The organism is Winogradskyella tangerina (genome assembly GCF_003260205.1).
Lineage (GTDB): Bacteria > Bacteroidota > Bacteroidia > Flavobacteriales > Flavobacteriaceae > Winogradskyella > Winogradskyella tangerina.
On the sequence record NZ_QERF01000011.1, the window covers coordinates 57,672 to 173,014 of the forward strand.

Sequence of the window (115,343 nt, forward strand, 5' to 3'; positions counted from 1 at the left end):
CAAATCAAATTGCTGAGAAAAAATTAAAAGAACTCCCAGAACATTTCATCATTTATGCTACTACAAGCCAGTTCGTTGAGAATATTGGTGAGGGTCTTAAAGGTATTAAGGCCAAGAGTAAATCAAAAATACCTACTAACATCACAACGATCAAACATTTTAAAACTGCCGACGACAAAGATTTTCTTACTTACGGAAGCAGTGCCAAAAATCTGTACCTACTTCTTCTAGAGGACTTGTAATGAAAGAATTATCTATCAGAGCCATTTCGGGTGCAATTTATGTTCTACTGCTAATAGGTTCGCTTTACATGCAAAATGCCCTAACAGCTCTATTAGTGGTTTTTGGTATTTTAAGTTTGGTTGAATTTAGCAAACTGATTCATCTAAGGTCATATGCACAATACATCATATTCGCCATATTTTTCGGTGTTTTTTGGTATTTATGTCTTTGGAATAAAGACCTCATGGGCAGTGATGAGGCTATTCAAATATTGTTGGTCATTACCATATTTGTGAATTTAATACTGATCAAAGATCTGTTTACGACTAAGAAAATTCCGATTTTCGATTCAAAAAGTTTTATAGTCACCACGTTTTATCTAACGAGTGGTTTCATTTTCATGCTATTAATCGCTAACTATCAAAATGTATTTACGCCGTTATTATTGCTAGGTGTTTTTATATTGATTTGGGTTAATGACAGTGCGGCCTACCTCGTTGGTAAAAACTTTGGAAAGCAGAAATTATTTCCGAGCATTTCTCCTAAAAAAACAGTTGAAGGGTTTTTGGGAGGCTTATTCTTCGCCTGTATTTCGAGTTATTTTATTTCACTTTATACAGAAACATTAGGTTTTACAAGTTGGCTAATATTAGCTATTATTGTCAGTGTTCTGGGAACATTAGGAGACTTAATAGAGTCGAAATTTAAACGTCAAGCAGGCGTAAAAGATAGCGGTGTTATAATGCCTGGTCATGGCGGCTTATTAGACCGCCTAGATAGTATTATCTTTGTTGCACCATTTGTGTATTTGTTTTTAAGAATTTTAAGTTATGTTTCATAAGGAAGGCCATAAAATCATATTTATCACATTAGTAATTGTAGTTGGTTCATTTTTTCTGATCGATGAGTTCATCACAAATGAATGGCTTAGAAAAGGATTGATGATTACCGTTCTCATTTTCTTTATTCTGATTCTTCAATTTTTCAGGAATCCGAAGCGGTATACACATGCCAATGATAAACATGCACTTTCTCCAGTTGATGGTAAAGTTGTGGTTATTGAGGAGGTTATGGAAAATGAAGTTTTCAAGGATAAAAGGATTCAGGTTTCTGTTTTTATGTCGCCTCTAAATGTGCATGTTACGCGTTATCCTATTGGAGGTAGAATTAGTTTTAGTAAATATCATCCTGGTAAATATTTGGTAGCATGGCATCCGAAAGCAAGCGAAGAAAACGAACGCACTACAGTGGTTGTTGAAAATGAAGGGTTTGGTAAAGTACTATACAGACAGATTGCTGGTGCATTAGCCAAACGAATTGTGAATTATGCCAAAGAAGATGCAAGAGCCGTTCAGGGTGCAGATTCTGGATTTATAAAATTTGGGTCTAGAGTAGATTTATTTTTACCTTTAGATGCCGAGATTAAAGTAGAGCTTAACCAAAAAGTGAAAGGCGGCGAAAGTATCATTGCTGAAATGAAATGACACCTGATAAACTAGATATAGAATTTAATGAGGCGGTAGAACGAATAAATGCCCATACCGATCCTTTTCCTGCTGATTTCTTATTGCGTCTTTATGCTTACTATAAAAAAGCAACTAATGATTATGGACGACCAAGCAGTCGTAAACCTATTATTAATGCCTTTAAGACGAACGCGCTCTTTCAGGTTCAGGATATAAGTGAAGATGAAGCTAAGCAGGAATATATCAAACTTGTCAACAACTATTTTTTGTATCGCAAATAGAATTAATCTCTAATTAAAGGCATTGTAGAACAACGCAAAAGGCCTTCCTGTTTTGCGATTTCGGCATAAGGAACTTCTTCAACCGTAAATCCTTGCGCTCTTAACCATGTATTCAATCTAGTAAAGTTTTTTTCAGAAATAATTACCTCTTCAGAAATTGAAAATATATTGCTATTCATGGCATACATTTCTTCTTTTGTGATTTCGAAGACGTTTTCCTTTCCGAAGTAATCTACCAACCATTGGTATTCACTTTCAACTAAAAATCCATTCTTATGGATGATGGCCTTGTTTTTACCAATAGGTTGAAAACAACAATCTAAATGCAACGCATTATTGTACGGGTCTGTGTTTGATTTTCTGAGCTCGAATGCCTTTACTTTTTTGTGAGGAAATAAATCCTGAATAGCTTCAACGGCTTCTTTATTTGTACGTGCCGTAATGAAGTCTGGATAATCTTCTCCTGTGTAAGTTCCGATGAAAATATAATCATTCCATGGCATTACATCACCGCCTTCAACATGGCATTCATCTGGAAGGATGATACGGTTTGATTTTTCAACGTTTGTCCAAACATATTCGGTTGCTTCTACTTCATGTTTACGATCTGGGAGAATATTTGCGATAATGATCTTGTCTTCAATAACGAATGAAATATCTCTAGCAAAAATCTGATTGTAATCTTTTATGATTTCTGGTCGGTATACCTTAACATCGTATTTCTCTAACACCTTTGCAACGGCTTCCATTTCGGCAATCATATCGGCTTCTAATGGATAAGTACCGGCTAAAACATGTTGTCGACTTTTAGGATCGTAGCAGTCTTCAGCTTTAGGCGTTGGGCCGTTACTTTCAGCTGTACCCAAAATTACGGCTCTTAGGCGTGAGGTTTCATTTTGTATGTTTAATTTCATCTGCTCAGAAACAAAAAAGCTTCATAGAAATATGAAGCTTTTCATTGTATTATTATTCTATTAGCGTTCACCGATAGATTTAAATGCTCTTTGGGTTTCACCAACATAAAGTTGTCTAGGTCTTCCAATAGGCTCCTTACGTAAACGCATTTCGCGCCATTGTGCAATCCAACCTGGCAAACGACCAAGTGCAAACATTACAGTAAACATTTCAACAGGAATACCCATAGCTCTGTAGATAATTCCTGAGTAGAAATCTACGTTTGGATATAATTTTCTATCTACAAAATATTGATCTTCTAAGGCTTCTTTTTCAAGACCTTTAGCGATATCTAAAATCGGATCTTCAACACCTAAATCTCCTAGTACTTCATCTGCTGCAACTTTGATAATTTTTGCTCTTGGATCAAAGTTTTTATATACGCGATGACCAAAGCCCATAAGTCTGAATGGATCTTCTTTATCCTTAGCTTTTGCCATGTACTTCTTAGTATCTCCACCATCTTCTTTAATGGCTTCTAGCATTTCTAGTACCGCCTGATTTGCACCTCCGTGTAAAGGTCCCCATAAAGCTGAAATTCCTGATGCCAAAGACACAAATAAACCGGCATGAGACGAACCTGCTATTCTTACAGTTGATGTAGAACAGTTTTGCTCGTGATCGGCGTGAAGTATTAAAAGTTTATCTAATGCATTTACTAAAATTGGGTTCTGAATATACTCGCTATTAGGCTTTTTAAACATCATCTTAAGTACATTCTCCACATAGCCTAAATTATCATCGCCATACTCTAATGGTAATCCGTGTTTTTTACGCATCGTCCATGCTACTAGAATAGGAAACTTTGCCAAAATTCTTACAATAGCATTATACATTGCCTCTTCTGAATTAACATCAACAGACGACGGATAAAATGCTGTTAAAGCACTGGTAAGTGATGATAACACGCCCATAGGATGAGCCGCTTTCGGGAAGGCATCTAAGATTTTCTTTACATCGTCATCGACAACAGATTTTTCTTTGATGTCTGCCTCAAACTTATCGAGTTGAACCTGGGTAGGTAATTCACCGAAAATAAGTAGATATGCTACTTCTAAAAAGTCTGCTTTTTCAGCTAATTCTTCAATAGAGTAACCGCGATATCTTAGAATTCCCTTTTCGCCATCTAAGAAGGTAATGGCACTTTCGCAACTTCCGGTATTTTTATAACCTGGATCTATGGTAATTACACCACCTGTTGCACTTCTCAAGGTTTTTACATCAATCGCAACTTCATTTTCAGTACCAACTTTAACTGGTAATTCGTAAGAGTTGCCATTAATTTCTAAGATTGCTTTATCTGACATATTTTATAATGTGTTTTAGTGAATTTTAAGGAGTGTAAATTTACGAAATATCTAAGGATTTATTAAATATTATTATAATGCTTTTAACAATTTAGATATTCATAAAATAAATAATTCTGAAGGCGTAATTTTTGTCATATTTTCAAATTATTATGGCTATTTAAAAATTGAATAAAATGACATAATTGTTAATTTTATATCACTAATATTTTATAATGAATTTCTTAAGAATTCTTATTTTTTTAATCAGTTGTTCTTGCTTTTCACAAGTAGTTAATGTAGAATCCCTGCGCAAACCTAGTGACTCGTCAAAATGGACGGGATCTGTAAGTTTAGATGTATCCCTTATTAAAAACACCAATGACATTTTTAGAATTGCTAACAAGGCCCATGTGCAATATGACAATGACCTTAATTTTTGGTTGTTCGTTAATGACCTCAACCTCCAGAAAATTGAAGGTAACTCTCTTGTAAATCGTGGTACGCAACATCTAAGATATAACCGAAGAATTTCTGAACGCCTAAAGTGGGAAGTCTTTGCCCAAGGGCAATATGATGCTATTTCCGAAATTGGTTTCAGAGGTCTTTTTGGTACTGGACCTCGGTTTAAGATCTCAAAAAACGAAAATTATAGATTTTACTTAGGCGCTTTAATTATGTATGAATATGAAAGAGCAGCAGATAATATTCCAGATCGTATTCAAAAGGATTTAAGAGGTAGTATTTATTTGTCTTTCAGTCTTTATCCTACTGAAACGATTACCATTATCAGCACAAGCTATTATCAACCAAAAATTGAAGCGTTTTCAGATTATAGGTTTTCGAGTAACACCTCATTGCTCTTCAAAATATTTGAAGATCTTGCGTTTAAAGCCAACTTTAATTTCTTTCATGATGCGTTTCCGATTACCAGTGCCGTGCCCAAAACACAGTTTGAATTAACTAACGGACTATTGTATACCTTCTAATTCTTTATTATTCTTTGGGTGGTAGTTCTCCCGTCAGAATTGATCTCGAGAAAATAAACACCATTTAGATATTTAGATACATCGAGTGAAACCTCTGAAGATTCAGTTTGAGACTCAACAATTACTCGACCTTGAATGTCATAAATTTTCATGCGATCCATTGGCGACTGACTCTTAATCGTTACCAGATTTTTTGCAGGATTCGGATAAACTCTAATCGCATTGCGAGTAAACTCATCTACAGATAACACCTGAAATAAAGTTTCGGCAACATTGGTTACGATAGGAAAGTTAAAATCGAAGAATATCTCAGCGCTATTACTTACACTATCGCCAACAACTAACGAATTATTAGTTCTAATTTTGAAAAGTACATTGCCCAATTCATTGGGTCCAAGATTTATATTATCGAAGAAAAACTCTACAGTATTGTCTTCAATTCTCGTTACCATGTTATGTGAAGCATTCAAGACCTGAAGCGTACTGAGATCGTAGAAATTTTCGTCAATAACATCCTTTATAACCACAAACGTGGCTGCTGCAGTTCCGGTGTTTTCAAATCTGATATTGTAATGCAGGTATTCGCCAATCCTGTCGGGTAAAAGAAAATCTCCTTCAAGACAAGTTATATCGTTTGGATCGAAAGAACCTATTACTATTTGTGTATAATCAAAGGCATTATCATCTGGAGTTTCATCCCCTGATACCGGACTAATACTCGCCGTAAAATCTAATTCGTCATCTATATTTACTGCTGGTGTTTCCATAGGTGAATTCACATTAAGAGTGACATCAATAGTTCGACTCTCAAACGGATTCAGGTCGGTATAATTCCACGATAAGTTTCCTGAGGATTGTGCATCTGGTACAATTGAGGTTGACACTAAATCTAAAACACTATCGTCATAGGTGAAGTCGATATTCCCAGATAATGTTTGGTTTCCTTTATTCCTATATACTATCTGGTATTTAGCATCAAATCCTGGTTGTGCTGCTACCAAAGGTGAAATAATTATTTCAAGGTCGTTGTGTACTCCATTGGCAGTAATACAGAAATCTTGATTTACTGTATTGTTTAAATCCGAAAATGGAAATTGAACGCTAGCAGGTGAAACATTAAACCATGGAAGGTTTTCTATGTTAGGGGTTAATGTATAATCACCTGTTTCAGTATAAAAATTATAAGCCCCAGAATTATCGGAAAATACAGTTCGGACCTCAGTTCCATCACTTAAACTCATATTCAATCCTGAATAATTAGGGTCACCAGCATCACAACCATCATTGGTATTGTCTAAAGTTAATGACCCTGATATAGAATTAAAATCACCTCCTGGCTCAAAAGAACAATAACTATTAATTACAATACTACCTGCTCCTTGCACTCCTCCAAACCATGATATTTCATCTTCGTCCGCACAGATATATTGCAGATTGGGGTTTTGATGGAAGCCTGGAAGTTGTTCAGTATTACCATTTTTTGCATTTATATAAACCAACGATGGGTTGTCTTGCATCCAAAATATGTAAAGATTACTGTTATGAGATAGATCGAGAGTAACCAATTGGTTTGAAAAACCGTACAAATCTCGCAGTACAGTATTCTGACTTAAATCTATTTCCGCAATCTGGTTTCGTCCAAAACCAAGATAATCCAACAATGGGTTTTGAGTAACATCTAGGCTAGTAAGCTGATTATCTGATATTCGTAACCTGGTAAGATTAGGATTTTGACTAAGATCTATCTGGGTTAATTGATTTTCAAAACATTCTAAAACCTCTATTAATGGATTTTGAGTAACATCGAGATTAGTTAATTGATTTTGATATAATTCTAATTGTGTAATCTCAGGACATTGGGAGATATCTAAATTAACTATATCATTTTCAATTATTTTAATGGCCTGTAAATTTGTGTTTTGTGTGAGGTCTATTTCTGAAATCAAATTATCTTGAAGTGTTAATGACTCCAAATTTATATTTTGTGTAAGATCAAGACTATTAAGAGGAGAATACGAACATCCAAAAAACCTAAGATTTATATTAGAAGAGACATCGACAGTACTTATTGGCGCATGTGAAATCGAAATTCTTTCTAAATTAATGTTGGCGCTGACATCTATATCTGTAATATTAATATTTGATCCTAAATAGAATTCTACAAGGTTGATATTTTGACTGAGATCTAGCGTAGATAACTGATTATTTCCTATTAGAAGATATTCTAAATCTGTTAAAACTGTTAGATCGATAGCTTGAATCATATTACTACCAAAACTCAACCTTTTAAGATTGGTATTAGAACTTATATCTAATGCTGTAAGATCATTGAAATCACAAGCTAAAACTTCCAGATTTGTGAATGCTTCAATACCAGTTAGATCGGCGATATTGGAAAAAGATATATTCAAACCAATAATATTCTGTGCCTCACTATATTGAATTTCTCCGTCATAATTCAAATCAATAATATCACTTTCGTAATAAGTGCTTTCAGCAATATCATTGTTGTAATCTGCCTCCAATAATTTAGCTTTAAAATTAGGATCAGGAATATTAACAATCTGAGCCATGAGGTTACCAAAAGAGAAAAGTAAAAGTATAACTAGTAGTTGGTGTTTCATAGCGGATGAGATATAGTTGATGGTTCTTAACTTGAAGTTATAAAAAAAAGCCCACATAACATAGTTATGCGGGCTTCATTTCATATTTGTCTGTGTCTATTTCACCTTGAATGCATTCTCTTGAGGAAAATAAGCTACCTCGCCTAATTCTTCTTCAATACGTAATAATTGATTGTATTTTGCCATACGATCACTACGCGAAGCCGAACCTGTTTTTATTTGTCCGGTGTTTAATGCAACCGCTAAATCTGCAATGGTGTTGTCTTCCGTTTCACCAGATCTGTGTGACATTACTGAAGTGTAGCCAGCATTGTGCGCCATATTAACCGCAGAAATGGTTTCAGATAAGGTTCCTATTTGATTTACTTTAATCAGAATAGAATTGGCTATCCCATTATCAATACCACGTGATAAACGTTCAACATTGGTTACGAATAGATCATCTCCTACTAACTGAACACTATCACCGATCTTATCGGTTAAAACTTTCCAGCCGTCCCAGTCGTTTTCATCCATACCATCTTCAATAGAAATAATCGGATATTTTGCAGCTAATTCTGCAAGATACTCCGCTTGCTCAGCAGAGGTTCTCACCACACCAGAATCTCCTTCAAACTTAGTGTAATCGTATTTACCATCAACGTAAAATTCAGCTGCTGCACAGTCTAAGGCAATCTTTACATCATCTCCAAAAGTATAGCCAGCCTTTTCAACAGCTAATTTAATAGAGTCTAATGCATCTTCTGTTCCACCTGCAAGATTTGGTGCAAATCCACCTTCATCACCAACAGCAGTGCTTAAACCTCTATCGTGTAATACCTTTTTAAGATTGTGGAAAATCTCAGTTCCCATTTGCATCGCATGGGTGAAGTCTTTTGCCTTAACTGGCATAATCATAAACTCCTGAAATGCGATAGGTGCATCACTATGAGATCCACCGTTGATAATATTCATCATAGGCACAGGTAAGGTATTGGCAGAAACACCACCTACATATCTATATAATGGCATTCCCAACTCGTTAGCTGCTGCCTTAGCCACAGCTAATGATACGCCTAAAATGGCGTTTGCACCTAATTTTGATTTGTTCTTTGTACCGTCTAACTCAATCATTAATTGATCGATGGCATTTTGTTCAAAAACAGAAACACCTAATAATTCTTGAGCAATAATTGCATTTACATTCTCTACAGCTTTAGAAACGCCTTTCCCCATATATGTGTCACCACCATCTCTTAATTCTACAGCTTCGTGTTCACCAGTAGAAGCACCTGAAGGTACTGCTGCTCTACCCATAATTCCTGTTTCAGTAACTACATCTACTTCTACAGTAGGATTACCTCTAGAATCTAAAATTTGTCTTGCGTGTACATTAACGATTATGCTCATTTTTAAATTGGTTTTTAGTTATTGATAAAATACAAGGGATACTGAATTCGCACTTCGACTATGCTCAGTGTGACAATTCAGCATGACTTGCTTTAGCAAGTCAAAATTACAAAAATATGCACCGCAAAACAGAACAAAAATCATAATTGCGATTAATATTTACGATAATGTTTTCGAAACGAAAAAAACGCAACAAAATTTAAATTTCGTTGCGTTTTTTCTATTAAGCGTTTTTGATATTCTCTATAAATTGATCAAACAGATATACCGAATCGTTTGGTCCGGGACTTGCCTCAGGGTGGTATTGTACTGAGAAGCAATTCTTGTCCTTGATCTTAATTCCGGCAACGGTATCGTCATTTAGATGAAGATGCGTGATCTCTACATTTGCATTAGCTTCAGTTTCTTCTCTATTAATAGCGAAACCATGATTTTGCGAGGTAATCTCACCTTTACCAGTTATTAAGTTTTTTACCGGATGATTGATCCCTCTATGACCATTGTGCATCTTGTAGGTTGAAATACCATTTGCCAAGGCAATTACCTGATGTCCTAGACAAATGCCAAACAATGGTTTATTTCTAGAGATAATCTCCTTAGCAACTTCCTGTGCTTCAACTAACGGTTCTGGGTCGCCAGGTCCGTTAGATATAAAGTAACCATCAGGGTTAAAGGCTTCTAAATCTTCAAACTTAGAATTGTGAGGAAAAACTTTTATGTAGGCATCTCTGCTTGCCAGGTTTTCGAGTATGTTCTTTTTAATGCCGATATCTAAAGCAGAAATTTTATAGGTCGCATTTTCATTGCCATAGAAGTAAGGTTCTTTGGTAGACACCTTAGACGCCAACTCTAAGCCTTCCATATTTGGTTGCTCAGCCAACTGTTTTTTCAGACCTTCGATGTTATCAACTTCTGTAGATATTACGGCATTCATTGCGCCATGATCTCTGATATAACTTACGAGTGCTCGTGTATCTACATCTGAAATGGCTAAAGTATTGTGCTTTTCAAAATAATCTTCCAAAGAGGCATCTCCTGAAGGTCGTGAATATTCGAAACTGAAATTTTTACAAATCAATCCAGCAATTTTCACTGAGTCTGATTGGTTTTCGTCATCCTTGGTACCGTAGTTACCAATATGGGCATTTGTAGTTACCATCAACTGACCGTAATATGAAGGATCGGTAAAAATTTCCTGATAACCAGTTGTACCTGTGTTAAAACATACTTCTCCGAATGCTGTACCATCTTTTCCTATAGATTTGCCATAGAAAATTGTACCGTCCGCCAATAAGATAAGCGCTTTCTTTCTTTGTTTGTATTTCATGTGCAATATTTATGAGATTTCTGCCTTTCACCTCTGCTAAAGCTTCAGCGAACGAGGATACAGAAATTGAGTTTTACAAAAATCCAAAAAAAAAGGATAAACTTAAAAAGTCTATCCTCTATATTTATTAATCGTTATTAACACTCGATTATTCTTCTTCGTTAGTAGCTTTAGTTTCTACTGGTGGAACAGCCGGAGCCGCTTTTTTACCACCTCCACGTCTACTTCTACGCGTCGTTTTCTTAGCAGGTTTACCAGCATTGTATAGCTCGTTGTAATCTACTAATTCGATCATTGCCATATCTGCATTATCACCTAATCGGTTTCCTAACTTGATAATTCTTGTGTATCCACCTGGACGGTCACCAACTTTTGCAGCAACATCTCTAAACAATTCTGCAACAGCTTCTTTTTGTCTTAATCTAGACATTACAATTCTTCTGTTGTGTGTAGTGTCTTCCTTAGATTTTGTGATCAAAGGCTCTACAAATTGTTTTAAAGCTTTTGCTTTAGCTGTTGTTGTGTTAATACGCTTGTGCTCAATTAATGAACACGCCATATTAGCTAACATTGCTTTTCTGTGAGCTGACTTTCTTCCTAAGTGGTTGAATTTTTTTCCGTGTCTCATGACTTTTGTTTTAAACTTCTATCTTGCTTCCAAATCCTGATGATTGTTGTCAGGAGAGCAAATTATAGAAGAGTTAGAATTAATCTTTATCTAATTTATATTTGCTTAAATCCATTCCGAAGTTAAGACCCTTAACGTTCACTAATTCTTCTAGCTCAGTTAAAGACTTCTTACCAAAGTTTCTGAATTTCATTAAATCGTTTTTGTTGAATGATACTAAGTCTCCTAAAGTATCTACTTCTGCTGCTTTCAAACAGTTAAGTGCACGTACAGAAAGATCCATATCAACTAATTTAGTTTTCAATAATTGTCTCATGTGAAGTGATTCTTCATCATAAGTTTCTGTTTGTGCAATTTCATCAGCTTCAAGAGTGATACGCTCGTCAGAGAATAACATGAAGTGGTGAATTAATATTTTAGCAGCTTCTGTTAATGCATCCTTTGGATGAATTGATCCATCAGTCTGAATTTCGAAAACTAATTTTTCATAATCCGTCTTTTGCTCAACACGGAAGTTTTCGATACTGTACTTTACGTTCTTAATTGGTGTGTAAATTGAATCTGTAAAGATGGTTCCGATTGGTGCAGATGCTTTTTTGTTTTCTTCTGCAGGAACGTAACCTCTACCTTTTTCAATAGTCAACTCCATATTGATGTTTACTTTAGGATCTAAGTTACAGATTACTAAGTCTGTGTTTAATACTTGGAATCCTGAGATAAACTTTTGGAAATCACCGGCAGTGATTTGATCTTGTCCTGAAATAGAAATTGTAACAGTTTCGTTATCAACCTCATCGATCTGACGCTTAAAGTTAACTTGCTTTAGGTTTAAGATCATTTCAGTAACATCTTCAACTACACCAGAAATTGTTGAGAATTCGTGGTCTACACCTTCAATTCTCACTGATGTAATCGCAAAACCTTCTAAAGATGATAATAATACTCTACGTAAAGCATTACCAACAGTTAAACCATAACCTGGTTCTAATGGTCTGAATTCGAATTTCCCTTCAAAATCAGTTGAAGAGATCATGATTACTTTGTCAGGCTTTTGAAAATTTAATATTGCCATTTGTTCTTCGTTTTAATTGCTATTTAGTTGCGCGGTTTATTAGTTTGAAGAAGACCAATGAACCCTTTGGCTAAATCCCAATGTGATTAATTTATTATTTAGAATAAAGTTCAACGATAAATTGCTCGTTGATTTGCTCTGGAATTTGAATTCTTGCAGGAACAGATACATATGTACCTTCCATTTTGTCATTATTCCAGGTGATCCACTCATAAACATTACTTGAATTGCTTAATGAGTTTTGAATAGCCTCTAAAGACTTAGATTTTTCTCTTACTCCAACAACATCACCAGCTTTTAATTGGTAAGAAGGAATGTTTACCTTTTCACCGTTTACTGTAATGTGTCTGTGAGATACTAATTGTCTTGCTCCACTTCTTGATGGTGCAATACCCATTCTGTAAACCACATTGTCTAAACGCGACTCACACAATTGTAATAATACTTCACCTGTAATTCCTTGAGCTGCAGTTGCTCTTTTAAACATGTTTCTGAATTGACGCTCTAAAATACCGTAAGTGTATTTTGCTTTTTGCTTTTCCATTAACTGGATTGCGTATTCAGATTTTTTTCCACGTCTTCTGTTGTTACCGTGTTGACCTGGAGGGTAATTTCTTTTTTCGAAGGCTTTATCATCTCCGAAGATAGCTTGTCCGAATTTACGAGCTATTTTAGTTTTAGGACCAGTATATCTTGCCATTTTAATTAAATTTTGAGAGCGATTTTAAAATTAAGGTCTTAAGCTTATCCTTCTAAAATCGTAAGTCTCTCGGTGATACTTGATTATTTTAAAATTTTTCAGTTTGCAAATTTACAACAAAAAAGTTAATCTCCATCATGTATTTGATGGAGATTAACTCTCTGTAAATGTAAATTATACGCGACGTCTTTTTGGTGGACGACAACCATTGTGTGGCATTGGAGTAACATCGATGATCTCTGATACTTCGATACCAGCATTATGAATAGATCTGATAGCAGATTCTCTACCGTTACCAGGACCTTTTACATATACTTTTACTTTCTTTAAACCAGCTTCTTTTGCAACTCCTGCTGCATCTTCAGCTGCTAATTGTGCTGCGTAAGGTGTGTTCTTTTTAGAACCTCTAAATCCCATTTTACCAGCAGATGACCAAGAAATTACGTCACCTTTTTTATTCGTTAAAGAGATGATGATGTTGTTAAATGAAGCTGTGATGTGTGCTTCACCAGTTGCATCAACAATTACTTTGCGTTTTTTAGTACTTGACTTTGCCATATTTTTTAGTTTCTAGTGTTAGCTTTTAGTTGTTAGAATCCTAAACATTTCTATTTCGAGCAGATTCATCTAACTACTAATTACTAATGACTACTGTCTGTTATTATTTAGTTACTTTTTTCTTGTTAGCAACTGTTTTTCTTCTACCTTTTCTTGTACGAGAGTTGTTCTTTGTACGTTGTCCTCTTAATGGAAGACCAGCTCTGTGACGAATTCCTCTGTAACATCCGATATCCATTAAACGCTTAATGTTTAATTGGGTCTCAGAACGTAACTCACCTTCGATCTTGTAAGATCCAACGGCTTCACGGATTGCTCCGATTTCATCGTCAGTCCAATCTTGTACTTTAGTGCTTTCGTCAACTTTCGCAGTCTCTAAAATTTCTTTAGCTCTACTTCTACCTATTCCATAGATATAAGTTAAGGACACTACTCCTCTTTTTTGTTTTGGTATGTCTACACCTGCAATTCTTGCCATATAATTTAGTTTTTAGCTGCGCCTCCGCTAAAGCTTTAGCGGCACGCGGTGTTAGTTTTTAGTTGTTAGAATCCTAAACATTTCTATTTCGAGCAGATTCATCTAACTACTAATTACTAATGACTTTTCTTTTATCCTTGTCTTTGTTTGAATCTAGGATTCTTTTTGTTAATTACGTAAAGTCTTCCTTTACGACGTACCAATTTACAATCGGCACTTCTCTTTTTAACTGATGCTCTTACTTTCATCTTACTAGTATCTATAAGTTATACGAGCCTTAGTTAAATCGTAAGGGCTCATTTCTAATTTTACTTTATCACCTGGTAAAAGTTTGATATAATGCATACGCATTTTACCAGATATGTGTGCAGTCACGATGTGACCATTTTCTAATTCTACACGAAACATTGCATTCGATAATGCTTCTATTATCGTTCCGTCTTGTTCTATTGCTGCTTGCTTTGCCATAAATTATTTTTAGTGTTCAATCCTCATTTAGCAAATACCTTGCCTAAAATTTTGCATTGAATCTTCTAAATTGGTTTTATAGTTATGAGGTTACAGATTTTCTGTTTTTCCCCGTTTTCATCAAGCCATCATAATGCTTATTCAATAAATAAGAATTAATCTGCTGCATCGTATCTATTGCTACACCCACCATAATTAATAATGAGGTACCTCCAAAGAATAATGCCCATCCTTGCTGCACACCAACTAATTGGTAAACGAATGCAGGGAAAACTGCTACTAAGGCCAAGAATATAGATCCTGGTAAAGTAATCTGTGACATTATCTTATCTAAATATTCTGCTGTTTCTGTACCTGGTCTTATTCCTGGAATAAATCCACCGCTACGTTTTAAATCGTCTGCCATTTTATTCGTTGGTACAGTAATCGCTGTATAGAAATACGTAAATATGATGATCAATAGACCGAATACTAAGTTGTACCAGAATCCGAAAATATCCTGGAAGTTAGCTTGCATCCATTGTCCAACACTACTTTCCGGACCGAAAAGTTTACCGATGTATGCAGGAGCAAACATAATTGCCTGAGCAAAAATGATTGGCATTACTCCTGAGGCATTCAATTTTAATGGTAAAAACTGACGTGACCCAAATACATTCTTCTCATATCCACCAGAAGCTGTTCTTCGTGCATATTGAACTGCGATCTTACGTACGGCCATCACTAAGAAGACAGAAGCTAAAATGATTAAGAACCAAATGACCATCTCAATTAAGATCATCATAAATCCACCATTTCCACCTTCTAATCTTGAAGCTGCGTTACGTAAGAATGACTGTGGCATCGTAGCAATAATACCTACCATAATTAATAGAGAGATACCATTACCAATACCTTTATCTGTAATTTTTTCACCTAGCCACATTGCAAATACACAACCTGTTACTAGAATGATCACAGATGAAAAGTAGAACACACCTTCAGAGAAACCTGGAATCAATAATTGACTAATTGAATTCAGACCTGATAAAGATGGAATTGTACCAAGGTAAGCCGGTGCTTGCACCAAACAAATACCGATAGTTAACCATCTTGTAATCTGAGTTATCTTCTTCTGACCACTCGCTCCTTCTTTTTGAAGCTTTTGTAAATAAGGAATCGCAATACCCATTAACTGAACTACAATCGAAGCAGAGATGTATGGCATAATACCTAAAGCAAAAACTGAGGCATTTGAAAAACCTCCTCCTGTAAATGCATTTAACAACCATAATAAACCACCTTCTGCAGCAGAACTTTGTAATTCGGCTAACTTTGGAAAATCTACACCTGGTAATACCACTTGTGCACCAAATCGGTATACTAAAAGTAAACCTAAGGTTAGAACAATTCTATCCTTAAGTTCAGTGATTTTCCAGACGTTTTTTAATGTTTCTATTATCTTCATCCTTATGTTCTTATAAAGTTACGGCCTCACCACCAGCAGCTTCAATAGCAGCTTTTGCTGTAGCAGTAAATTTATGCGCAGTTACTGTTAATTTTGCATTTAATTCACCTCTACCTAAGATTTTTACTAGGTCGTTCTTCCCAGCTTTTCCTAATGATACTAGTGTGTCAAAATCTACAGCACCTTTTATTTTCTTTTCGTCTACTAACTGTTGTAGTGTATCTAGGTTTATCCCTTGATACTCCACACGGTTAATATTCTTAAATCCGAATTTTGGAACACGTCTCTGTAATGGCATCTGACCACCTTCGAATCCTAATTTCTTAGAATAACCAGATCTCGATTTTGCACCTTTGTGACCTCTTGTAGCGGTTCCACCTTTACCAGATCCTTGACCACGTCCAACGCGTTTCCCTTGATTTTTTACTGAACCTTCAGCAGGTTTTAAATTACTTAAATCCATTTTTAAGTTTATATTTTTAAGCTTCTTCAACAGAAACTAAATGTTCAACTTTCTTAACCATACCAAGGATACTTGGTGTGGCATCGTGCTCTACAACTTGACCAATTCTTTTTAAACCTAAAGCTTCTAATGTTAGCTTTTGTCTTTTGGTACGATTGATTGCACTCTTTACTTTAGTTACTTTAATCTTTGCCATCTTGTCCTAGATTATCCTTTAAATACTTTTTCAAGTGAAATTCCACGTTCTCTTGCAATGGCTTTCGCATCTCTCAATTGTAATAAAGCATCGAATGTTGCCTTTACTACGTTATGAGGATTAGAAGAACCTTGAGACTTTGATAATACATCATGTACCCCAACTGCTTCAAGTACTGTTCTTACTGCACCACCTGCAATAACTCCTGTACCAGGTGCTGCTGGAATAATGTTTACTCTCGCACCGCCGTACTTTCCTTTTTGCTCGTGTGGTAAGGTACCTTTTACGATAGGGATTCTTACTAAGTTCTTCTTAGCATCTTCTACTGCTTTAGCAATCGCTGTAGCAACGTCTTTAGATTTACCTAAACCGTGACCAACAACACCTGCTTCATCACCAACAACTACAATAGCAGAAAATCCGAATGCTCTACCACCTTTGGTTACTTTAGTTACACGCTGTACTCCAACTAGGCGATCTTTTAATTCTAACCCACCTGGCTTTACTAATTCTGCGTTTTTATATTTCTGATACATAATGTCTTAAAATTTAAGTCCTGCTTCTCTAGCACCTTCTGCTAATGATTTTACTCTTCCGTGATATAAATAACCACCTCTATCGAATGAAATGGTTTCAACACCAGCTTTAATAGCTTTTTCTGCAACTGCTTTTCCGACTAAAGCCGCAACTTCAGTTTTATTTCCTTTAGATGAAGCAATGTCCTTATCTCTTGAAGATGCAGCAGCTATAGTTTCACCAGTTACATCATTCACGACCTGTGCATAAATTTCTTTATTACTTCTAAAAACAGTTAATCTTGGTCTTGTTTCAGTACCAGATACTACTTTACGTATTCTGTTTTTAATTCTTAATCTTCTTTCGTTCTTTGTCAATGCCATAACTTACTTATTAAGCTGATTTACCTGCTTTTCTTCTAATTTCTTCACCAACAAACTTGATTCCTTTTCCTTTGTAAGGTTCTGGCTTACGGAAGCTACGGATTTTAGCGGCTACTTGGCCAACTAATTGTTTGTCGTGCGATGTTAATTTAACGATTGGGTTCTTACCTTTTTCTGATACAGTCTCAACTTTTACTTCTGGAGCAATGTCCATAACGATGTTGTGAGAGAAACCAATGGCTAAGTCTAACTTTTGTCCTTGATTAGATGCTCTGTAACCTACACCGACTAATTCTAGTTCTTTTGTAAATCCTTGAGAAACACCTTCTATCATGTTAGCAATTAACGCTCTGTAAAGACCGTGCTTTGCTCTGTGATCTTTTTTCTCAGAAGGACGAGACAAAGTAATTGTACCGTCTTCTAATGCTATATCGATATCTGAATATTCTTGAGATAATTCGCCTAACTTACCTTTTACAGTAATGACGTTATCTTTCATCTCTACAGTTACACCTTCAGGAACTGTTATTGGGCTTTTACCTATTCTTGACATAATTTCCTGTTTTTAGTAAACGTAACATAATACTTCACCACCAACATTTTCTCTTTGCGCTTGCTTACCTGTCATTACGCCATGAGAGGTTGATACAATTGCAATTCCAAGACCATTTAATATTCTTGGCATTTCGTTAGCGCCAGCATACTTACGTAAACCTGGTTTACTGATTCTTTGAATTTTTTTGATAACAGACTCTTTAGTCTCCTTGTTGTACTTCAAAGCAATCTTTATAGTACCTTGAACTGTAGAGTCGTCGAATTTGTAACTTAAAATATAGCCCTGATCGAACAATATTTTAGTTATCTCCTTTTTTAAGTTAGATGCAGGGATCTCCACTACTCTGTGGTTTGCTTTTACTGCATTTCTAACTCGCGTTAAATAATCCGCTATTGGATCTGTGTACATAGTTTTTAATTTTGGGAGCTGGTTTTCGAACGTTTCGAACCTAAATCCCGATTATACAATAGTTATATTGATAATTGTACAGAAGCTTATTCGCTTCCTTAAGTCTACCAACTTGCTTTTTTCACTCCAGGAATTAACCCTTTATTAGCCATTTCTCTAAACATTACACGAGAGATACCAAATTGTCTCATATATCCTTTTGGTCTTCCTGTAAGTTTACAACGGTTGTGCATACGTATTGGTGATGCATTTTTTGGTAACTTTTGTAATGCTTCGTAATCTCCAGCTTCTTTTAAAGCTTTTCTTTTCGCAGCATATTTAGCAACCGTTTTAGCACGCTTCACCTCACGAGCTTTCATTGATTCTTTAGCCATACTTAATTCTTTTTAAATGGTAATCCTAGTTCCGTTAATAAAGACTTCGCTTCTTTATCTGTTTCAGCAGAAGTCACGAATGTAATATCCATACCAGAAATCTTATTGATCTTATCGATATCGATCTCTGGAAAAATGATCTGTTCTGTTACCCCTAAGTTGTAGTTTCCACGTCCGTCAAAACCATTGGCTTTGATCCCGTTGAAATCTCTAACTCGTGGTAAAGCTGTAGTTACTAAACGATCTAAGAACTCATACATTTGTTCTCCACGTAAAGTTACTTTAGCACCAATTGGCATTCCTTTACGTAACTTAAATGATGCTACGTCTTTCTTAGAAATAGTTGCAACGGCCTTCTGTCCAGAAATTTTAGTCAATTCGTCCACAGCGTGGTCAATTAACTTCTTATCTGCAACAGCTGCACCAACACCTCTAGATATTACTATCTTTTCAAGCTTTGGTACTTGCATTACATTCTTATATCCAAATTCTTCTGTAAGAGCAGGAACTACTTTTTCCTTGTACTCTTGTTTTAATCTTGCAACGTAAGCCATAATTAAATTACTTCATTAGATTTTTTAGAAAATCTCACTTTGTTGTCGCCATCCATTCTGTATCCTACTCTCGTAGTTTCACCTTTACTTGTTAATAAAGAAAGGTTAGAAATGTGGATTGATGCTTCTTTCTCTACAATGCCACCTTGAGGGTTTTGTGCACTTGGCTTAGTGTGTTTCTTCACCATGTTTACACCTTCAACGATAGCTTTGTTCTTATCTCTTAATACCTTAAGTACTTTACCTTCAGATCCTTTATGATCTCCGGCAATGACTTGTACTGTATCTCCTGATTTTATTTTAAGCTTTGTCATCTTATTTATCAATTACAGCACTTCAGGTGCTAATGATACAATTTTCATGAATTGTTTATCACGAAGTTCTCTCGCTACAGGACCAAATACACGTGTTCCTCTCATTTCACCTTGCGGGTTTAAAAGTACACATGCGTTGTCGTCAAATCTGATGTATGATCCATCAGGACGTCTAACTTCTTTGGCTGTACGTACAACAACTGCAGTTGAAACAGCTCCTTTTTTGATGTTTCCGTTAGGTGTAGCGTCTTTTACAGAAACTACAATTTTATCACCTACAGAAGCATATCTCTTCTTTGTTCCACCTAGTACACGGATAGTTAATACTTCCTTTGCACCAGTGTTATCAGCTACTTTTAATCTTGATTCTTGTTGTACCATAATTACTTCGCTCTTTCAATTATTTCTACTAATCTCCAACACTTAGATTTACTTAAAGGTCTTGTTTCCATGATCTTTACAGTATCACCTTCGTTGCAGTCGTTTTTCTCATCGTGCGCAACATACTTTTTTGTCTTTAACACGAACTTTCCGTACATAGGGTGTTTTACTTTCTTTACCTCTGAAACAACAATAGATTTCTCCATTTTGTTACTGGTAACTACTCCTATACGTTCTTTTCTTAAATTTCTTTTTTCCATCTTTCAGCAGAATACAATTATTGTTCGTCTCTTTTAGTTAATTCAGTCGCCAATCTTGCTACGGCACGTCTTACTGTGCGTAATTGAATTGGGTTTTCTAAAGGAGAAACTGCGTGAGCCATTTTAAGGTCAGCATAACTCTTTTTTGTCTCACTAAGTTTTTCTTGTAACTCAGCTGTAGAAAGCTGTTTAATTTCTGATTGCTTCATAATTCTTTTTATTATGCTTCGTAATCTCTAGCTATGATAAACTTAGTTTTTACAGGAAGTTTTTGTGCTGCTAAACGCAATGCTTCTTGAGCTACGTCTAATGGTACACCACTCACTTCAAATAATATGCGCCCTGGTTTTACAACAGCTGCCCAATATTCAACGGCACCTTTACCTTTACCCATACGTACTTCAAGAGGTTTCTTTGTAATTGGCTTGTCTGGAAATATTTTAATCCATAACGAACCTTCTCTCTTCATGTAACGTGTAGCGGCAATACGTGCTGCTTCTATTTGACGTGCAGTTATAAAAGACGAGTCTAATGATTTGATCCCGAAGGTTCCATTTGATAACAAATGCCCTCTTCCGGAATTACCCTTCATACGACCTTTTTGCTGCTTACGAAATTTTGTTCTTTTAGGCTGTAACATTTTTTCTTTTCTTTAAAAAATTACTTTCTACGACGTTGGTTTTTATTTCCACGTCCTCCACCTTTTCCTTTTTGCTTAGAAAGACCTACTAATGGAGAAAGTTCTCTTTTTCCATATACTTCACCTTTCATAATCCACACTTTCACACCTAATCTACCGTAAGTAGTATGTGCTTCAACAAGAGCATAATCAATATCAGCTCTAAATGTAGATAACGGAATACGTCCTTCTTTGTAGTGTTCAGAACGTGCCATTTCAGCACCGTTTAAACGTCCACTAATTTGAACTTTAATTCCTTCAGCATTCATACGCATTGCTGCAGCGATAGCCATTTTGATTGCACGTCTGTAAGAAATACGGCTTTCTATCTGACGAGCAATACTTGCTGCAACTAAATGTGCGTCTAGTTCTGGTCTTTTAATTTCAAAGATGTTCAACTGAACTTCTTTTCCGGTAATTTTCTTAAGCTCTTCTTTTAGCTTGTCTACCTCCTGACCGCCTTTTCCGATAATAATACCAGGTCTTGCAGTTGTGATAGTAACGGTTACAAGTTTAAGCGTACGCTCAATAATTACTCTACTTACACTAGCTTTTGATAAACGCGCATGGATGTACTTACGGATCTTATCGTCCTCAGCAAGTTTATCTCCATAATCATTTCCGCCATACCAGTTAGATTCCCATCCTCTGATAATACCTAAACGATTTCCGATTGGATTTGTCTTTTGTCCCATATCTCTATCTTAGCTTTGTGTTTTATTTAATGCATCGATAACCACTGTTACGTGATTAGAACGCTTTCTAATTCTATGTGCTCTACCTTGAGGTGCAGGGCGTAAACGCTTTAACATTGTACCACCATCTACTCTAATCTCTTTGATGTAGAGATTTGCTTCCTCAACGTCTGCATCTTCGTTTTTAGCTTGCCAGTTTGCAATTGCAGACATCACTAATTTTTCTAAACGACGAGACGCTTCTTTAGGGTTAAACCTAAGAATCTGAAGCGCTCTTTCAGCCTTTTCACCTCTTACTAAATCCGCTACTAAACGCATTTTTCTTGGAGATGTAGGACAGTTATTTAGCTTCGCGAAAGCAATCTGCTTCTTCTCAGCCTTAATAGCTTCTGCCATTTGTTTTTTACGACTTCCCATGATTCTTATTTTTTACCTTTATTTTTTGCACCTGCATGACCTCTAAAAGATCTTGTTGGTGAAAATTCTCCTAATTTATGACCTACCATATTTTCAGTAATGTATACTGGTACAAACTGACGACCATTGTGAACTGCTATAGTCTGACCAACGAAATCTGGAGAGATCATTGATGCTCTCGACCAAGTCTTAATTACCGTCTTTTTGTTTGAAGCTACATTTTCAGCAACTTTCTTTTCTAATTTATAATGGATATAAGGTCCTTTTTTTAATGAACGTGCCATACTATCTTAATTATTTCTTTCTACGTTCTACAATATACTTGTTACTCGCTTTTGTCTTAGAACGCGTTCTATAACCCTTCGCAGGAATACCGTTTCTAGATCTTGGGTGTCCACCTGAAGATTTACCTTCACCACCACCCATTGGATGATCTACTGGGTTCATTACTACTGGTCTTGTACGAGGACGTCTTCCTAACCATCTTGTTCTACCTGCTTTACCAGATACTAATAACTGATGATCTGAGTTAGAAATAACACCTATTGTAGCCATACACGTTGCTAATACCATTCTTGTTTCTCCTGAAGGAAGTTTGATTGTAGCAAACTTTCCATCTCTCGCCATTAACTGAGCAAATGCACCAGCACTACGTGCCATAACTGCACCTTGACCAGGACGTAATTCTATACAAGAAATAATAGTACCTAGAGGTATTTCACTTAAAGGCATTGCGTTTCCAATTTCTGGAGCAATACCACTTTCACCAGATACAACGTTTTGCCCTACTTGTAAACCATTCTGAGCGATGATGTATCTTTTCTCACCATCTTGATAGTTTAATAGTGCAATAAATGCTGTTCTGTTCGGATCGTACTCAATGGTTTTAACTTCTGCTGGAATACCAGTTTTGTTTCGTTTAAAATCAATGATACGATACTTCTTCTTATGACCTCCACCAATATAGCGCATGGTCATTTTTCCTTGACTGTTTCTACCACCAGATCTTTTTTTCGGAGCAAGCAAGCTTTTCTCCGGCTTATCAGTAGTGATGGCGTCAAATCCATTAACTACTCTAAAACGCTGAGCTGATGTGATCGGTTTTAATTTTCTTACTGACATAAGTCTTACATGTTAGCGTATAAATCAATTGTTTCACCTTCCGCCAGTTGTACAATTGCCTTTTTAACAGCATTTGTTTTACCATGTTGAATACCCGTTTTTGTATAACGAGTTCTTCTATCTGGACGGACATTTATAGTACGAACTTTTTCAACAGAAACACCATAAGCAGCTTCCACCGCTTTTTTGATTTCTACCTTGTTCGCCTTTGTGTTCACTTCAAATGCATACGCATTTAACAACTCACTTTGCATGGTTGCTTTTTCTGTGATGATAGGTTTAATTAAGATACTCATCTGTGTTTTATTTACTTAAGTTCGATTCAATTCCTTCTAATGCACCTTCTAAAAGAACTACTTTATTAGCGTTCATAATTTTATAAGTGCTTAATTCTGAGCTAGTTATAACCTCAGAACCTTTCAAATTGCGCGACGACAAATATACGTTATTATTCGAGTCACCCAACACAAACAGAGATTTTTTGTTGTCGATCTCTAATGCCTTCAAAACGTCAACGAAGTTTTTTGTCTTTGGTGCATCGAAATTGAAATCTTCTAATACAACAATTGACTTATCGTTTGCTTTGATACTTAGTGCAGATTTACGTGCTAATCGCTTTACGTTTTTGTTTAATTTGAAACCGTAATTTCTTGGTCTCGGTCCAAACATACGACCACCACCTTTGAATACACCAGACTTAATAGAACCTGCACGTGCTGTACCTGTTCCTTTTTGTTTTTTGATCTTACGTGTACTTCCTGTGATCTCTGCTCTCTCTTTTGCCTTGTGCGTACCTTGTCTTTGGTTTGCTAAGTATTGCTTAACATCCAAATACACGGCATGATTATTAGGCTCAATAGCGAATACGTCTTTAGAAAGCTCAGCTTTTCTACCCGTATCTTTTCCGTTTATATCTAAAACTGCTACTTTCATTATTTCTCAATAATTACATAAGAGTTTTTGTGTCCTGGAACACATCCTTTTACTACGAGTAAGTTCTTTTCAGGAACTACTTTGTAAACTCTTAAATTTTGAACTTTAACTGTTTCACCACCAATTCTTCCGGCCATTTTCATTCCTTTGAATACTCTCGCAGGATATGAAGCTGCACCAATAGAACCTGGAGCTCTCAAACGGTTGTGCTGACCATGCGTTGCTTGACCTACACCACCAAATCCGTGACGCTTAACTACACCTTGAAAACCTTTACCTTTTGAAGTTCCAGAAACATCCACGAACTCTCCTTCGATAAATTGCTCTACTGTGATTGCATCACCTAACTTGTACTCCTCACCAAAACCTTTGAATTCAACGACTTTGCGTTTTACAGAAGTACCCGCTTTTTTGGCGTGCCCTTTGGCAGCTTTAGTAGCGCTTTTTTCTGTCGCGTCATCGAAACCTAGTTGAAGTGCATTATAGCCGTCAACTTCTTCAGTTCTGACTTGGGTAACGATACATGGACCTGCCTCGATGACTGTACATGGAATGTTCTTTCCATTTTCATCGTAGATGCTGGTCATACCGATTTTTTTTCCAATTAACCCAGACATATTTATTTATTATTAATTATTACTATTTGTTATTTAAAACTCAAGGCTGAAAATACGCTTCAGCCTTGAATTGTATTTTTACCGTTTTTCCTTCGCTCGCAGCTCCAGACATGTATTCGATGAGACCCTTCCACTGCCTGTCCGCCGTACAAATCTTTGAAAGGCGAGGCGCTCAGGGTGACATCTTTTTATCATTACACCTTGATCTCTACTTCAACACCACTTGGTAATTCAAGCTTCATTAACGCATCGATCGTTTTAGAAGATGAAGAGTAAATATCTAATAAGCGCTTGTAAGAGCTTAATTGAAATTGTTCTCTAGACTTCTTATTTACGTGAGGTGAACGTAACACAGTGAAAATTTTCTTGTGCGTTGGTAATGGAATTGGACCCGTTACTACTGCACCTGTGCTCTTTACTGTTTTTACAATCTTATCAGCAGACTTATCAACTAAATTATGATCGTAAGACTTTAATTTTATTCTAATTTTCTGACTCATTTTCTTTTTAGTTTTAAGCTTCTACGCCTTTAGCTGCTTTGATTACTTCTTCAGATATATTTTGAGGTGTCTCTGCATAGTGAGAGAACTCCATTGTTGATGTCGCTCTACCAGAAGATAATGTTCTTAATGCTGTTACATAACCGAACATTTCAGATAATGGTACGTTAGCCTTCACAACTTTAGAACCTGCTCTATCGCTCATGTCATTTACCTGACCACGACGACGGTTAAGGTCACCTACTATATCACCCATGTATTCTTCAGGTGTTAATACTTCTAATTTCATAATTGGCTCCATGATTACAGCTTTTGCAGCTTTTGCAGCAGCTTTAAATCCTAATTTTGCAGCCAATTCGAATGATAACTGATCAGAATCCACATCGTGGTAAGAACCATCAGTTAAGGTTACTTTCATAGCATCTACTTCGTAACCTGCTAATGGACCATTGACCATTGCCATTTTGAATCCTTTTTCAACAGAAGGAACAAATTCTTTTGGTACGTTACCACCTTTGATCTCTGATACGAATTCAAGACCTTGTTTACCTTCTTCAGCTGGTTCAAGTGTAAATACAATATCCGCGAATTTACCACGTCCACCAGATTGCTTTTTATAAACTTCTCTGTGTTCTGCACGTTGTGTAATAGCTTCTTTGTACTCTACTTGAGGCTGACCTTGGTTTACTTCAACCTTAAACTCACGCTTAAGACGGTCTACAATAATATCTAAGTGAAGCTCACCCATACCAGAAATAATCGTCTGACCTGAAGCTTCATCAGTTCTTACTGTAAATGTAGGATCTTCTTCAGCTAATTTTGCTAAAGCCATACCTAACTTATCGACGTCTGCCTTTGTTTTAGGCTCAACAGCGATACCAATTACTGGATCTGGGAAGTCCATCGATTCTAATACGATTGGGTTCTTCTCATCAGAAAGGGTATCACCTGTTTTAATATCTTTAAATCCTACTGCAGCTCCAATATCACCAGCTTCGATAAACTCGATAGCATTTTGCTTGTTAGAGTGCATTTGGTAAATACGAGAGATACGCTCTTTTTTACCTGATCTGTTATTTAATACATATGAACCAGCATCTAAGCGCCCAGAATATGCTCTAAAGAATGCTAAACGTCCTACGAAAGGATCTGTAGCAATCTTAAATGCTAAAGCAGAAAATGGTTCTTTTACATCTGGCTTACGAGAAATCTCATTATCAGAGTCTGGCTCAGTACCTACGATAGCTTCCTTATCTACAGGAGAAGGTAAGTAACGACAAACAGCGTCTAATAAGAATTGTACACCTTTATTTTTGAAAGCAGAACCACAGATCATTGGAATGATAGACATATCCATAACCGCAGCTCTTAATGCAGCGTGTACTTCTTCTTCAGTGATTGAATTTTCATCTTCCATGAATTTCTCAAGAAGATCTTCATCGTAACTTGCTACTTCTTCGATAAGATTAGCTCTCAACTCAGCAGCTTCAGCTTTTAATTCTTCAGGAATATCGATAACATCGAAAGTTGATCCTTGAGTTTCATCGTGCCAAACGATAGCACGGTTCTTCACTAAGTCAACTATTCCTTTGAAATCTGCTTCATCACCAATATTCATTACGATTGGCACAGCATTAGAACCTAGCATGTCTTTAACTTGTTGGCACACTGCCATAAAGTTAGATCCCTGACGGTCCATTTTATTTACGAAACCAATACGTGGTACTTTATAGTTATCAGCTAATCTCCAGTTAGTTTCAGATTGAGGCTCAACACCATCAACCGCACTAAATAAGAATACTAAACCATCTAATACACGTAATGAACGGTTCACCTCAACAGTAAAGTCAACGTGACCCGGAGTATCGATAATATTAAAGTGGTAACCTTTAGTTTCAGGAGTTGGCTGTCCGTTCTCTATTGGAAAGTTCCATGTACAAGTTGTTGCAGCAGAAGTAATAGTAATACCTCTTTCCTGCTCTTGCTCCATCCAGTCCATAGTAGCGGCACCATCATGTACTTCACCAATTTTGTGAGATACACCTGTATAATAAAGGATACGCTCTGTAGTTGTAGTTTTACCAGCATCAATATGTGCTGCAATACCTATATTTCTAGTATATTTTAAATCTCTTCCCATTTTTTCAATTAAAATCTAAAGTGTGAGAATGCTTTGTTTGCTTCTGCCATTTTGTGAGTATCTACTCTTTTCTTAACGGCTGCACCTTCTTCTTTAGCTGCAGCTAAAATTTCTGCTGCTAAACGTTGTGCCATAGATTTTTCGTTTCTTTTACGCGCATAGCCAATCAACCATTTCATAGCTGTTGAAACTTTACGGTCTGGACGAATTTGCATCGGAATTTGGAATGTTGCACCACCAACACGACGGCTACGTACTTCTACGTGAGGCATCACATTAGATAAAGCGTCTTTCCAGATCTCTAAAGCTGTTTTTTCGTCATCAGTTTTTTTCTCGTCAACAATATCAATTGCATCGTAGAATACTTTAAAAGCTACAGACTTCTTACCGTCCCACATCATGTTGTTTACAAAACGCGTAACCAACTGATCGTTAAATCTTGGGTCTGGTAAAAGCGGTCTCTTTTTTGCTGCTCTTTTTCTCATGTCTTCTTCTTAAAGTTTTAAATTACTTTTTAGGGCGTTTTGCACCATACTTAGATCTACGCTGTGTACGTCCAGCAACACCTGCTGTATCTAACGCACCACGAACGATATGATATCTAACACCTGGTAAATCTTTTACCCTTCCACCTCTAACCAATACTATCGAGTGCTCTTGTAAGTTGTGACCTTCTCCACCGATGTATGCATTAACCTCGTTTCCGTTTGTTAAACGAACCCTTGCTACCTTACGCATTGCTGAGTTAGGTTTTTTAGGAGTTGTTGTGTAAACACGAGTACATACACCACGTCTTTGCGGACACGAATCCAAAGCAGCCGATTTACTCTTCTTGGTTATTTTGGCTCTTCCTTTTCGTACTAATTGTGAAATTGTTGGCATATATTACTATATAAATATTTATTTAACCCTCACTTTTGAGGGCTGCAAAGGTAGAAATATATATTTATAATTCAAATAGTTGAGAATTTATTTTTCGAAGAAAATTCGCGTTTAATTTTACACATATATAATATGGTCTATTTTTACGTTATCAATTGAGCAATTCTTTTCAGATTTAATGACAGCTTTACTTCGCTTTTTTACATTTCTAATTTTGGTTTTTTCTAACCAAATCTTTGGGCAGAGTTTGGGCTTGAAAGTTACAGCAGAAAACGAGAGTAAAACCGCTATTATTGATTCTTTAGGTTATAAAAAGACGTTTGAAAACTTTAATGCTATTTCCAAAGAATTAGATACGATTGAATACAAACTTATAAGATTAGGATTTATTGATATTAGGTTAGATTCTGTTGCGAGACGTAGCGATACCTTATTCACGGCTCAATTTTATTTAGGGCAAAAAATCGAACGCATTAGGATTAGATATAATTCTGAATTTAATCCGGAGCTATTAAATTACATCAACTCTAAAAATGGGGATTCCTATTTTGAATTAGATATTACTGAACTTGAAGGTTCACTTAATGAACTCAATTCTAAAATAGCGGAGCAAGGCGATCCCTTCTCTACGCTTCAGCTCGTAAATATTTCAAAGGAAACTTCTGATCTCATAGTTGCCGACCTTCAAATTGTTTCAAACCAAAAAAGACGTATTGATAAGATCATTGTGAAAGGGTATGAAAAATTTCCGCAGTCTTATATCAAAAGATTCCTCAAACTAAAAACGGGTAAAACCTTCAACCTCAATGATATTAAGGACAAAGTTGAACTTTTAGAAGACTTGCGTTTTGCCAATAAGATAAAAGACCCTGAGGTTCTTTTTACTCAAGACTCTACTACCTTATATCTATATATTGAAAAAACAAAGGTCAATAACTTTGATGGCTTTCTTGGTTTTGGAACCAACGAAAACACCAATAGAATTGAGTTTGATGGCTATCTCGATCTTCGACTTATTAACAATCTTAATTTTGGAGAAACGCTAAATCTCTTCTATAAAAGCGACGAGATCGATCAGCAGACATTTAGAGTAGATACGGACCTGCCCTATATATTTGGTTCGCCCGTTGGATTGCAATTAGGACTTAACATTTTTAGAAAAGACACCACGTTTTCGAATACCCGACAATATGCTAAGATCAACTATCAAATAAATGCGCAACACCGAGTGGCCGCAGGAATTACCGCGACCAATTCAACAAATCTATTAGATGATGACACGTCAATTTTGAATGACTACACATCGAGTTATTTTACCCTAAGTTATAATTATACCAAGCCTCAATTTTACGACCCGCTGTTTCCTATTAATTTTTGGTTCGATTTATCTTCAGGTTTTGGAAACCGAGAAAATGATCTTGGTAGTCAGAGTCAAACTGTTTTCAACCTTAATACTTATAAGATTTTCAACCTCAATCCAAAGAACAGTATTTATGCCCGACTCACGGGTGCTGTTTTAACTTCCGATGATTATCTTGATAATGAGCTGTTTCGATTTGGTGGTATTAATTCGATTAGAGGATTTGAAGAAAATAGCCTGGTTGCTAACCTATTCGGAGTAATTAACACTGAATACCGTTATCGCCTTAGCAGCAGTATTTATGTACATTCCGTTTTGGATGCCGCGTATTTCGAAAATCAAATTACAGATACTAAAGAAAAACTCTTTGGTTTCGGGTTTGGGTTAGGCCTATTAACCAATGCCGGTCTCTTCAGACTAAACTATTCGAGTGGTAAATCTGAGAATAGGCAATTTAGGCTTTCAGATTCTAAGGTGCATGTAAGTTTAACAGCGACGTTTTAATATTATTTTAAATTTAATGTTAGTTTTGGGAAATTTTAAGATGCAATTTAAACTATGATCAAAAGATTACTTTTCGTTTTTCTTCTCACCATTTTAACAGACGCTATTCAATCTCAAAATACAATTGGCACATTGTCTATTACAAGCGACGCCTATGAAGGATTAACGCTGTTCTCTACGCATACAAAAGCGTATCTTATTAATAATTGTGGACAAGTAGTTAACGAATGGAATAGTACATATTTACCAGGAAATGCCGTTTATCTTTTACCTAATGGTAATTTACTAAGAACAGGTCGACTAGCTCAAGGGAGCAATCCTGTTGCTTTGCCTGGTAATGGTGGTATTGTAGAATTATTTGATTGGGATGGCAACATTATTTGGTCTTGGATCGACAGTTCTGACACTTCACGACAGCACCACGATGTATTTCCAATGCCAAACGGAAATGTTCTGATATTAGCAGCGACACTAATGACCGACACTGAGGCTATTCAAGCAGGTCGTGATCCCAATAAATTAATAAATTCAGAATTATATAATGAACGGATCTACGAGGTGGAACCAGTTGGAGCGACAGGTGGAAATATCGTTTGGGAATGGAACGTGAAAGATCATTTAATACAAGATTTTGATGCCACTAAAGATAATTTTGGCGTTGTAGGTGACAATCCGGGTAAACTAGATATCAATTTTTTAAACGGTTTTAATGCGGAAAACAATTGGCTTCACATTAATGCCATTCAATATGATGAGGAATTCGATCAGATTTTGATCAGCTCACGCAGAATGAGCGAAATCTATGCCATAGATCGAAATACAACAACAGCAGAAGCAGCCGGCTCAGCTGGTGATTTTCTATACAGATGGGGCAATCCTCAGGCTTATAGACAAGGTACAGAAGCCAATAGAGAATTGTACGGACAGCATACGCCTTACTATATACCTTCAGGTTTTCCTAATGAAAGAAAATTAATGGTTTTTAATAATGGTATTAATAGGAGTCCGGCATATTCAGAAGTTTTAATTATTGAACCACCTGTTGATGTAAATGGAGATTATACCTATTTTCCAGGAACGGCTTATGAACCATTCAGTTCATTTTTCAGGTATCCTGAAACAGCCCCAGTAGCTGATTCCGATTTCTTTTCAGCAATTGTAAGTAGTGGTAGACAACTTCAAAATGGAAATATATTAATCTGTGAAGGTCGTGAAGCTTACTTTTTTGAAATCGACACTAACAATAATATTGTATGGGAATATATTTCGCCTGTAAGTAATGCTGATGGTTCAACCTATGAACAAGGTGAAATGCCACCACCTAACAATTTTGCATTTAGAGCTACAAAATACAGCATGAATTATAGCGCATTTGATGGTCGCGATTTGACACCAGGAAACACGATCGAAACTAATCCGGACATAACGGATTGTTTAGATGTGTTGAATGTGAATGAATTTGAAGTTGCAGATTTCGAGATTTTCCCAAATCCAACACAATCGGTTGTAAATATCAATTCGAAACTACCGTTCAATAAATTGGAAGTTTATTCATCCTTGGGACAAAAAGTTATGGAGAGCGCAAATACTTCAATAGACATTTCTAATCAGCCCAACGGCCTATATTTCTTCAGAATATATACAGATGCCGGCGTTGAAACTAGAAAAATTATTAAACGATAGGTCTTTTCATATCCTTTATATTTGAAGTCATAGTTCACCAACATGAAAAAAGACACCTTAATTTTCGGAATTAGAGCCATTATCGAAGCCATTAAATCTGGCGAAACCATCGATAAGGTATTTGTTCAGAAAGGTGCAAGAAGCGATTTATTTCAGGAACTAGAACGATTAATACGTTCAGAGGGAATCAACTTTTCTTATGTTCCGGTTGAAAAACTTAATAGACTTACTAGAGGTAATCACCAAGGTGCCGTTGCACAGATCTCTCCAATTGCCTATCACGATATTGACGAGCTCGTCATGAAAGTTTTTGAATCTGGTGAAACCCCATTATTTCTTTTATTAGATCAGTTAAGCGACGTCCGCAATTTTGGCGCCATAGTGCGTACGGCAGAATGCACAGGTGTATCTGGTATTATTATTCAGAAAAAAGGTTCAGCACCTATTAACGGAGATACTATAAAAACAAGTGCCGGAGCGGTATTTAAAATTCCAATTTGCAAAGTAAATCATATTAAAGATGCAGTTTTCCATATGCAATCCTCAGGTATTAAAGTCATAGCGGCTACCGAAAAAGCAGATGATTATCTTTATGATGTATCTTTTAAAGAACCTTGTGCTATTATTATGGGTTCTGAAGGGCGAGGTATTAATCCATCCGTTCTAAAAGTAGCCGACCATCGAGCGAAACTGCCAATTGTTGGTGAAATAGAATCCTTAAATGTATCCGTTGCCTGTGGGGCATTTTTATACGAAGCTGTAAGGCAAAGGATGTAGTACTTGCCAATTTTACTGTAAACCACATTTTTACTCATTGTTTTTCAAATTTCAGATTTCTGAAAGATGTCATTATTGACTATGTCTTTCTGGGAACAAATACACTTTTTGTAGGAATTTTTTTGCAAGATTGAAATATTTTTTCAATATTTGCGTAAGAATTTTAATACAAAAAATATGAAAACAAGATTCGTAAGAATACTAACGCTATTAATTTTATTTTGTGCTCAAATAGCTTTAGCACAAGAGAAACTGGTTACCGGAACCGTTTCTGACGAAACAGGATCACCCCTTCCTGGAGCAGCTATTTTACAAAAAGGGACCACAAATGGTGTATCGACCAATTTTGAAGGAATTTTCTCTATTGAGGTGTCAGAAGGCGATATACTGGTATTTAGTTATCTAGGTTATGGTAGTAAGGAGATTTTGGTTAGATCAGCCAATGTCATTAATGTTTCGCTTGAGCCGGATAACGCTTTGGACGAAGTGGTGGTGACAGCTTTGGGGATAAAATCAAAACCACGTGAATTAACTTATGCCTCACAGACCGTTACATCTGAAGAGATTGAAAATACTAATGAAGTAAACCTAACCTCTTCTTTAGCTGCCAAGGCTGCTGGTGTACAAGTTACTACGTCATCAGGCTCAGTGGGTTCCTCAGCCAATATAAGGATTAGAGGTAACACGTCCATTAATAGATCAAATAGTCCATTATTTGTAATTGATGGTGTACCTATAGATAATAGTTCTTCCCAAAACGGCACTGGTGGTGTAGACAATTCAAATAGAGCTATTGACATTAATCAGAATGATATAGCCTCAATAAATATATTGAAAGGTACTGCGGCTCAAGCTCTATATGGACTACGTGCAAGTAACGGTGTAATTCTAATTACTACCAAATCAGGAAAATCAGGTAAGACAAGAATTACGTTATCGTCATCAATTGCTGTCTCCGAAGTAACAAATTTACCTGCTTTACAAAAGCAATATGCTCAAGGTAGACCTGTAGGCGGTGCCCTAACATGGAGAGGTCCTGAAACTGGTGAAGGGTTTAGCTGGGGACCTGCAATTTCGAATTTAGAATTTGATGGAGCAACCGATTACCCTTACGATTCAAATGGACGATTAGTTCCTACAGGAATGGGTAATGGATTAGCAGCAAGATCTTATGACAATTACAGCTTTTTTGTAAATGGTATTGCTACCGACTTAAATGTTTCTGCTAGTGGTGGTACAGAAGAAGTAAAATACTTTATTTCAACTGGTAAAAATGACCAAAGTGGTACATCTCCAACAGAACAATTTAGCAGGATATCATTTAGAGCCAATATCTCGGCCGATATCACTGATAGATTGAATGTTTTAGCAAGTGGTACATTTGTTAACTCGGGAGGTAGAAGAGTTCAAAGGGGATCGAATATTTCAGGTATAATGCTTGGTCTATTAAGGACCTCGCCAACTTTTGATAACGGCAATGGATTAAGTGGCCGGGAAGCAGCTGCTACAGAAAGTGTGTATCAATTACCTAATGGTACTCAAAGAAGTTATCGAGGTGGAATTTACGACAACCCATATTGGACTGTAGCAAAAAATCCTTCCTTCGATGATGTTAATAGATTTATTGGAGGTTTGCAATTTAACTATCAATTTAATGGTTGGTTAACCCTTAACGGTAAATATGGATATGATCGTTACTCGGACGTCAGAAAACTTGGAATTGACATTAATTCAGCAACAGATAGAAACGGAGTAGTAACAGATAGAACTGAAATCAATGAAGATATCAATACACAACTCTTGCTATTGTTTAATAAAGATATTTCTGACAAAGTAAATGTCGGTGGTACACTGGGTTACGATCAGTATAAAACTAACCGACTAATTCGAAGAGTTGATGGTTTTGGATTAACAATACCTGGTTTTTTTCATGTTTCCAATAGTGCAACACAAGTAAATGATGAATTCGTTGTACGTAGAGAATTACGAGGTCTATACGCACAAGCCAAAATAGGATATGACAATATGCTTTTTGCTAACTTGGCGTATAGAAAAGACTGGTCTTCAACCTTACCAATTAACAACAACAGTTTTGATAGTTACGGATTAGGCGCAAGTTTTGTGTTTAGTGAACTTCTGAAAGATAATTCAATATTGAATTTTGGTAAATTTAGAATCTCTGGTGGTAAATCAGGTAATGATGCTCCGGCATACTCTACAATTACTTATTACCAATCAGGATCTGCTGGTGGAGATGGTTTTATATCGAATAATGAATTCCCATTATTCGGTCAAGTAGCATTTGAAAGATCTAGTCTTTTAGGAAATCCAAATATAAAACCTGAAAAAACCACGGAATATGAGGTAGGCTTAGATCTTAAATTTTTAGACAGTAGAATTAATTTAGATGTAACATACTACAATAAAGAAACAACAGATCAAATAATTAATGTTACTCAGGCTGCTACAACTGGCTTTACAAATAGAGTAATCAACGCTGGGGTAATTTCAAATAATGGATGGGAAGTCACCCTGAATACAGTACCTGTTAGAACAACTGATTTCAACTGGGATTTAGGGTTCAACTTTACACAATATGAATCTGTTGTAGAAGAACTTGTGGAAGGAATTGAGCCTATCATCTTAAACGGTTTTACAAGCACATCATCTAGAGCTGTACCTGGAGAATCTTATGGTGCCATTTGGGGCAGTAGATGGTTGAGAGATGAAAATGGAAATCAACTTGTAGATAACAATGGTGTTGCACTTGCCGATCCAACAAGTGGTGTAATCGGAGACCCAATTCCTGATTTTACGTTAGGAATTAGAAATAGCTTTGAATACAAGAGTCTCAGACTTACAGCAGTATTAGATATAAGAAAAGGTGGAGACGTCTGGTGCGGAACTTGCGGTATTCTCGATTATTTTGGTGTTTCGGCAAAAACGGGACAGCTTAGGGATCAGTCTTATGTAGTAGATGGTATCGTACAATCAACAGGAGCACAAAATACGACCGCTGTTCCTTATGCAGATCCGGCAGGAGGCTTAGGTGCTAATAGATGGGTGCGCTATGGCTTTGGTGGAATAGCCGAAGATAATATATATGATGGTTCTTATGCCAAATTGAGAGAACTTTCCCTTACCTATTCACTTGGTGATAAAATATTAAATCAGATCGGTTTCACTAGTGCCAGTATAACCCTATCTGGACGAAACTTATTCTTAATTACAGATTATCCAGGAATTGATCCAGAAACAAATCTAACTGGCGATTCAAATGGTATCGGATTAGATTATTTCAATCAACCATTTACTAGGTCTTATGCCTTAGCGATTAAATTAACATTTTAACAAAAAAAATATGAAAAATTTTAATAGAAGAATCTTATCAATATTCTTTATCACAATGCTGTTTGCTTGTGGTGATGATTTTGGCGACCTTAACGTCGACCCAACTAGACCAGGTGGAGATAACGCACAAGTAGTGGCAATTGTTCCTATCATGCAAACTCAAACCCACAGGAACCTGTTGTCTTCCGCGGCGAGAATAGCTGGTATATTTACCCAACAATTTAAAGGATTTGATGCGCAACAGGTAGCCTACACACAATACGCAATTGGTGAAAGTACATTGGCTAACTTTTGGGAGTTCGGTCTATATACGGGGTCTATGAGGGACTGCATAGATACTATTGAAAGAGCTGAAGTTCAAGGAGATATTCCAGCTACTCAGGCTCTAGCACAGATTTATCTCGCAGTAAATTTAGGTATTGCTACAAATCTATGGGGCGATATTCCATATTCAGAAGCATTTCAAGGTTCAGATAATGTGACACCCTCATATGATAGTCAAGAAGAAATATACAATTCAATTTTTGAACTTTTAGACGACGCAATTGTTAATCTTCAATTGAATGACCCTCAAGGTACGCAAGGAGACTTGGTAAATGCGAATTGGACTGCTGTTGCACATGCCTTAAAAGCTAGATTTCATATTCAACTTTCTAAACGTGATCCTGATGCAGGATCAAAAGCTCTGATGGAGATTCAGTCAGCTTTTACAAGTAATGCTCAAACACCATCATTTATTTTTGAAGGTAACGCAAACGGTGGTAACCCTTTGGCTCTATTTGGTATACAAAGACCGAACACCTTAATAATTGGTGATTATTTTGATTCTGTTACAGATGGAGACCCAAGAAAAGTAAATTTAATGGTAGCAAATCCTGATAACGATCAACTTTATTTTGAAAATGGAAATGATGATTTATTCTGGGCACAGTTTGATTCACCTTCTCCTTTAATCTCTTTTTCAGAACTTAAGTTTATAGAAGCTGAAGCGCAGCTGTTGACTGGTGAAAATTCTGCAGTGATTTTAAATACAATTAGAGATGCTGTAAGAGCTAACATGGAATACCTAGGCGTTAATGAAAGTGAAATTGTTACTTATACTAATGCAATTATCACGTCGGATTTGGAAACAATAATCAATGAAAAATATAAGGCACTATATGGCTCAAATTTTATACAAGTTTGGAATGATTATAGAAGAACTGGTTATCCTAATTTGACTCCAGATCCAAACGGGGTGAATGGAAGTAATCCGTCTGGTGTTATACCAAGAAGAATACTATATCCAGACTCCGAAAGACTTGCGAATAACGAAGCATACGAAAATGCTATAGCAGCACAAGGCGGTCATTTATTAGATGATGATTTATGGGCATTTCCAAGTGACGACTAGTATTTTCAATTACTACTAACTAGCAAATATTTTAATAGATATTGGATTCTAATAGAGACTATTCCAACCTCGGAATAGTCTCTTATTTCACCATATAAATCTCGTTGTATTCTCCTCTGAGCGACAAGTAAAATATCTGAGAATCCTAGTGCTCTAACCACAATAACCAACCAATTATTTAAAAGTAATTCATTGCTTACATACTTAGATGTGCGATGACTAAACAATTTGCTTATGAATAATTATAATCATCTTAAAAATTTATGTTGGCTTATCTTTTTGTGTATTAGCTCAATTCTCTTTCTGAAAAATTGCAAACAAGACGATATTCAATCAGAATGCAGCTGTGAGTCAGAAGCCCTAACAACTATTCCTGAAACTTGTAATTTAATAGGTCGACTTTCATTTAAATCAGAAAACGCTGAAGATCCCTTTTTTAATAATCATTACTGGATCACATTTATTGAACATAATTGTTCAAACTGCGTGCACCATATGATTATCTGTAATCATGAAATTCTTACTGAAAAGTGTAAAGAAGTTAGAAAATTATCGGAAGATGAATTCATACAAATCAAATTTTCAGGCCATTTAAAAGAAATTTGTAATGACATTTTTACTACAGAAAATATTACTTACAAACATATAACCTTAACGTCCATTGAACTTGTAACGGAAGATGGACCTATCCATCGTCCCGCTTCTTAAAAATGTAATTGATCTGAGTTGGCTCGTCGGTCTCTAATTTCTGATCAACCTCATCTTCTGGAAGCGTTTCAATGAAGTTTCCGTCTTCGTCAAAATGCCTCATAAATGGATCGTCGTCTTCATTATAATCGGGTTGTTCCCATTTATAGCGTTCAGGTTTGGCGACTTGCTTACGGAAAATAAGCGCAAAGACAAACCCTGAAATCAAACCGCCCAAATGACCCTCCCATGAAATGCCGCCTTGAACTGGGAACACATACCAAACCATACTTCCGTATAGAAAAACAACCATCAGTGAAAGTGCAATTAAACGGTAGTGCTTTGCAAAAATCCCTTTGAAAAATATAAAACTCACCAATACATAAATAAGTCCACTGGCACCTATGTGATTTCCTGGCCTTCCCATAATCCAGGTTAGTATTCCTGATAGAATTATACCAAACAGGATCACCCTCCATGCAATTTTATTATAGAAGTAAAACAAGGAAAGCGACAAAACTAATAGTGGTATCGAGTTATTATATAAATGATCTATATCTGAATGTAAAAACGGACTAGTAAAAATACCCAAAAGGCCTTCAAGCTTATGCGGCTTAATTCCAAAAGACTTGATGCCGTAATCAATATTAATCTGATACCAAAACACAAGCCAAATAGTAAAGACAATGACTAATGGATAAATGATTACCGAATTTGAATATTTAAATTGTTCTGAAGACATGATAATTTTCAATACACACTTCAAATTTATAACCAAAACACAATTCCATGAAATATTGTCATAATCTCCTTCTTTGTAGATGCATTTTGTAATTTTGGATTATGAATACTCCATTAGCCGAAAGATTGCGACCTAAAACTCTAAATGACTACTTAAGTCAACAGCATTTAGTGGGCAAAGACGGCATGCTGTATTCACAAATAAAAAGTGGGGTGATTCCGTCTCTGATCTTTTGGGGACCGCCAGGAATCGGAAAAACTACGCTCGCAAATATTATTGCAAATGAGTCTGAACGCCCATTTTATAAGCTAAGCGCTATTAATTCTGGCGTGAAGGATATCAGAGAGGTTATTGATAAAGCAAAAAAAAGTGGTGGTTTGTTTACGGCTAAAAACCCCATTTTATTTATTGATGAAATTCATCGTTTCAGCAAATCGCAACAAGACTCACTATTAGAAGCTGTAGAAAAAGGCTGGGTTACTCTAATTGGTGCAACCACCGAAAATCCAAGTTTTGAAGTTATTTCAGCATTGCTTTCAAGGTGTCAGGTTTATACACTTAATGCCTTTAGTAAGGCAGATCTAGAAGCCTTATTACAACGCGCCATGGAGGAAGATGAGTTTATTTCGAAACTAGACATCGACCTTCAGGAAACTGAAGCCCTACTCCGACTCTCTGGTGGCGATGCTAGGAAACTCTTGAATATTTTTGAGCTACTTGTGACGTCCTTTGAAGACGAACCCATTGTAATTACAAATGAGCTGGTTTCGAAACAAATTCAGAATAAGGCTGCCAGATATGACAAAACTGGAGAGCAACATTACGATATTATTTCGGCCTTTATTAAATCGATACGAGGTAGTGATCCTAATGCAGCGGTTTATTATTTGGCTCGAATGATCGAAGGTGGTGAGGACGTGAAATTTATTGCACGACGGTTATTAATCCTGGCCAGCGAAGATATTGGTAATGCCAATCCGACTGCTTTAGTTATTGCCAATAACACCTTTCAGGCAGTCTCAGTAATTGGCAATCCAGAATCTAGAATAATATTGAGCCAATGTGCTACCTATCTTGCAAGTTCACCTAAAAGCAATGCGGCTTACGAAGCTATCAACAAAGCCCAGCAATTGGTTAGAGAAACAGGCGATTTATCTGTACCGCTTTCTATTCGAAATGCACCAACAAAGCTTATGAAAGAATTAGGTTATGGTGATGACTATAAGTATGCTCATAGTTACGAAAACAACTTTGCGGAGCACGAATTTCTGCCTGATGAAATTAAAAACACAAAACTTTACAACCCCGGAAACAACGCTAGAGAGCAGGCTCAGCGTAACTATTTAAAAGCCCTCTGGAAAGATAAGTACGGTTACTAGAATTTAATATTGATTGGCTTCTCGATCATCTGGCCGTTTTCATTTTCTGAATACACCCAATTCCCGTCTTTTTTAAGAACCATTGCATTTTTGTCCTTAACCATAAAAATATCTGGAGATGCGGTTGCCAAAAGGACCATTATAATTTTTGGTTCAGCATCTACCAACTGAAATCCACCAGCAATTTTCTGTGCATAATACACTGTGCTTTTTTCAGATTTTGGATTGACAACTTCTTTTTCGTCCTTCACAACTTCTTCTTCAATTTCTGGTTGTGACACTTCAGTTTCTTTAGTTTCCACTACCTCAATAACCTCAGCTTCTTCTTGCACTGGCTCCTCGGTGATGACTTTTTCTTCCGTCGCAGTCTCATTTTCTGAATCTTGTTCTTTGGGTGATGTTTTGTTTTCAATCCTAGAAAAATCTAAGGTCACAAAGGCGCGTTCTAAAGCCTCTTTATAGGCAACATTTAGATTTTTTTCTTTACTGGCGCCTTCTTCAGACTCTAACAATAGTTGCCCATAACAATCCTTAAATGAAATTTTAATTTTTTGTTTCAAAAAACCGCCTTTTACTTCATGGACATCAGCATACATTGCGAGGCATCTATTTTTAAAAAGGTCTTCAGGCAACTGCTCACCTTCATCAAAATAAACATTGAATCCTTCTTTTTTCAATAAATATCTCGTCTGAGTATTCAGTCGATATTTATCTTTTCCTTTTAAAAATTCATATTGAAGCGGAACTACAACATACTTGTATGATTCTGATTTTGATTGCGAATTGCCATTCAAAATGCAACCGACTAGGAAAAATATGATGATGAATTTCTTCATTACAACAATGATTTAATCTCAATTAATTGATTGATGGTTTTGTAAGGTATTGATAAATTTTCATTTCGACCATTAAAAAAAATTGTATCCATACCAACTTTTTCGGCACCTTGTATATCAGCTTCGAGGCTATCGCCAATCATTATGCTTTCTTGGGCGAATGCTTGAGCCCTATCTAGAGCAAAATTAAAAATTTTAGGATTTGGCTTTTTCACACCTACCATTTCAGAATTGGTAACCGTTTCAAAATAATGCAGAATATTTGAATTTCTTAATTTCCGCTCCTGAGCTTCCTCAAATCCATTGGTGATAATATGCAATTTGTACTTAGCATCTAAATACTCTAAAATTTCAGAAGCACCGTCAAATAGATGATTAAAAGTGGTTAAATGCTCAATATATGAAACGGATAAATTGTTAATCATAGTATCTTCCACTTCAACATTTATGGCATCAAAGGCTTCCTTCAAACGTCCGTACCGCAGGTTTGCCTTGGTTACACGTTCTTCTCTATAGAGTTTCCAATATTTAAGATTAATGGGTTCGTAGACTTCTAAAAATTCATTCAGACTTATATCAATACGGTTGAGCTCAAATATCTTTTTAAATGTTAAGCCTGAGTTTTTATCAAAATCCCATAAGGTGTGGTCTAGATCAAAAAACACATGTTTTACCTTGTCCTTCATTCAACGGTTTCTAATATTAAATTAAATAGTGATCTGTAACCTTTCCAACGGTCTATATCACTAAAAGTGTAATTATGAAATACAGGAACAAAAGTACCATTTACCGCTTTGACTTCATCAATTAATTTTTGTAAATGTTCGGTTTTATCGAGTTGCGATTCATACTTTAACAAGGCATAATCTAAACAATGATAAGGGTTAATTTGAAGAGGTGTTTGCACTTCATAATCGAGGTCGTACCATTGAAATGGTGTACAGGTCCCGGCTCTAAAACCCAGTGTATCTATATAACCCATGGTAAAATCCTTGTTGATCTCTAGCTCAATTAAATTCCTGTAGGATTTGGGCATATTTAATTTTGAAAAGGAGTGTCTTACTGCTGATAATTCTCTATTAATTATAGATTCCATTTTCAATTTCTCCTTCTTTAAAACTGAAATATTATCGAGCGCAAAGTAGGATGCTTTAATTCCTACTTTAGAGTAATCGGCTACCGATTTAATGAGCGACACAAACTCTTTTTTATTGGTGCTATTATTTTTATCGTAGGTTGAAAAGCTCCCAATTAGGAAGAAAACAATAAACTTAAAATCGTACTGCTTTTGTTTTGTAATAATCCATTTGAAGGTGTCATACGGATCACGCTTGAAACCCATAAGTACCGAGTAACGTTGATATAATTGTTTTAATCTAAATCTACCAATATCGCTAAATGTTCCACCAATGGTTCGCAGCAGTCCTTTCTTCCTGAAATAATAGGCCATCGGTACGTCAATTACAGGTTGTACCTTATATGTCCGTTGTGGAAATTCAAAATCAGGAAATCGATTTTTTAGGACGTCTTGTAATTTATATGCCCAAATATCAACGATAGGTTGATTTAAAAAACGGTGCTTATATGCCAAGCTTTCCTGAGCCATAAATCGACCATAGTCATCCTTCACATGAGGTAGATATTCTTCATATCGGCTTAGTAAATAAAAAGAGGCTGCAAAAATATCGAAAGGCAGATCACTTCGCTCTCCGGCTGCAAAAAACCCTTTTGTTTCGTCCCATTGCTGCACACTAATATCGAGATCCGATAAGCCTTGTTCAAATAAAAGATCGTTACTACGCACAAAAAGCTCACTACTTAAAGGCTTTTTGGTGTAAGACATTTTAAGACTATTGTGCGCAATAAAATCCTCTACTTTAGAAGTGAATTTAACATCTACCCCAAGTATGCGTTTACATAAATGCTTAAAGGTATATTTTAAGCGTGGCGTGATCTTATGCGTATAGACTAATAACATTACAACAATTCTTCATCTGCGAAACTAAAATACGCTTTCTCAGTTACAATGAGATGATCGAGTACTTTAATATCTAAACTTTCGGCTGCGGTTTTAAGTTTTTTGGTGATTTCCTTATCCGATGTACTTGGTTTCAGAGTTCCTGAAGGATGGTTATGACATAATATGATGGAAGTTGCTCCAACTTCCAAAGCATTTTTTAAAACCAACCGAACATCTACTAAGGTTCCTGTGATTCCGCCTTTACTCAATTGTGTTTTTTGGAGAATCTTGTTGGAATTATTCAAATACAAAATCCAAAATTCTTCGTGAGGTAATTCACCTAAAATAGGCTGCATTATCGTAAAAACCGTTCGACTCGATGTAATCTTATCAGAAGCTGACGCATCTTCTAAACGCCGACGTCGACCTAACTCTAGAGCAGCTGTAATGCTAATTGCCTTTGCTTCTCCAATACCATTAAATTCCATAAGTTGCTTAATCGATAATTTTCCTAAAGCATTGAGATTATTATTAACACTTGCCAAAATGCGCTTGCTGAGATCGACAGCGCTTTCTGTTTTGTTTCCTGAGCCAATTAATATGGCAACAAGTTCGGCGTCACTTAAGATTGTTTTTCCTTTATCTCTAAGTTTTTCGCGTGGCTGATCATCCTGAGACCAGTTTTTTATGGAGAAGGAGGCAGATTTGTTAGACATGCTTTAAAGATAAAAAATTGTAAATTTAAAGCACTAATTAAATCTATTAAATCCGAAGCTATGAAATCCTTTTTTGAAGACGGTGTATACGATGAGATCACCTCCAGAATTAACCAACTTAACAAAGATACACAACCCGTTTGGGGAAAAATGAATGTGGGGCAAATGCTTTATCATTGTCAGATGCCACTCAATATTATTCTTGAAAAAGAAGATTACGGCGTAAAACCTAATTGGCTGATTAATTTATTATTCAAAAAGAGTATGTACAGTGATAAACTCTGGAAAAAAAACTTACCAACAGCACCTGGTTTTAAAATAACGGCAGAGAAAGATTTCGAGACAGAATTCAATAAAATTTCAGGGCTTTTGAACGAACTAAACACACAGCGCAATAAAGAGGAATGGCAGCCACATCCTGCATTCGGAAAATTAACCAAAGAGCAATGGGGCAAAATGCAATATAAGCATCTAGACCACCATTTAAGACAATTCGGAGTTTAATGAATTACCCACCAAAACACCATCAAGATGATAATATCGATCATATGATCGATGTTATCAAAACCTATCCGCTCGCAACGGTTATTTCGGTAAAAAATAATGAACCCCTCATTACCTATTTGCCCTTAGTATACGATAACGAAAAACTGATTGGACATATAGATATTTACAATCCTCAGGCTCAATTATTAAAAGACAACCAGCCAGTTACTGTCTTATTTGGCGGACCGCAATGCTATATTTCACCAACGGTTTATTCAACGACACAGTTACCAACCTGGAATTACATCAAGGTGCACCTCAAAGGTAAAGTGACGGCTATTGAGAGTAAGGAAGCACTGAAACAGTCTCTGATTACGATGACAGAATTCTTAGAGGCACCAGACCATAAATATGTATTAGACCCCGATAATCCGCGTCTAAACGCCAATCTCAATTATATTGAAATGTTTGAAATTGACATCACCAACTGGGAAGGAAAATTCAAACTTTCACAAGATAAAAAGAAGAGCGATATGCGTGCCGCGCGTGAAGAATTAATTAGAGCCAATCAGGAAAGTATTCGATTGTTTTTAGACAAAGTTTTCTGAAAATCAATACCTTTAAAGGAATTCAAAAAAACCACCACAACATGAAGGATATCAAAAAAGAAGACATCAAACAAGAGGTGTTTGATTTGTACGATGATTATGCACACAATAAATTGAACCGTCGTCAGTTTGTTGAAAAACTATCCATTTATGCTGTTGGCGGATTAACTGTGTCATCTTTGCTTAGTTTTATGTCTCCTAATTATATCGACACGCTTTTAGTTAAACCAGATGACCCAACGCTAGATTCAAATTTTATTGAATACGAATCTCCAGATGGTGGTGGTACCATTAAAGGGCTATTATCTAAGCCAAAAACTCACGAAGGTAAATTACCTGGGGTTGTGGTTGTGCATGAAAATCGTGGACTCAATCCATATATCGAAGACGTTGGAAGGCGTACTGCAAAAGCTAACTTTATTTCGTTAGCTCCAGATGCCTTATCGCCATTAGGCGGGTATCCTGGCAACGATGACGATGGAAGAGCAATGCAAAAAAAACGCGACCGCAATAAAATGCTCGAAGATTTCATTGCAGCATACAACTACCTTTTAAATCATGAAGACTGTAATGGTAAAGTAGGTGTTGTAGGTTTTTGTTTTGGCGGTTGGATTTCAAATATGATGGCCGTAAGACTACCAGAACTCAGTGCTGCAGTCCCTTACTACGGCAGACAACCAGGAGATGAAGATGCCAAAAAAATTAAGTCACCTCTCCTACTTCAATATGGCGAACTTGACACTAGAGTTAACGCAGGATGGCCTGCCTTTGAAAAAATTCTGAAAGAAAACAAAATAGAATACCAAGCTTATATTTATCCGGGCGTTAATCATGGATTTCATAACAATACCACGCCACGCTACGATAAAGAGGCCGCAGAGTTATCCTGGAAACGCACCCTTGATTTTTTTAATAAGCACTTGAGGTAAAAATAAAATAAACTGTTCGTTTCATGATGGTGATGATTGATTAAAATATGATGAAACGAAATGTTGCTTTATCTTTAAGAGGTTGGTTAATTAATCTATTAACGATTTGAAAATTAACTTATTGCCCGCTTCACGACACATTCTATGTTTACTTGAAACGCTCTGTAATTTGAATTGGGAATTCCCTTTTAAGGCGCCATAATTCATCTGAATGAGCTCTATTTCTACTGAAGGGATTTCTATCTATTTCAAGAATCATTTCTTCATAATCAAAATTTGAATGTGCCTTTTTTAATTCTAAAATTGCCTCATTATGACATGACAAGACATTTATGTAGTCTTGATATAAGGCTTCATCATCATAAACATATTCGAATACGGTCTCTCTATTTATGTGCTTTTTGAACTTCTTGACTAATTCTTCATATGAAACTCGAATATCGTTGAGCATTACTTTTTTTGAAACATCAATACGAATAGTATCTAATGTTCTTTCTTCCTTAATGAAGTCATAATACGGTGATGTCGGTGGTGCAGGTAGTTTCCTAGGAAAAATCGTATGTAGAGAAGGAGAAATCGGATGCTTTATTTGATTATTAAATAAATATTTTGTGATCTCATTTTCATTTTCAATCTCATAAATAATTTTTAACTGACCAATTTGGTACATTTTAAATTCAAATTCTTTTATGAACCGGATTGGGACCATCTTATTAGCCCTAAGTCTCGGTGTGGCCCTAGGTTGTAACTCTTCTACCAACCCACTTCGCCATTCAGTTACATAACTATATATGTCATTTAAATCCATGGGTTTATTACGTTCGCTTAATACGCATACTTCACCTTTTGAATCAAAATCGATCTTAAAAACTAAATTGTCATAATACCGTTTTAAATAATCTTCATCTTTATAATCACTAGAAGGAACATCAACTGTAGGATGAGCAGCATAATAAGAATTATCAATTTTCTTATAATTAATTACATCGAGTTGACTCAAACAGACGGTAAGACAAAAACAAACTAAAAGATGTAAACCCATAATTTTCCATCTACTTTTTTTTATGACCAAACTCAGTGTTTTCCAAGATTCAAAATACAATACAACAATGATTAACAGAGACGGCCAAAAGAGTTCGATAATAAAACTTGGTCCAAAATAAAGGGATACAAAAGTTGAAAACAGAAACCACATTTTTGTAAACCAATAGATGAAATTAAGTCCTAAAAATCCTTGGTCATTAAAAATTCTACCGCGCTTTGGATTTCTTCTTGAAAGTGCATTTTGCGGTCTTGAAAACAAGTAACTAATCGCAACCGAATTTCCTAATAAAATTGAAATAGCTGCAAAAAATAAGTTACTCATTTCACGTTCATTTTCGGGCACAACAAATGGACGATTTTCAAAATCTAGGAAGAGCATTCTCTCTGTTTCACGCATTCCATAAAAAAAACTATAGAATGAAACTGCTATTGTTAATCCGAGTATAATTGACAGAACAAACCTTTTCCTTGAAATTTGGCTGAAATCGATATATGCATTATAAAAAATTCGATTGAATTTCATATGAAATCACTTATATCTCATTAGTAGTAAGCTGCAGCATATTGTTACGGCAAGGTTGGTCATTCTCATTTATTTTAAAATTGAATATTAATCCTGTAATATGAGTTAATTCGTGCCATCTGTAACAGAATGGATTCCTGCCTGCGCAGGAATGACAAGATAAAATCTAAATCAAGGCTTTAACAGCTTCAAAATCGAGTCCGCCGTAATTACCAGAACTCATTAAAAGCAAAGCTTTATTTTCAAGATCTTGAGAGAATAAGAAGTTTTTAAAATCTTCAGGATTTGTATATATAATTAGATCATCGCGCTGAAATGCACTTGCAATTTGTTCGTGGGTAACTTCGTCTAACTTTTTAATCTGAACGGCATGCGGCGAATAAAATACTACAGCGACATCAGCAGCATCTAATGCGCCTTTATACTCTTTCAAAAATTCGGCATTCAAACTACTGTAGGTATGCAATTCTAAACACGCAATTAAAGTTCTATCACTATACTGTTCTTTCACAGCTTTGGTGGTCGCTTCAACCTTACTTGGAGAGTGCGCAAAATCCTTGTAGGCAACACTTTTATCGTTTTCAGCTATTTTTTCTAATCGCTTACTTGCTCCCTTGAATGTTGAAATGGCTTCATAGAAATCATCTTCATCGATACCCATATGCTGGCAAATCCATTTTGCACCGGCAAGATTATTCAAATTATGTGCACCAAAAACTTCAATTGGCATTGGCCCTTCCGGTGTTTCTAATAAGGTTTCGCCGTCTTCAACAGTATATTCTGGTGTACGGTAAGGCAGCTTTCTGATCTGATTTTCAGAGGCTTCAACAATGCGCTTTACCTCAGCATCTTCTTCGTTGTAATTAATACTTCCACCTAAAACAATGGAATCTACAAAGATCTTGAACTGTTCTACATAGTTCTCGTAAGTAGGAAACACATTGATATGATCCCAGGCAATTCCACTTAATAATGCAATATTGGGTTTGTACAAATGAAATTTTGGTCGTCTGTCTATAGGCGAACTAAGGTATTCATCGCCCTCAAGAATCATAAAGTCATTGTCTTCAGTGAGTTTTACCATCACATCAAAACCTTCCAATTGTGCACCAACCATGTAATCGACATCGCGATCATGATAATGCATTACATGCAAGATCATTGATGTTATTGTTGTTTTACCATGACTTCCACCAATTACAACACGTGTTTTATCTTTTGATTGTTCGTATAAAAACTCTGGATAGCTGTAAATCTTTAAACCCAAGTCTTGGGCTTTTAATAATTCTGGATTATCGGCTTTTGCGTGCATTCCGAGAACAATCGCGTCTAAGTCTGAATGAATCTTTTCTGGATACCAACCAAATTCTTCTGGCAATAAGCCTTGAGCTTGCAGTCGAGATTTTGAAGGATCAAAAATTTCGTCGTCACTTCCTGTAACCTTATATCCTTTATGATGTAGTGCCAAGGCCAAATTGTGCATGGCCGCACCGCCAATAGCAATAAAATGTACGTTCATACAACAAATATAAATATAGACTAGAGATCTAAGACCAGAGTAGAGAGAATTTATTGAACTTTCTAATTTTGAATCGTTAACGAGTTGAGTGTTGTGCGAAGAATGCGCAAATTGTATCGAGAACCTATGGATTAGATTCTCGATACTAATTACTGACCAAATGAATTTTACAACTCAGGATTTACTGCTAAACTATTGAATAACTTCGCCTTAGTGCTAAAGAATTTAAATTCTATTGAAATGGCTTTCAGCTGACTATCGATTAATTTCGATTCGCGTGAATTCACAAGAAACAACGAACTTTCCCCTAGTTGAAATTTACGTTCTTCCGCTATAAGCATTCGTTCTGAATCACTCACCATCTGTTGCGTAATATCATTTTGCAATACATAAGAATCTAGTTCTTGCTGTAATGCATTAATTTTATTCTGAAGGTTAACACGTGTAGCATCTATTTCGAACTCTGTATCCTGAAGTTTAATTTTTGCCAGTCGCAGATCTCCACGCTCTTTTCTGAGAAAAAGAGGAAAACTAATGTTTAGACCTCCTTTGTACTCAGCCGTATTGAAAGATCTGGCAATATCTGGCTGCTCGGTTAAAAAATTATACTCCACATCGACCTTTGGCAACAGTTTATTCGCCTTCAATCTGGTATCCACCTCTAAACTCTGAAGCTTGTAATCTAAGGAGATCATCTTAGGATGTGCCTCAACAATAGCCTCATTATCCTGAAGCTGATTAATATTGAACGTCGTATCGATAATAGGCTCGGAATTTACATCTGGAACTACATTAGGCTGTAACTCAACCGGAATGTTATTATCTAACCATAAAAAAGTAGATAATTCTAAAGCCGCCTTTAACAATTTAACTCGAGATTGCTCCAAACTTAATCGACGCTGATTAATGGCTATTCTGGCTTCAACCACATCGATTTCAGCGCGTTCACCAACTTCTGCGCCACGCTCAACCCCACGAAAACGTTGCTCTGCATTAGCGAGGAAATTTTGAAATAACAGTAACTCATTATAGGCTTGCAACCACTTGAAATAAGCCATGGATGCTTCAAACAAAATGTTGTTGACGAAAATATCTCTGTCTGCTTTTGCCTGCTCTCTAAATAATTTAGCCTGCTTTAACGACGCCATTCTATCGTTGATCAATAAGCCTTGTGCAACCGGGATTTTCACACCTGCAGAATAGAGACCATCATCTGGCACAAATGCTTCTGGATTCAAAAAATCTCCTGAATTTTCTTCGAAGGTTGCTTTGAGTTCTATTCCGTACCAAGTTGGAATTTTAAACATGCCGTTTAGCTGATCAAAATACTCCTGTCCTTTGAACTTTTTACGGTCGTAGTCCACTTCAAATTTTGGATCGAAAGCACCACGTGATTTCAACAATTTCGCCTGACTTTCATCAATAACAAGTTCGGCCTGCTTAACGATAGGATGAAACTTCTTCACATAGCCTAGATACTCATCAAAACGAAGTATTTCGGTGATACTATCAGTTTGGCTAAACCCTAACATTCCAATAAAAATGAAAAGTAATGTGCTTAAATACTTCATTGTTTATTTCTTTGCTTTACCTGACGCCGCAGCATCTTGAGGTTGATAGTAATTTGGTGGGAAACCGTTTAACTGTCGCCACAATTCGAACCAAATCGGAACATCATCTAATAAGGCCATAGTGTAGGCACCAGAACCTGCTCTGATCTCATTTGGCCATGGATGGTCGTCTGGATCGGGCTTTAACAATATTCTGAATTTTCCATTCGGACTAATAAATCGTTCAACTGCTACAACTTCGGCTCCGTAAGTACCATAAGATACATTTGGCCATCCGCTAAAAACAATTGCAGGCCAACCGTCGAACTGAATTCTTACTTTTTCACCCGGATGAATCAACGGTAGATCGATTGGACGCACAAAGGTCTCAACAGCCAGATCTACGTTGGCAGGAATAATTCCGACCAATTCTTCACCCTCCTTAAATGTTTGTCCGATACCTCCTCTGAGTGCCGTTGTTATAAAGGCATCATAAGGTGCAACGATATACTGCAACCCAGTTCGTATGGTATAGTTGGTGACATCATTCTCTAATTTCTGAACTTCAGCTTCAGAACTAAACTGACTAGACTTCGCCGAGAATTTTTCACTTCGGGCTTTCGAAATCTTATCCGCAAACTCTTGCTTCACACGATTGATCTCTAACTTGGCATTGGTAACCTCAGCCTTACTCACCAATAATTTGGCTTCCTGAGAGGTCTCTTTTGCCTGAGTTTCTTGAAGTTTTATTGCTGCATCTTCAAGATTCTTACGCGCTACATAACCGTCTTTCAGCAAGGAATCTGCACGATTATACTTAATTTGAGCAATGCGTAGATTTGTTCGCGCAGCAATTAAATCGATGCTATCGGCCTTCACTTTTTGCCTAGCCTGGGCGAGCTTATTATCCGCCTGCTCTAGTTTCAAGGATCTTTCAATGATCAGTGCATTGATACGTGCTTCTTGGGCACTAACCTTCTCAGCATAAGATTCGGCAGAAATCTTTTTAGCATCGCGCTGCTGCTCTGTTATTGCAACCAAATTCGGGTTAAAATACTCACTTTTAATTTCAGCAATTTGCATGATGGTATCACCCTTTTTTATCGAATCACCTTCACGTACATACCATTTGAGAATACGCCCAGGTATAGGCGACTGAATGGTCTGTGGTCGCTGGTCTGGTGTTAAAGTTGTTACTTCTCCTTGCCCTGATATATTCTGCGTCCAAGGAAGAAATAGTATAATAAATCCAACGATAGCAAAGCCAGCCAAAAAGCGATTAAAGTACTTGTAATATTGTTTATTGAAAACACGTTTTCCAGAATTGTACTCCGATAAGTCTACTTTCTTATTTAGTGGGTTTTTAGAAATATTCAACATAGCTCTACGTTTTAGATAATTTCACCATTATTTAATGTAATCACATCTGTACACTCGCTCGTCCAGTCTTGATTAAAACTAGCAACAATAAGTGCCCAAGGATTTTCTGATGCCGTCAACGCTTTAATAATTCGTCTTGCTTCAGCAGTCTCAAAATGCTCTAATGGTTCTTCGAGCACCAGTACTCGTGGTTTTTTCAGAATCGCTCTAGCCAAGATAATTTTCTTTGCAACGGTGAAGGACATTTGCTTGCCTTCCGGATAAATTATGGTTTCGAGACCTCTTTCTGTCTGCTTGAGATAATTTGTTAATCCTACTAAGTCTACGGCGTGCTTTATTTCTTCGTCGGTAATCTCCTTATTCATTAAGGTAAGATTATCTCTAATGCTGCCCTCAAATGGGGTTTCTTCCGCCAAGGATAAACCTAAAAACGATCGATAACTATTGAGATACAAGTTCTGTAAAGACTCATCATTAACGAATATTCTTCCTTTTGTAGGGTGAATGATTCCTGAAATAATTCTGAGAAGACTCGATTTACCTGAACCACTTGGACCCTGTACCAAAATTCTGCTCGATGGCTCTATTGCTATAGTTATATTATTCAGAATAGGTAATGCTCGGTCTGGAACTTCGTAAGTAACTTTATCTAGTTCAATTTTGAAATTTTCTGTAGGTTGTAATTTTACGCCATCTTGATCTTCTAATTTTTTATCGACCACCTGACCCATTTTCTCTAAAGAAGTTAAAACGTCATAGAATGATTCTAGACCAAGAATCAACTTCTCTACAGAAGCGATAACCAATAGTATGATGATCTCGGCAGCAACAAACTGTCCAATATTCATTTCCTGACTTAATACAAGTAAACCACCAATAATTAATAGACCAGCAGTTACTACCACCTTAAAGCCGATCATTTGAATAAATTGAATGATCAAAATTCTAAAGTGACTTTCTCTGGCTTGAAGGTAGCCGTCAACTAGTTTATCATTTTTTTCGAGTGCTAATGAGGTACTTCCCGAAATTTTAAAACTGGTAATTGCTCTTGCTACTTCTTGAATCCAATGTGCAACCATGTATTTTTTCTTTGATTCTGCCAAACTAGTTTCCATACCTCTTTGAATGGTATATTTAAAAACAATGTAAATCAAAATGATTAGAAGTATGCCGAAAGCAATGAAAAATGGATGATAAAACGATAGTAAGATTAATGCAAAAACAATTTGTAATACTGCCGCAGGTACATCTAATAATAGTTTTGCCAGTCCTTTTTGCACATTTAACACATCAAAAAATCGGTTGGCCAACTCAGGTGGATAATAGTTGCGCAACTCGTTCATTCTTATCTTCGGAAAACGATACGTAAACTCGAACGATGCTCTCATGAAAATTCGTTGCTGAACGGTTTCTATGATTCGCATTTGCATAAGCTGAAGTATTCCAACGAAAACAACACCAAGTGTTACTAACACTACCAAAACGATCCAAGATGTACTTACCTGAGCACCTTGTATAAGGTTAATAATAGCTTGAATACCTAATGGCAAGGTAAGACTTATTAATCCTGAAAAAACCGCATAATAGATGACTTGCAGAAGATCCTTTTTCTCAAGTCTAAGAATACCCACAAACCTTTGCCATGGGGTTAAAAGAGGTTTAGTTTGATTCATCTGTATTAGTTTTTAATGCGTTTTGAGTGAGATTGATAAAAAATTCTGTTGGAGTTATAGCTTTACCACAATCGGTAATAGAGCTAAAATGTACTTTCAAAAAGTGTTGATGGAGAGCACCTTCAACAATAGTACTCGCCAAACTTGAAGGAAATTTATAATCTGGATTTACATTCTTAATGATCTCCCTTAATCGATGGATTAATCTCTTGTAAACCTCAAAATAACCTTCTTTGTTTTCGCTATCAACTTCTTTCGTTAAATATGATTTTGAATATTCATTGATAATTATTCGGTTAAGAATTACCTCATTAATATGTGTATAAGTAACATCCTCCTTTATGGTACGCGTTACCACTTCAATGGCCTTAAATAATCTATCCTTATCATCAGGAACATTATGAGTAGCAAACACCATTTGATACTCTATCCATGCCCAATACCAAGAGGTTAAATAAAGTAACAGCTTATGTTTACTTTCAAAATAGCGATAAATAGAGCTTTCGTTAGATCCTATCTTCACACCTAACTTCTTAAATGTAAAGCTATCGAATCCGATTTCATCAATGAGCAAAATACCGTGTTCAATGATTCTTTTGCCTAAATCAGAAGACTCCGGATCCTTGATAAAAATCTTATCAGGTACAGATATCTTTAAATTTGATAGTAAATTAATCATATTCCAATTTTTTAGATTGCAAATATAATAGTATTACTATCGTTTTTGCGAATTTAACAAATATTTAGTCTATTAATAATTATAATAGATATCATAAGAAATATTTATGATAAGGAGATTAAAGCTTTGAAATAATGGCTTTTTCTTTTTGAAAAACTTTAATTTTTGGCAAGCCGGCAATAGCCTTGTTGATCCATTTCAGTGCCTCAGTCTTATTCTTTTTGTGCTTATAAATTTGAGCCAAACGGTAATAAGCCCATGCTTTTGGCACACCATCTTTAGCTGAATGATTCAGCAAATAGGTCTTGAGGCATTTTTCGCCTTTTTCGAGTTGGATGTTATAATCGGCACATACTTTACCAATTTGATAATGCATGGCATTGCGCTGATGCTTTGTGTGAGCCTTTTCAATATTGTCTATGGCTTTATCTGGCTCATCTTGTTTTTCATAAAAATTCGTAAGCTTTTCATAGCAGGTTACAGAACCACCAACTTTAATGGCGAGTTTATAATATTTTTCGGCCAATTCGGGTTCATCATCATATTCATAAACATAACCTTTGGCAAGATATCCATCAACTTCAGAGAGGTTTTGTAATTCGTTTGCATACTTCAAGGCCTTTGAGGTACTTCCGCCAACAATTCCTGGCAGTGACACATATAATTCAACCAAAGCCCATCTGGCATCGATATGATTTGGATCTAATTCTGCAGCCTTCAAAAAGGCACGCTTAACATCGCCGATAAGTCCTAATGCTCTAATTTTACTTACGCTTAAGGCTTTCATTCCTAAGGCACCACCGTACTTGTAATGGTAATTAGCATTTTTGGGTTCTTCTTCAGCTAACCTTTTATACTGCTCAATGGCTTCGTCCCATTTCTTCTGATGTCCATAGGCATCACCTAACAACTCTATGGCCTCTTTATCATTAGGATGTGACTCTAAATAAGTCACCATTTCTGCCTGAGCATTAAGAAATTGCTTTTGATCCAGGTATGATCTGGCATTCTCAACAGCGGTCTGAGAAAAGCAAAGTGAAGACCATAAAAAAATCCAGAAAAATTTATTCATGTCTAGTGCAATTTTTTACAAAAATACAATTTATTAACGTGCGCGTTCACTCACAAATTGCTTAACTTAACTCATTGAAATGCTACACTCTCCATTTCTTGCTTTTTTTGGAATGCCTTTTGAAGGTATTTTGATGAAAATAAAATTATAGATGAAAAACCTTATCTCAATACTAATGCTTATTTGCTTTGCTTCCATGTCTAATGCTCAACAAAATTTCGATGATCAATGGAAGGAAGTAAGTAAACTTGAAAAAGATGGCCTTACAAAAAGTGCTGCCGAACTTGTGGATACCATTTATGAGGATGCTACGAAGATCAATAACAAACAACAACAGATCAAAGCATTACTTCATAAAAGTAAATACATGCTCACGTTAGAGGAAGAAGCACAACTAAAAATTGTAGAACTTTTTAAATCTGAAATTGAGAAAACCGACAAGATCGTTACGAAACATCTGCTAGAAAATATGCTAGCAACAATGTACTGGCAATATTTTCAACAAAATAGATACCTTTTTTACGACCGCAGCAATACGGCAGAAAAAGTAAGTGATGATTTCAGAACATGGGATCTCGAGACCTTATTTAATGAAATTCATCAATATTATCAACGCTCATTGCAAAACGGTCTTCTTCTTCAACAAGAAAACTTAGAGCAATACAGCACTCTATTAAATGAGGTAGAAGGTTCTAAAATCTATAGACCAACATTATTTGATCTTTTAAATTACAATGCTCTTAGGTTTTACATAACTTCTGAAATAAGTATTACTAAGCCAGCTTATCAATTCAAGATTGATGATCCTGCTCTACTTAGTGACAGCGAGGTATTTATGAATCTCGAAATTAGTTCAAAAGACAGTACTTCGTTACAACTTAATGCACTCAAGATCTATCAGAATCTTATAAAGTTTCACAGAAGCAATACACCAACAAAGGCTTTGGTCAATGTAGATATTGAGCGTTTAAAATTTGTTGCGCAACACGCTACATTCGATAATACCGATGATATACTCATCAATACACTTCAAGCTAAGGCAGAATCTATAAAAGATTCGCCACTTTCTTCATCGTATAATTTTCAAATAGCGTCTGTCTATCGCAAATTGGGTAATCAATACAATGCCAATCCTTTTCAAGGTGAGGTTGACAATACACATCGTTGGAAGCTAAAAGAAGCCCTAGAATTATGCGAGTCTGTAATTTCAAAATATCCTGAAAGCGATGGTGCGAAAGAATGCTCATATCTCATCAAGCAAATAACGCGTCCATATCTAAGAATTCAGTCTGAAAGAAATTTACCAACGAATTCACCTTCTAGACTATTGGTGGAATACAGAAACTTAAGCGCTCTCGATTTCACAATTTTTGAAGTTGATATCAATCAATTAGAAACTTATAATAAAGCTTACAATCCGAAGGAGCAGGTCGAATTTTTAGCAAAGCTAAAGCCAAGTTTAAACTTTACAGCTTCATTAAAAACTGAAGGTGATTTTCAGCAACATAGCACAGAAATTATTCTTCCTCAATTAAGTAACGGGCTTTATATTATAAAAGCGGATACCAATACTGATGAAAACGTATTTGCATCTACATCTATTCAAGTAACGAATTTGGCTTTGGTTGAAAGTAACAATAATAACATTGTAGAATATCAACTCATTGACCGAAACAATGGGAAACCTATTGTTGACGCAGTGATCAATATTACCTACAAGAACAACAGAAATAAGATCTATTCCAAAATGTTATCTAGCGACAGATTTGGTAAGTTCAATTTCAAAAAAGATAAAAATTATTACCGCGATGTTGAAGTCAGAGTAGATTATGGCAATGAAACTGCATTCTTTGGTAAATACTACATTGGCAGAACCTATAAAGAAAACTCAGATAATCAAACGTATTTCAGAACATTTCTTTTTACAGATCGCAGTATATACAGACCAGGACAGACGGTCTATTTCAAAGGTATAGCAACCGAAACAACAAACGAAAAAACGTCGATCGTTGAAAATGAAATTGTAAAAACCACACTTCTTAATGTGAATGGTGAAGACATTGCTGAATTAGAATTAACAACAAACGAATTTGGCTCTTTTCATGGTGAGTTTGTATTACCTAATGATGGCCTCACAGGAATTTATCGCATTTCGACACAACTAAGAAAAAACATAAATACGCGATCAGCTACGTTTTCAGTTGAAGAATACAAGCGTCCCAAATTCAAACCAGAATTTCAGCCCATTACCGATACTTATAAGATTAACGACACCATCACTGTAAAGGGTAAGGCTACCTCTTTTGCAGGAAGCAACATCACAGATGCCAAGGTCGTTTATCGGGTAAAGCGCCAGGTGCAATATCCAACTTGGTGGTATTGGAGACGTAATTCGTATTACAGCTCTGAAGCACAGGAAATCACATTTGGTGAGGACCTTACTGACGGTTCTGGGAATTTCGAGATTAAATTCAAAGCCCTTCCTGATGCCTCTGTAGATAATGCGAGTTTACCGATATTTAATTATGAAGTTACGGCAGATGTCACGGATATCAACGGAGAAACAAGATCTACCCGCACCGTGGTTAAGGTCGGTTACCATGCGAAGACTCTTAATATTGTTGCTCCGGTAATTCTTGATAAAACAAAAAAAGATAATCAGCTTTCTTTGATCTCAAAGAACCTGAATGGTGAAGACGTACCTTCAAAAGGAACGCTCAAGATCTATAAACTTGTAGCACCAGATCATGTCTTACGGTCTAGGCCATGGCCAGTACCAGATTATCAAGTTATTTCTAAAGATGAATTTGAACGCTTATTTCCGCACGATCCCTATAATGATGAGCAAACAATCACAAATTGGAAAAAGGGCAAAGAAGTTTTTAGTACCGATTTTAATACTGAAGAAAGTAAAAGCTTGTCACTGAAACGTACAAAAAAATGGGAGTCTGGTAAATATATTATTGTTGCTGAAAGCAAAGATAAATTTGGGCAAACCGTTAAAGACGAAACGTTTACTACTGTATTTAGCGCAGCAGATAAAACCATAGCAGATCGACAATTATTTGAAGTTTCACTCAACAAGGATACTTATGCTATCGGTGAAAATGCAGAGCTAACTTTAGGTTCGGCGGCCGAAGGTATCACGGTAACAGTTGATGTTGAAAAAGACGGTAAGATCGTATCCACAAAATTAGTAAACCTCAACAATTCTAAGCAAGTTCTAAGTATTCCGGTTGCTAAAGGAGATCTGGGCGGTTTTGAAATTCATACGAGTTTTGCAGCTTTTAATTCCTACATTTCAAATAGTATAAGCGTAAATGTACCATATCCGAAAACAGATTTATCTATTGAGACGTCGACCTTTAGAGATAAGTTACAGCCTGGACAAGAGGAAACTTGGAGTTTCAAAATTAAAGGTCCAAAAGGCGATAAAGTATCTGCTGAACTTCTGGCAAGCATGTACGATGCATCCTTAGATGAATTTAGAGCACATAATTGGAGTTTTAACCCAATTTCTAATCCTTATTACTACGTAAGAATTAATAAGAACTCTAGCCGAAGTTTTGGTATTTCAGATTTTAGACTGTTTAATCAATTCAAATATTCTGCGAATATTAACCCACAAAGATTTGACCAAATAAATTGGTTTGGGTTCTATTTCGGAAGCAATCGCCGACTTATGCAAGGCTTTATTTCAAAAACTCAAGATGATTTAGATTTAGCATATGATTTAGCTAATAGCGCGCAATTTGAAGAGGAAGTGCCTTTTGCAACGACAGAAGTAAGTGTTGGTTTAAATTATGAAGGTGGCACACTAAATCCAAAAAATTCGGTCAGCAGAGGAGTCACCGTAGCACCGCCTCCTCCACCTCAATCACCAAGTGAAGAAACTAGTGATTCAGGTTCTGTTCAAATCAGAAAAAATCTCAATGAGACTGCCTTTTTCTTCCCACATTTAAAAACCGATAAAGAAGGTAATGTAAGTTTCAATTTTAAAGCTCCAGAAGCTTTAACCACATGGAAACTACAGCTTTTAGCTCATACAAAAACATTAGAAAGTGGTATTACTGAGTTAGAAGCCGTAACTCAAAAAGAGTTAATGGTTATACCCAATGCGCCGCGTTTTTTAAGAGAAGGTGATCAAATAAGTATCAGTACTAAAATTGCAAATCTTTCAGATAAAACGTTGTCTGGAATAGCTCAAATTATCCTTATGGATCCTATTTCAGAAATTGATTTAACAAACGAATTATTGGAACTCAATGAACAGAATACAGGTTCAAAAGAGTTTTCTGTTGATGCCAATGGCAATACGCAAGTTACCTGGAGATTAAAGATCCCGGAGAGAATTGAAGTAGTTCAATATAAAGTGATTGCAAAATCAGACGCGTTTAGTGACGGTGAGCAAAATGCCTTACCTGTACTTTCAAACAGAATGTTAGTGACGGAAACTCTTCCGATGTGGGTACGTTCTAATCAGACGAAGACTTTCACTTTTGATAAGCTCAAAGACCAGTCATCACCAACACTTAAAAATCATAAGTTAACTCTTGAGGTTACTTCTAATCCAGCATGGTATGCCCTTCAGGCTTTACCTTATCTTATGGAGTATCCCTACGAATGTAACGAGCAGACCTTTGCAAAATACTATGCAAACGCCTTGGCTCAGCATGTGGTAACATCGCATCCAAAAATTGAGGCGGTTTTTAATCAATGGGCTTCAAAAGACGCCTTAATTTCTAATCTTGAAAAAAATCAGGAGTTGAAATCTCTACTGATTCAAGAAACGCCTTGGTTGCGAGATGCACAGTCAGAATCTGAACAAAAGAAGCGCATAGGGTTATTATTCGATCTTAACCGAATGAACAGCGAATTGAATTCGGCCCTTCGTAAACTCAAGAATAATCAATTGCCATCTGGCGCTTGGTCTTGGTTTAATGGTGGATATGAAAATCGATATATAACGCAACATATCATTTCTGGATTTGGACATTTAAAACAGCTGAATGTTGTTCAAAATAATAGTGAAAACGGAATGATCCGTAGCGCAATTTCTTATTTAGACCGTGAGTTTGTAAAGGAATATAAAAACATAACAAAACACAATAAAGACGCTGATCTCAGTAAGGATCATCTGTCTTACATGCAATTACACTATTTATATGTTCGAAGTTTTTATCTCGATATTAAACCGTCTGAAGAGGTTGAATCAGTCATAAATTATTACAAGGATCAGATCAAAAAATATTGGTTAAAGCGTTCTTTATATGCGAAAGGACTTATGGCATTGACAATGCATCGCATGGATGATGCCGCTAGTGCCAATAAAATATTGAAATCCTTAAAAGAGAATAGTATCACTTCTGACGAACTAGGCATGTATTGGAAAGAGAATACAAATTCTTGGTATTGGTATCAGGCACCAATTGAAACTCAGGCTTTACTCATAGAAGCCTTTAGTGAAATTGAAAATGATATCACAACTATCGATAATCTGAAAATATGGTTGCTTAAAAACAAGCAAACCAATCAGTGGAAAACCACAAAAGCTACGACCGAAGCAGTTTACGCTTTATTGCTTCAAGGAAGCTCTTGGTTGGATGTTTCTGAGATGGTAGATATGAAAGTCGGTAAGGAAACTCTAAATCCAAAAACCATAGAAGACGTTTCAATTGAAGCAGGTACGGGCTTTTATAAGACATCTTGGGCGGGTTCTGAAATAAAACCACAAATGGCAAATGTTACTATGTCTAAGAAAGGTGAAGGCATAGCTTGGGGCGCAATGTATTGGCAATATTTTGAGGATCTAGATAAGATTACCACAGCAGAAACACCTTTGAAGTTGAGCAAAAAACTATTCCTAAAAAAGAATACTGATACGGGAGAAGAAATTTCAGAAATAACTTCAGACACACAATTAAATGTAGGTGATCTGATAAGAGTTAGAATTGAATTGCGCACCGACCGTACGATGGAATTTGTGCATCTAAAAGATATGCGCGCTGCAGGTTTTGAACCTATTAATGTTCTATCTCAATACAAATGGCAAGACGGTTTAGGCTATTATGAAAGTACCAAAGACGCTGCAACTAATTTCTTTATTGATTATTTACCAAAAGGTGTTTTTGTATTTGAATATGACCTTCGTGTAAATAATGCAGGTGAAATGAGTAACGGAATTAGTACTATTCAATCAATGTATGCACCTGAATTTAGCAGCCACAGTGAAGGAATCAGAGTTACTGTTGATTGATATGTTTGTTAGTTTATTGAAGTTATAACGACCTAGTCTTCAAACAAGAACGCAAAATTATTTTTGTATCTTGATAATTACTAACTAACAAAATTTATAATTATGAATTCAAAAGTTTCTATGATTCTAAGGATTTTACTTGGAATTTTTGTGCTCGTATTTGGAGCAAACAAATTGTATCCCGGAGGATTTTTACCAGCACCTGAAGGTATGTCTGAAGCGGCTGGAAATTACTTCGGCGCATTAGTATCTTCAAAAACAATTATACTAGTGGGTGTTGTAGAAGTAGTTGCAGGACTAGCACTTATTTTCAACAAATATGGTGCATTACTTGCCTTTATTCTGATGAGTATTTCCGTCAATGCGGTTCTATATCATGCCGTACTCGATCCCGGAAATATCGCGCCTGCAATAGTACTGTTACTTCTAAATATTGTAGTCATGTACGGTTATAAAGACAAGTACAAAGACTTACTTAGTTAAGACATTAAACTATCAATGAAAAGATCACCAATGGTGGTCTTTTTTATTTCGGCGGATACCCAGAAAAAATCTTCTCTACCAATTTTGCAAATGCTATTTCACGTTTTTCAGGTGATGCCTTAGGATTGTAAGTACTTTCGCTTACGGCTTGCCAAAACAGTCTTTCATTTTGCTTTTTATCTACGAAATCTATGATGAGTTCTCGCGTTCTTTGATTACTGTTCAATGGAATTCCGACAGCAACACCTCCACCAACATTACCTCCAGTTCCACCAGCTCCCACTCCAATATTGGTATTGTTTCTGTTTTGAATATCCTGACTCTGAATGTCAATAAAAAAGTCTGGATTTTCAGATCGTGTAAGTCCCATAGTGGCAAGTTTAGCGTCTATGGCTCTCATGATTCGTTTATCATCTAACTGGCTCAAACCAGTTTGCATATCATCAAAATAATTGTAGGTTTTATACTTACTGAAATCGGTAGATTTCTCATAGTCGTAATTGACAACCGCACCACAAGAAGTACATAACAAGAAGACAAATAGGTATTTAAAAACTTTCATACTTTTTCTTTTAAAGATAAGAATAAAAGCAATTCTAATTTTTAGAAATTAGTCATTTAACATCTTCCAGAGTTTGTCTTTGAGTTCAATAAGACCTTGTTGAGCAACTGAAGAGATAAACATATATTCACATTCAAGGTCCTTATCTAGAATGTCTGAAATTTCAGATTTTAATTCGTCGTCGAGCATATCTGATTTTGAAATCACAACAAAACGGTCCTTATCGAGCATCTCAGGGTTGTAACGTCTTAACTCATCTACAAGGATCTCATATTGTTCAACAATATCTTTGGCATCGGCCGGAATTAAAAACAATAAGATCGAATTTCGTTCTATATGTCGTAAAAAGTAATACCCTAAGCCTTTGCCTTCAGCTGCGCCTTCAATAATTCCAGGTATATCTGCCATAACGAACGACTGATAATCGCGATATTTCACGATGCCCAAATTAGGTTTTAGAGTGGTAAACTCGTAATCCGCAATCTTCGGTTTGGCTGAAGTCAATACAGATAAAAGCGTTGATTTCCCAGCGTTTGGAAAACCGACCAAACCTACATCGGCTAATACTTTTAGCTCAATCGTAATGTTCTTTTCTTCAAGAGGAATCCCAGGCTGAGCATAGCGCGGTGTTTGATTTGTAGAACTTTTGAAATGCCAATTTCCACGACCACCTTTACCTCCTTCTGCAACAATTTTTTCTTCACCATCTTCGGTGATCTCAAAAAGTGTATTGCCAGTTTCGGTATCCTTAACCACAGTACCTAACGGTACTTCGATAATAGCATCTTCGCCATCAGCTCCAGTGCTTCTAGCAGAGCCGCCGTGTTCGCCATGACCGGCTTTTATATGACGTTTGAATTTAAGGTGAATTAAAGTCCAGAGGTTAGAGTTTCCACGAATAATTACATGTCCACCACGACCACCATCACCACCATCCGGACCACCTTTCGCGATGTATTTTTCGCGATGTAAGTGCGCAGATCCTTTGCCTCCATTACCTGAAGAGACGTGCAACTTTACATAATCAACAAAATTTCCTTCAGTCATTTAATTGGTCGTTTTATTTATTCGCTGGGTTATTTATGAATGATGAATAAGAAGTTATTAAAGTCGTTACCTGAATAAATAAACGAATGGTAAAAACTAGAGTTGGTCTATTACGCCGCTCAATCTAACGGTAATATCTTCAATACTTCCTACCCCATCAACACCAAAATACTTATTTTGATCAGAATAATAGTCTTTAAGAATGGCAGTCTTATCGTAATACTCTTTAATACGATTTCTAATGATACTTTCATCAGCGTCATCAGCTCTTCCACTTGTTTCGCCACGCTTAAGTAAACGCTGCACTAATACCTCGTCATCAACTTCTAAAGCAACCATGGCGTTGATCTGAGAGTCTTTGCTATCCATTAACTCGTCGAGTGCTTGTGCTTGTGCATTAGTTCTAGGAAAACCGTCGAAAATAAAACCTTTGGCATCTGCATTTTTCTCCACCTCTTTGTTCAACATATCAATTGTTACTTGATCTGGCACCAGGTCACCTTTATCCATGTAGGACTTCGCTAACATTCCTAAGGCAGTTTCATTTTTAATATTGTATCGAAATACATCACCTGTAGAAATATGTACGAGATCGTACTTTTCTTTTAAGAAATTAGCTTGCGTTCCTTTTCCTGCTCCTGGAGGTCCAAATAGCACAATGTTTGTCATGTGTTGTGTAGTTTTTAATTGATATACATCTGGTAAATCTCTTCCTAATCCTTTATAATCTAAGCCGTAACCAACTATAAATTTATTCGGAATTTCTTTACCAACATAATGAAGTTTAAAGTCTTTGTCGTAAGCCTCCGGTTTGTAGAATAATGTTGCGATGAGCAGTTGCTTTACATTTTCATTCTGGAAGATGCGGTGCACCTCACCGAGCGTATTCCCAGAGTCTATGATATCTTCTAAAATAACAACAGTTCTACCAGTAAGATCTTGAGTTAATCCTATAAGACGCTGAATATCTTCTGTGGATTTCACACCTTCATAAGACGCGAGCTTGATAAAAGTAACTTCGCATGGCTTAGGGTATTTTTTCACAAAATCACTTACAAACATGAAGGAACCATTCAAAATACCAACAAATACAGGCATTTCGTCGCCTAGATCTGCGGCAATGGTATCTACCATTTTTTGTACGGCCTCATCTATTTCTTGCTCAGAGATAAACGGTTTGAAGTATAAATCGTGAAGCTTTACAACCATCTTATTATTTTAGAAATGCAAAGATAATCAAATGATTATCGAAAGCCCATTTTTGGTTTCTATTTTTAGACTTTTATAGCAGAATTAGCGTATTTTTGCCGTAAATTAAGTTAAATCTTTTAAAGATTTCCACAGTCGTGGAAAGGAAATATGAATTATTTTTCTTCAAACTTTAAACTCGGAATTCTTGGAGGCGGTCAGCTTGGTAAAATGATCTTGTATAACACACGGAAGTTTGACGTTTACACTTGTGTGATCGATCCGAGTAAAGATGCCCCTGCGCGGCTAGCCTGCGATGAATTTACCGTCGGTGATCTGTTAGATTATGATACCGTGGTGTCCTTCGGAAAACAGGTTGACGTCCTTACCATCGAGATTGAAAATGTAAATGTTGATGCCCTCGAAACTTTAGAGGATGAAGGCATAAAAGTATATCCTTCGGCGAAGACCTTAAGAACGATTCAGAATAAAGCACATCAGAAATTATTTTATCGCGATCATAACATTCCTACTGCTGAATTTTCACGCTTTGCGCATACTTCTGAAATAAACGATGCCGTAGATAATGGAGGTTTAAGCTATCCGTTTGTTTGGAAAAGTGCCCGATTCGGTTACGACGGGCAAGGCGTCAAAGTGGTAAGGCGTTATACAGACCTTGTGGATTTACCAAATGTAGAATGTATTGCCGAAGACCTCATTCCATTTAAAAATGAATTGGCCGTGATCGTTGCCCGAAATTCTAAAGGTCATTTAAAAACCTATCCTGTTGTTGAAATGGAATTTCATCCGGAAGCCAATCAGGTGGAATATGTAATATGCCCGGCCAGAATACCAGATGACATTGCTAAAAAAGCAGAGTTAGTAGCCTTAAAAACAGCTGCGGCCTTCGAACACGTGGGATTACTGGCGGTTGAAATGTTTCAGACTGAAGACGACGAAATCTTAGTAAACGAAGTTGCACCACGACCACATAATTCGGGGCACTATAGTATAGAAGCTAGCTTTACCTCTCAATTTGAACAGCACCTCAGATGTATTTTAGGTCTTCCACTAGGAAACACTGAAAGTAAAGTTGCCGGAGTCATGGTAAATTTGGTTGGTGCTGAAGATCACACAGGCAATGTAGTTTATAAAAATATTGAGGATATTATGGCGATGGATGGCGTAACACCACATATCTATGGTAAAAAGCAAACAAGACCATTCCGTAAAATGGGTCATGTTACCATCGTTGATAAAGACATTATGAAGGCTCGCGAAATAGCAGAGCAAGTAAAGCGAACAATTGAAGTAATCAGTGAATAATTATGAGTAAAGTAGGAGTCATTATGGGAAGTAAGAGCGATTTGCCAGTTATGCAAGACGCTATAGACATCTTAAAGGGATTTGATATTGAGGTTGAAGTTGATATAGTTTCGGCACATCGTACGCCCGATAAATTGTTCGATTATGGTAAAAATGCGCATACTCGTGGCATCAAAGTTATTGTTGCTGGCGCTGGTGGTGCGGCACACTTGCCTGGAATGGTAGCTTCACTTTCACCCTTACCAGTTATTGGCGTACCTGTAAAAAGTAGCAATTCAATAGATGGATGGGATTCTGTACTTTCTATCTTACAAATGCCAGGCGGTGTCCCTGTCGCAACTGTTGCACTCAATGGGGCTAAAAATGCTGGAATTCTCGCTGCACAGATCTTAGGTAGTGCAGACCAGTGCATTTTAGATAAGGTTATTGTTTACAAAGAAGGACTCAAGGCTAAAGTCATCGACTCGGCAAAAGACCTATAAAAAAAGCCCCAACATACGTCGAGGCTTACTTTGCTATTAACCAATCCTTCAGAACAAATTGATATTAGTTCAAAAAGATGATGCAAAAATAACTAAAACTTAACAAACAACAAGATGTTCTTCATCTTAAAATCAAGTTAAAATTCACATTATCAACATTATACGTAAGAAAATATAGACGATTCAAATTATGACAATTCTAAATAAATCCTTTCTAACTCCTTACAATACAGCACCTTTTTCTCAAATAAATAATGAAGATTTTTTACCTGCATTTAAAGCAGCTATCGAAAAAGCAAGAGCTGAAATTGATGCGATAACAAGTAATTCAGAATTACCAAATTTTGAAAACACTATAGAAGCCCTAGATTATTCAGGTGAAGAATTAGATCGAATTTCAAGTATTTTTTTCAATCTGAATTCAGCCGAAACTAATGATGAAATTCAGAAAATTGCCCAAGAAGTTTCTCCACTGCTATCAGAATTTAGTAATGATATTACCCTCAATGAGGATCTATTCAAACGTATAAAAACGGTTTACAATTCAAAACCTGACTTAGATCTTTCTACCGAGCAAGCGACTTTATTAGATAAAAAATATAAAAGCTTCTCTCGTAACGGTGCAAATTTACCAGAAGACAAAAAAGAACGACTACGCGCAATTGATAAAGAATTAAGTCAGTTGAAGCTAAAGTTTGGAGAACACATTTTAGCCGAAACCAACAAGTTTGAAATGCTCTTAACGGACGAGAATGATCTATCAGGATTACCTGATGGCGCCAAGGAAGCAGCAAAACAACTCGCTGAAAGTAAAGGCAAAGAAGGCTGGCTAATAACCTTGGATTACCCGAGTTATATTCCGTTTATGACCTATGCCGATAACAGACAACTCAGGGAGAAATTATCTAAAGCCTTTGGAAGTAAAGGTTTTAAAAATGACCATCTAGACAATCAGGATATTGTTTTAAAAATTGCCAATTTACGTTTTGAACGTGCTCAGCTTTTGGGATACGATACACATGCACATTTTGTGCTTGAAGAGCGTATGGCCGAGACACCAGATAAGGTGAATTCCTTTCTTCAAGATTTACTGGAGAAAGCGAAGCCAGCTGCTGAAAAAGAATTTAAAAATCTTGAAAGTTTTGCCAAGGAACTCGATGGTATTGAACAGATTCAGAAATGGGATTCAGCTTACTATTCAGAGAAACTCAAACAGAAATTATTCAGTTTAGATGATGAACAACTTAAGCCTTATTTTAAACTTGAAAATGTTATTGATGGTGCATTTACGGTAGCTGAAAAATTGTTCGGTCTTAAATTCGAAGAAATCAACACTATCGACAAATATCACGAGGACGTTTTAACTTATGAAGTGTTAGACGCCGATGGCCATTTAGTATCGATTTTTTATGCTGATTTTTTTCCACGTGCTGGTAAACGCAATGGCGCCTGGATGACGTCATTCAAGCCACAGATGATCAAAAATGGCGTGAATGAAAGACCTCATGTTTCAATTGTCTGTAACTTCACTAAACCAACAAAAAGTAAACCTTCTTTGCTAACCTTCAACGAAGTGACAACCTTGTTCCATGAATTCGGACATGCCCTTCACGGCATGCTGGCTAATACAACATATCCTAGTTTATCGGGGACTAATGTTTACTGGGATTTCGTTGAACTTCCAAGCCAAATTTTAGAGAATTGGTGCTACGAAGAAGAAACCTTAAAGTTATTTGCAACCCACTATAAGACCGGTGAAGTAATTCCTCTGGAATTGATAGAGAAGATCAAAGCCTCAGCAACGTTCCATGAAGGTATGCAAACTTTACGTCAATTGAGTTTTGGCATGCTCGATATGGCATGGCACGGTAGATCTCCCGTAAATATCACGTCGGTTAAAAAACATGAAACAGAAGCGTTCAGTGAAACACAATTATATCCAGAAGTTGCAGAAAATTGTATGAGTACTGCTTTTGCTCATATTTTTCAAGGAGGCTATTCTTCAGGGTATTACAGCTATAAATGGGCTGAAGTTTTAGATGCCGATGCCTTTGAGTATTTCAAGGAAGAAGGCATATTTAACAAAACAGTTGCTAACAAGTTTAAAGCTTATGTTCTCTCGCAAGGAGGTACAGAAAACCCAATGACGCTCTATAAAAAATTTAGAGGTCATGAACCAAAACCAGACGCCTTATTGAGAAGAGCCGGATTGATAAAATAAGTTTTACTATTCTTCGTAAATGTAGTTGAAGGTACCTTCGGTAACGTTTATGGTCGTATTAGCTGGATCAGAAAAATCTTGAGCTACAAATTCGAATGTACCCGTTACAATCTTGTTTTCGGTATCGACCGTAAGCACATTGACTTCTCCTGAAACAGTGCTTTCAAAGAAGTTATTGCTGTTATCGATCAAGTCAATATGCGTGGTATCACCTGCCCCATCCGTATCATTATCGACTTGGTATGTTGTACCTGCAATGATCTGATCTCTTTTTAGCCATAGGTCAATTTCAATAGCACCTAATAAACCGTTTCTCCCTTGCAAAAGGACAAAGTCCTCTATCGGATAACTCGTAAAAATATTAGTGTTAGAGAATTTATTATCACCAAAAGGATTATTTACCTCGTAGTATTCACCATTTAATCTAAAGGTCATGGCAAAATCGGGTGTGTTTTGTGGCGGATCGCTGTCATCAGAGCTACACGATAAAACCAATAAGAATCCAAAGATTAATAGTAAGGGCTTTTTCAGATAAGTTAGTTTCATATTGAATGGATAGTTAGGCTAACAAAAGTTTGGTTTATGTTTAATTGATTTAATTGCAAGTAATATTATACAAAAAATCCTACAATCAAAAATTTAAAGCATGAAATAATTACATCAAATGAAACCGGTACCGAATTGTCAATAGCGTAACATTTTTAAAGTAGTACTTGAATTTTCTGCTAAAATCTTTACGAGGTAAACTCCTGTATTTCGCAATTGAAAATCAAAGGTAGTTTGCGATGTGATGTTAAGCGTTTTATTAAAAACACGTTTTCCAAGCAAATCATAAACAGAAACTTCATATTGTGCCGGACTGTTGAATGTTATTGTACCATTACCAACACTGACGTTATTGGAAATTTTAAAAGAATCAACCGATAATACAGCCGAACCAAAACCATAGGCACTACCCTGTAAATCTGCTGATTGCCTAGATTGGTCTGAATTTGTAATAAGAAAATACCAATCAAATACCTCAGTTCCATTCGGAATAGTCGTCGTATTTAAATTAGGCTCCTCGAGGTAGGTTCTTGTCGCCGGGTTGAAAGTTGCTACATAATACCCCAAACCAGAATCGAAAGTTAATGGAATCATAGTAGAAACGTCCGAGAAATCATCATGATAATCCCATGTCATTGGGTCAGCATCGGTCTGTAATCCAGTATACAGATAAAGATTAGGATCACTCAGCGGATCAAAAACAGAGTAATCTCCGAATTCGCCATACTTAAAAGTAAGTGTCCCTGAATTGATGTCACAAGGATTGGGCACAAGCTCTATTTGAGCCTGAGATATCCCACATACAAGTAATAAGAGACATAGTAGTTTTGTTTTCATTTGGGTACTATTTTAATCCAATATAGCAAATTTTAGCAAAATATAAACTTTCAATAATTATTGAAAGTTTAAAAATATTTGTATATTTGTGATATGGAATATGTAGAAGCAAAAGAAAAGTTTATAAGTACCTGGGGAAGTTTAGGCACACTTTGGGGCATAAATAAGGCAATGGCTCAAATACAAGCCCTTCTATTTATTTCTACAAAACCATTGTCTATGGAAGACATCATGGAGGAGCTAAAAATTTCACGAGGCAATACAAGCATGAACCTCAGACAACTTATTGATTGGGGAATCGTAACCAAAGTTTTAGTTTCTGGAGAGCGCAAGGAGTTTTTCACCACGGAAAAAGATGTCCAAGAATTAGCACGAACAATAGCAAAAGAACGCAGCCGAAGAGAAATAAAACCTGTTATTAAAGTCTTGGAAGAAGTGTCCTCTATTAAAGATGACGGCACAGAAAAAACAAAAGAATTAATCAAGCAAACAAAGGCACTACGCGAACTTACGGACGATCTTGATGCTTTAATGAACAAACTTGTTAATCAAAAACAAAACTGGCTGACAAAATCAGTAATAAAGCTAATGAAGTAAAATATATTTTTTTAAATCTAATTTTCAATATTTTTTGAAAGTTTAAAAACTATAAAATTATGATGAATACACTTCAAAACAATGCAGGAACTATTAGATTTTCTTTGATTAAAACCTTGTGGTTATACCTCATGCTATTGTCATTAGTATTTATTGATTTTTCAATGATTACTTCTACGGATATTATTCTTAATGTTTCGCTATTGTTTTTAACGGTCGGAATTGGTCATTCTGTTGGATTGCATCGCGGCATTATTCATAAGTCATATAAAACTTCGAAAGTATTCAGAATAATTTCATTGTATTTATTCGTACTTACAGGTCTTGGTAATCCTTTAAATTGGTTAAAGCAGCACTATTTTCGGGACTATTGGCAAAATAGAAAAGACTGTCCAAGATATTTTCAATATAAACACTCCTTATCAACAGACTATATTTGGAATCTTCATTTAACCTTCATCCCAAAAGATATTACTCTGTATAATATTCCAAAGAAAGATCTTAATGACAAAACACTAAAGTGGTTAGGCAATACATGGATAATACATTATGCAGCATTTATGGTAATAATATATGTTCTACTAGGTCTTAATAGTATGCTGATTGCTACAACTTTTAGAACCTCAATCATAATTCTTGGACACTGGTACATCGGTTATGCTTCACATAAATACGGTTATGCCAGACATGAAATAAAAAACGCTGATGAAAGTGGTTATAATGATATCTTTCTTGGATTAATTTCCTTTGGTGAAGGATTCCACAACAACCATCATTCCTATCCAACTTCAGCAAAATTCTCATCAAAATGGTATGAAGTTGATTTCGGATGGATGTTAGTTTGGATTTTACAAAAACTTAAAATAATCTGGGATGTAAATACCCAAGAGGATAATTTAAAATCTAGTGCAATTCCGCACAACCATATTGTATGGAAACTTCCTAAACTTTAATATCATGAAAACACAAGCCATACCCTATACCCGCCATCAAGAGCAAAACCGAATCGATATGGTAGACTTCTATAACGAAGCTACCGAAGATTATGAGTTTTGGAGTAAGGATTTTAATATGCATTTTGGCTATTTCATTCCTTTTAAGACCAATCCATTTAAGCGCGATTCCATGCTGAATCAAATGAATCATCAAGTCATAAAACGACTTAGAATTGGAAATACCAAAAACCGACTTGTCGATCTAGGATGTGGTATGGGCGGAACCATGCGTTACGCCCTCAAACATTTCAAAAATGTACTGGCCTATGGCGTTACCTTATCTGACTTTCAAGTTCAAAAGGGTAATGAATTTCTTAAAGGTCTCAATGGAATCATTCTGAAAGAAAATTATAATCAAACTTCTTTTCAATCTAATTCTTTTAATTCTGCCGTGGCCATAGAAAGTTTTTGTCACTCGGGCCACAACTACAATTCGCTCAAGGAGATGCACCGAATTTTAAAACCTGGTGGCCGCTTCGTGATCGCCGATGCCTTTTTAAAGAAAGACAGGTCGCAGCTTTGCAAAGGAGGAAAATACGCTTACGATAACCTCTGTAGCCACTGGAATTTAGAAAAACTCGAAACGCATCACTATATAAAAGAGCAACTGGAAGCGCTCGGTTTTGAAGACATCAAAGTTGAAGACATATCATTTAGGGTGGCACCTTCAGTTCTTCATGTGCCCTTTGCGATCATTGGATTTATTTTGAAAAAACTGCTGAATTTCAACAAAATTAAGGGTGAAAGTACACACAACCTGAAAGGCTCATTTTACGCATTACTTTCAGGTTTGCATATGAAAAGTTTTGGATACTACATCATTAGCGCTACCAAAAAGCAGTAAATGATCTTGAGCTATTTTAGAAGTAAATATTTTATCCTATTTTTGGTCAAGCAATGAGAATCATAAATGGCTGACCATAAAATAAACCCAAATAACTGGATAAACTTGTATTCAGACTACCTATTTAACTACACGATTTCGAGAGTTAGCGATAGGGAAATGGCACAAGATTTAGTTTCGGAAACATTTTTGGCCGGACTCAAATCCATGGCGAATTTTAAGGGTGAAGCCAGTGAGCGTACATGGTTGATTTCAATATTAAAGCGAAAAATAATTGATTATTATCGCAAGATCAATTCAAACAAAGGCAAGGCCGAAGTACGAATGAACTATAATAGCGACAGTGAAGCTGAAGGAGATTGGTTAGAAGAACGCGTTGCAGATCCGTTTGATAAAACGGCTGAAGATAAATTAGAAAACTCAGAATTAGGTGATGCCATATACGATTGCATGGCTAAACTACCTGAAAAGCAAGCTGAAGTTTTTAAAATGAAAACCATTCTAGGTTACGATACTGAAACAATTTGTAATGAATTAGGAATTACTGCGTCTAACCTTTGGGTTATTATCCATAGAGCCCGAACCGCATTAGCGGAATGCATGGAAAAAAATTGGTTTTAATACAATGAAGAAAAGTTTTTTATTTATAAGCTGTGAAGAAGCTCAACATATATGCGACAAAAGGCAATATGGTGAAGCAACTGGTTGGGAGCGTGTTAAACTAGGCATAAGACTCTCTTGGTGTCGTATAACTAAGGCTTATTCAAGTAGAAATAATAAGTTAACGGATGCTATTAATAAGGCCGAAGTTGATTGCTTAAATAATAATGAGCGCGATAAACTCAAACAAGAATTCGAAAAAGAATTAGCCAAGCATCAGTAAAAGTCCTAGCCAAAAAATAGGCACACCTTCAACCCACAAAGCACTATAATACTTGGATTGATCTTTATTTGAAAAGATCAGTAGTAAGAAGGTTATTATCAACATAATCAAGGTTGAAATGATGGCGTTGCTACTTAATTCGTCTTTGAAAAATTCAAGTAGAAAATACACAACAAGCAAAATCACTCCAATAAACTTGGTGTTTTTAGCTCCAATTTTCTGAGGTATAGTAGCTAGCTTAATACTGTCAAAATTTAGATCTCTGATCTCAAAGGGTAAAGTGAGAACAATCACAAGTATAAATCGCTGAACTGCGGCAATTATGATGTCTGTACTAATATGAACTCCCTGGTCGATAAGCGGTAAAAATACAGTGGTAAATACCCAAACTAAGGCAATTACATAGATCTTCAAGCCACCAATCTGTCTTAAGTTCTTCTGCTCATTTTTGTAATATTCTAAAGGAAATAAAGGTATAGCATATAAAAAAGTTATAAGCCCAAAAAGCACTAAATACAAAAGAGATTTTAACTGCAAATGAAGGGCGAAATAACACATTGCAAGGAAGGCAAAAAATGAAAATAACTGTATCGTTTTAAGCCATCCGGCTAATCGCCTATGATGAAATCGGGCTACACCAAAATATTTTATAAAATTATATCCAGTAATTGTCGCGAAAAAGACAAAGTAAAGGACAGTTTTGTCTAAGCTTACATCAAACTGAAGAATAGTGACCCAAGTGAGTGCACACACGGCTAGAGCGACGTGAATACTACTGTTGATATAAAAATTGAGTAACTGCTTAAGAATTGTCATTAAACAAAAATAATCATTGTGTTAATAAACCTAATTTTCAGTTAAAAACTTTAATATTCATTAACTAAAAACTATGGCTATTTCCGTATTTTTGCATATCAAAAAAAATAGCTGAATTTAGAATGGATACGACCTCTTTTGCACTTAGACACATCGGACCGAATTTAGACGAACAAAAAGCCATGCTAAACACTATTGGTGTTACTAGTATTGAGCAATTGGTTTCTGAAACTATTCCGGCAGGAATCCGTCTTAACAAGGAACTTGATTTAGATGCTCCTATGAGTGAGCAAGACTATTTAAGTCATATTTACAAGCTTTCGCAACTCAACAAGGTTTATAAATCATACATAGGGTTGGGATATCATCCTTCAAATTTACCAGCTGTTATTCAACGAAATATTTTAGAAAACCCAGGCTGGTATACAGCCTACACACCATATCAGGCAGAGATCGCTCAAGGTCGTTTAGAAGCTTTATTGAATTTCCAAACCATGATTATTGACCTCACCGGAATGGAAATTGCAAACGCTTCACTTTTAGATGAAAGTACAGCAGCAGCCGAGGCCATGAGTCTTTTATTTGCTGTTAGAGAACGAGCGCAAAAGAAAGCTGGTATCAATAAATTTTTTGTCTCAGACTTAGTTCTACCTCAAACAATTGCACTACTCGTAACTCGAGCTACACCTATTGGTATTGAACTCGTTATTGGTGATGAATCGGCATTCGAACATAACGAGGAATTCTTCGGGGCGTTACTACAATACCCAGGGAAGAACGGCCAGATCACAGACATTAAATCGTTTATTGAAAAAGCAAACGCTTCTAACATAAAAGTAGCCGTAGCCGCAGATATTTTAAGTCTTATTAAATTAGAAGCACCAGGAAAGTTTGGTGCTGATGTTGTAGTTGGCACCACACAACGCTTCGGAATTCCGATGGGTTATGGTGGTCCGCATGCAGCCTATTTTGCTACAAAAGAAGCTTACAAGCGCGACGTTCCTGGTAGAATTATTGGTGTTACAAAAGATGCGAACGGTCATAGAGCCTTACGTATGGCATTACAGACCAGAGAGCAACATATAAAACGCGACAAGGCTACATCTAATATCTGTACGGCACAAGTATTACTAGCCGTAATGGCTGGAATGTACGCTGTTTATCACGGACCAAAGGGCTTGACGTTTATTGCTAACAAGGTGAAAAACACAACGTCGACACTTTCTAAAGCCTTAGAATCACTCGGTTTAGACCAGGTAAATTCGCATTATTTTGATACCATCCAGATCAAAGCCGATGCTGCTAAAGTTAAAAACGAAGCTGAGAAAAAAGAAGTGAATTTCTTTTATCCAGATGAAAATACAGTGACCATTTCCATTAACGAAACAACTTCAATTTCAGACATCAATGAAATCGTTTCCATTTTTGAAACTGTTACTGGGAATTCAACTGAAGCTGTAGTTTCAATTTCTGAATTAGATACTATTCCAGCGGAATTAAAACGCCAAACTGACTTTTTAACTTATGATGTTTTTAATTCTTATCATTCTGAAACAGAATTAATGCGTTATATCAAAAGACTAGAGCGTAAAGATTTAGCCTTGAATCATTCAATGATATCTCTAGGTTCCTGTACCATGAAACTCAACGCCGCTTCCGAAATGCTACCATTAAGTTGGAGCAGTTGGGGAAATATACATCCGTTTGTTCCTGAAGAGCAAGCAGCAGGCTATCATTTTGTTTTGAAAACTTTAGAAGATCAACTGACGGAAGTTACCGGTTTTGCTGCAACATCTTTACAGCCAAATTCTGGTGCACAAGGTGAATTTGCTGGACTGATGGTAATTAGAGCTTATCATGAAGCAAGAGGTGATCATCACAGAAATATATGCTTAATTCCTTCATCTGCGCATGGAACAAATCCTGCAAGTGCGGTAATGGCCGGAATGAAAGTAGTAGTGACCAAGGCGTCTGAGGATGGAAATATTGATGTGGATGACCTAAGAGAAAAAGCAGAATTACATAAAGATAACCTTGCAGCTTTAATGGTAACATATCCATCTACGCATGGTGTTTATGAGTCGGCCATCAAAGAGATCACTCAGATCATTCATGATAATGGTGGACAAGTTTATATGGACGGAGCTAACATGAATGCACAGGTAGGGCTTACAAACCCTGGAAATATTGGTGCTGATGTGTGTCACCTCAACCTGCATAAAACCTTTGCGATACCTCATGGTGGTGGCGGCCCTGGTGTTGGTCCAATTTGTGTTGCTGAACAATTGGTACCATTTTTACCTGGGAATCCAATAATTTCTACTGGTGGTGATCAAGCGATTTCAGCAATTTCCGCAGCACCATTTGGTTCTTCATTAGCATGTATTATTTCTTATGGATACATTAAGATGTTAGGCGCAAGTGGATTGAGACAAGCTACCGAAGTTGCTATCTTAAACGCAAACTATATCAAAGAGCGTTTAGAAGGCTATTATGATACTTTATATACTGGTGAAAACGGCAGAGCTGCACACGAAATGATCATTGACTGTCGTGATTTTAAATTAAAAGGCATTGAAGTTACAGATATTGCAAAACGTTTGATCGATTATGGATTCCATGCACCAACCGTTTCATTCCCTGTTGCAGGCACCATGATGATAGAACCAACGGAAAGTGAAAGCAAAGCTGAAATGGACCGTTTTTGTGATGCAATGATCTCAATTAGAGAGGAGATTAACAGAGCTTCAAAAGAAGAACCTAATAACGTTCTTAAAAATGCACCTCATACCATGGCAATGCTGACATCAGATGAATGGTTATTACCATACACAAGACAAGAGGCTGCATTTCCATTAGACTATGTAAAAGACAACAAGTTTTGGCCAAGTGTTAGACGTGTTGATGACGCCTACGGCGATAGAAACTTAATATGCAGTTGTGCACCTATTGAGGATTATATTGAAGCCTAAATGAACGGTTGAACATCGTAAAACATCTTCATCTATTCTTTTCATTTCATCAAATATGGTTACCTTGCCCACTTGTGTACAGAAATAAAAAATAAAGTCGCATATGAGCATTAAAATCACAGGTACAGGTAGCTATATTCCAAAGAGTATTGAAAGGAATGAGGATTTTCATCAACATACTTTTTTAAATTCAGACGGATCATCGATAGACTACCCAAATGAGGTTATTGTAGAAAAGTTTAAGGCTATTACCGGGATTGTTGAACGTCGCTATGCGGACGATCAATTAGTCTCATCAGATATTGGATTTTTGGCTGCTCAAAAAGCAATAGATGATGCTAATGTAGATCCTGAAGAGATCGACTATATTATTTGTGCTCACAATTTTGGAGATGTAAAAGCAAATACCATCCAAAGTGATATTTTACCTTGTTTAGCTTCGCGAATAAAGCACCGCCTAAGAATTAAAAATCCAAAATGTGTTGCTTACGATATTCTTTTTGGTTGTCCTGGATGGGTTGAAGGTGTTATTCAAGCACAGGCATTTATTAAAGCAGGCATAGCCAAACGCTGTTTAGTTATTGGTACAGAAACCTTGTCTCGTGTGGTTGATAAGCACGACCGCGACTCTATGATCTATTCTGATGGCGCAGGTGCAAGTATTGTTGAAGCAATTGATAATGACGAGTCAGGTATCTTGGCCCACGAATCTGCTTCTTTTACTTATGACGAAGCTTATTATTTGTTCTTCGGAAATTCGAATAATAAAGAATTATGTCCAGACACACGTTATATAAAAATGCACGGTCGAAAGATCTATGAATTTGCGCTGACCAACGTCGCTCAGGCGATGAAAGACTGTCTGGATAAAAGTGGTGTGGATATTTCAGAAGTGAAAAAAGTATTGATCCATCAGGCTAATGAAAAAATGGATGAGGCCATAATAAAACGTTTTTATCGATTATTCAAAGCTAAAGCGCCAGAAGATATCATGCCAATGAGCATTCATAAACTGGGTAATAGTTCTGTGGCTACGGTTCCGACGCTTTTCGATCTCATCAGAAACAACAAACTCGAAAAACACCAGATCAATAAAGGCGATATCATCATATTTGCTAGTGTAGGTGCGGGTATGCATATCAATGCTATAGTTTACAGATATTAATTGTGAACTCGTATGTACGAGAAAACCTTTCCAAATAAAAGATTCAGGCTTACCCTTGAATTTCTAAAAAAACATGTATCAACATCTGAGTCCATTTTAGATTTAGGAGTAACAAATCCTTTCTCTGAAATCATGACAGCTGAAGGCTACCAAGTTGAAAACACCAAAGGTGAAGACCTTGATGAAGACCGAACCACTATCGAAAATTCTAGTGCTGACGTTGTAACGGCCTTTGAAATTTTTGAGCATCTTTTATCCCCTTATGAAGTTTTAAAATCTATTAAGGCCAATAAGTTGGTAATCAGTGTACCCTTAAGATTATGGTTTGCCCCAGCCTATAGAAGCGCTACTGATAAATGGGATAGACATTATCACGAATTTGAAGACTGGCAACTCGATTGGTTATTAGAAAAAACTGGCTGGACGATCAAGGACTCTGCTAAATGGACCAATCCTGTGAAGAAATTAGGCATCAGACCTATTTTAAGACAATTTACCGATCGCTATTATATTGTTTATGCTGAAAGAGTTTAACTTTGATGAAATTTCATATCAATTTTGAACTTCTACATCATCATTCCTGCGCATAACGAAGCTGAATATATCGGTAAAACTATACGCTCTTTGACCGAGCAGACATTTTTGCCCAAAAAGCTTGTTGTTGTAAATGATAATTCAACCGACAATACGCAAACCATTGTCGAAGAATTTGCGGAAAGCCATCCTTGGATATCCCTTATTAATAACAATAGTTCTGATGCGCATTTACCGGGTTCTAAAATTGTAAAAGCTTTCAATAAAGGACTGGAGATCTTAGATCAAGATTTTGACATCATATGTAAATTTGACGCCGATCTTATTTTCCCGAATAACTATTTAGAAAAGATTGCTGATCATTTCAAGTCTAATTCAAAATTAGGCATGGCAGCAGGTTTCTGTTATATTGAAAAAAACGGCAACTGGATTTTAGAAAACTTAACTCGAAAGGATCATATTCGTGGTGCATTGAAAGCCTATAAAAAAGAATGCTTTGAACAAATTGGGCAAATTAAACCATCGATGGGATGGGATACGGTTGATGAATTATTAGCCAAATTTCACGGTTGGGAGATCTTAACCGACGAGACCTTGCATGTGAAGCATCTTAAACCTACCGGCCAATCTTATAACAAAGCCTCTAAGTATTTACAAGGTGAAGCCATGTATAAAATGCGTTATGGGTTTTGGATCACTTTATTATCGGCCTTAAAATTGGCCTATAAAAAGCGTAGTTTTCGCTTATTTAAAGATTACATAAATGGCTACTTTAAGTCAAAATCTAAGGGTGTTGATTTCTTGGTTTCGGAGGTCGAAGGTAAATTTATTAGGCAGCTACGTTGGAAGGGTATTTTTAATAAGAAATAAAACGACTCAGTCTAATTCTTTAAGCAAGTTTGATGCATTTTCAAAATTGAAAAGCTTTTCGTCTTTGATCTTATGTAATAGATTTCTAGCATCGTCTACCTTATCTTGTTTGAGATACAATAGTGCTTTATACCAATAGCCTTTTTCAGCATCGATTAAATCGCTATTAATTAACGTATTGAACGTTATTTCTGCTTCAGAATATCTTTTGAGTTGTATTTGAGATATACCTTGATAAATCAGAACATTGCCCTTTGCTTCTGCAGAATTTAATTCTGATTCAAAAATTATCAAAGCCTCTTCATATTTTTCATCTTGAAATAGTTTTTGCGCTTCAGATAATTTGTTTTCGGTGTCATTTCTCGAAACGAAAGAAGGCAAACCATCTAGGTTCACATAATCATTATAAAGCGCTTCGGAAGTAATATTCTGATTGAAAAAGAACTGAAAACCTAAAAAGATAACAATCGAAGCAGCGGCTAAATAATAGAATAATCTACGCGTGCTATTTGAAGGTTTACCATTATCGTTCTGGCTGGCGTTAGTCGCGATTAGTGTTTTTTTTAAGCTTTGTATATCGTCTGAAGCGAGAATCTTTTTGTAACTATCTACGTGTTCGTTATTTGAATCAATAAAGCTCCAATTCTGCTCATCAAGCGTCTCAAAGAGTTGTTTCTCGATCGTAAATTGCGTCTTAAAATCGGCGTCAACTTCTAATCGTTCTGTGAACAAACTTCTTTCGGCTTCAGATAATTGGTCTCTGAGAAATTTTTCAATTAATATGTCATCCTCAATATTCATAAACTCTTGAGTTCGTTATAGCGAACATCACTTTTCACTAGATCCTTTAATTTATTTTTACACTTAAATACTCGTTGCCTTGCAACTGTTTCAGAATTATAATTAAACTGTTCAACCATTATTGCATAAGATACCTTAGCAAAAAATAATTTCAGAATGGCTTTACAGTTTTCAGAAATTAATTCCAGGGCTTCAGTGAATAATTCCCATCGTTTTTGTTCTAAAACTGATACAGCAATATCGTCATCTTCACTATTCAGTTCAATAACAGCATCATTTGTTACCTTTAATTTCGACTTATTTAATTCGCGACGCCATAAATTTTTACAAACTGTAAACAAATACGCCTCAAAACTTGATTTAATTTCGAACTTTTCTTTCTTATATCTTACGGCGAGTTGTAATAATGCCTTTTGAAATATATCTTCAGCATCCTCTCTTCTACCCTTATTATTTGAAACAAAGCGTATTACATTTCGGAATGATTTTTGATAAATATCTTTAACAACTGACTCATTATTTGTAACCAACCCTTCTAAATAATACCTCGGTTCATTCATGTTAGTTAAAATTAAAAGAAAATTAATTTTAGTGGGTAACAAATATATATTTTTATGAACACAAGGGTAAAACAATATTTATTATGAAAACAAAACAATTAAAATTTCTAAGTCTATTGACGCTAATTTTAGCCTTTAGTTGTTCTGTAGATGAACTCCAAAATGATGCCAATCTCGATGCTGAGGTTGTATCAGAAAAAAAAGTCTCAGATGATGAGGCCAGTAAATCGGATTTCAACACGCAGCAAAGAAATAGCAACCAACAGCCCGCTAACAACACTCAAAATTCTGAAACGCCATTACCAGGTGGAGACACCGAAGTCTACTTTTTATATTTAGATATGGAAATTGTAGAAGATCGTTATAATGATGATCCTAACAATCCTCCTTATACGGGACCATTTAACATTCACTATCGAAACTTAATGGCAACCCACTTTTCTATTTATCTAATTACAGAAAGTACAACTTGTGAGAATATTGAACGTTGGATAGTAGATTTAGAAGAATACAATGCTTATAGAGTTTCTATAGGGCTATCACCAGTTGATAACGACCCTGGTGGTGACAACAACACAGATGGAACCAATACAAGTTCTGGCACGAACAATACAACGGTGGCAGACACTAATGGAAAAAAGAATAAAAACGTACCACCTCCTCCTCCACCAGATCCAGACGAACCACATCTTACTATAAGCTACGGCCAATGCTTCAACTAAATAAATTAAAAAGCGGATAATAATAATTATTCGCTTTTTTTTAATTTCGCTTATGCGAAAACCATGTCGACTCTTTACCTATCTATTTTTTTTATTAGTTCCTCTATTAGTTAGTTCACAATCCATTAAAGAAATTCTCACCAATGATGAAATGTCGGTTGAGCAAAAGGAAATACAAGCTTCGGAGATATTAAATTCTTATAAGTCTAACAAAAATTTCGATTCTTTATTTCATAATAACTATGAGGTCATTAAGTGGTATAGAAAAATAGACAGCCTAGACAAAGCCATAGCGCTAAATAAGGAGAATTTAGAGTTAATGATTTCTTCGGATTACAACGACCCAACGTTTATCCGTAAAAATATATTTAGCTTAGGCTTTTATCAGAATAAAAATGGCAATAATATTGATGCGCTAGAGACATTTTCAAGACTATTAAATTATGAAGAGCCCGATAGCTATGCGATTTCTGCAACCTTCAAAATGGCAGAGATCTACTTTGTTGAGCGCGATCATTATAAAGCGCTAGAATATTACAAGCTCTGCAAGTCCATCTCAGAAAGTCTTAATGATGATTTCAATATTATCCGAGCAACCATCGGAATTGGACAAACCAGCACCAGAATTAACACTACTAAATCATTAAAAAATGGTATTGATATAACCACCAAAACTATAGCGCGTATTGAATCTAACGAGTTAGCTTGTGCCCCTGACTGGCGATTTAAAATTTACAAACTTCTCGGTAATCTTCATTCAGATCGTACTGATTACAATTTTGAACTTGCCGAAAAACATCTCTTAAAAGCCTTAGAAATTGCCGAAACCATAGACAACCCTTACGAATTGGTCAACATCTATAATGATCTCGGTTTCACCTATCTGATGGAGAAAGACGAACGTGCCGAAAGTTATTTAATGAAGGCCTTAGATATTGGTCCGTATGGCATTATGTACACCATCGTTACCCGAAATTTAGCCAATCACCATTTGAATGCAGAAAACTTTGATCAGGCTTTACAGTATGCACAATTATCTTTGAGTGATGTTACAAATACTGAATTGCCTGAAATTACTGCATTACCAACTAAGGATGTTTTAAAAAATGTAAATGAAAAGTTACACGTTGTGTCTACCTTAGACACTAAAGTTGATATTTGGATTGAATTAGCGCATAGCAGCCAACAAAAAAAGGACTATTATTTTGAGCAAGCCTTAAAAACTATTGAACTCGCGGATGATTTGATAGACCTTGCTCGAATTGAAAATATTGATCTTAAGTCTAAACTATTCTGGCGAAAAACGGCAACCGATCTTTATATAAAAGCCACAGAAGTTTGTTACGATCTTAAAAAGCCTGAAGCTGCTTTCTATTATATTGAAAAAAATAAAGCGCTTGTTTTACTTGAAGATATAGCCATAAAAACCTTGAGAAATAATTCGGAAGCCTCCAAAGATCTTATTGAACAAGAGCAATTACTTCGGGATAAAATTTCGGCATTAGAAAAACAGAAAAACAACACAAATTCTGACGAGCTTCAGCGTGATTTATTATTAGCCAAAGCCGATTACGACGCTTTTATTAATTCGTTGAGCACAGATAATCAGATATATTTTAAAACCCATCAGCCGGCCAAGGTATTGGCGCTCGACGTTTTTCAAAGTCAATATTTAAATGATAAAACAGCATACTTAGAGTATATATTAGACGATAAAGATGGTTACGGATTATTAATTACTAAAACCAGTCGTACACTTTTTAAGATCGAAGCTGCAGATTCACTTAAATCTATGGCTATTACTTACCGTAGTTTAATCGACAAGCCATTTAAAACGAAGACCGATATTGAACGTTTCACGCGCATTTCGCATAAAATGTATAATGCTTTAATTCCTTCAGAAATTAGAGACATTATAAAAGATAAAACACTCACGATAATACCAGATTATTATTTACAAAATATACCTTTTGAACCTTTGTGTACGCAGCAAAAAGACCTTAGCTATTTAATCTATGATCATCAGGTTAATTATGCATACAGCCTTTCGTTCTTAGCTGAGAATAACAAAATCGAAAGAAAAAATAACAATCCAATTGTTGCCTTCGCGCCAATTGAGTTTGAGTCATTAGAACCCTTACCATATACGGAATATGAAATTTCTGTGATTGATTCAATTTTTAATGCTGAAACCTATTCAAACGAAAAAGCCACTAAGGCAAATTTCTTCAAACACACTAACGATTACCAGATCATACATATAGCTTCACATGCAAATGCCTCTGACAGTATAAGTCCGAAAATTTCGTTTTATGATGATGTCGCCACTTTGAATGAGCTTTATAATTTTAATAATTCAGCTGAGTTAGTGGTTTTAAGTGCCTGTAACACCTCTTTAGGGGAATTATATAAAGGTGAAGGTGTAATGAGTTTATCGCGAGGATTTTTTAATGCTGGTTCTAAAAGCGTGATGCCCACCTTGTGGGAAGTTAACGATCGAACTACCTTAAATTTAGTGGAGTCCTTTTATTCAAACTTAAAAAATGGCCAAGACAAATCGTTGGCGCTTCATAATGCAAAATTGAATTATCTCGAATCAAATTCATTAAGCGATGCGTCTCCATATTACTGGGCTTCATTTGTGCTCATTGGAGATTCTGGTGAAATAAATTTAGTTGAGAAAACACCCCTTTATATATGGGGCATTCTTATCATTTTTTGTGTTCTAATTTTCATCCTTCTGAAAAAAAATAAAAAATTAGGGTAACAAATCTTTGTCTTTTGAACAGTAAAGTAAATAATAAAACGATTTACTGTGAAAGACCCTTTTTGTTATCTGGTTGAATTACTCTTAAAAAAGAACGATCTCTTAATAGATTTTGAAGAATTGACTTTTCAGATTAAAAGTCATCCTTCATTTCCAAGCCTTCATGCTATCACAGGTGTACTCGATCATTTTAATATCGAAAACCTAGCACTAGATATTCCGATTAACGCTTCAACCTTAAAGCAACTTCCTGAGACGTTTCTGGCTCAAGTTGAAATTGATGGTAAAAAGAAATTTGCAACTGTAACGAAATCAAAACAGCAATACAAGCTTCATTTTGGCATTAAGGACAAAACAACTGTCGATGAAAATTACTTTTTAGAATGTTTTACGGGTGTTGTCTTAATTGTAGATAAGACTGAAGATTTTTCAATTATCAATAAAACCAATACTGTTAAGAACATTGTTAAAGGTTTGTCTGTTGTTGCGCTGTTGACTGTAACTGCGATTCTGATTTTTGGAAACTTAGCCGTATCTGATTATTTATTTGTAACAACTTCAATACTCGGTATCTATCTGTCGTCTATTATTATTAGGCAAGAACAGGGCGAATCTACCAAAATCGGTAATGCTTTCTGTTCGGGAGATGACGAGAGGAAAGATTGTAACGCGGTTCTTAACTCAAACGCAGCTACACTTGTGGAAGGTTTAAAATTAAGTGACTTAAGCCTCATATTTTTTGCAGGATTAACGCTGGCGTCTTTAATTTTAGTAAGCTCAAATTCTGAAATCTACTCTGTAAAATTATTGAGTGTTCTTGGATTTCCTGTGACTATATTTTCAATTTACTATCAATTCATAAAAATTAAGAAATGGTGCTTTCTATGCTTAGGAATCGTTGGAATTCTTTGGACTCAAGCTGCACTATTTGCTTATAGTTCTAATGCAGAATTCAACGTAAACCACATCTTAATAGCCCTATTCTCATTTTCCATTACGGCATTAACTTGGTTAGTATTTTCAAAAATCTATAGGGAGAAGGAAGAACTCAATCAAATAAAGATCAAATACTTTAAGTTTAAGAGAAATTTTGGGCTCTTCAATGATCAATTATTAAAATCCCCAACACTACCAACGCAGATCCCAGGCATAAATGAAATTGTCTATGGAAACCCAACGAGTCAATTTCACTTAATACTAATAACCAATCCTTTATGTGGGTATTGCAAAACAACTCACCAAATTTTAAATCAGGCGCTAAAGCAATTTAATAACGAATTGAAGATCACTATAAGATTTAATATTCAATCTGTAGACTATAATAATTCAGCAGTAAAAATTGCATTGCGACTTCTAGAAATATATCATACCTACTCACCCGAAGCCTGCAGAGAAGCATTAGACGACATCTACGGAAACCACACTATAAAAGACTGGTTTAATAAATGGAATGAGGCCGATAGTCCTGAAAATTACAAACATATTTTGCAAAACGAAGCGCAATGGTGTCAGCAAAACAACATCAACTTCACACCAGAAATATTGGTCAATGGCCATTCCTATCCTAAAATGTATGAACGAAAAGATCTCATGCATTTTATGGAAGAACTACTAGAGGATCATAAAAATCAACACTGGCAAATACCTCTGGCAAAAGTTTAAATAACACTTAAGAACATAAACCATTTCAGTTATAAATGAATTCTACTAGCATTCACTTATAGACACTTTATGTCAAACATGAACCAATACACTTGAAAACAAAGTTTCCTACATATCGACAAACAGAAGCTAAAGATTGTGGCCCTACCTGTATAAAAATAATTGCTAAGCATTATGGCAAGACAATTAATACTCAGGAATTGAGAGAACTCAGTGAGACCACACGATTAGGTAGCAATTTAATGTGCTTAAGCGATGCTGCAGAGTCTATTGGATTTAGATCATTAGGCATAAAACTTTCATATAAAAAACTTAAGGAAGCGCCTTTACCGTGCATTCTCCACTGGAACAATGAGCATTATGTTGTAGCCTACAAAATTAAGAACGACACCGTTTATATTTCAGATCCTGCACATGGACTTTTAACCTACAAGAAAGATGAATTCATTAGGTCATGGATAGGTTCTAATGCAGATGAAAATACACAAGATGGAATTGCACTTTTGTTAGAACCAACACCTAAATTCTATCAAAACGAATTTGAAAATAATGAAACGTTTGGATTTAGTTTTATCCTGAAATATCTGATTAAATACAAACGATTTATTCTTCAATTGATCATCGGATTAATTGCTGGAAGTCTATTACAACTCATCTTACCTTTTCTAACTCAAAGTATAGTAGATATTGGTATTCAGAATCAGGACTTAAACTTTGTTTACCTCATCCTATTTGCCCAACTCGCCTTATTTATTGGGAAAGCCTCGTTAGAAATTATTCGAAGTTGGATTCTTTTACACCTTAGCACACGCATCAATATTTCACTCATATCAGACTTTTTTATAAAACTGATGAACTTACCTATATCCTACTTCGATGTGCGTATGACGGGTGATCTGATGCAGCGAATTAATGATCATAAACGTATTGAACAAATTTTAACCACATCGTCCTTAACCATAATTTTTTCATTGTTCAACTTCATAATTTTCAGCTGCGTCCTAGTGTACTATAGCGCACAAATTTTCGGTGTGTTTTTGTTAGGCAGCGTAATTTATGTCGTGTGGGTAATATTCTTTTTCAAAAAACGAAAAGAACTTGATTACAAGCGCTTCTCGCAGGTTAGTGATGAGCAAAGTAAGGTTATAGAACTCATCAACGGCATGCAAGAAATTAAACTTCACAACGCCGAGCGTCGTATGCGATGGAACTGGGAATATGTTCAAGCTAAACTCTTTAAAATAGCGGTCAAGAATTTAGCCTTAGAGCAAACACAAAGTGTAGGATCGAGCCTAATTAATGAGCTCAAAAACATATTTATTACCATCCTTTCTGCAACTCTAGTTATTGAAGGAAACATCACCCTCGGTATGATGATGGCCATTAGCTATATGGTTGGTCAACTCAACGGCCCGATCATTCAACTTATTGGGTTTTTACGTCAATTTCAGGATGCAAAAATTTCATTAGAACGTTTAGGAGAAATCCATAACATGAAAGATGAAGAAGACCAAAGCGCATCTAAAGTTTACAATATACCTGAGGAGTCGGATATAGTGGTTAACAACATTTCTTTCAGATATTCTGGAGCTCTCGAGCCCGTAATCAAAGATCTTTCACTTCGAATCCCGGCAAATAAAATCACGGCAATTGTTGGCACAAGTGGTAGCGGTAAAACAACACTTATGAAATTGCTATTACGGTTCTATGACATTGATAAAGGTGAGATTTTAATAAAGAATTTCAACATCAACAATATCTCTCAAAAAATCTGGCGCGACAACTGCGGTGTAGTTATGCAAGAAGGATTCATCTTTAATGATACTATTGCTCAGAATATAGCCGTAGGTGAAGACATAATAGACATTGACCGCCTTAATTACGCCATTAAAATGGCTAACATTTCAGATTTTATAAACCAATTACCGCGGCATTATAACACCAAAATTGGAAGTGAGGGACATGGTCTAAGTACCGGACAAAAACAGCGCCTACTTATCGCTAGAGCAATTTACAAAAACCCAAAGTTCTTATTCTTTGACGAAGCAACATCAGCTCTAGATGCTAATAACGAAAAAATAATAATGGAAAACCTTGATAATGTTTTTAGGGAAAAAACCGTGCTGGTTATTGCCCACCGATTAAGCACCGTAAAAAACGCCCACCAGATTGTGGTTCTAGAAGATGGAAAGATCGTAGAGATCGGCAATCATGATCAACTCATAAAAAATAAAGCCAACTATTTCAACCTGGTAAAGAACCAGCTAGAATTAGGGAAATAAAAATATTCAATCGCGAAGAATAGACACAACCCTTGGGTGTCTTTAAACGACCAAGGCTAATTTAATTTTTAAAACAAGTAATTATGAAAAATTTAAAAAATTTAGGAAAAACTTTAAGCAAAGTAGAACAAAAAAATGTACTAGGCGGTGATACTCTTAAGCGTTACCCAGGTGAAGGATTTGAGTGTATTGAAGGAATGTGCGACAATATGCCAAACCCAAATTATAACCCATTAGAAACCGCACATAATCCAGGAAATCCTGTATTTGTTAAAGGTGTTTGTAGAGACGGTGAATGTTTTTACGAATAAAAAGACTCTAAGAGGGAGCTGAGCTCCCTCTTATTTTATTCTTAAACCTAGAAAAGGCCATTTAAACCTCAATTATAAATAGACTAAACCCAGTGTCAATGGAAGCAAATGATGAAAGAATAGTACTCCGTAGCGAACATGTGCAAGAGTTATTGAATGCTGTACCTAACCGCATAATTAGATATGGAAATCTGCTAATTTTTTCATTTATCCTATTATTGATTGGGCTGTCTTGGTTTATAAAATATCCGGATATCATTGCATCTCAAGCCATAGTCACGACGAGTTTTCCACCCCAAAAGAATATCGCTAGGATAACCGGGAAAATTGATACTCTATTTATAAAAGAAAATCAAAGTGTTCAAGAAAATGAGGTTATTGCTCTACTTGAGAACACCGCTAATTTTCATCATATTAAACTGCTTGGGTCCATTATCGACACCATCAAACCGAATAACAAAACCTTTAGTTTTCCTATTAATGAATTGCCTATTCTGTTCTTAGGAGAAATAGATTCAGAATATGCCCTTTTTGAAAACAGCTACATTGAATATCAAATCAATAAAACGCATCAGCCCATAAGTAATGAACAGTTAGGAAATAATTTTTCAATTCAACAGTTGTATTCTAGATTAAATACACTTCGATCTCAAAAAAATATTAATAAAGCCGAATTAGAGTATCAAAGAAATGATTTAGAGCGACAAAGGCAACTTTACGACAAAGGCGTAATTGCCAAGCAGATTTTAGAAACCTCTGAATTGGCTTTTTTGCAGGCTCAGCGCAACTATGCTAATATGGATGCTTCAATATCTCAATTAGTTGAGTCTATAAATGCCGCCAAAACTAATAAGCGTAGTACGCAGATTAAGAAGAGTAAGGAAGAAATACGCTTATTGAAAAACGTACTCCAATCCTTTAACCAACTAAAACGAGCCCTTCAAGAATGGAATACTAAATACACCTTACGGTCTGATATAGATGGAAAAGTAGCATTTTCAAAAACATGGGCGGCACACCAAAACGTGAGTCAAGGCGAGCTTATGTTCACTATTATTCCTGAAAAAAACTCAAGGTTCATCGGAAAGTTGAAAACACCTTCTCAAAATTTTGGTAAAATCAAACATCATCAGAAGGTTATTATCAAGCTAGAAAATTACCCCGAAAATGAATTCGGAACAATAGAAGGCGAGGTTGAGTCCATACCGATATTACCTGATGAAAATGGATTTTACAATATATCAGTTAGCCTACCTAGTAATCTTATAACATCATATAATAAAAAGATTGAATTTAAGCATGAAATGCGTGCCTCGGCTGAAATAATAACCGAAGATCTAAGGCTCATAGACCGATTATTTTATCAATTAAGAAACTTATTTAAATAGAAAAAAATCATTGCGCAAGATGGACACAGGTCTTGGGTGTCCTAAAAAGACCAAGAAAATTTAACATTTAATAGTATTAATTATGAACAATTTTAAAAACTTAGGGAAAGCCCTAAACCGTATTGAACAAAAGAGCATTTTTGGAGGATCAGAACCAATAAAACATGCAAGAGAGGAAGAAGAATGTACTTACGACTATGATTACCATATTCCTTGCCCAGTATATACTTCGAATAGCGACGGTGGATGTTGGGCTACAGTTGTGACTTGTGGATCAACACTTAGTTAACCATCAACTATTGAACTACCTTTTATCGAGGTAGTTCTTTTTTTTACTCATATCATATTCTTTAAAGTAGGATTTCTAATAATGAGGTGTATATCCTAGTTATAAGAATGAACTACAACCACCTAAATATCACCTACTTACTTTCGGCTACCACATTGAACCTCACAAAACACTAACCTTTCTGGCCTTATTTTTCGATACCTTAAGTATTTGAATATAAATGATCTAATGCTTTTAGCGACCGTTGAAATAAATACTATTTCAACCTGCTAAAAGTAACCGTATATTTGTTTATATTGTTTCTAGCTAACCATTAATTTTTTGGTCGATTTTTATGCGGCATTTTCTAACCATTCTTACTTTCATTTGTTTATTATTTTGTTGCAGTTGTAACGTTGATAATGAAATTTCAAGAATTATTTATTTACAGGAAAAAGCGAAGAATAATGTTAATGATTCTACACTTACCTACATTAAAGAAGCACAGGATATCATTGATAAAGGCGTTAATATCCCAGACACTTTGATAACTGAAAACATCTTCAGAAAAGGACGCTATTTTAAAAAAATTAATGAATTAGATTCAGCATCTTATTATTACCATCTTGTAACTGACCGTATTGAAGCACCCAATAACAGAGCTAGGAATTTAGTATACTTTAGAAACACCTGGGAAACTGATGAAGCATTAAGAAATTATAAAAATGCCATAGCAACAATATTAAAATTCATAGAAATCACTGACCCAGAAAAACGACAAGGTGATGTTCAATTTGCATATAATACTTTGCAGAGATTATACTATGATCTGGGAAACTCTAAGAAAGAATTAGAGTATAGTAACCTAGCTAGTAACGCTGCGCTTTTAGCAGATGATTTAAGTATGTACGTCGTTACTAAAAGTCATAGCGCATACATTCTAGCGCGAGATTATTATAAACCAAAAGAGGCACTTATATTACTTGATAGCCTAGATACAATTGATGCAAGTGATGCTGCAAAATATCAGCTATATAGAAATACCGGTATAGCACATTATTACGACGCCAATCTTAATGAAGCCATTAATTTTTACAAACGCTCGTTGTCCTTGGCAAAAGAAGTTGAAGTTAATCGTGATAACAATTTACTTGAAGCATACAGTAATATAGCTGAAGCTTATATTGATGTAAAAGAATATGACAAAGCAAAAAAGCATTTAGATTCAGCTAAAGTTTATATCACGCCTAATTCGCCGACATCTACATTAAATTTCTTTTATAGTCTTCTACTCAATCTTAATGAAAAGACTAATTCTGACAAGGAAAATTTAGCTAATCAATTCAAGTCATTGATAAAAATCAGCAACCAGCAATACGAGAAAAGAATAAATCAAGAACTTTTTGATCTAAAGCTTGCCAATGCTAGCGAACAAAAAGCACTCAATGAAAGGAATACTGCTCGGATTAATAATCTTAAACTTTGGGCTGCTTTGGGCGTTTTAGCCCTTCTTGTCCTTTCAGGATATCTGTATTACAGGCAAAGGCAATTCAAGTTTGAACGCGAAAGTCTTCAAATGCAACAGCGACTTCTGCGCTCTCAGATGAATCCGCACTTTATCTTTAATACTTTATCTGTTATTCAGAATCAAGTAAAAGAAAATAAGGATGATGCTGTTAATTATCTCATTAAATTTTCTAGACTATTGCGGTTAATTTTAGAAAACAGTCTTAGTGATTATGTAGAATTAGAAGATGAAATCGAATCGTTACGAAAGTACTTAGACCTTCAATTATTTCGGTTCCCTAACAAGTTTGAATACCATATAGAATTAGCAAATATTGAAGACGAAAGTGAATTTTTAATTCCGCCTATGCTTATTCAACCTTTCGTCGAAAACAGTATTGAACACGGGTTTTTAGATTTAAATTACAAAGGTCAATTACGCATTAATTTGAGCTTAGATGATAAATGGATATCTTGTAAAATTGAAGATAATGGCGTTGGTATAAACAATTCAAATTCGAAACTTAAAAATTCGGTTTCTGTAAAATTAATTTCGAGATTCCTTAAAAAAACAACAAAACAAGACTTAAGAGTAACCAATAAAAAAGATATTGATCCCAACACGTCGGGCGTGTTAGTAGAGTTTTTAATCCCCTTTAAATAATGAGAAGATGGTAAGAGCAATATTAATAGATGATGAGGCTTACATAAGACAAGAAATTAAAGAAAAATTAAGTGAGCATTTTAGCACTGAGATAGATATTGTTGGAGAGGCAGATAGTGTTTCCAAAGCAATTTCGCTTATAGAGGAAAAGAAACCAAACCTCGTATTCTTAGATATTAACCTTCAAGACGGAACCGGATTTGATATACTTAATAGTATCAGCGACAAATCCTTCGATGTGATTTTTGTAACAGGTTTTGATAATCACGCTATTAAAGCCATTAAAGTTGGCGCCTTAGACTACATATTAAAACCTATTGACGACGAGGAATTTATTAAAGCTGTTACCAAAGCCATTGAAAACTCGAAAGAAAATGTTAACCTAGAAAAATTGGTTGAAATTTCAAGTGAGTACTTTCAAGGTGTAACCAAAAAGCGTATTGTTTTAAAAACACTTGAAAATGTTTATGTCGTATATGAAGATGATATTAGCCATTGCAAATCTGATGGAAATTACACTACTTTTTATACCCAGCAGTCTGAAAAAATCTTGATATCAAAACCACTAAAAAAAATATTGGAGTTACTTTCTGAAGATATATTTATTCGCTGCCATCAATCTTATTTAGTAAACAAAAAACATGTAACTCGTTATAATAAACAAGGGTTTCTACTAATGAACTCTAGAGTTAAAGTTCCTGTTTCGAGCAGAAGAAAAGACTACGTTATCGATAAAATCTTTTGATATAAATATCTTTTTTGTTGCGAATTTGAAATTACAAATATCAAATATGAATCAAAATTGATAATAATAGATTTTAGACATTGGTTGTATTTACCTTGCTCAAAAATTCTAATAATTTAAAATCTAAATTTGTTATGACTAAAATTAAATTTCTTTTAATCTTACTGGTTGCAACAGTAATTTACTGTTGTAGCACAAATGACATCAATGAAGAATCTACGGAAGTAGAATTTATTGAAGGTCTTGAATCTAAAATCTCAAACACAAAGGATTCTGATCAGCAAACCGATAGTTTTAGAACTATTGATGAAATTGAAGATTTAGAACTTAAAATGCAATGGGTGTCTTACTTAACGGCACAAGTACTATTTAGAGATACCAATGCGAGACGTCAATTTGAAGAAGAATTCGATTTCACAGATGGAATTGATGTGGTAGCACTTGAGGATCTCATTGGTGATCATGCACCATACGATCACTTTAGGAATACTTTTAAAACAGAATTCCTTTTTCATTATCACTATACAAGTGGTGATGGATCATCACCTTGTGATGTTGGTAAACCAAGTGGTCGTCCGGCTCCAATTATTGATGGTGGAGACCTCATCTTAGATGACGACGTCTTATTTAATAATTACGTAGATTATTTATTAAATGACGATTGCTTAGAGTATTATTTACCTAACGGACTAAATACAATGACACTCGGTGGATGGGGTCTTCCAGGCACTTATACAAGCACGGCACATCCTCTGACTGATAGCAACAATAATTATGCATTCACGCATCGATCATTATGCAATGTAAGTCATAGTCGCGTTAGGCCTTCAACGTTAGGAAATATCATTGTGGTTAGACCGTTTAGAACAAACACAAGCTGTCCATATACTGATTACCCTCAATTAAATTTTACAGACTTTTTGAACTAACAATAAACTCTTAATACTAAAAAAAACCTCTCGAATAATCGAGAGGTTTTTTTATGCCCAAATCTATCTGATTCCAATTAAATACGAATTTGAAATAAGGTACCGCACTTTTGAATTCACTATGGTGTAGCCCTGCTTTTTTATAGACATTTATGATGTATTAGTAAAACACTAATGCAGTAAAAAAACATTTTCGCGAAATCAACAGACAGAAGCTGTAACTGTCTTAAAACGTTTACAGAACTTAAATTTTAAAATCTATTATTATGAAAAATTTATTTGTTGTTTTATTTATGTGTTTCTCAGTATCTGCTTTTTGTCAACTTCAACAAGACAAAGGAGGAAGTGGTCTCGGAACTGGTGGTGGCACTGGTGGCGGTGGAATTAATCCACTTACTGAATTCCAAATGGGAAGAAGCAACGGTTGTACTGATGGTAGTCGTTCGCTATCACAGGCTCAAAATGCATGGGATGATATTATGAACAACCCTGCAATTAGTCTCATTTATAAAGAAGGTTATGAAGGTGGTTGGATGACCTGCCGTTTCCAAAGAGCTGCAGGAACTATTATCACTGAATCTGGTATGACAAATGAGGCGCAGTGCTTCAACTTCGGACAATCTTGTGACGCTGTTACTTGGTATAGTATTGCAAATTGTTTTGCTGATGGTGAATGCGGTCAGCAAAGTAGTGGAAGTAATTAGAATTTTTTGAAAAGAGTCAGGCATGTTTTCTTGACCTGACTCTTTTTTCTAACTATGTGGTCTTACTTAAAAATACTATCACTCCTAATTTTTGTAGTTTCAATTTCAATCACTACAAAAATATCTGCTCAAACTAACACCTTTGAAATATCAGGAAGAGTTCTTTCCAAAGACAATCAACAGCCCATTGAATCTGCCACCATCTACATTAAGAAAGCATCAGACAGCAGCTTAATCACTTACTCAATTTCAGACCAAAAAGGCAACTTCAAAATTTATGGTGACGCTATTAAAGACGAACTTATTCTATACATCTCATGCATTGGATTTAAAACCTTTGAGTATCCTATTAAAATTTCAAACCAAAAAACTGACCTAAAAACTATCGAATTAGATATTAGTTCTCAAATGTTAGATGAAGTATCAATAAGCTCGACCGCACCAGTAATAATTAAGAATGATACGATCGAATACAATGTTGCTTCATTTAATCCTAAACGCAATGATGTTGTTGAAGACCTTTTGAAAAAATTACCCGGAGTGAATGTCAATCCTAAAGGCCAAGTTATCATTAATGGTAAATTGGTAGATAAAATTCTAATTGACGGCAAACCCTTTTTCGCTTCCGACCCAACGATCACCACAAAGAATATCAATATAGATATGATCGATAAGATCCAAGTTTTGAATACCAAAACCAAGGTTGAAGAGTTTGTTGGAGATGAGGGTAGTTCTGATACCAAAACAATTAATCTCAGCTTTAAAGCTGAAAAAAAACAATCACTCTTTGGTCGTATTAAATCAGGGGCAGGAACACAAAATAATTATGAACTTGCCAGTATGATCAACATGTTTAATAAAGGTAGAAAACTTAGTCTTGTAAACAGCAGTAATAATATAAATTCGCCCAACTTTAGCTTTAACGACAACAGCGAACAGGAAGCGCTAAACCCAAATTCTACGATAAAAGGGCTACTAAAATCACAAAATTATGGCCTTAATTATTCTGAGCAATTTCAAACTAACCTCGATGTTTATAGTTCATATTTTTATAATAAAAGTCATTTAGACAACACCAACTCTATTGATCAATTAAACTTTATTCCAGATAATAGTTTCACAAGTAAATCGCAGTCTAGACTTACCAACAGATTAGACAATCATATTAGCAATACCAATATCGATTATAAAATAAACCAAACGATTCTTGCCAATGTTACAATTGATTTTTCTCATAGTAAAACCGATTTCAACAAGTCTAGCTTTGAAAATTCTATTGATAGTAATGGTATTTTAATTAATGAATTAGAATCTTCAGAATTAAGTAATAGTAGTCTTAAAAATTTCAATGCACGGATTGAATTAACAAAGCGAATTGGTCGTAAAGGTGCTTTTGCCAATATTAGTATTTCAAAAGCTATCAAACGCACCGATTCAAAGCAATTTGAAAATTCTTTACTTCAGTTCATCGATAATGAAGAAGAATCCATCTCTAGGGATCAATTTATTTCTGAAGATTTGAATGAAGGCCCACTACGTATTTCTAATCAAATTAGAATTCCTATAAGAGATAAGCGTTTTTTATTCGATTTATCCCTAGTGTATATCAATGATAAGACTACCAACAAAAGATTAACATTCGAAAAGGATGAGTTGACGAGTGAATTTTCAATCTTAAACGAAACGCTAAGTACCAATTTCCGGTACGATAATCACTTGTTCAGTTCAGGTTTTAATATTAGACTAAAATATAACAAGTGGCGACTTAATTTTGGCGGCAGCTATCTTTTAAGGAATTTGGATAATACAGACTCGTTTAGACCCAATTTAAGCATATCTCAACAATTGAATAGCTATGAATTCAAAACTGATTTCAACTATAGACTTAATTCGCAGCAATCGATCAACCTCAACTACGGATTAAGAAATATTCCACCAAATTTAAATCAATTAAGGCCCTTTCAAGATGTATCTGATCAACTAAATATAATTACAGGAATTCCGTCTTTAAACCCTACAAACAATCATAGACTTTATATCGGTTATAGTTCTTTTAATTTTCAGAAACGACGTTCATTTTTCATGCATTTAACTGCAAATTTCATTCAGGATAAGATCATACCTCAAGTACAAATTAGCGATGACCTGGTCCAAGAAACAAGTTTTACAAACGTCAATGGAAATTACAATATCTCACTTAGCCTTAGCCATCTGAAAACCTTCAATATTTCTTCAAGAAGTAGTTTAAAAATTAACTTCAGTAATTATTTTCAAATCCGCCGTGTTATAAATTATTTTAACACTGAGAAATATTCAAGTCAGATAAGATCATTAACTCCTGGGCTGAATGTAGAGCTAAAATCTGAAGACCTTTTAGACCTAAGTGTCAACTATAATTTCACCGCATCCAATACAAATTATAGTATTAATAATTTTGAAAATATTGCCTTTAATATTCATGCCCTGAATATAGGATTTAACACATACTTGCCTAAACCTTTCGAATGGAAAAATAGCCTTGAGTATGTTTTCAACCCAAGTATTGAAGGTTTTCAGAATAACTTCTGGCGCTGGAATTCAACCATACTTTATCCAGTTATGAAAGACCGTGGCACAATTTTTCTTCACCTCTTTGATATTTTCGATCAGAATATTGATGTGAATAGAATTATTTCTCAAAATTTCAGACGCGATATTCAAAACAGAACGTTAAGACGTTATGCCATGCTTGGATTTAGTTGGAAGTTTTAGCAAAACGCACCAACTGTAATAAGTAAAATCTAATCTATCACAAACCCTAGTGGTTGACCTGTTGCACCATTCGGAAAACTGATACCTAATAAAGCCGAAATGGTTGGGGCAATATCTGGTATTACCGTTTTCTCAAAAGTTTCACCATGTTTAATACCAGCGCCAAAAAACAGAAGTGGCACGTGCGTATCGTAATTAAGTCCACTACCATGTGTACTCCCCTTTCTACTGTAGGCTATATGGGCGATATCGTCAACAACGATCACATCTCCAGATCGCTTTTGATTAAATCCATTTTGAAGTAAAGCCTCAATACCTGTAGTGAAATTTGTACTATTCATTGTTGTGGCCGTATAGACCTTTGCAATGTTTTTATAACTAATTTGCTCATCAACAAAGGCTTGCTCCACCTCATGCAGATCTAACCCTAGTTCTTTCAATTTTGCTTTATTCAAAAACACCTGGTTGTTGCTCACATTTTCAACAATATCAAGTGTTCCGTAGGTGTCTAATAAAAATTTAGTAAACTGTTCTTTGCGATCGTTATAGTCTAAATATCCTGCTGGAATATTTACAGATTCTAAATACGCAGGAACATTAACTGCACCGTGATCAGCAGTTAGGAAAACAGTGTATTCGCCCTTTCCAACATAATCATCGAGTGTATTAAAAAGTGTTTCAAGATCCCGATCTAGTCTAATATAAGTGTCTTCAACTTCCTTCGAATTCACACCAAAATTATGTCCTACATAATCGGTACTTGAAAAGCTCACAGCTAATACGTCAGTATCATTATCTTGTCCTAATGCCTCACCTTTTAAAGCGGCCAGTGCAAAATCTAAAGTCATGCTATTGCCATAAGCAGTGGTTTTCAAAATATCATAGCCGCCGTTTTCAGATTTCAAGCTAGCCAAATCATAAGGAAATGTGGCGGTTGATTTACCCGTAAATCCACGTTCAAAATCATTGAGGTCGTTACCACTTTCTGTGTAACTTTCAATGGGCATAAATGTATCCCAAACCTTGAAGTAAGAATCTACACTTCGAGATGCATTAAATGTTTTTACCCATTCTGGTAAATCTTCTCTGTAGAAGGTGCTAGTGATCCACATACCTTCATCCATACCATGAAACCAATAAGCTGCATTTGCTGTATGACCTGCCGGAAGAATTGCACCTCTATCTTTTATGGCTATACCTATTGTTTTACCTCGCATTTGGGTAAACAATCTGTTTTCATCAGCAAAGCTAATCGTTAACATTCTATGAGGTGACATTTTACCTGCATTACCTTCAGTACCAACGGAAGACACATTATCATCTTGAGCGCAATACACTGATGTTTTAAGATCTTTATCGTACCAATTGTTTGAAATAATACCGTGGTATTTCGGAGTTGTTCCTGTGTATACTGATGCATGTCCTGGCCCAGTATAGGTAGGCACGTAATTGAAGTGGTTATTTTTACAATTAAAACCTTCGCGCATCATGCGTTTAAATCCGCCTTCTCCAAATTTTGATTCAAATCGAGTTAAATAATCATATCGCATCTGATCTACAACGATACCTACAACCAGCTTTGGTTTCAAATTTGAATTCGATTGGTCCTGTGTATTGACATTGGAAGTACTTACTATTTCTTGCGAACCACAAGAAGTAAACATCGTAAATACAAGGATTAATGTAAGGTATTTCTTCATGATTTTAATGTAATCTATTCGAGTTTCAAAAATACATTATTTAGACCATCTTAATTTAAATTAACGTTATATTCCTAATCATTTTTTATACTTTAGCATTAGAATTTTCTTAGATGAAGTACCTTCATAATATTGGCACTTACTTTATAATGATCAAGGACATGTTTCGCAAGCCAACCAAATGGTCTGTAATGAAAACATTGATCTTAAAGGACATTGACGATCTAATCATAGGATCGCTAGGTATTGTTGCCTTTATCTCATTCTTTGTGGGTGGCGTTGTGGCAATTCAGACTTCATTAAATATTAGTAATCCACTTATTCCGAAATACCTAGTTGGTTTTGCGACAAGACAGTCTATTATTTTAGAATTTGCACCAACGTTTATCTCCATAATTATGGCTGGTAAGGTTGGTTCATTTATCACGTCGAGTATTGGTACAATGCGCGTTACTGAACAAATAGATGCACTTGAGGTTATGGGAATCAATGCCATTAATTATTTGGTGTTTCCGAAGTTTATTGCACTTACACTTTATCCTTTTGTAATTTCGATCTCAATGTCTTTGGGTATTTTGGGCGGACTTGCAGCCTGTGTTTACGGCGGATATGGTACGTTTGAAGATTATATTGAAGGCGTTCAGAATGATTTCATACCATTTCATATGGCCTATGCCTTTATTAAAACTATGGTTTTTGCATTTATTCTGGCAACAATTCCATCATTTTATGGCTACTTCATGAAAGGTGGCGCACTTGAAGTAGGAAAGGCAAGTACAACCTCATTTGTTTGGACGAGTGTTGTTGTAATTCTGGTAAATTATTTAATAACAAGTTTACTTTTAGGCTAATGATAGAAGTTAATAATTTACATAAGTCGTTTGGAGAAGCTCATATTTTAAAAGGGATAACTACCTCTTTTGAAAAAGGAAAAACCAACCTTATTATTGGTCAGAGTGGCTCAGGAAAAACCGTATTTCTGAAATGTCTACTTGGGCTGTTTGAATACGAAGAAGGAAGTATTGCGTACGACGGCAAAATTTTTAATGAGTTTAGTCCAGATGAAAAACGCGACCTCAGAGCTGATATCGGCATGGTATTTCAGGGAAGTGCGCTTTTTGATTCTATGACTATTGCCGAAAATGTAATGTTCCCATTGCGCATGTTTACAAAGCAGAGTAAAAGTGAAATGGAAGACCGCGTAAACTTCGTTCTTAAACGTGTTAATCTTGATGGTGCTCACAAAAAAATGCCTAGTGAAGCTTCAGGTGGAATGCAAAAACGTGTGGCTATTGCTAGAGCTATTGTGAACAATCCTAAGTATTTATTCTGTGATGAACCTAACTCCGGATTAGATCCTAAAACAGCCATTGTGATCGATAATCTTATTCAAGAAATAACTGATGAATATCAAATGACCACAGTAATTAACTCTCATGATATGAATTCTGTGATGGAAATTGGTGAAAAGATCGTTTTCTTGAAGGATGGTTACAAGGAATGGGAAGGTTCAAAAGATACAATTTTCAAAACTGAAAATGAAGCGGTCACCAATTTTGTGTATTCATCAGAATTATTCAAAAAAGTACGCAAAATGTACCTCGAAGAGAACCAATAATTAGTTGCGTTTTATACTAATTTTTTCAGTTTTTAACTTTTGCTTTAACCATTGCAGCAACTCACCCTCTTTAACAAGAGCAACACTATCATTAACCGATTCCTTCCATTCAATATTAGCCACAGTTAAGGTATCTATTTTAATGAAATCCTTCGATTCTAAAAGCTTAGCATAACTAAAATAGGAGAGGTCATCAAATCGTATTTTCGCATCTCTTGCCAAGACAGAAAAGGCCACCTCATCGGTTGTATTCTGGGCCTCTAATTGCTGATTTAAACCAGTAACCGTTTTTTGTAATTCTTCTATCTGCTGTTCGAGTCCGGTGATAATCAGATCTTTTTTATCGAGTTCTGCAATAGCTCTATCATAGGCATCAGAAATCTTATCGATACTTCGATTCTTATTCCCAAAAATTTCTAATTCAAAATCCTTGATATTTTGATATTGCTTCAATTCATTTCTAAGATCAGTTTCGGTAGCATCGGTAATTTCACCATTAAAATACAAGGTGATCTTTTTCTTTTCCCATTGCGGTGTTCCGCTCTGAAACCACAAGTCGTTATTAGAGCGTACTTCCTTCTCAATAAATGCTGAATAATCCGCGTTTAATCGTGTTTCTTTAATGAACTTTACGAAACTTAATGTTGGCCAAATCATAACCACAATCGCTACCAAAGATGCCAGTTGAGCAATGCGCTTTCTCTTTTTTGAATTGGCATATTTAAGCATCGGAAAGCGTAACAATTTCAATACTATAAAGGTTGCCAAGGCAATAAATATGGTATTGATGGTAAATAAATTCATGGCACCCAGAAAATCGTCGAATCCACCTTCAATACCACGCATCCAATTGGCCAAACCAAATCCGGCCGTACATAGGGGCGGCATTAATGCTGTTGCAATGGCCACACCAAAGATCACAGAAGCAATGGTTCCTTTTTTAGTTCTGGCAATAATCAATGCTAAACCGCCAAAAAATGCAATGAGAACATCTCTAATATCGGGAGCTGTTCTTCCTGCTAATTCGCTGGTTTTTATTTCTGCCGTTGGAAATATTCTGAAGAATAGATAAGCAGTCAATAAACTCAGTACGATCATAGTGACTAAGTTGATGAGCGACTTCTTTAAGGTATCAATATCATTAAGAGCTATAGACATCCCCACACCGAGTATCGGACCCATTAGAGGTGATATTAACATGGCACCGATCACTACTGCTGTAGAATTGGCATTTAGCCCAACCGAAGCCACCATTATTGAACAAACTAGAATCCACGCCGTCGCCCCTTTAAACGGAATATCCGCCTTGATCGCAGCTATAGTAGCTTCACGATCTGTGTCGTCTCTAAAATCTAGAAGTTCACTAAGAAAATTTGTTATACTTGAAAATAAGCCTTTGGCATCTTTTTTTACGGCTTCCTTTTTTTCTTCGACGGCTTTATCTTTTTCAACCTGTTGTTGTTCGTCTTCAGAAAAATTGAATTTACTTTCTTCGCTCATGCTTAACCATATTCTTCTCCAAAATTAGCTTTCACATTTTGGAGGACTTTTTTAATATCCTGTTCTTTACTTTTAGGAAAGATAAGCAAAACTTCGTCTTTATCAACTATGATGTAGTCTTTTAAGCCATCAACTACTACAATTTTATCTTTTTTAGAGCGAATCATATTACCTGTAGCATTTTCGGCAAGAACTCTCGAATTAACCACGGCGTTGTCACTGACATCTTTATCTAACTTATCGTATAGACTACCCCAAGTTCCGAGGTCGTTCCAATCGAATGTGGCAGGAATCACAAAAACATTTTCGCTCTTTTCCATTATGGCATAATCTATGGAAATATTTTCTGCCTTTGCATAATTCACTTTGATAAAATCTTCTTCAGCTTCAGTATTATAGGTAGCATAACCGCTTTTAAACAGCTCATAAAGTGCTGGTTGCTTGGTCTCAAAAGCCTTAATAACAGACTTGGCACTCCACATAAAAATCCCAGCATTCCATAAGAAATTACCTTGGTCTAAGAAAGACTTTGCGGTCTCATAATTTGGTTTTTCTCTAAACTGGTTTACTGATTTTATAGGTTCCGCACTAGTTGAAGCTGCGTCGTCATACTCAATGTAACCATAACCCGTATTTGGAAATGTTGGTGTAATTCCTAAGGTCATTAAAGCATCGTTAGACTCGCAAAAATCGAAAGCAGTCTTCACATTATTTGAAAAGGCGGCTTCATCTTCGATCCAATGATCACTCGGTGCTACTATCATTAAAGCATTTTCATTTTCCTTTTGAATCTTTAAAGCAGCATATAAAATACAAGGTGCTGTATTTCTCATTGCTGGTTCTAAAACCACTTGGCGCTTTGTGACACTTGGTAGTTGTTGAAATACCAAGTCGTTATAACGCTCATTGGTAAGAATAAAAATATTTTCTTCAGGAATTAACTGCGCAAGACGATTGAAGGTTTTTTGTATTAGCGTATCGCCAGTACCTAACATATCGTGAAATTGCTTCGGGAAATTTTGGGTACTTACTGGCCAAAATCTCGATCCTACACCGCCTGCCATTAATATGGCGTAATAGTTTTTATTTTTCATTAATCAATTATTTCTACTTCCGCATTGGGGTTAAACAAATATAGTTTCCCAGTTTTAACTTCGAGGCATTCAAAGCGTTTTCTTCGTTTTTGCCCCTTTTTAAAAATTCTACCATTGTAGAGTTTGAAACTTTGACCCAAAGGTACTTCAAATACAAACGTCTTAGCCGGACCTTCGTCGAATTGCTTCAAAGCTAAGGCGAGTCGCGTATCTGTATCGCTCGATGCTTTCGGATTTTTAAAGTGATTGGCCAATAGCGGAAGTAATTCAAGAGGAAAAACTTCAGGCCTTAAAAACGGTAACATTAAATGCTGAAAGGTAGTTTTCCACTCCTTACCATGCGGTTTAATGAGCCGACCATATCTACTGAATGCTTCAAAATGGGCGATCTCGTGAATTAAGGTGATTAAAAATCTATATGGATTTAAATTGGCATTAACCGTAATCTGATGCTTACCGTGGGGCAATTGTCTGTAATCTCCGTGCTTGGTCTTTCGTTCTTTATTCACCTTAACTACCAAATGATCTTTAGCTAGTAAGGCTTCAACCTGTGATTGGGCTTCAACAGGAATAAAATCTAATAATTGTACTTGCATTGGTACAAAAATAGATGATTTGAAGCTTTCAGAAATAAAAAAATGAGGCACTTTTTAGAAGAAAATTAAAAGTGCCTCAAGCTACATATTAAAGTTTCTCTCTTAGTAGCGATGCGGTTTCTACCATATTAATAAATTCTTGTCGGTACCCGTTAACATCCTCACCTTGACCTTGTTTTGCTAACGTCCTAATCATTTCATAAGTTGTATTCCCTTTGAATTTTGAATCTCTTAATAGGAGTCCAAATCCAGAAACAGCCGCAGAAAATTTAAAATTATTTGAAGCTTGGGCTAACTCTAGTCCTTCATCTGAAATTGTATGCGTAATTAGAATACTGCGCTCTCCTTTAGGTTTTTTATATCTGAATTTTATGGTAAGCATTTCATCATTTTTTGAAGCTGACGTTGTTTTTGTCTTTTGGTATTTCAATTTATCATGACTAGCGATTTGCTCTTCAGAATTGGCAGGAATTATTTCATACAATGCTGTAACTGTATGCCCTGCACCTAATTCCCCAGCATCCTTTTCGTCGTTATTAAAGTCTTCGTCTTTCATTACTCTATTTTCGTAACCGATGAGACGATAACCTTTCACTTGATTCGGATTGAATTCGATCTGAATTTTTACATCCTTCGCGATCGTAAACATATTGGCACGCATCTCTGTGGAGAATACTTTCTTAGCCTCTTTTATATTATCAATGTAAAAGTAATTACCGTTGCCTGCATTACTGATCTGTTCCATCCTTCCGTCTTTGTAATTTCCCATTCCAAATCCACAAATCGTAAGGAATATGTCTTCTTTACGCTTTTCTTCAATTAATCTCACCAATTCTGAAGTTGAAGATGTCCCAATATTAAAGTCACCATCTGTGGCCAGGACAACACGGTTATTGCCATTTTCAATTAAATGATCTTTGGCAATTTTGTAGGCAAGCTCTATACCTTCTCCGCCTGCTGTTGAGCCACCAGATTCTATTCTATCTAAAGCATTAATTATGGTGGCTTTCTCTGAAGCTTTTGTTGAAGGCAGTACCAAACCAGCCGCACCAGCATAGGCTACAATAGCCACTCTGTCGGCGTCCTTAAGTTCATTAAGGAGTAATTTAAAACTCTTTTTAAGAAGAGGTAGCTTATTACTAGAGCTCATAGAACCGGAAGCATCTACTAAAAACACCAAATTACTAGGCTTTAAGTCTTCGTAGTCTAAAGATTTACCCTGAATACCAATATGAACCAATTTATGTTCCGTATTCCAAGGGCAATTAGACACTTCATTTGTGAACGAAAACGGGTGTTCTCCTTCAGGTTGAGGATAATCATAATTAAAATAATTGATCATCTCTTCAATTCGAATGGCGTCTTTAGGAGGTAATTCGTTGTGATTTAAAAAACGTCTTAAATTGGTGTACGAAGCGTTGTCAACATCTATAGAAAAAGTAGAAAGAGGATTTTGCATAACCGTCTGAAATGAATTTTCATAAATACGATCATATTCTTCCGTATTGTGTTCGGTATAATGATCTTCTAAAGCCGCTTCTGAGACTTCAATATCGTCATAACTGTAATTGAATTTTTCGTGCTTGCTCGACTGTACATCACATGCATTACTCATTAATAAGATTGCGCCTACTATCAAGAAATTAGTTATTACTTTAAATGGTATTGCCTTCATAATTTTATATTTTTAAACGTTATTAAAGCAAACATATCGATCACTTTAATAAGGTTTTTGTCAATCGTTTGTAAAACACTTGCAAATGATTTACAACAGTTACACAACTGATTTTTAATACTTTAAATTAATTTTGACTACAGAAGAACAACATATTTTCTCAAAGCTGAAATTGGCCATTGCAGCCAAATTTTTGGAAAATAATAGTGCTTCTGAACGGATTGAAGATTGGAAAGGTGAAGAAATCATTTCATTTCAGGAAGATCTATTCGATAATGTAAAAGCGAGGGTAAGCGAAAAATGGTTCTATACCTACATGAAGAACAATGCTGAAAAGCTTCCGAGAATTGATATGCTCAATTTATTGTGTACCTATGTAGGTTACCAAAATTGGAACGATTTTAAATCTCAACATCAAACTCCTCCAACTTCAAAAAAGAAAAAAGTATTAAGTAAATATTTATGGTTGTTGCTGTTAATACCTGGCATTTTGCTGGCATTTTCGATGATTACTACTAAGAATAATTATGAGTTTTGCTTTTTTGATTCAATAAAAAATGAGCCTATTAAAGATGTGATATTGAACATTAAGATTTTAAAAACTAACGAGTCACCGATTCATGAAGTTTCGGATTCATTGGGTTGTTTTAAATTTAGTTCGTCTGAAAAAGAATTGCGTTTTATTGTTGAATCGCCCTACTATAAAACAGATACAATTGTTAGACAATTTAATTCAAACGAAAATAGGATTATTAAACTCGAAGCTGATGATTATGCCTTAATGCTTAATTATTATGTCAATAAAAATATAACGGCATGGAAAGAACATCGTGAAAAACTGAGTGAAATATTCAGTGACGATGCTATAATTTATCAGCTTTATAAACAGAGTAATACGGTGGAGATCTATACGAAGCAAGAGTTTATTCAGAAGTTAACTATCCCAACCAGAAGTTTGCGCGGGATGGAAATTTTAGAGAAAGTTGTTGTTGACGGAAAAATAACTAAACTGAAATTCACCATTAAATAAAATGGAAATAAGACTTAAACATATTGTACTTTTTTCGATAAGCTTGTTGTTTGCAGCTTGTGCTATGGAATCGAATAAGGTGAATACATCTGAAAGTGATTATAAGTATGTAGACATTGAAGAATCGGCTGCCACTGAAGCAGATGATTACGGTTCAAATATTTCTGGTGATCAGGCACTGATTAATGAAAAATTACAAGACTTTTATGATTTATTAGCGCTTCAGAATAAACATCCAGAATTTACCAAAGAGGTTATTGAGCAACTCAGAAATTACACTTCAAATTCTATTGAAGAGTTCAGTTCAGAAAATGCATTTGTGATTAAAAATATTAGCCAGTTGGGCCAAGCTGAAGTATTAAACGATAGTGTGAAAAAACTAAAATTAGTCTACGACAAAATTAGCGAAAATGTAAAGGTTACAGACACCATCTATGCGCTAATAACGAGTAAAACTATAGTCATTGATGGCGAATCTTTCAAGTCTAATAAAATTCAATTTTCAAAAAACTGATCCGAAAAAAGGCTAGTTATTTACCACGATCATTTCAGCAGTGTCATTGATCTTCAAAAGGTAAAGACCTGTGGCTGTACCATCAAATTTCAATACAGTTGTGTTATTAGATTCGTTGAAAGTTCTATCGGCAAGATCTATTCTTCTTCCGCTAATATCATAGACTTCAATAGTTTCTATTCCGTTGGTATTACTTATGAAAATTTCTCTATCCGTCGTAGGATTTGGGTAAATACTCATAGGAACTTCTAAATCGTCTATACTTAAGGCTCCATTAAAATAAGGCACTGCAAAATCGAAAGTATCCTCAGCAACTGCTTGTCCAATAAACCTTCCTGGAATATCGTCTGCAGGTGGATGAATACCACCCCAGATTCTACTTAAACTTGTCTGGTCGGAGGCATCTCTGTACGTTGCCCATTGTAAGATAACATCGACTGAAGGCCCTTCTTCGAAAACTAAGAATTCATTAGCCTTAGCTTTAAACTCGCCAACGCCGCCTGGGAAAAATGGACTTCCCGTCATCATGGTCATCAACTCGGCAGCAGTCCTAGAATAAGTTGAATGTCCCGATACAAAACCTGCAAAAGGTGGTGTAACGAATGTTGGTCTTTGATAAGGATACCAGTCTTCGGCTAAGATCCAGCCCACACCTGCCTGATCAGTTTCGGTATCATCAATAAAATCGTGACCACGCCATGTGTATAGTTTAATCTTTCCAACATGCTGGTTTGCGAACCCGGCTAATGGATCGCCAGCTTCCACGACTTCAATGTAATTATCGATTAGTGGAATACCACCCACATTATAATTCGATAAGCTATTGTCCGTACTTTGACCAAGTTCAGCCATTGCTCTAATAGCCGAAATAGGTCTGATATAGTCATACCAACCTTTAACGCTCCAAGCAGATATCGCAGCATCGTGCATTCCGCCTCCGAGAATAAAGTAGGCTTTTACATCCCATTCTAGCGGATCTAAGATTTCGCCAACACCTTCAAAGCGTTTTTCGAATAATGGATGATCATTAACATAATTCAGAATAGTAAACCAGTGCCCTGGTGGTGTTTCAGAATCAGGACCATCTGCCCAAAATTCAGCAAGAACTCTTGCATAATCACCTCTAGGCACCATATTTGGTGGATAAGGATTACCAGTTACAGGATTAAGGTTATGACCATTACTATTTGCTCCACCTTCAAAGAAATCATAAAAACTAGGATAATCAGAGTAATTTGTTGGGAACGTGCTAAGGTCTACATTACCTATCGAAGCCGGAGATATATCCCACATAACGCCATCCGTTTGGTCTAAATGAGATTGCCATACAGAAACCATCGTAAAGCCCCATTTGTAATTATCACTATCCGTATTGTCTTCAGTTAAACTGATATATGGTGGTGCTGAAGGGTCATGATAAACATTATAATCATTACCGTCTCTTTGATACGTTACTTTATCTTCCTCCTTTAATGCGAAACCATTAACATTGCCCCATTCCGGGCTTAAAAACTCTGGTATGCTACCACCAACAACATTACCGGCCTGATCAATAAAGGTATCAAATCCCAGAGGTTGCCAACGGTTTGGATCTTCAATTGGCAGGTTGAAATTTGAATCTAATGAATAAGCTGAATTAGCAGGTTCGTAATAGGCATTGTCATAATCAGTTGCTTCTCTCGAACCATCTTGTAAACCATAATCGATCATCGTCTGAGCTACATAATTTCCTAAAGCTGCCGCATCTCCATCTTCGTACATTAATGAGGTAATACTTGTATCATAACCTAGTTTATCCATCAATAAGTTGAATCTTGCTTGTGATTCATCTACACCAGGTGAGTTTTGAAAACGATGCGTAAGCAAACGGTACATGGCATAGCTTATGGCCTTTTCTTGTGAAGCTACGATATCTTCATTTGGTGTAAAGTCTTCTAATGAACTTGAAAAACCGTGCACCGTTTTACCCATGATGTATGGCGAGGCAATGGCATCATAGATGGCCCAGACATCGTACATAGCTACACTTGAATGAAAGAGGTTTCTTGCATGAACGGTTGGCCTTGCAAAATCATTCCTGATAGCTTCTAGCAGAGCATCATTCCAGAGTCTGGCTATTGAAATATTATCTGGCAGATTATCGATACCTAGCGCAACATCTATAGATACTTCTAGACTAGAACAGACATCATCAGATTCGGTAATTGCAACTCTTCCTGATTCCTCGAGATGCCATCTTACTGTAATTGTATTTGTATCGTCACCGTCAATAATTTCACCTCCAGTCACTTGCCAATTGGCCGTAGAACCCGGTGCGAGATTATAGCTATAAACTTCAGTTCTTAAAAAGGAAGACGTTGTATTACCAATTATATTTTGAGATGGAAGGTATGTACAAGAACCATCATCTAAAGTTGCTTCCGGATTGTAATTACATGAATTAGGATCAGTACAACCATAAATCTTTTGGCTTGGTTCAATGCTCAATACTTCTAATGAACTACCTTCAGTTAATTTAATAGTAGCATTTGACGCAATATTATTATAATTTTCCACCAATCCAGAGGGCCATTCAACTTGAAGTGTTTGAATATTGGTAGCATCATCTAATCCGAAGTGGAGTCCTTGTAAACTCTGACTTAGAAATCCAACACCAGAATAATATCTTTTAAGCGTTCCGTTAACAGTGGTGATGGTCACGGTGGTTCCTATGGCATCTCTGTTGGATGTAGTTCCTTCTAGCTGTATTTTTAACCAGTTCGAAGTTGTAACCGTATCGTCGAAATTCAAAAGTTTATTCTCATAAAACAATACTCCACCGTCACCATTGGTTACAAAAATATCTAAGTCGCCGTCGTTGTCGTAATCAAAATCCAAGGCTTCTACACTTTCGGTATTTTCATTAAGCATTAGTTCTGAAGAGGCATCTTCAAACATGGGCTGACCTTGACTATGCAAATTTCGGTAATAGACATTTTGTTCTGGGCCTCTGCCTTCAAACTCATAACCATTAACAACAAATAGATCTTCGTCCCCATCAAGATCAAAGTCGGCAAATCTCGTTCCCCATGACCAACCTGTCGGACTCAATCCAAAATTTCCTGAGTTTTCAACATACTGATTAGATCCATTATTTTCTAAGAGTGAATTCTCATCGATTCCTGTAATAAAAAAGTCAAAGTCGCCGTCCAAATCAAAATCACTGATGGCAATACCCATATCATCAATTTGGTTGTCCATACCATAAATAGCGGCCTCTTCATCGAAAACAACTCCAAATTGATTGATATAGAGATAATTGGGTTCTTCAAGATCGTTGGTAACGATCAAGTCCATTCGATTATCGTCGTTTATATCAAATGGAAATGGTGTATAACTCAACTTAGATTCAATATTTTCACGCATACCAACTTGTGAAGTAACATCTGTAAACGTGAACCCACCATTATTTCGATAAATAGTGTTCGTATTACAGCCACTCCAATCTGTGATATAAATATCTAGAAAACCGTCATTGTTATAATCAAACCACGTGGCGCCCATATTAGTACAGCCATTTGTCGTCCCAAAACCTGTAGCTACAGTTACATTTGCAAATGTGCCATTCCCCAGATTTCTCCAAAGTTGTACCTTTTGTGAATAGGTTAGAAACAGATCTGGAAAACCGTCATTGTTATAATCACCCCAAGACGCACTAAATCTAAATCCTTGTTGTGCGAAGGTAAACTGCACATTCTCTTCGGCTGTAAGTAGATTTACAAATCCTGCAGCCTCAGTAACATCGGTGTACGAACCATCGTTGTTATTTCTGTATAGTCTACTAAAGCTGGTATAGTCTTCTTCATCCTCAACAGCATGAGCTACCACAAATATGTCTAAATCGTTATCATTATCATAATCCGCTACTGCCACACCATTATTGTTCGCAAGGTCACCTAATCCAGCAATATCTTCGATGCGTTCGAAGGTTTGTCCGTAACTAAATGAAGTAAATAATAATACGAATTGAAAACAGAGAAGGAATTTGTGATAGAATAATTTTTCTAGCATAGACCCAATTTTTTTTATAAATATAAAAATTACCTCCTTAATCTAATAATTCCCTCAGTTTAATCATGCTATCAAAGGTCTTAGTCGAATTTTTACGCAGCTCATCCTTGTAATCGTGTGCTGTAAACCCGTAAACATCAAAACCACCATTAAGAGCTGCCTGAACACCGATAGGACTATCTTCAATTACTAAGCAGTCTTTTACTTCAAATACCATAGTCTTAGCCGCCCAAAGAAATACAGCCGGATCGGGTTTCCACTTCTGAATGGTATAACAACTAAAAATGTTGCCTTCAAAATAAGGAAGCAAACCTGTGAGCTGTAAATTCAGACGTATTTTACTTTCTGGTCCGCTGGAAGCAACACAATATGAAATTTTTAACCCATCTAGGAGTTCTTTTATCCCTTCAATAGGTTTAATATGTGCTTTGAATTTTTCGGTAGACCGATGTCTATACTGTGCTTCAAGGTCTGAAGGCACTGCCCTACCAATCAATGCTGAAATTTGATCTGCGCAATTCTTAAATGAATTGCCCTTAAAATTTTGGTAAGCGTAGTCTAAATCTATATCTGCTCCGAGCTCATTGGCTAAATCTACCATTACCTGATTGCTAAGTGGCTCGCTATCAACAAGAACGCCATCACAATCAAAGATGATACACTTATATCTCGCCATTTAAGGTGTGCTATTTGAAACCTGAAGTACTTTACCGTTATAATAGTTATTGCCAGTTAGAGCAAAATCCATGATATATGTAGCCATTTCGAGGGCTGTAGTGGGTGCTTGATAATCTGGGAAGGCTTCTTTTAGCATTTCAGTTTGCACCGCACCAATAGCCAAAACGTTGAACTGCGGTCCAGTTTCTTTGTACTCTTCAGCTAATAATTCCGTTAGGGTAATCACAGCGCCTTTACTCGAGCTATAAGCTGCGAGGCCAGGAAATTTCATGCTTCCTTGTATTCCACCCATACTACTTATAGTTACCACGTGACTGTCTTCTTTCATAAAAGGTAAGACTACGCGTGTCATTTCAGAGACTCCATAAACGTTGGTTTTATAGACGTTTTCGAAATCGGACATCGTAGTTTCTGCAAAAGGTTTATTTAGCAGCATTCCTGCGTTATTAATCAGGATATCTACACGATCCCATTCCTTAGAAATATAGTCTACTACTTTAATATAATCATCATCCGCACATAGGTCGCAACTAAATGCAGTTATATTGCTGTGACTTAGTTCCTGAACTGGTTTTGCATTTCTTGATAGCGCCAAAACATTATGACCTGCATTAGCAAATAACTTTACTAATTCAAACCCAATACCTCTACTCGTGCCGGTAATTATTACGTTTTTACTCATTCTCTGTAAGTACTACTTCTCTGGTTGGTGCATTAATCATTCCTTCCAAGGCAGGAATCATTTTTGTTATGAAGCTTGCCATGTGTTCATAATCCATCTGATCGGCTTCGTCATCTACATGATGATAATAATCGAAATTGGTAAAATCGAATGTTGAAATCGCATGCGCTGGTATATTAAAGGCCTTATAGAATGGAAAGTTATCTGATCTAAAGAATAATTGAAATTCCTTTGCCTTCGGAAAGAAACCTACAACTTCTTCGCCTGCATATCGGTTTAAGGTAGGTGCAAAATTAGAGCGATTATAACCACTCATATAAGCCATGGATTTATCAGCAGCTCTTGGTACACCAATCATTTCGAAATTAATCATGGTGTAAGCATTCATACCTTCGTTCTTTAGACGTTCTGCTAGATGCGCTGAGCCTTTAAGTCCCATTTCCTCAGCAGCATATAAAGTGATGAGAATACTGCGCTTATTAGATTTTGACTTTGCAAAATACTTACCAAACTCCATGGCAGCAATTGTTCCTGAGGCATCATCGTTAGCCCCATTAGCTATAGTATCGCCATTTACTTCTTTTCCTGTACCGATGTGATCATAATGACCGCCGAGAATTACAAATTCATTTTTTAAGTTTGGATCATTTCCTTCAATAACTCCAACTACGTTATAACCGACTATTTCACCGATATTGAAAGAATCTCGATACGTCTCAAAATATGGTTTGATATTATTATCCTTGAAGTAATTCTCAATATATACAGCAGCCTTTTCAATGCCTTCGGTTCCTGTTGCTCGACCTTGCAACTCGTCGGAAGCAAGATACTCCATGCTTTCTTTTACACTTTTTTCTACTGAGCCACAGCTCACCAAGAGCGCTAAAATAGCAAACACTAAAATATTCTTCATTCTAAGAGGATTTAATTATTTAAACATAAAAATCCTATTTCAAAGATTCAAAATAGGACTTTTATTATGTCATTTTATATATACTTAATCTGGTTAAACCAGCATCGTTACAGGGTTTTCAATATAACCTTTTAAGGTTTGAAGGAATTGTGCTCCAGTTGCTCCATCGACCGTTCTATGGTCGCATGCCATTGTTAGCTTCATCGTATTACCTGGTACAACCGCTCCATTTTTCACAACCGGTTTAGACACAATGGCTCCAACCGATAAAATTGCGGAATTAGGCTGATTAATAATAGATGTGAAACTTTCAATACCAAACATTCCTAAGTTGGAAATGGTGAAAGTACTTCCTTCCATTTCATCTAAAGTAAGTTTCTTATTTCTTGCCTTACCTGCAAAATCTTTAACAGCGGCTCCTATTTGAGTTAAACTTTGTTCATTGGCAAATTTCACAACTGGTACAACTAATCCGTCTGGTACAGCAACCGCTACACCAATATGAACGTGATTGTTCAGTTTCATTTTATCATCAAACCACTGCGAATTGACTTGTGGATGCTGTCTTAAGGCCAAAGCACATGCCTTAACAATCATATCATTGTATGATATTTTTGTGTCTGGCATTGAGTTATACTGTGCTCTAAATGCGATAGCATTTTCCATATCAAACTCTACATTGAGATAGTAATGTGGTGCTGAAAATTTAGACTTCGCTAAATTCTTAGCAATTGCCTTACGCATATTTGAATTTGGAACTTCGTCAAAATCTTCTTGTCCTGATGGTACAAATTTCGCTACTGGTGCTGATGACTGAGCGACCGCAGCAGGCGTGAAGTTCTCAATATCACGTTTAATAATTCTTCCGTTTTCACCAGAACCGTTGACTTGCGCCAGATTAATCCCCTTTTCTTCAGCCATTTTCTTAGCCAGAGGTGAAACAAAAATTCTACCATTTGGGCTTGTTGCTGGTGCTGTAGCTACAGGAGCTGAAACTTTAGTTTCCGCAACTTTAGGCGCTTCAACAGGCTTAGACACTTCAGGAGCAGCAGGAGCAGGTTCAGATTTTGTCTCTGCACTTCCTACCTTGAAGTTTTTTGCTACTGAGGACACATCAGTACCAGCTGGACCAATAATCGCTAATAAGGCATCAACCTTTGCAGATTGTCCTTCTTCAAGACCTACATGTAATAAAGTTCCTGATTGAAACGATTCAAACTCCATAGTAGCTTTATCCGTTTCGATCTCAGCTAAAATATCGCCTTCTTCAACTTCATCACCAACCTTCTTCAACCAAGTTGCTACAGTTCCTTCTTCCATGGTATCACTTAATCGTGGCATGGTAACCACAATAACACCTTCTGGTAAATCTTCAGATGTGCTTTCTGAAGATGTTGTATCTGAAACGTCTTCAGACTCAGCTTCAGCTTCTGGAGTAGATTCTTGAACCTCAGTATTTCCGTTCAATAAAGAGGAAAT

General features: G+C 36.0%; 111 protein-coding genes (2 of these 111 cut by a window edge). 44 read left to right on the top strand and 67 right to left on the bottom strand.

Going from position 1 to position 115,343, the window contains the following annotated elements; genetic code table 11:
* The 4 genes in view from DDY94_RS15210 to DDY94_RS15225 are tightly spaced (each overlapping or abutting the next) and all read left to right on the top strand, a layout consistent with a single transcriptional unit that may run on beyond the window.
* Positions 1-242, top strand: the 3' portion of a protein-coding gene (locus DDY94_RS15210; RefSeq protein ID WP_111685464.1) for an LUD domain-containing protein. Its footprint begins 367 nt before the window's first position; the window shows 242 of its 609 coding nt (coding positions 368-609); its start codon lies off the left edge, out of view; it ends in the stop codon at positions 240-242.
* A complete protein-coding gene (locus tag DDY94_RS15215) occupies positions 242-1,063 on the top strand; it encodes a phosphatidate cytidylyltransferase (protein ID WP_111685465.1) in 822 nt (273 codons plus the stop codon). The genes DDY94_RS15210 and DDY94_RS15215 overlap by 1 nt, the downstream gene beginning before the upstream one ends.
* Positions 1,053-1,706 (top strand): phosphatidylserine decarboxylase family protein, encoded by a 654-nt coding sequence (locus tag DDY94_RS15220; protein ID WP_111685466.1) that lies wholly within the window; start codon positions 1,053-1,055, stop codon positions 1,704-1,706. The genes DDY94_RS15215 and DDY94_RS15220 overlap by 11 nt, the downstream gene beginning before the upstream one ends.
* Positions 1,703-1,969 (top strand): acyl-CoA-binding protein, encoded by a 267-nt coding sequence (locus DDY94_RS15225; RefSeq protein WP_111685467.1) that lies wholly within the window; start codon positions 1,703-1,705, stop codon positions 1,967-1,969. The genes DDY94_RS15220 and DDY94_RS15225 overlap by 4 nt, the downstream gene beginning before the upstream one ends.
* Before the next feature lie 2 nt (positions 1,970-1,971).
* Here the strand turns inward: DDY94_RS15225 and DDY94_RS15230 are convergent, their stop codons facing one another.
* Both DDY94_RS15230 and DDY94_RS15235 read right to left on the bottom strand, forming a co-directional pair.
* A complete protein-coding gene (locus tag DDY94_RS15230) occupies positions 1,972-2,883 on the bottom strand; it encodes a dimethylarginine dimethylaminohydrolase family protein (RefSeq protein WP_111685468.1) in 912 nt (303 codons plus the stop codon).
* Between the two features lie 60 nt (positions 2,884-2,943).
* On the bottom strand, positions 2,944-4,230 hold the full coding sequence (locus tag DDY94_RS15235; RefSeq protein ID WP_111685469.1) for a citrate synthase: 1,287 nt from the start codon (positions 4,228-4,230) through the stop codon (positions 2,944-2,946).
* 215 nt (positions 4,231-4,445) lie between these two features.
* Here DDY94_RS15235 and DDY94_RS15240 point away from each other — a divergent pair, with 215 nt between their 5' ends.
* Positions 4,446-5,198: a DUF481 domain-containing protein gene (locus tag DDY94_RS15240; protein WP_111685470.1), complete on the top strand. Its 753-nt coding sequence runs from the start codon at positions 4,446-4,448 to the stop codon at positions 5,196-5,198.
* Here the strand turns inward: DDY94_RS15240 and DDY94_RS15245 are convergent.
* The 35 genes from DDY94_RS15245 to rpsL form a co-directional block, all read right to left on the bottom strand.
* Positions 5,195-7,822: a leucine-rich repeat domain-containing protein gene (locus DDY94_RS15245; RefSeq protein ID WP_198658968.1), complete on the bottom strand. Its 2,628-nt coding sequence runs from the start codon at positions 7,820-7,822 to the stop codon at positions 5,195-5,197. The genes DDY94_RS15240 and DDY94_RS15245 overlap by 4 nt on opposite strands.
* Before the next feature lie 96 nt (positions 7,823-7,918).
* Positions 7,919-9,211, bottom strand: coding sequence for a phosphopyruvate hydratase (eno, locus tag DDY94_RS15250; RefSeq protein ID WP_111685472.1), 1,293 nt, complete (start codon positions 9,209-9,211; stop codon positions 7,919-7,921).
* 223 nt (positions 9,212-9,434) lie between these two features.
* Positions 9,435-10,538, bottom strand: a complete 1,104-nt coding sequence (gene carA / locus DDY94_RS15255) for a glutamine-hydrolyzing carbamoyl-phosphate synthase small subunit (protein ID WP_111685473.1) — start codon at positions 10,536-10,538, stop codon at positions 9,435-9,437.
* 148 nt (positions 10,539-10,686) lie between these two features.
* On the bottom strand, positions 10,687-11,166 hold the full coding sequence (gene rplQ, locus DDY94_RS15260) for a 50S ribosomal protein L17 (protein ID WP_111685474.1): 480 nt from the start codon (positions 11,164-11,166) through the stop codon (positions 10,687-10,689).
* A 79-nt stretch (positions 11,167-11,245) separates the two neighbouring features.
* Positions 11,246-12,238: a DNA-directed RNA polymerase subunit alpha gene (locus DDY94_RS15265; RefSeq protein WP_111685475.1), complete on the bottom strand. Its 993-nt coding sequence runs from the start codon at positions 12,236-12,238 to the stop codon at positions 11,246-11,248.
* Between the two features lie 94 nt (positions 12,239-12,332).
* Entirely contained in the window at positions 12,333-12,938 is a 606-nt protein-coding gene (gene rpsD / locus DDY94_RS15270; RefSeq protein ID WP_111685476.1) for a 30S ribosomal protein S4, read from the bottom strand.
* 174 nt (positions 12,939-13,112) lie between these two features.
* A complete protein-coding gene (gene rpsK / locus DDY94_RS15275) occupies positions 13,113-13,496 on the bottom strand; it encodes a 30S ribosomal protein S11 (protein ID WP_111685477.1) in 384 nt (127 codons plus the stop codon).
* A 103-nt stretch (positions 13,497-13,599) separates the two neighbouring features.
* Positions 13,600-13,974: a 30S ribosomal protein S13 gene (rpsM, locus tag DDY94_RS15280; RefSeq protein ID WP_076620355.1), complete on the bottom strand. Its 375-nt coding sequence runs from the start codon at positions 13,972-13,974 to the stop codon at positions 13,600-13,602.
* A gap of 131 nt (positions 13,975-14,105) precedes the next feature.
* Complete coding sequence (ykgO, locus tag DDY94_RS15285; RefSeq protein WP_008269159.1) at positions 14,106-14,222, bottom strand: type B 50S ribosomal protein L36; 117 nt, start codon at positions 14,220-14,222, stop codon at positions 14,106-14,108.
* 4 nt (positions 14,223-14,226) lie between these two features.
* The gene (infA, locus tag DDY94_RS15290) at positions 14,227-14,442 is read right to left on the bottom strand and encodes a translation initiation factor IF-1 (RefSeq protein WP_007094967.1); all 216 of its coding nucleotides are present in this window, start codon (positions 14,440-14,442) and stop codon (positions 14,227-14,229) included.
* An 82-nt stretch (positions 14,443-14,524) separates the two neighbouring features.
* Positions 14,525-15,889: a preprotein translocase subunit SecY gene (secY, locus tag DDY94_RS15295; protein WP_111685478.1), complete on the bottom strand. Its 1,365-nt coding sequence runs from the start codon at positions 15,887-15,889 to the stop codon at positions 14,525-14,527.
* Positions 15,890-15,899: 10 nt separating this feature from the next.
* Complete coding sequence (gene rplO / locus DDY94_RS15300) at positions 15,900-16,352, bottom strand: 50S ribosomal protein L15 (RefSeq protein WP_111685479.1); 453 nt, start codon at positions 16,350-16,352, stop codon at positions 15,900-15,902.
* A 16-nt stretch (positions 16,353-16,368) separates the two neighbouring features.
* A complete protein-coding gene (gene rpmD / locus DDY94_RS15305) occupies positions 16,369-16,548 on the bottom strand; it encodes a 50S ribosomal protein L30 (protein ID WP_111685480.1) in 180 nt (59 codons plus the stop codon).
* A gap of 11 nt (positions 16,549-16,559) precedes the next feature.
* Positions 16,560-17,084, bottom strand: coding sequence for a 30S ribosomal protein S5 (rpsE, locus tag DDY94_RS15310; protein WP_111685481.1), 525 nt, complete (start codon positions 17,082-17,084; stop codon positions 16,560-16,562).
* Between the two features lie 6 nt (positions 17,085-17,090).
* Entirely contained in the window at positions 17,091-17,447 is a 357-nt protein-coding gene (gene rplR, locus DDY94_RS15315; RefSeq protein ID WP_111685482.1) for a 50S ribosomal protein L18, read from the bottom strand.
* Between the two features lie 10 nt (positions 17,448-17,457).
* On the bottom strand, positions 17,458-18,000 hold the full coding sequence (gene rplF, locus DDY94_RS15320; RefSeq protein WP_111685483.1) for a 50S ribosomal protein L6: 543 nt from the start codon (positions 17,998-18,000) through the stop codon (positions 17,458-17,460).
* A gap of 12 nt (positions 18,001-18,012) precedes the next feature.
* Positions 18,013-18,411, bottom strand: a complete 399-nt coding sequence (rpsH, locus tag DDY94_RS15325; RefSeq protein WP_076620347.1) for a 30S ribosomal protein S8 — start codon at positions 18,409-18,411, stop codon at positions 18,013-18,015.
* Between the two features lie 104 nt (positions 18,412-18,515).
* Positions 18,516-18,785, bottom strand: a complete 270-nt coding sequence (gene rpsN, locus DDY94_RS15330; RefSeq protein WP_111685484.1) for a 30S ribosomal protein S14 — start codon at positions 18,783-18,785, stop codon at positions 18,516-18,518.
* A 2-nt stretch (positions 18,786-18,787) separates the two neighbouring features.
* The gene (rplE, locus tag DDY94_RS15335; RefSeq protein ID WP_111685485.1) at positions 18,788-19,339 is read right to left on the bottom strand and encodes a 50S ribosomal protein L5; all 552 of its coding nucleotides are present in this window, start codon (positions 19,337-19,339) and stop codon (positions 18,788-18,790) included.
* Positions 19,340-19,341: 2 nt separating this feature from the next.
* A complete protein-coding gene (gene rplX, locus DDY94_RS15340) occupies positions 19,342-19,653 on the bottom strand; it encodes a 50S ribosomal protein L24 (RefSeq protein WP_111685486.1) in 312 nt (103 codons plus the stop codon).
* Positions 19,654-19,665: 12 nt separating this feature from the next.
* Positions 19,666-20,034 carry a 50S ribosomal protein L14 gene (gene rplN / locus DDY94_RS15345; protein WP_111685487.1) on the bottom strand — a complete coding sequence of 123 codons (369 nt, stop codon included), beginning with the start codon at positions 20,032-20,034 and terminating at the stop codon, positions 19,666-19,668.
* A gap of 2 nt (positions 20,035-20,036) precedes the next feature.
* Positions 20,037-20,294: a 30S ribosomal protein S17 gene (rpsQ, locus tag DDY94_RS15350; protein WP_111685488.1), complete on the bottom strand. Its 258-nt coding sequence runs from the start codon at positions 20,292-20,294 to the stop codon at positions 20,037-20,039.
* Between the two features lie 17 nt (positions 20,295-20,311).
* On the bottom strand, positions 20,312-20,503 hold the full coding sequence (gene rpmC, locus DDY94_RS15355; protein WP_111685489.1) for a 50S ribosomal protein L29: 192 nt from the start codon (positions 20,501-20,503) through the stop codon (positions 20,312-20,314).
* 11 nt (positions 20,504-20,514) lie between these two features.
* Positions 20,515-20,934, bottom strand: coding sequence for a 50S ribosomal protein L16 (gene rplP, locus DDY94_RS15360; protein WP_111685490.1), 420 nt, complete (start codon positions 20,932-20,934; stop codon positions 20,515-20,517).
* A gap of 20 nt (positions 20,935-20,954) precedes the next feature.
* The gene (gene rpsC / locus DDY94_RS15365; protein ID WP_111685491.1) at positions 20,955-21,668 is read right to left on the bottom strand and encodes a 30S ribosomal protein S3; all 714 of its coding nucleotides are present in this window, start codon (positions 21,666-21,668) and stop codon (positions 20,955-20,957) included.
* A 9-nt stretch (positions 21,669-21,677) separates the two neighbouring features.
* A complete protein-coding gene (rplV, locus tag DDY94_RS15370; RefSeq protein ID WP_111685492.1) occupies positions 21,678-22,085 on the bottom strand; it encodes a 50S ribosomal protein L22 in 408 nt (135 codons plus the stop codon).
* Positions 22,086-22,090: 5 nt separating this feature from the next.
* On the bottom strand, positions 22,091-22,369 hold the full coding sequence (rpsS, locus tag DDY94_RS15375; protein ID WP_111685493.1) for a 30S ribosomal protein S19: 279 nt from the start codon (positions 22,367-22,369) through the stop codon (positions 22,091-22,093).
* Positions 22,370-22,379: 10 nt separating this feature from the next.
* On the bottom strand, positions 22,380-23,207 hold the full coding sequence (rplB, locus tag DDY94_RS15380; RefSeq protein WP_111685494.1) for a 50S ribosomal protein L2: 828 nt from the start codon (positions 23,205-23,207) through the stop codon (positions 22,380-22,382).
* 5 nt (positions 23,208-23,212) lie between these two features.
* A complete protein-coding gene (gene rplW / locus DDY94_RS15385; protein ID WP_111685495.1) occupies positions 23,213-23,503 on the bottom strand; it encodes a 50S ribosomal protein L23 in 291 nt (96 codons plus the stop codon).
* A gap of 7 nt (positions 23,504-23,510) precedes the next feature.
* A complete protein-coding gene (rplD, locus tag DDY94_RS15390; RefSeq protein WP_111685496.1) occupies positions 23,511-24,140 on the bottom strand; it encodes a 50S ribosomal protein L4 in 630 nt (209 codons plus the stop codon).
* Positions 24,140-24,757 carry a 50S ribosomal protein L3 gene (gene rplC / locus DDY94_RS15395; RefSeq protein WP_111685497.1) on the bottom strand — a complete coding sequence of 206 codons (618 nt, stop codon included), beginning with the start codon at positions 24,755-24,757 and terminating at the stop codon, positions 24,140-24,142. Before rplC ends, rplD begins: the two co-directional genes overlap by 1 nt.
* Positions 24,758-24,951: 194 nt before the next feature.
* Positions 24,952-25,257 carry a 30S ribosomal protein S10 gene (rpsJ, locus tag DDY94_RS15400; RefSeq protein ID WP_007650482.1) on the bottom strand — a complete coding sequence of 102 codons (306 nt, stop codon included), beginning with the start codon at positions 25,255-25,257 and terminating at the stop codon, positions 24,952-24,954.
* Positions 25,258-25,270: 13 nt separating this feature from the next.
* A complete protein-coding gene (gene fusA, locus DDY94_RS15405) occupies positions 25,271-27,397 on the bottom strand; it encodes an elongation factor G (protein WP_111685498.1) in 2,127 nt (708 codons plus the stop codon).
* Positions 27,398-27,405: 8 nt separating this feature from the next.
* A complete protein-coding gene (rpsG, locus tag DDY94_RS15410) occupies positions 27,406-27,882 on the bottom strand; it encodes a 30S ribosomal protein S7 (RefSeq protein WP_111685499.1) in 477 nt (158 codons plus the stop codon).
* A 22-nt stretch (positions 27,883-27,904) separates the two neighbouring features.
* Positions 27,905-28,279 (bottom strand): 30S ribosomal protein S12, encoded by a 375-nt coding sequence (rpsL, locus tag DDY94_RS15415; RefSeq protein WP_008269190.1) that lies wholly within the window; start codon positions 28,277-28,279, stop codon positions 27,905-27,907.
* Positions 28,280-28,457: 178 nt separating this feature from the next.
* On the opposite strand from rpsL, the gene DDY94_RS15420 reads away from it, so the two are divergent.
* The 5 genes from DDY94_RS15420 (at position 28,458) to DDY94_RS15440 (ending at position 37,347) form a co-directional block, all read left to right on the top strand.
* Positions 28,458-30,143, top strand: a complete 1,686-nt coding sequence (locus DDY94_RS15420; RefSeq protein WP_111685500.1) for a POTRA domain-containing protein — start codon at positions 28,458-28,460, stop codon at positions 30,141-30,143.
* Positions 30,144-30,197: 54 nt separating this feature from the next.
* Positions 30,198-31,826 (top strand): aryl-sulfate sulfotransferase, encoded by a 1,629-nt coding sequence (locus DDY94_RS15425; protein ID WP_111685501.1) that lies wholly within the window; start codon positions 30,198-30,200, stop codon positions 31,824-31,826.
* A 42-nt stretch (positions 31,827-31,868) separates the two neighbouring features.
* Positions 31,869-32,603, top strand: coding sequence for a 23S rRNA (guanosine(2251)-2'-O)-methyltransferase RlmB (gene rlmB / locus DDY94_RS15430; RefSeq protein ID WP_111685502.1), 735 nt, complete (start codon positions 31,869-31,871; stop codon positions 32,601-32,603).
* Between the two features lie 177 nt (positions 32,604-32,780).
* Positions 32,781-35,954 carry a SusC/RagA family TonB-linked outer membrane protein gene (locus DDY94_RS15435; protein WP_111685503.1) on the top strand — a complete coding sequence of 1,058 codons (3,174 nt, stop codon included), beginning with the start codon at positions 32,781-32,783 and terminating at the stop codon, positions 35,952-35,954.
* 10 nt (positions 35,955-35,964) lie between these two features.
* Positions 35,965-37,347 (top strand): SusD/RagB family nutrient-binding outer membrane lipoprotein, encoded by a 1,383-nt coding sequence (locus DDY94_RS15440; protein ID WP_111685504.1) that lies wholly within the window; start codon positions 35,965-35,967, stop codon positions 37,345-37,347.
* A gap of 685 nt (positions 37,348-38,032) precedes the next feature.
* Here DDY94_RS15440 and DDY94_RS15450 read toward each other — a convergent pair.
* Positions 38,033-38,776 (bottom strand): rhomboid family intramembrane serine protease, encoded by a 744-nt coding sequence (locus tag DDY94_RS15450; RefSeq protein ID WP_111685506.1) that lies wholly within the window; start codon positions 38,774-38,776, stop codon positions 38,033-38,035.
* A 101-nt stretch (positions 38,777-38,877) separates the two neighbouring features.
* On the opposite strand from DDY94_RS15450, the gene DDY94_RS15455 reads away from it, so the two are divergent.
* A complete protein-coding gene (locus tag DDY94_RS15455; protein WP_111685507.1) occupies positions 38,878-40,155 on the top strand; it encodes a replication-associated recombination protein A in 1,278 nt (425 codons plus the stop codon).
* Here DDY94_RS15455 and DDY94_RS15460 read toward each other — a convergent pair.
* From DDY94_RS15460 to radC, 4 genes are read right to left on the bottom strand one after another with little or no spacing between them, the layout of a single operon-like run.
* Positions 40,152-40,991 carry a hypothetical protein gene (locus tag DDY94_RS15460; RefSeq protein ID WP_111685508.1) on the bottom strand — a complete coding sequence of 280 codons (840 nt, stop codon included), beginning with the start codon at positions 40,989-40,991 and terminating at the stop codon, positions 40,152-40,154. The two genes, DDY94_RS15455 and DDY94_RS15460, sit on opposite strands and share 4 nt — an antisense overlap.
* The gene (locus tag DDY94_RS15465) at positions 40,991-41,677 is read right to left on the bottom strand and encodes a YjjG family noncanonical pyrimidine nucleotidase (protein WP_111685509.1); all 687 of its coding nucleotides are present in this window, start codon (positions 41,675-41,677) and stop codon (positions 40,991-40,993) included. Before DDY94_RS15465 ends, DDY94_RS15460 begins: the two co-directional genes overlap by 1 nt.
* A complete protein-coding gene (locus tag DDY94_RS15470) occupies positions 41,674-42,969 on the bottom strand; it encodes a polysaccharide deacetylase family protein (RefSeq protein ID WP_111685510.1) in 1,296 nt (431 codons plus the stop codon). The genes DDY94_RS15465 and DDY94_RS15470 overlap by 4 nt, the downstream gene beginning before the upstream one ends.
* Positions 42,969-43,667: a RadC family protein gene (gene radC / locus DDY94_RS15475; protein WP_111685511.1), complete on the bottom strand. Its 699-nt coding sequence runs from the start codon at positions 43,665-43,667 to the stop codon at positions 42,969-42,971. Before radC ends, DDY94_RS15470 begins: the two co-directional genes overlap by 1 nt.
* 60 nt (positions 43,668-43,727) lie before the next feature.
* Between radC and DDY94_RS15480 the strand changes: the two genes are divergently transcribed.
* The 3 genes from DDY94_RS15480 to DDY94_RS15490 are packed head-to-tail and all read left to right on the top strand — an operon-like array spanning position 43,728 to position 45,690.
* On the top strand, positions 43,728-44,171 hold the full coding sequence (locus DDY94_RS15480) for a DUF1569 domain-containing protein (RefSeq protein ID WP_111685512.1): 444 nt from the start codon (positions 43,728-43,730) through the stop codon (positions 44,169-44,171).
* Positions 44,171-44,761: an FMN-binding negative transcriptional regulator gene (locus tag DDY94_RS15485; RefSeq protein WP_111685513.1), complete on the top strand. Its 591-nt coding sequence runs from the start codon at positions 44,171-44,173 to the stop codon at positions 44,759-44,761. The genes DDY94_RS15480 and DDY94_RS15485 overlap by 1 nt, the downstream gene beginning before the upstream one ends.
* A gap of 41 nt (positions 44,762-44,802) precedes the next feature.
* The gene (locus DDY94_RS15490; RefSeq protein WP_111685514.1) at positions 44,803-45,690 is read left to right on the top strand and encodes a dienelactone hydrolase family protein; all 888 of its coding nucleotides are present in this window, start codon (positions 44,803-44,805) and stop codon (positions 45,688-45,690) included.
* A 148-nt stretch (positions 45,691-45,838) separates the two neighbouring features.
* Here the strand turns inward: DDY94_RS15490 and DDY94_RS15495 are convergent, their stop codons facing one another.
* The 7 genes from DDY94_RS15495 to DDY94_RS15525 all read right to left on the bottom strand — a co-directional run bounded on the left by DDY94_RS15495 (position 45,839) and on the right by DDY94_RS15525 (position 55,130).
* A complete protein-coding gene (locus tag DDY94_RS15495) occupies positions 45,839-47,113 on the bottom strand; it encodes a hypothetical protein (protein WP_157957345.1) in 1,275 nt (424 codons plus the stop codon).
* Positions 47,114-47,423: 310 nt separating this feature from the next.
* Positions 47,424-48,776, bottom strand: coding sequence for a UDP-N-acetylmuramate--L-alanine ligase (locus tag DDY94_RS15500; protein WP_111685516.1), 1,353 nt, complete (start codon positions 48,774-48,776; stop codon positions 47,424-47,426).
* A gap of 167 nt (positions 48,777-48,943) precedes the next feature.
* Positions 48,944-50,347, bottom strand: coding sequence for a TolC family protein (locus tag DDY94_RS15505; RefSeq protein WP_111685517.1), 1,404 nt, complete (start codon positions 50,345-50,347; stop codon positions 48,944-48,946).
* Positions 50,348-50,350: 3 nt separating this feature from the next.
* Entirely contained in the window at positions 50,351-51,706 is a 1,356-nt protein-coding gene (locus DDY94_RS15510) for an HlyD family secretion protein (RefSeq protein ID WP_111685518.1), read from the bottom strand.
* Positions 51,707-51,717: 11 nt separating this feature from the next.
* Entirely contained in the window at positions 51,718-53,379 is a 1,662-nt protein-coding gene (locus tag DDY94_RS15515) for a peptidase domain-containing ABC transporter (RefSeq protein ID WP_111685519.1), read from the bottom strand.
* Positions 53,366-54,058, bottom strand: coding sequence for a TetR/AcrR family transcriptional regulator (locus DDY94_RS15520; RefSeq protein WP_111685520.1), 693 nt, complete (start codon positions 54,056-54,058; stop codon positions 53,366-53,368). The genes DDY94_RS15515 and DDY94_RS15520 overlap by 14 nt, the downstream gene beginning before the upstream one ends.
* A 118-nt stretch (positions 54,059-54,176) precedes the next feature.
* Positions 54,177-55,130, bottom strand: a complete 954-nt coding sequence (locus tag DDY94_RS15525) for a tetratricopeptide repeat protein (RefSeq protein ID WP_111685521.1) — start codon at positions 55,128-55,130, stop codon at positions 54,177-54,179.
* A gap of 151 nt (positions 55,131-55,281) precedes the next feature.
* Between DDY94_RS15525 and DDY94_RS15530 the strand changes: the two genes are divergently transcribed.
* Together DDY94_RS15530 and DDY94_RS15535 are read left to right on the top strand one after the other, a co-directional pair.
* The gene (locus DDY94_RS15530) at positions 55,282-61,386 is read left to right on the top strand and encodes an alpha-2-macroglobulin family protein (protein ID WP_111685522.1); all 6,105 of its coding nucleotides are present in this window, start codon (positions 55,282-55,284) and stop codon (positions 61,384-61,386) included.
* A gap of 102 nt (positions 61,387-61,488) precedes the next feature.
* Positions 61,489-61,869 (top strand): DoxX family membrane protein, encoded by a 381-nt coding sequence (locus DDY94_RS15535; RefSeq protein ID WP_111685523.1) that lies wholly within the window; start codon positions 61,489-61,491, stop codon positions 61,867-61,869.
* A 43-nt stretch (positions 61,870-61,912) separates the two neighbouring features.
* Here the strand turns inward: DDY94_RS15535 and DDY94_RS15540 are convergent, their stop codons facing one another.
* The 3 genes from DDY94_RS15540 to DDY94_RS15550 form a co-directional block, all read right to left on the bottom strand.
* Positions 61,913-62,431 carry a DUF4136 domain-containing protein gene (locus DDY94_RS15540; RefSeq protein ID WP_111685524.1) on the bottom strand — a complete coding sequence of 173 codons (519 nt, stop codon included), beginning with the start codon at positions 62,429-62,431 and terminating at the stop codon, positions 61,913-61,915.
* 48 nt (positions 62,432-62,479) lie between these two features.
* On the bottom strand, positions 62,480-63,478 hold the full coding sequence (gene obgE / locus DDY94_RS15545; protein WP_111685525.1) for a GTPase ObgE: 999 nt from the start codon (positions 63,476-63,478) through the stop codon (positions 62,480-62,482).
* A 96-nt stretch (positions 63,479-63,574) separates the two neighbouring features.
* The gene (locus DDY94_RS15550) at positions 63,575-64,687 is read right to left on the bottom strand and encodes an adenylate kinase (RefSeq protein ID WP_111685526.1); all 1,113 of its coding nucleotides are present in this window, start codon (positions 64,685-64,687) and stop codon (positions 63,575-63,577) included.
* A 150-nt stretch (positions 64,688-64,837) separates the two neighbouring features.
* On the opposite strand from DDY94_RS15550, the gene DDY94_RS15555 reads away from it, so the two are divergent.
* The 3 genes from DDY94_RS15555 (at position 64,838) to DDY94_RS15565 (ending at position 68,695) form a co-directional block, all read left to right on the top strand.
* A complete protein-coding gene (locus tag DDY94_RS15555; protein WP_111685527.1) occupies positions 64,838-65,992 on the top strand; it encodes a 5-(carboxyamino)imidazole ribonucleotide synthase in 1,155 nt (384 codons plus the stop codon).
* Between the two features lie 2 nt (positions 65,993-65,994).
* The gene (gene purE, locus DDY94_RS15560; RefSeq protein WP_111685528.1) at positions 65,995-66,474 is read left to right on the top strand and encodes a 5-(carboxyamino)imidazole ribonucleotide mutase; all 480 of its coding nucleotides are present in this window, start codon (positions 65,995-65,997) and stop codon (positions 66,472-66,474) included.
* 190 nt (positions 66,475-66,664) lie between these two features.
* Positions 66,665-68,695, top strand: coding sequence for a M3 family metallopeptidase (locus DDY94_RS15565; RefSeq protein WP_111685529.1), 2,031 nt, complete (start codon positions 66,665-66,667; stop codon positions 68,693-68,695).
* 6 nt (positions 68,696-68,701) lie between these two features.
* On the opposite strand, the gene DDY94_RS15570 is transcribed toward DDY94_RS15565, so the two are convergent.
* Both DDY94_RS15570 and DDY94_RS15575 read right to left on the bottom strand, forming a co-directional pair.
* The gene (locus tag DDY94_RS15570) at positions 68,702-69,241 is read right to left on the bottom strand and encodes a hypothetical protein (RefSeq protein WP_111685530.1); all 540 of its coding nucleotides are present in this window, start codon (positions 69,239-69,241) and stop codon (positions 68,702-68,704) included.
* A gap of 138 nt (positions 69,242-69,379) precedes the next feature.
* Entirely contained in the window at positions 69,380-70,078 is a 699-nt protein-coding gene (locus DDY94_RS15575) for a T9SS type A sorting domain-containing protein (RefSeq protein ID WP_111685531.1), read from the bottom strand.
* Positions 70,079-70,171: 93 nt separating this feature from the next.
* On the opposite strand from DDY94_RS15575, the gene DDY94_RS15580 reads away from it, so the two are divergent.
* The 5 genes from DDY94_RS15580 to DDY94_RS15600 all read left to right on the top strand — a co-directional run bounded on the left by DDY94_RS15580 (position 70,172) and on the right by DDY94_RS15600 (position 73,397).
* Complete coding sequence (locus DDY94_RS15580) at positions 70,172-70,675, top strand: GbsR/MarR family transcriptional regulator (protein ID WP_111685532.1); 504 nt, start codon at positions 70,172-70,174, stop codon at positions 70,673-70,675.
* A 59-nt stretch (positions 70,676-70,734) separates the two neighbouring features.
* Positions 70,735-71,628 (top strand): fatty acid desaturase, encoded by an 894-nt coding sequence (locus DDY94_RS15585; protein ID WP_111685533.1) that lies wholly within the window; start codon positions 70,735-70,737, stop codon positions 71,626-71,628.
* A gap of 4 nt (positions 71,629-71,632) precedes the next feature.
* Positions 71,633-72,514 carry an SAM-dependent methyltransferase gene (locus tag DDY94_RS15590; protein ID WP_111685534.1) on the top strand — a complete coding sequence of 294 codons (882 nt, stop codon included), beginning with the start codon at positions 71,633-71,635 and terminating at the stop codon, positions 72,512-72,514.
* A gap of 66 nt (positions 72,515-72,580) precedes the next feature.
* Complete coding sequence (locus DDY94_RS15595) at positions 72,581-73,135, top strand: sigma-70 family RNA polymerase sigma factor (protein WP_111685535.1); 555 nt, start codon at positions 72,581-72,583, stop codon at positions 73,133-73,135.
* Positions 73,136-73,139: 4 nt separating this feature from the next.
* Positions 73,140-73,397, top strand: a complete 258-nt coding sequence (locus DDY94_RS15600; protein ID WP_111685536.1) for a hypothetical protein — start codon at positions 73,140-73,142, stop codon at positions 73,395-73,397.
* On the opposite strand, the gene DDY94_RS15605 is transcribed toward DDY94_RS15600, so the two are convergent.
* Positions 73,380-74,213, bottom strand: coding sequence for a UbiA prenyltransferase family protein (locus DDY94_RS15605; protein WP_111685537.1), 834 nt, complete (start codon positions 74,211-74,213; stop codon positions 73,380-73,382). The two genes, DDY94_RS15600 and DDY94_RS15605, sit on opposite strands and share 18 nt — an antisense overlap.
* Positions 74,214-74,335: 122 nt before the next feature.
* Here DDY94_RS15605 and gcvP point away from each other — a divergent pair, with 122 nt between their 5' ends.
* From gcvP to DDY94_RS15625, 4 genes are all read left to right on the top strand, one after another.
* Entirely contained in the window at positions 74,336-77,185 is a 2,850-nt protein-coding gene (gcvP, locus tag DDY94_RS15610; protein ID WP_111685538.1) for an aminomethyl-transferring glycine dehydrogenase, read from the top strand.
* Between the two features lie 103 nt (positions 77,186-77,288).
* A complete protein-coding gene (locus tag DDY94_RS15615; protein WP_111685539.1) occupies positions 77,289-78,350 on the top strand; it encodes a 3-oxoacyl-ACP synthase III family protein in 1,062 nt (353 codons plus the stop codon).
* Positions 78,351-78,362: 12 nt separating this feature from the next.
* Complete coding sequence (locus tag DDY94_RS15620; protein WP_111685540.1) at positions 78,363-78,884, top strand: methyltransferase domain-containing protein; 522 nt, start codon at positions 78,363-78,365, stop codon at positions 78,882-78,884.
* Between the two features lie 24 nt (positions 78,885-78,908).
* Positions 78,909-79,754: a glycosyltransferase family 2 protein gene (locus tag DDY94_RS15625; protein ID WP_111685541.1), complete on the top strand. Its 846-nt coding sequence runs from the start codon at positions 78,909-78,911 to the stop codon at positions 79,752-79,754.
* A 6-nt stretch (positions 79,755-79,760) separates the two neighbouring features.
* Here the strand turns inward: DDY94_RS15625 and DDY94_RS15630 are convergent, their stop codons facing one another.
* Positions 79,761-80,555, bottom strand: a complete 795-nt coding sequence (locus tag DDY94_RS15630; protein WP_111685542.1) for a tetratricopeptide repeat protein — start codon at positions 80,553-80,555, stop codon at positions 79,761-79,763.
* Positions 80,552-81,115: an RNA polymerase sigma factor gene (locus DDY94_RS15635; RefSeq protein ID WP_111685543.1), complete on the bottom strand. Its 564-nt coding sequence runs from the start codon at positions 81,113-81,115 to the stop codon at positions 80,552-80,554. The genes DDY94_RS15630 and DDY94_RS15635 overlap by 4 nt, the downstream gene beginning before the upstream one ends.
* Before the next feature lie 83 nt (positions 81,116-81,198).
* Between DDY94_RS15635 and DDY94_RS15640 the strand changes: the two genes are divergently transcribed.
* From DDY94_RS15640 to DDY94_RS15695, 12 genes are all read left to right on the top strand, one after another.
* Positions 81,199-81,837 (top strand): hypothetical protein, encoded by a 639-nt coding sequence (locus DDY94_RS15640; protein WP_111685544.1) that lies wholly within the window; start codon positions 81,199-81,201, stop codon positions 81,835-81,837.
* 52 nt (positions 81,838-81,889) lie between these two features.
* Complete coding sequence (locus tag DDY94_RS15645) at positions 81,890-84,604, top strand: CHAT domain-containing protein (protein WP_111685545.1); 2,715 nt, start codon at positions 81,890-81,892, stop codon at positions 84,602-84,604.
* A gap of 48 nt (positions 84,605-84,652) precedes the next feature.
* Positions 84,653-86,266, top strand: coding sequence for a vitamin K epoxide reductase family protein (locus tag DDY94_RS15650; RefSeq protein WP_111685546.1), 1,614 nt, complete (start codon positions 84,653-84,655; stop codon positions 86,264-86,266).
* 92 nt (positions 86,267-86,358) lie between these two features.
* Complete coding sequence (locus tag DDY94_RS15655; protein ID WP_111685547.1) at positions 86,359-88,548, top strand: peptidase domain-containing ABC transporter; 2,190 nt, start codon at positions 86,359-86,361, stop codon at positions 88,546-88,548.
* An 83-nt stretch (positions 88,549-88,631) separates the two neighbouring features.
* Complete coding sequence (locus DDY94_RS15660) at positions 88,632-88,859, top strand: hypothetical protein (RefSeq protein ID WP_111685548.1); 228 nt, start codon at positions 88,632-88,634, stop codon at positions 88,857-88,859.
* Positions 88,860-88,957: 98 nt separating this feature from the next.
* Positions 88,958-90,247, top strand: coding sequence for an HlyD family secretion protein (locus DDY94_RS15665; protein WP_111685549.1), 1,290 nt, complete (start codon positions 88,958-88,960; stop codon positions 90,245-90,247).
* A gap of 82 nt (positions 90,248-90,329) precedes the next feature.
* The gene (locus DDY94_RS15670; RefSeq protein WP_111685550.1) at positions 90,330-90,536 is read left to right on the top strand and encodes a hypothetical protein; all 207 of its coding nucleotides are present in this window, start codon (positions 90,330-90,332) and stop codon (positions 90,534-90,536) included.
* A 334-nt stretch (positions 90,537-90,870) separates the two neighbouring features.
* A complete protein-coding gene (locus DDY94_RS15675) occupies positions 90,871-92,685 on the top strand; it encodes a histidine kinase (protein WP_111685551.1) in 1,815 nt (604 codons plus the stop codon).
* A 7-nt stretch (positions 92,686-92,692) separates the two neighbouring features.
* A complete protein-coding gene (locus DDY94_RS15680; protein WP_111685552.1) occupies positions 92,693-93,430 on the top strand; it encodes a LytR/AlgR family response regulator transcription factor in 738 nt (245 codons plus the stop codon).
* A gap of 134 nt (positions 93,431-93,564) precedes the next feature.
* Positions 93,565-94,359, top strand: a complete 795-nt coding sequence (locus DDY94_RS15685; RefSeq protein WP_157957346.1) for a hypothetical protein — start codon at positions 93,565-93,567, stop codon at positions 94,357-94,359.
* Positions 94,360-94,625: 266 nt separating this feature from the next.
* On the top strand, positions 94,626-95,063 hold the full coding sequence (locus DDY94_RS15690) for a hypothetical protein (protein ID WP_111685554.1): 438 nt from the start codon (positions 94,626-94,628) through the stop codon (positions 95,061-95,063).
* Positions 95,064-95,117: 54 nt separating this feature from the next.
* A complete protein-coding gene (locus DDY94_RS15695) occupies positions 95,118-97,814 on the top strand; it encodes a TonB-dependent receptor (RefSeq protein WP_111685555.1) in 2,697 nt (898 codons plus the stop codon).
* A gap of 29 nt (positions 97,815-97,843) precedes the next feature.
* On the opposite strand, the gene pafA is transcribed toward DDY94_RS15695, so the two are convergent.
* The gene (gene pafA, locus DDY94_RS15700) at positions 97,844-99,514 is read right to left on the bottom strand and encodes an alkaline phosphatase PafA (RefSeq protein WP_111685556.1); all 1,671 of its coding nucleotides are present in this window, start codon (positions 99,512-99,514) and stop codon (positions 97,844-97,846) included.
* Between the two features lie 113 nt (positions 99,515-99,627).
* On the opposite strand from pafA, the gene DDY94_RS15705 reads away from it, so the two are divergent.
* Together DDY94_RS15705 and DDY94_RS15710 are read left to right on the top strand one after the other, a co-directional pair.
* Positions 99,628-100,365 (top strand): MlaE family ABC transporter permease, encoded by a 738-nt coding sequence (locus tag DDY94_RS15705; RefSeq protein WP_111685557.1) that lies wholly within the window; start codon positions 99,628-99,630, stop codon positions 100,363-100,365.
* Positions 100,365-101,132 carry an ABC transporter ATP-binding protein gene (locus DDY94_RS15710; RefSeq protein ID WP_111685558.1) on the top strand — a complete coding sequence of 256 codons (768 nt, stop codon included), beginning with the start codon at positions 100,365-100,367 and terminating at the stop codon, positions 101,130-101,132. Before DDY94_RS15705 ends, DDY94_RS15710 begins: the two co-directional genes overlap by 1 nt.
* Here DDY94_RS15710 and DDY94_RS15715 read toward each other — a convergent pair whose 3' ends face one another.
* The 4 genes from DDY94_RS15715 to DDY94_RS15730 form a co-directional block, all read right to left on the bottom strand.
* A complete protein-coding gene (locus tag DDY94_RS15715) occupies positions 101,133-102,632 on the bottom strand; it encodes a DUF389 domain-containing protein (protein WP_111685559.1) in 1,500 nt (499 codons plus the stop codon).
* 2 nt (positions 102,633-102,634) lie between these two features.
* Positions 102,635-103,726 (bottom strand): mannose-1-phosphate guanylyltransferase, encoded by a 1,092-nt coding sequence (locus DDY94_RS15720; RefSeq protein ID WP_111685560.1) that lies wholly within the window; start codon positions 103,724-103,726, stop codon positions 102,635-102,637.
* A complete protein-coding gene (locus DDY94_RS15725) occupies positions 103,726-104,322 on the bottom strand; it encodes a SprT-like domain-containing protein (protein ID WP_111685561.1) in 597 nt (198 codons plus the stop codon). Before DDY94_RS15725 ends, DDY94_RS15720 begins: the two co-directional genes overlap by 1 nt.
* 88 nt (positions 104,323-104,410) lie before the next feature.
* Positions 104,411-105,997, bottom strand: a complete 1,587-nt coding sequence (locus DDY94_RS15730) for a vWA domain-containing protein (RefSeq protein WP_111685562.1) — start codon at positions 105,995-105,997, stop codon at positions 104,411-104,413.
* Positions 105,998-106,130: 133 nt separating this feature from the next.
* Between DDY94_RS15730 and DDY94_RS15735 the strand changes: the two genes are divergently transcribed.
* Positions 106,131-107,027 (top strand): hypothetical protein, encoded by an 897-nt coding sequence (locus DDY94_RS15735; RefSeq protein ID WP_111685563.1) that lies wholly within the window; start codon positions 106,131-106,133, stop codon positions 107,025-107,027.
* Position 107,028: 1 nt separating this feature from the next.
* The gene (locus DDY94_RS15740) at positions 107,029-107,541 is read left to right on the top strand and encodes a hypothetical protein (RefSeq protein WP_157957347.1); all 513 of its coding nucleotides are present in this window, start codon (positions 107,029-107,031) and stop codon (positions 107,539-107,541) included.
* 12 nt (positions 107,542-107,553) lie between these two features.
* On the opposite strand, the gene DDY94_RS15745 is transcribed toward DDY94_RS15740, so the two are convergent.
* The 5 genes from DDY94_RS15745 to DDY94_RS15765 form a co-directional block, all read right to left on the bottom strand.
* Complete coding sequence (locus DDY94_RS15745) at positions 107,554-111,591, bottom strand: FG-GAP-like repeat-containing protein (protein WP_111685565.1); 4,038 nt, start codon at positions 111,589-111,591, stop codon at positions 107,554-107,556.
* Between the two features lie 37 nt (positions 111,592-111,628).
* On the bottom strand, positions 111,629-112,267 hold the full coding sequence (locus tag DDY94_RS15750) for an HAD family hydrolase (RefSeq protein WP_111685566.1): 639 nt from the start codon (positions 112,265-112,267) through the stop codon (positions 111,629-111,631).
* Complete coding sequence (locus DDY94_RS15755) at positions 112,268-112,951, bottom strand: SDR family NAD(P)-dependent oxidoreductase (protein WP_111685567.1); 684 nt, start codon at positions 112,949-112,951, stop codon at positions 112,268-112,270.
* Positions 112,944-113,864 (bottom strand): M28 family metallopeptidase, encoded by a 921-nt coding sequence (locus DDY94_RS15760; RefSeq protein ID WP_111685568.1) that lies wholly within the window; start codon positions 113,862-113,864, stop codon positions 112,944-112,946. The genes DDY94_RS15755 and DDY94_RS15760 overlap by 8 nt, the downstream gene beginning before the upstream one ends.
* A 93-nt stretch (positions 113,865-113,957) precedes the next feature.
* Positions 113,958-115,343, bottom strand: partial view of a pyruvate dehydrogenase complex dihydrolipoamide acetyltransferase gene (locus DDY94_RS15765; protein WP_111685569.1) — the 3' portion only. Its footprint extends 246 nt past the window's final position; 1,386 of the gene's 1,632 nt are visible here — the last part of the coding sequence; its start codon lies off the right edge, out of view; its stop codon occupies positions 113,958-113,960.

Bases quoted from the DNA above. Each gene is read 5' to 3' on its own strand.
- DDY94_RS15215 (WP_111685465.1), top strand. From the start codon at position 242: ATGAAAGAATTATCTATCAGAGCCATTTCGGGTGCAATTTATGTTCTA.
- DDY94_RS15220 (WP_111685466.1), top strand. From the start codon at position 1,053: ATGTTTCATAAGGAAGGCCATAAAATCATATTTATCACATTAGTAATT.
- DDY94_RS15225 (WP_111685467.1), top strand. From the start codon at position 1,703: ATGACACCTGATAAACTAGATATAGAATTTAATGAGGCGGTAGAACGA.
- DDY94_RS15230 (WP_111685468.1), bottom strand. From the start codon at position 2,883: ATGAAATTAAACATACAAAATGAAACCTCACGCCTAAGAGCCGTAATT.
- DDY94_RS15235 (WP_111685469.1), bottom strand. From the start codon at position 4,230: ATGTCAGATAAAGCAATCTTAGAAATTAATGGCAACTCTTACGAATTA.
- DDY94_RS15240 (WP_111685470.1), top strand. From the start codon at position 4,446: ATGAATTTCTTAAGAATTCTTATTTTTTTAATCAGTTGTTCTTGCTTT.
- DDY94_RS15245 (WP_198658968.1), bottom strand. From the start codon at position 7,822: ATGAAACACCAACTACTAGTTATACTTTTACTTTTCTCTTTTGGTAAC.
- eno (WP_111685472.1), bottom strand. From the start codon at position 9,211: ATGAGCATAATCGTTAATGTACACGCAAGACAAATTTTAGATTCTAGA.
- carA (WP_111685473.1), bottom strand. From the start codon at position 10,538: ATGAAATACAAACAAAGAAAGAAAGCGCTTATCTTATTGGCGGACGGT.
- rplQ (WP_111685474.1), bottom strand. From the start codon at position 11,166: ATGAGACACGGAAAAAAATTCAACCACTTAGGAAGAAAGTCAGCTCAC.
- DDY94_RS15265 (WP_111685475.1), bottom strand. From the start codon at position 12,238: ATGGCAATATTAAATTTTCAAAAGCCTGACAAAGTAATCATGATCTCT.
- rpsD (WP_111685476.1), bottom strand. From the start codon at position 12,938: ATGGCAAGATATACTGGTCCTAAAACTAAAATAGCTCGTAAATTCGGA.
- rpsK (WP_111685477.1), bottom strand. From the start codon at position 13,496: ATGGCAAAGTCAAGTACTAAAAAACGCAAAGTAATTGTTGATGCAACT.
- rpsM (WP_076620355.1), bottom strand. From the start codon at position 13,974: ATGGCAAGAATTGCAGGTGTAGACATACCAAAACAAAAAAGAGGAGTA.
- ykgO (WP_008269159.1), bottom strand. From the start codon at position 14,222: ATGAAAGTAAGAGCATCAGTTAAAAAGAGAAGTGCCGATTGTAAATTG.
- infA (WP_007094967.1), bottom strand. From the start codon at position 14,442: ATGGCAAAGCAAGCAGCAATAGAACAAGACGGAACGATAATAGAAGCA.
- secY (WP_111685478.1), bottom strand. From the start codon at position 15,889: ATGAAGATAATAGAAACATTAAAAAACGTCTGGAAAATCACTGAACTT.
- rplO (WP_111685479.1), bottom strand. From the start codon at position 16,352: ATGGATTTAAGTAATTTAAAACCTGCTGAAGGTTCAGTAAAAAATCAA.
- rpmD (WP_111685480.1), bottom strand. From the start codon at position 16,548: ATGGCAAAGATTAAAGTAACTAAAGTAAAGAGTGCAATCAATCGTACC.
- rpsE (WP_111685481.1), bottom strand. From the start codon at position 17,084: ATGTATCAGAAATATAAAAACGCAGAATTAGTAAAGCCAGGTGGGTTA.
- rplR (WP_111685482.1), bottom strand. From the start codon at position 17,447: ATGGCATTGACAAAGAACGAAAGAAGATTAAGAATTAAAAACAGAATA.
- rplF (WP_111685483.1), bottom strand. From the start codon at position 18,000: ATGTCAAGAATAGGTAAAAGCCCAATAACAGTTCCTGAAGGTGTAACT.
- rpsH (WP_076620347.1), bottom strand. From the start codon at position 18,411: ATGTACACAGATCCAATAGCGGATTATTTAACGCGAGTTAGAAATGCA.
- rpsN (WP_111685484.1), bottom strand. From the start codon at position 18,785: ATGGCTAAAGAATCAATGAAAGCTCGTGAGGTGAAGCGTGCTAAAACG.
- rplE (WP_111685485.1), bottom strand. From the start codon at position 19,339: ATGGCTTACGTTGCAAGATTAAAACAAGAGTACAAGGAAAAAGTAGTT.
- rplX (WP_111685486.1), bottom strand. From the start codon at position 19,653: ATGACAAAGCTTAAAATAAAATCAGGAGATACAGTACAAGTCATTGCC.
- rplN (WP_111685487.1), bottom strand. From the start codon at position 20,034: ATGGTACAACAAGAATCAAGATTAAAAGTAGCTGATAACACTGGTGCA.
- rpsQ (WP_111685488.1), bottom strand. From the start codon at position 20,294: ATGGAAAAAAGAAATTTAAGAAAAGAACGTATAGGAGTAGTTACCAGT.
- rpmC (WP_111685489.1), bottom strand. From the start codon at position 20,503: ATGAAGCAATCAGAAATTAAACAGCTTTCTACAGCTGAGTTACAAGAA.
- rplP (WP_111685490.1), bottom strand. From the start codon at position 20,934: ATGTTACAGCCTAAAAGAACAAAATTTCGTAAGCAGCAAAAAGGTCGT.
- rpsC (WP_111685491.1), bottom strand. From the start codon at position 21,668: ATGGGACAAAAGACAAATCCAATCGGAAATCGTTTAGGTATTATCAGA.
- rplV (WP_111685492.1), bottom strand. From the start codon at position 22,085: ATGGGAAGTCGTAAAAAACAAATGGCAGAAGCTATTAAGGCTGAGAAG.
- rpsS (WP_111685493.1), bottom strand. From the start codon at position 22,369: ATGGCACGTTCATTAAAAAAAGGACCTTATATCCATTATAAATTAGAA.
- rplB (WP_111685494.1), bottom strand. From the start codon at position 23,207: ATGTCAGTAAGAAAATTAAAACCGATCACATCAGCTCAGCGTTTTAGA.
- rplW (WP_111685495.1), bottom strand. From the start codon at position 23,503: ATGAGTATCTTAATTAAACCTATCATCACAGAAAAAGCAACCATGCAA.
- rplD (WP_111685496.1), bottom strand. From the start codon at position 24,140: ATGAAAGTAGCAGTTTTAGATATAAACGGAAAAGATACGGGTAGAAAA.
- rplC (WP_111685497.1), bottom strand. From the start codon at position 24,757: ATGTCTGGGTTAATTGGAAAAAAAATCGGTATGACCAGCATCTACGAT.
- rpsJ (WP_007650482.1), bottom strand. From the start codon at position 25,257: ATGAGTCAGAAAATTAGAATAAAATTAAAGTCTTACGATCATAATTTA.
- fusA (WP_111685498.1), bottom strand. From the start codon at position 27,397: ATGGGAAGAGATTTAAAATATACTAGAAATATAGGTATTGCAGCACAT.
- rpsG (WP_111685499.1), bottom strand. From the start codon at position 27,882: ATGAGAAAAAGAGCAGCAAAAAAGAGACCGCTTTTACCAGACCCAAGA.
- rpsL (WP_008269190.1), bottom strand. From the start codon at position 28,279: ATGCCAACAATTTCACAATTAGTACGAAAAGGAAGAGCCAAAATAACC.
- DDY94_RS15420 (WP_111685500.1), top strand. From the start codon at position 28,458: ATGACAGCTTTACTTCGCTTTTTTACATTTCTAATTTTGGTTTTTTCT.
- DDY94_RS15425 (WP_111685501.1), top strand. From the start codon at position 30,198: ATGATCAAAAGATTACTTTTCGTTTTTCTTCTCACCATTTTAACAGAC.
- rlmB (WP_111685502.1), top strand. From the start codon at position 31,869: ATGAAAAAAGACACCTTAATTTTCGGAATTAGAGCCATTATCGAAGCC.
- DDY94_RS15435 (WP_111685503.1), top strand. From the start codon at position 32,781: ATGAAAACAAGATTCGTAAGAATACTAACGCTATTAATTTTATTTTGT.
- DDY94_RS15440 (WP_111685504.1), top strand. From the start codon at position 35,965: ATGAAAAATTTTAATAGAAGAATCTTATCAATATTCTTTATCACAATG.
- DDY94_RS15450 (WP_111685506.1), bottom strand. From the start codon at position 38,776: ATGTCTTCAGAACAATTTAAATATTCAAATTCGGTAATCATTTATCCA.
- DDY94_RS15455 (WP_111685507.1), top strand. From the start codon at position 38,878: ATGAATACTCCATTAGCCGAAAGATTGCGACCTAAAACTCTAAATGAC.
- DDY94_RS15460 (WP_111685508.1), bottom strand. From the start codon at position 40,991: ATGAAGAAATTCATCATCATATTTTTCCTAGTCGGTTGCATTTTGAAT.
- DDY94_RS15465 (WP_111685509.1), bottom strand. From the start codon at position 41,677: ATGAAGGACAAGGTAAAACATGTGTTTTTTGATCTAGACCACACCTTA.
- DDY94_RS15470 (WP_111685510.1), bottom strand. From the start codon at position 42,969: ATGTTATTAGTCTATACGCATAAGATCACGCCACGCTTAAAATATACC.
- radC (WP_111685511.1), bottom strand. From the start codon at position 43,667: ATGTCTAACAAATCTGCCTCCTTCTCCATAAAAAACTGGTCTCAGGAT.
- DDY94_RS15480 (WP_111685512.1), top strand. From the start codon at position 43,728: ATGAAATCCTTTTTTGAAGACGGTGTATACGATGAGATCACCTCCAGA.
- DDY94_RS15485 (WP_111685513.1), top strand. From the start codon at position 44,171: ATGAATTACCCACCAAAACACCATCAAGATGATAATATCGATCATATG.
- DDY94_RS15490 (WP_111685514.1), top strand. From the start codon at position 44,803: ATGAAGGATATCAAAAAAGAAGACATCAAACAAGAGGTGTTTGATTTG.
- DDY94_RS15495 (WP_157957345.1), bottom strand. From the start codon at position 47,113: ATGCTCTTCCTAGATTTTGAAAATCGTCCATTTGTTGTGCCCGAAAAT.
- DDY94_RS15500 (WP_111685516.1), bottom strand. From the start codon at position 48,776: ATGAACGTACATTTTATTGCTATTGGCGGTGCGGCCATGCACAATTTG.
- DDY94_RS15505 (WP_111685517.1), bottom strand. From the start codon at position 50,347: ATGAAGTATTTAAGCACATTACTTTTCATTTTTATTGGAATGTTAGGG.
- DDY94_RS15510 (WP_111685518.1), bottom strand. From the start codon at position 51,706: ATGTTGAATATTTCTAAAAACCCACTAAATAAGAAAGTAGACTTATCG.
- DDY94_RS15515 (WP_111685519.1), bottom strand. From the start codon at position 53,379: ATGAATCAAACTAAACCTCTTTTAACCCCATGGCAAAGGTTTGTGGGT.
- DDY94_RS15520 (WP_111685520.1), bottom strand. From the start codon at position 54,058: ATGATTAATTTACTATCAAATTTAAAGATATCTGTACCTGATAAGATT.
- DDY94_RS15525 (WP_111685521.1), bottom strand. From the start codon at position 55,130: ATGAATAAATTTTTCTGGATTTTTTTATGGTCTTCACTTTGCTTTTCT.
- DDY94_RS15530 (WP_111685522.1), top strand. From the start codon at position 55,282: ATGAAAAACCTTATCTCAATACTAATGCTTATTTGCTTTGCTTCCATG.
- DDY94_RS15535 (WP_111685523.1), top strand. From the start codon at position 61,489: ATGAATTCAAAAGTTTCTATGATTCTAAGGATTTTACTTGGAATTTTT.
- DDY94_RS15540 (WP_111685524.1), bottom strand. From the start codon at position 62,431: ATGAAAGTTTTTAAATACCTATTTGTCTTCTTGTTATGTACTTCTTGT.
- obgE (WP_111685525.1), bottom strand. From the start codon at position 63,478: ATGACTGAAGGAAATTTTGTTGATTATGTAAAGTTGCACGTCTCTTCA.
- DDY94_RS15550 (WP_111685526.1), bottom strand. From the start codon at position 64,687: ATGGTTGTAAAGCTTCACGATTTATACTTCAAACCGTTTATCTCTGAG.
- DDY94_RS15555 (WP_111685527.1), top strand. From the start codon at position 64,838: ATGAATTATTTTTCTTCAAACTTTAAACTCGGAATTCTTGGAGGCGGT.
- purE (WP_111685528.1), top strand. From the start codon at position 65,995: ATGAGTAAAGTAGGAGTCATTATGGGAAGTAAGAGCGATTTGCCAGTT.
- DDY94_RS15565 (WP_111685529.1), top strand. From the start codon at position 66,665: ATGACAATTCTAAATAAATCCTTTCTAACTCCTTACAATACAGCACCT.
- DDY94_RS15570 (WP_111685530.1), bottom strand. From the start codon at position 69,241: ATGAAACTAACTTATCTGAAAAAGCCCTTACTATTAATCTTTGGATTC.
- DDY94_RS15575 (WP_111685531.1), bottom strand. From the start codon at position 70,078: ATGAAAACAAAACTACTATGTCTCTTATTACTTGTATGTGGGATATCT.
- DDY94_RS15580 (WP_111685532.1), top strand. From the start codon at position 70,172: ATGGAATATGTAGAAGCAAAAGAAAAGTTTATAAGTACCTGGGGAAGT.
- DDY94_RS15585 (WP_111685533.1), top strand. From the start codon at position 70,735: ATGATGAATACACTTCAAAACAATGCAGGAACTATTAGATTTTCTTTG.
- DDY94_RS15590 (WP_111685534.1), top strand. From the start codon at position 71,633: ATGAAAACACAAGCCATACCCTATACCCGCCATCAAGAGCAAAACCGA.
- DDY94_RS15595 (WP_111685535.1), top strand. From the start codon at position 72,581: ATGGCTGACCATAAAATAAACCCAAATAACTGGATAAACTTGTATTCA.
- DDY94_RS15600 (WP_111685536.1), top strand. From the start codon at position 73,140: ATGAAGAAAAGTTTTTTATTTATAAGCTGTGAAGAAGCTCAACATATA.
- DDY94_RS15605 (WP_111685537.1), bottom strand. From the start codon at position 74,213: ATGACAATTCTTAAGCAGTTACTCAATTTTTATATCAACAGTAGTATT.
- gcvP (WP_111685538.1), top strand. From the start codon at position 74,336: ATGGATACGACCTCTTTTGCACTTAGACACATCGGACCGAATTTAGAC.
- DDY94_RS15615 (WP_111685539.1), top strand. From the start codon at position 77,289: ATGAGCATTAAAATCACAGGTACAGGTAGCTATATTCCAAAGAGTATT.
- DDY94_RS15620 (WP_111685540.1), top strand. From the start codon at position 78,363: ATGTACGAGAAAACCTTTCCAAATAAAAGATTCAGGCTTACCCTTGAA.
- DDY94_RS15630 (WP_111685542.1), bottom strand. From the start codon at position 80,555: ATGAATATTGAGGATGACATATTAATTGAAAAATTTCTCAGAGACCAA.
- DDY94_RS15635 (WP_111685543.1), bottom strand. From the start codon at position 81,115: ATGAATGAACCGAGGTATTATTTAGAAGGGTTGGTTACAAATAATGAG.
- DDY94_RS15640 (WP_111685544.1), top strand. From the start codon at position 81,199: ATGAAAACAAAACAATTAAAATTTCTAAGTCTATTGACGCTAATTTTA.
- DDY94_RS15645 (WP_111685545.1), top strand. From the start codon at position 81,890: ATGCGAAAACCATGTCGACTCTTTACCTATCTATTTTTTTTATTAGTT.
- DDY94_RS15660 (WP_111685548.1), top strand. From the start codon at position 88,632: ATGAAAAATTTAAAAAATTTAGGAAAAACTTTAAGCAAAGTAGAACAA.
- DDY94_RS15665 (WP_111685549.1), top strand. From the start codon at position 88,958: ATGGAAGCAAATGATGAAAGAATAGTACTCCGTAGCGAACATGTGCAA.
- DDY94_RS15670 (WP_111685550.1), top strand. From the start codon at position 90,330: ATGAACAATTTTAAAAACTTAGGGAAAGCCCTAAACCGTATTGAACAA.
- DDY94_RS15675 (WP_111685551.1), top strand. From the start codon at position 90,871: ATGCGGCATTTTCTAACCATTCTTACTTTCATTTGTTTATTATTTTGT.
- DDY94_RS15680 (WP_111685552.1), top strand. From the start codon at position 92,693: ATGGTAAGAGCAATATTAATAGATGATGAGGCTTACATAAGACAAGAA.
- DDY94_RS15685 (WP_157957346.1), top strand. From the start codon at position 93,565: ATGACTAAAATTAAATTTCTTTTAATCTTACTGGTTGCAACAGTAATT.
- DDY94_RS15690 (WP_111685554.1), top strand. From the start codon at position 94,626: ATGAAAAATTTATTTGTTGTTTTATTTATGTGTTTCTCAGTATCTGCT.
- DDY94_RS15695 (WP_111685555.1), top strand. From the start codon at position 95,118: ATGTGGTCTTACTTAAAAATACTATCACTCCTAATTTTTGTAGTTTCA.
- pafA (WP_111685556.1), bottom strand. From the start codon at position 99,514: ATGAAGAAATACCTTACATTAATCCTTGTATTTACGATGTTTACTTCT.
- DDY94_RS15705 (WP_111685557.1), top strand. From the start codon at position 99,628: ATGAAGTACCTTCATAATATTGGCACTTACTTTATAATGATCAAGGAC.
- DDY94_RS15710 (WP_111685558.1), top strand. From the start codon at position 100,365: ATGATAGAAGTTAATAATTTACATAAGTCGTTTGGAGAAGCTCATATT.
- DDY94_RS15715 (WP_111685559.1), bottom strand. From the start codon at position 102,632: ATGAGCGAAGAAAGTAAATTCAATTTTTCTGAAGACGAACAACAACAG.
- DDY94_RS15720 (WP_111685560.1), bottom strand. From the start codon at position 103,726: ATGAAAAATAAAAACTATTACGCCATATTAATGGCAGGCGGTGTAGGA.
- DDY94_RS15725 (WP_111685561.1), bottom strand. From the start codon at position 104,322: ATGCAAGTACAATTATTAGATTTTATTCCTGTTGAAGCCCAATCACAG.
- DDY94_RS15730 (WP_111685562.1), bottom strand. From the start codon at position 105,997: ATGAAGGCAATACCATTTAAAGTAATAACTAATTTCTTGATAGTAGGC.
- DDY94_RS15740 (WP_157957347.1), top strand. From the start codon at position 107,029: ATGGAAATAAGACTTAAACATATTGTACTTTTTTCGATAAGCTTGTTG.
- DDY94_RS15745 (WP_111685565.1), bottom strand. From the start codon at position 111,591: ATGCTAGAAAAATTATTCTATCACAAATTCCTTCTCTGTTTTCAATTC.
- DDY94_RS15750 (WP_111685566.1), bottom strand. From the start codon at position 112,267: ATGGCGAGATATAAGTGTATCATCTTTGATTGTGATGGCGTTCTTGTT.
- DDY94_RS15755 (WP_111685567.1), bottom strand. From the start codon at position 112,951: ATGAGTAAAAACGTAATAATTACCGGCACGAGTAGAGGTATTGGGTTT.
- DDY94_RS15760 (WP_111685568.1), bottom strand. From the start codon at position 113,864: ATGAAGAATATTTTAGTGTTTGCTATTTTAGCGCTCTTGGTGAGCTGT.